Source organism: Pantoea dispersa, assembly GCF_035783935.1.
Lineage (GTDB): Bacteria > Pseudomonadota > Gammaproteobacteria > Enterobacterales > Enterobacteriaceae > Pantoea > Pantoea dispersa_C.
In genome coordinates, this window is sequence record NZ_JALKOV010000012.1 from 57,672 (window position 1) to 163,818 (window position 106,147).

Here is a 106,147-nt window from a genome sequence, read left to right on the forward strand (position 1 = left end):
GCTCGTCGTGCGCGTGAAATGACCCGTCGTAAAGGCGCGCTGGACCTGGCAGGCCTGCCGGGCAAGCTGGCGGATTGTCAGGAGCGCGATCCGGCGCTGTCTGAAATCTACCTGGTGGAGGGTGACTCTGCAGGCGGTTCCGCCAAGCAGGGACGTAACCGTAAGAACCAGGCGATTCTGCCGCTGAAAGGTAAAATCCTTAACGTGGAGAAAGCGCGTTTCGACAAAATGCTCTCTTCACAGGAAGTCGCCACGCTGATCACCGCGCTGGGCTGCGGTATCGGGCGCGACGAGTACAACCCGGACAAGCTGCGCTATCACAGCATCATCATCATGACCGATGCGGACGTCGATGGTTCGCACATCCGTACGCTGCTGCTGACGTTCTTCTATCGTCAGATGCCGGAAATCATCGAGCGTGGCCACGTTTATATCGCGCAGCCGCCGCTGTACAAGGTGAAGAAGGGCAAGCAGGAGCAGTACATTAAAGATGACGACGCGATGGATCAGTATCAGATTGCCATCGCGCTGGACGGCGCCACGCTGCACACCAACGCCAGCGCACCGGCGCTCGGCGGCGAGCCGCTGGAAAGCCTGGTGGCGGAATACAACAGCACTCAGAAGATGATCAAGCGTATGGAGCGCCGTTTCCCGTCGGCCCTGCTGCGTGCGCTGGTTTATCATCCAACCCTGAACGATCTCAGCGATCAGACGGCGGTGACCGCGTGGCTGGACAGCCTGGTGGCTTACCTGAACGAGCGCGAAGCACATGGCAGCAGCTATGTGGCGCAGGTGCGGGAAAACCGCGAACAGCAGCGCTTTGAGCCGGTGCTGCGCGTGCGTACCCACGGCGTGGATACCGATTACCCGCTGGACAGCGAGTTCATTGAGGGCGGGGAATACCGCAAAATCTGTGCGCTCGGCGCGCATCTGCGTGGTCTGATTGAAGAAGACGCCTACATTGAGCGTGGCGAGCGCCGTCAGCCGGTTGCCAGCTTTGAGCAGGCGATTGACTGGCTGGTGAAAGAGTCGCGCCGCGGTCTGTCAGTGCAGCGCTATAAAGGTCTGGGCGAGATGAACCCGGATCAGCTGTGGGAAACCACCATGGATCCGGACAGCCGCCGTATGCTGCGCGTCACCATCAAAGACGCCATCGCCGCCGACCAGCTGTTCACCACGCTGATGGGCGATGCGGTTGAACCGCGCCGCGCCTTCATCGAAGAGAACGCGCTGAAAGCCGCCAATATCGATATCTGATAGCGCAAAACCCTTCCCAAGTGGGAAGGGTTTTTTGTTTTAATCGCCGTTATGAATTCCCTCCTGAGTATCAACCTCTTTGTTCGCAACGCATCTTCCGCTGCCGATTAACTGGTCAATGTGAGCTGAATCGCGCTAGCATTAAAGCCAGACCCTGAATTAACCGAGGACGTTATGGCGATAAAACTGATTGCGATCGATATGGACGGCACGCTGCTGAATCCGCAGCATGAAATCACGGCGGGCGTCAAAGCGGCGATTGGCCGGGCGCGGGACAAAGGTGTGTCGATCGTGCTGGCCACCGGACGTCCGTTTGTTGGCGTCGAGCGCTACCTGATGGAGCTGGATCTGCATCAGCCGGGCCAGTATTGCATCAGCAATAACGGCGCACTGGCACACAGTGCGGACAGCGGAGAAGTGGTGGCTGAGAAGACGCTTGGCTTTGATGACTATCTCTACCTGGAACAGCTGGCGCGCGACCTTGGAGTACATTTTCAGGCGTTCGACAAATCCTTCCTCTACACGCCAAATAAAGACATCAGCGAATACACCATCCACGAAGCCAGTCTGACCGGCATTCCGGTGCGTTATCGCGCCGTAGAGGAGATGGACCCGGCGACGCGCTTCCCGAAACTGATGATGATCGATAAACCGGAGCTGCTGGATAAAGCCATCGCCGCGTTACCGGCGCGCGCGCGCGACAGTTATACCATCCTGAAAAGTGCACCTTACTATCTCGAAATCCTTAATCCGCTGGTCAACAAAGGCTACGGCGTAAAAATGCTGGCGGAAAAACTCGGCCTGCAGCCGTCAGAAGTGATGGCGATTGGCGATCAGGAAAACGATCTGGCGATGATTGAATACGCCGGCACCGGCGTAGCGATGGGCAATGCGATTGATTCCGTGAAGCAGATCGCGCAGTTCGTGACGAAGACCAATATGGAAGATGGCGTCGCGCACGCCATTGAAGAGCTAGTGCTGTAACCCTCCTCTGATGCGGGCGGCGTTCTGTCGCCCGTCACTTCTCTGCTGAACTTTTTGCTGCCAGCGCGCAGATGGGTTGTCTGTTTTGTGATCCATATTGTAGTACAAACAATGTATATGGTACTACAATTGCCGCCAGAGGATGCGTCAGGGATTGGGTTTTGCACGACGAAAGCAGTAATCTGATTGCTCACGCCTTTCATGGAATCGAACACTATGACGCAGGAACCACTGAGTAAAACAGAGCGCATCATCCAGACGCTGGGTGAAGAGATTGTGGCCGGAAAATATGTGCCGGGCGCCGCGCTGCCGGCGGAAGCGGAGCTGTGCGAGCGGTTTTCCACCTCGCGCAACATTATTCGCGAAGTGTATCGCTCCCTGATGGCTAAACGCCTGATGGAGATGAAGCGCTATCGCGGCGCGTTTGTGACCTCACGTAACCAGTGGAACTATCTCGACAGCGATGTACTGCAGTGGGCGCTGGCGCACGATCACGATCCGCGCCTGATTGCGGCGATGAATGAGGTGCGCGTGCTGGTGGAGCCGCAGATTGCGCGCTGGTCGGCCGAGCGTGCCACGTCGACCGATCTGGCGGCGATTGAGCTGGCCTATAACGATATGGTGGCCAACCACCTCAACCGTGATGCTTTTAACGACGCGGATATCCGCTATCACGAAGCGGTGATGGCCTCGGTGCATAACCCGGTGCTGCAGCAGCTCAATGTGGCGATCAGCCAGCTGCAAAAAGCGGTGTTTGCGCAAACCTACATGGCGGATTCCGGCAACATGCCGCGCACCTTAGCCGAACATAAAGCGCTGTTCGATGCCATTCGTCATCAGGATGGCGATGCGGCGGAACAGGCGGCGAAGGCGATGATTGCCAGCTCAACCGCCCGACTCAAGGAGATTTTGTGACCGGTTATATCGCCATTGACTGGGGCTCAACCAACCTGCGCGCCTGGTATTACCGCGCCGGTGAATGCGTCGATGAGCGCCGTTCGGAAGCGGGCGTGACGCGCCTCGGCGACCGCGCGCCTGCTCAGGTGTTTGCCACCATTACCGACGGCTGGCCGGTGGCCGAAGTCCCGGTGATCATGGCCGGCATGGTCGGCAGCAACGCCGGCTGGCTGGCAGTGCCTTATCTCGCCTGTCCGGTGGCGCTCAATGCATTAAGCGATCGCCTGACCTGCGTGGAGGGAAAAGCGTGGATCGTGCCGGGACTGAGCGTCGAACGTGACGACAACTACAACGTGATGCGTGGGGAGGAAACCCAGCTGCTCGGCGCAGTCACGCTGCAGCCCGCGCCGCTGTATGTCATGCCGGGCACGCACGCCAAGTGGGTGCAGCTGGAACAGGATCGCGTTATCGATTTCCGCACCGTAATGACCGGCGAGCTGCACCATTTACTGCTGAAGCAATCGCTGATCGGCGCCGGTTTACCCGGGCAGGAAGCCAGTCCGGAGGCGTTCCGGGACGGTTTGCAGCTTGGCAGCCATGACAGCTCAATTCTGGCGCGCCTGTTTGAAGTGCGTGCCGCCCACGTGCTCGGCGCGCGCGATCGTCGCCATATCAGTGATTTTCTCTCAGGCCTGTTAATCGGCCATGAGGTGGCGCAGATGACGCAGCAGTTAACGCATAGCCGCCAGCCGATTGTCATTATCGCCGGCAGCGAACTGGCGCAGCGTTATCAGCAGGCGCTGGCCTTTATCGGAATAGATTCAGTCACGCTGGAGGGCGATCGCGCTTTCCAGCTCGGAATAAGGAGTATTGCGAATGTCCTGGCCCACTAAACTCCCGCTGATCGCCATTCTGCGCGGCATCACGCCGGATGAAGCCGAAGCGCACGTGGCGGCGCTGATCGACGCCGGATTCGATGCCATTGAAATCCCGCTCAATTCGCCCGATTGGGCGAAAAGTATCGGCGCGATGGTGCAAACCTTCGGTGATAACGTGCTGATCGGTGCCGGCACCGTGCTGCAGCCAGCGCAGGTCGATCAGCTGGCGGCGCTCAACAGCAAGCTGGTGGTGACGCCCAATACCGATGCTGCGGTGATTCGCCAGGCCGTCGCGCACGGCATGCTGGTTGCCGCAGGCTGTGCCACCGCCAGCGAAGCCTTCACCGCGCTGCAGGCCGGGGCGCAGGCGCTGAAAATTTTCCCGTCGTCGGCATTTGGTCCGGGCTACATCAAAGCGCTGAAAGCGGTGCTGCCGCCGGAGGTGCCGGTGTTTGCCGTGGGCGGCGTCACGCCGGAAAACCTGCATGAATTTATCGCCGCCGGTTGCGTCGGCGCTGGCCTGGGCAGCGATCTCTATCGCGCCGGTCAGCCGCTGTCGCGCACCGTAGAGAAGGCTCGCGCATTTGTTGCTGCTTATAAGGACGCCGTACGATGAAAATTACGAAACTGACCACTTATCGCCTGCCGCCGCGCTGGATGTTCCTGAAAATCGAAACCGATGAAGGCATCATCGGCTGGGGCGAGCCGGTGATCGAAGGGCGCGCGCGCAGCGTCGAAGCCGCGGTGCATGAACTGTCGGAGTATCTGATTGGTCAGGATCCGGCGCGGATTAATGACCTGTGGCAGGTGATGTATCGCGGCGGTTTTTATCGCGGCGGCCCGATTTTAATGAGCGCCATTGCCGGCATCGATCAGGCGCTGTGGGATATCAAAGGCAAAGCGCTCGGTGTACCGGTGTATCAGCTGCTGGGCGGTCTGGTGCGTGACAGCATCAAAGCGTACAGCTGGGTGGGCGGCGATCGTCCGGCCGAAGTGATTGATGGCATTAAGAAATTACGCGGCATCGGCTTTGACACCTTCAAGCTCAACGGCTGTGAAGAGATGGGCATCATCGACAATTCTCGTCAGGTCGATGCCGCTGTTAACACCGTCGCGCAGATTCGCGAAGCCTTCGGCAGTGACATTGAGTTCGGCCTCGATTTCCACGGTCGCGTCAGTGCGCCGATGGCCAAAGTGCTGATCAAAGAGCTGGAGCCGTATCGTCCGCTGTTTATCGAAGAGCCGGTGCTGGCCGAGCAGGCGGAATACTATCCACGCCTGGCGGCGCAGACGCATCTGCCGATTGCCGCAGGCGAACGCATGTTCTCCCGCTTCGAGTTCAAGCGCGTGCTGGAAGCCGGTGGGCTGGCGATTCTGCAGCCGGATCTGTCGCACGCCGGCGGCATCACCGAATGCTACAAAATCGCAGCGATGGCCGAGTCCTACGACGTGGCGCTGGCACCGCACTGTCCGCTGGGGCCGATTGCACTGGCTGCCTGTCTGCATGTCGACTTCGTGTCGCGTAATGCAGTGTTCCAGGAGCAGAGCATGGGCATTCACTATAATCAGGGCGCTGAACTGCTCGATTACGTGATCAATAAAGATGATTTTAAAATGGATGACGGCCATTTCTATCCGTTAAATAAACCGGGCCTCGGTGTAGACATTAATGAAGAGCTGGTGATTGCGCGCAGTAAAAATGCGCCAGACTGGCGCAACCCATTATGGCGCTTTCCGGATGGATCGGTAGCCGAGTGGTAATAACCGTGGTATTGCGCCCGGCCGCTGCATTTACCGCTTTATAACCGTACCGATTATCGGGCGATAAACATCTGACTATTTAAACCATGTGCGGAATATATAAGGCACAGGGCAGCGCTCAACCTGTTTTAACCGCGCTGCCAGTTTACCGCTGCTGCGGCTTTTATCTTCGATAACCTTACCCTGCGTTGGCTGCGGCGTGCTTCGGCACGTCCGTTAGCTGACATCTGACGGAGAAACACCATGGATCTCTCTGCTGTTCAGGCGAAACCTACGCGTCGCCGCTATATTACGCTGCTGATGATTTTTATTACGGTAGTCATTTGTTATGTCGATCGCGCTAATTTAGCCGTGGCCTCGGCGCATATTCAGCAGGAGTTTGGCATCAGCAAAGCGGAAATGGGCTATGTCTTTTCGGCGTTTGCCTGGTTATATACGCTGTGCCAGATTCCCGGCGGCTGGTTTCTCGATCGCGTCGGCTCACGCCTGACCTATTTTATTGCTATTCTCGGCTGGTCGGTGGCGACGTTATTACAGGGATTCGCCAGCGGCTTATTATCGCTGATTGGTCTGCGCGCCATTACCGGTATTTTTGAAGCGCCGGCGTTCCCGACCAATAATCGTCTGGTCACCAGCTGGTTCCCGGAACAGGAGCGCGCTTCGGCCGTCGGTTTCTACACTTCCGGCCAGTTTGTCGGTCTGGCGTTTCTCACGCCGCTGCTGATCTGGATTCAGGAACTGCTGAGCTGGCACTGGGTGTTTATCATCACCGGCGGCATTGGCATCATCTGGTCGCTGGTGTGGATGAAGGTTTATCGGGCACCGAGCCAGAGCAAAGGCATTAATCAGGCCGAGCTGGAGTACATTCGCGCCGGTGGCGCAATGGTCGACGGCGATGCGCCGGGCGAAAAAAGCGCGCGTGTTAAACTCACGGCGGCGGACTGGAAACTGGTGTTTCACCGCAAGCTGTGCGGCGTGTATCTCGGCCAGTTCGCGGTGACCTCAACGCTGTGGTTTTTCCTCACCTGGTTCCCGAACTACCTGACGCAGGAGAAACATATCGCCGCGCTGACGGCCGGCTTTATGACCACCGTGCCGTTTCTCGCCGCCTTTGTCGGCGTGATTCTCTCCGGCATGGTGGCCGATCGCCTGGTGCGCAGTGGGCGTTCGCTCGGCTTTGCGCGCAAGACGCCGATCATCTGCGGCCTGCTAATCTCCACCTGCATCATGGGCGCCAACTACACCAACGATCCGCTGTGGATTATGGTGCTGATGGCGCTGGCCTTCTTCGGCAACGGGTTCGCGTCGATTACCTGGTCGCTGGTCTCGTCGCTGGCACCGGTGCGTCTGATTGGCCTGACCGGCGGCATGTTCAACTTTATTGGCGGCCTCGGCGGTATCACCGTACCGCTGGTGGTCGGTTACCTGGCGCAGGATTACGGCTTTGCACCGGCGCTGGTGTACATCTCTGCCGTTGCGCTGATTGGTGCGCTCTCCTATATCCTGCTGGTGGGGGAGGTGCAGCGGGTGGGCTAAGATTGCGGGTGCGCATTGCTGCGCACCGGCATCCTCAGCGCAGTTTTTGCTTAACTGAACGGCATCACGTAATTTGTCGGGCAACGGTTACATCTGAGGTTGCCCCATGTCAGAAAAACAACTCACCTTTACTCCGCGCCAGCATCAGCTGACCAATATTAACGTCTGGACCGCCGACAGCCAGTGGCTGGCATTCGACGTGCGGCCGTCCGGCGCCGCGTTTACCAGCCTGACCATTGAGCGCGTCAACGTGCACAGCGGCGCGGTCGAGGTGCTGTATCAGGCGCGCGACGGTGCGCACGTCGGCGTGGTAACCGTGAGTCCGGATCTGCCGCCGCGCTACGTCTGTATTCACGGCCCGGAGCATCCCGATGCGCACTGGCACTACGACTTTCATCACCGGCGCGGCGTGATTGTGCAGCAGGGCATTGCGGAGAACCTCGACGCCTGCGATATCACCGCACCGTACACGCCTGGCGCGCTGCGCGGCGGCTCGCACGTGCACGTATTCAGTCCGGATGGCTCGCGGCTGAGCTTTACCTATAACGATCACGTGATGCATGAGCGCGATGCGCGTGATGATTTGCGCAACGTCGGCGTGGCGGTGCCGCTGCATCCGGTGTGCCCGCCGAAGCAACATCCGCGCGAATATGACGGCAGCCACTACTGCGTGCTGGTGAGCCACACCCGGCGCGATCCGCAACCGGGCAGCGATCAGATTGACCGCGCCTATGAAGAGGGCTGGATTGGCACGCGCGGCTACCGGAAAGCGGACGGCAGCTGGCAGCGCTGGGCCATCGCCTTTATCGGCGATACGCGCAATGCCAGCGGTGAGAAGGTGCCGGAAGTATTTGTGGTCGATCTGCCGGAGGCGCTGGCGGACTATGCCAAAGCCGGCAACGCGCCGCTGCAGGGCACGGCAGATCAGCTGCCGGCACCGCCAGCTGGCGTACAGCAGCGGCGGATCACGCGCAGCAAAGGGCTGGCGCTGCAGCCGCGCCACTGGCTGCGCGCCGCGCCGGATGGCAGCGCGATCGCCTTTTTGCAGGCTGACGAGCAGGGCATTGTGCAGCTGTGGACGGTCTCACCCAACGGCGGCGCAGCGCGTCAGATCACTACACTGCGCAGCAGCATTCAGTCTGCTTTCAGCTGGCAGCCGGACGGCGCGGCCATCGCCTTTGTCTGTGATAACAGCGTGATGCGGTGTGAGATAGCCAGCGGACAGTGTACGCGGCTTACCGCGCGTAGCGCGCTGCCGCCGTGCGGCGATGCGGTAGTCTGGTCGCCAGACGGCAGGCAGATCGCCTATATGCGCGACGTTGACGGCTGGCGCCAGCTGTTCTGCGTCAGTGCGATTCCCCCGGCATAGCGGCAGCCGTGGCCAGGCTGGCCTGCGTGCCGGCCATTTTCTCGCTCTGCAGCACGCGCTCGCGCGGCGAATCTTTGGTTTTATCGTCGTCGGCGCGGAAGTAGTCCCACGGCAGCAGCAGCGTATCCATCACCGCCGAGAAGGGCAGATCGATCAGCGCCAGCGGCTTAATCGCCCAGCTGGTGTTGTCATCGGTCAGCATCTCTGCGCTGGCGCGCGTGCCGGGATAGTAGCCCTGACTGGCACCGGTGTGCGACATCACGCTGGAGCAGCCTGAGGTGGCACAGGCGCAACAGACCAGCAGGCCGGTGAGCGGAAAGCGTTTCATCATTTTCATCATCATCATCCCTACAGTCATGGCATGGCCCTGGCTGGAGTGTGTCACCTGACATCCGCACAACTCTGTGGTTATGTCCTTGCCGTCAGGCGAAGCGTCCCCTGAGTGTATGCCATATCGTCAGAATTGCTGCAAAAAAAAGCGCATTGCCCCTTGAAAGCGACCTGAGCGCACCCATCTTTAAGCTACGGTCACGACGCGGTCGCCGACAGGGACACCGACGGGCCGGACAACCTGTCCATGGTGGAAGGTTGCCAAAACTTGCTGATTATCAGGAGTCTTATTATGCGTAACTTTGATCTCTCTCCGCTTTATCGTTCTGCCATTGGTTTCGACCGTCTGTTTAACCTGCTTGAGTCCAACCAAAACCAGGCTAACGGCGGCTACCCTCCGTACAACGTCGAGCTGGTCGATGAAAACCACTATCGCATCACCATTGCCGTCGCCGGCTTTGCGCAGAGCGAACTGGATATTACCGCCCATGACAACATGCTGGTGGTGCGCGGCGCCCATCCCGAAGAGCAGCAGGAACGTAAATATCTGTACCAGGGCATCGCGGAACGTAACTTCGAACGCAAATTCCAGCTGGCCGATCACATCGTGGTGCGCGATGCGCGTCTCGAACTGGGCCTGCTGAGTATCGATCTGGAACGCATCGTCCCGGAAGAGGCGAAACCGCGCCGGATTGAAATCCTGAAATAAGGCTAACGAAGTGAAGAAAAACGCCGCTGCAACGCGGCGTTTTTTTATGGCTGCACTGTCAGGTACGCACCAGCAGGCGCTGGCTCACCATCCCGCCGAACACATTCACCAGCAGTCCGAAAATGATCACCGAGGCGCCGAGGATCTCCTGTGCCGACAGGGTTTCACCGAGGATCAACGCAGCGCTGAGAATACCGACCACCGGCACCAGCAGCGACAGCGGCGCCACGCGCCAGGTTTCGTAGCGGCTGAGCAGATTGCCCCAGATGGCGTAGCCGACAATGGTGGCGACAAACGCCAGATAGAGCAGCGCCAGCACCGTCTGCAGTGAAATATCCAGCAGGCTGGTGACAATGGCGGATTCGCCCTCGAACCACCACGAACAGGCAAAGAACGGTGCAATCGGCACCAGCGCGCTCCATACCACCAGCGACATCACCGGCACCTTGCGGTTGCGCAGGATAATCTTGTTGGTGATATTGCCCAGCCCCCACGACAGCGCCGCCGCCAGCGTCAGCATCATGGTAGTCAGCGTGATGCCCGCGGTTGTCTGGCCCTCCATGCCGGCCGTTGCCAGCATGAACATGCCGAGCGTGGCGACCAGAATGCCGGCGATATGGTTCCAGCGCAGCTTTTCGGCCAGCAGCAGCGCACCGAGCAGCAGGGTGAAAAACGCCTGCGCCTGCAGCACCAGCGAAGCCAGCCCGGCTGGCATGCCGAGCTTGATAGCGAGGAACAGAAACGCGAACTGGCCAAAGCTGATGGTCATGCCATACACCACCAGCCAGCGCAGCGGAATCGCCGGACGCCGCACGAAGAAGATCGCCGGAAACGCCACCAGCGTAAAACGCAGTCCCGCCAGTAAAAAGGGCGGCATGCCCTGCAAACCCAGCTTAATCACCACAAAATTTACGCCCCACGCCACCACGACGCACAGGGCTAACAACATATCTTTCACGGACATACGCATTCCTCAGCGCGGCAATCAGGCGGTTGCCGTCACCGGTGTGGCGATCTCTGCACCGCAGTCGTCGCCGATCAGTCGAAAATAATCATCCACATCCAGAGCGACCGAGCGGTCCAGCGCGCCGGCGTTAAACCACAGCGTGCCGACATCACGCAGGCGCGCATCCACGCGCAGCGCCAGTCGGTTATCAAAACTAAACGGCGGCACCGCGCCCATCACGCACTGCGTCAGCGCCTGCGCCTGTTCCGGTGTGGCAAAGGTCGACTTCTTACCGCCAATGGCACGCGCGGCATGTTTGAAGTTGATTTTGCAGTCACCAGGCACGATCGCCAGCAGATAGCGCGGCGCGGCACCGTCCGGCATGGTGACTTCCAGCACCATGGCTTTGGCCGCCTGCTGGAGATCGTTTCCGCGGATGGCGCTGATCACCTCGGTCTGGCCGATGGCCTCATGCTCCACCACGCGGTAGCGGGCCTGCTGCGCATCCAGCAGCGCGATCACTTTGTCATAGGTTGTCATACTGTCTTCCTCGTCTAAGGCCGGGATTAACTCCAGGCAATGGCGTGCTTCATTTTTTTGTCGGTCAGGCCAAAGAAAAAGCCCATGGTGATGCGCGTGTCGCCCTCTACGCGATCGATTTCATGATAAAACGCGGGATTAAACAGATAGATATCGCCACTGCGCGGCGCAAATTCGCAGATCTCGCTGCCGTCGATGACGCCGCTCTGATAGCCCAGTTCGCCGGGCGTTTTGAAGCGCTCATCTTCCGGCTGCCATTTCTTATTGAAGATGCGCAGCGCACCGCCGGCGTTGCACTCCTGCAGGCACACCACGCAGCTCAGCTGATGCAGGATGTGCGTCACCGCCAGACCGCTGCCGGCGGCATCGCGCACGATGTTGTCGTTATGCAGCGGATTAGCGACGCCGTCAGCGTGAAAGCGCACAATCGAGCCGGCGTAATCACCCAGTGCCGGTTCGCTGGCGGTTTGCAGGCTCTCCAGGCGCAGCGCATGTTGCACCCAGTGGTAAATCTGCGCGCGCAGGTCGTGCAGCGAGGCCGGCAGCGCCGGCTGGATGTCGCGCAGTTCGGTGAAATAGTTTTCCGGCGCGGCGGTGTGCTTCGCCAGATACGGGCCGAGCGTGGTCAGCGCGCCGTTTGGATAGTGAGAAACCCGAATCTGCTCGCGGCACTGCTGGAGATCGGCCACCACCGCGTTGCGCACCTCTGGCGTGAGGAAATTGCGCAGCACCAGCAGCGGCACGCGCGCGGTGACGATGTCATCCAGCCAGGTGCTTTCGACGAACATGTTGGGGTTAATGACGCGAATCTGATTGAAAATGGCCATGGGTTCACTCTCCAAAAGGAATTTCATGAAGTTCATGGTTGCTCATACGGTGCCATGCTGACGCCGTGCCCAGTGTTGAAACAGGTTCAGAGGAAATAAAGGTGCTGTTGTTCTGCTGACAACGATGCAGGGTGAAATAGTCGGGATAGGGCGTGTCATCAGGATGCCATTGCCACGCCCACGCCTTATCCTGGGTGACGAAAATGGCGTTCGCCGCGCTGCCACCTGGCGCCACCCGGGCCATTTTTTCGCGCAGGTAGTCGCGGGTGAAATCGGCGGGCGTGATGCGATCGACGATATATTCCAGATACTCGGCGGAATCAAAACGCGACTGCGCCATGCCGAGCTGCGCATAGACGGTCGGCAAAAAGCCGTTGTGCATCATGTACCACTGGGTGGTGCCGCTGGTGCGCCGCAGCGGATGGGAGAACGCAATGCCCTGATTTTTGCTCAGCGTGGCGTGACGCACGTGCACCGCCAGAAAGCGGCTGTGCTGCATGCGCGTGACGTCAATGCCCGGCAGGGCTTCGGCAAAGGTGCCGGTACCGTGCAGCGTACGGATCTGACCGTGCTCCAGCCACAGACAGCCCCAGCCGTTGGGATGTTGTTTAATCGGGCCCTCGTGCGCGGCGGTTTCACCGCAGCTCATGGCGCGTGCGGCGTCCAGTACCGCAGCGGCGTCAAACTGGCCGTGTGCCAGAATCATTCTGCACATAGTAAATCTCTCCGTGAGGTCAACGCGGGAACAGCAAGAAGGGCGTGAAACACCGCCAGAATTTCGTCGCGACTGCCGCCCGCGAGACGCAGCGTGGCGAGAATTCCGGCGTGGCGCGTCAGATCGGCGTACAGCGACGAGCGCGGCGAGACGTCCAGCGGCGGTAAGTTGAGCGGTGGCAACAGCTGGCCGCGCTGGTGGTCGGCAATCCAGCGTCCGGCGGCGTCATACTGCAGCCGCTGACGCAGACGCAGCCGGCCGACGGCCTGTGGCTGTGAGCTGAAGTGCAGTTCAGGCAGGCCGCGTCCGGCTTCAACCTGAAAGGCCACTTCGGCCCAGTTGATGCCGGTGACCTCTTCCACCAGGTTCACCACGCCCATGCCGGAGAGGCGAAAGCCCATTTCGAGAAAGTGCGGCTCGCCGTTCACCACAATGAAGTCGATGTGAAAGGCGCCGCGCCGGTAGCCAAAGGTTTCACAGCAGAAGCTCATCAGGCTGGTGAAGGCGGCGGGCAGCTGCTGCGCCGCCATCGCCACATGGCCGGATTCGTAAAAACTGACGCAGCCGTCGGCCTCGGTATGCTGCTCAATCACTTTCTGGCAGCAGGTCAGCGCCAGCGCGTGACCGTTCTCCACAACGCCCTGCAGCGAATATTCGTCACCGGCCAGCCAGCTTTCGACGATAAAGCCGGTAAAACCGCGTCCGCCATAGTTCATAGTGTCGAGCAGCCGGGCAATCACCGCATCCAGCTGGCTGGCCTGTTCCACCAGCCAGATGCCCAGCCCGCCGCCGCCGTCGACCGGTTTGATCACGCACGGATAGAGCAGCGCATCCCGCGCGTCGCCAATACTGAGCGGTGAGGCAAAGAAGCGAAACTCCGGCTGCGGAAAACGCGGCCAGGCTTTGCGCAGCGCCATGCGCTGTGCGTATTTATCCGGCGGAATGAAAGCGGGGCCGCCGTCCGGCCCGGCCAGCAGTTCACGCACCCGGCCGGCGCTGGCGTTGTAAGCTTCAAAACCGGCCAGCACCACCTGCGGATGCTCCAGCAAACCGGCATGCAGACAGGCATTGAGGACATCCCACGGGTTTTCCGGGCGATCGAGACGCACAATCAGATCGAACGGCAGGGCGATGCTGAGCGACTGGTAGTCGACAAAATCCCCCATCTCGGCCAGCACGGTAAAATAGCCTTCGCGTTTCGCCACCGCGCAGTAGGGATTTTGCCCGTCGCGCGTGGCGCCAATCTGCAGAAAAATCTTTCTCATCGCGTCGCCTTACCGGGTTAACGCCCGGAAATCACTTCAGTAACGATGTCCTGTAACGCACCGTTGTTAACCTGAATCACCGCTTTGTGCGGATCGAAGCGCAACACGCGCGACAGCGCATCGCCGCGCGCGCCGTCCAGCAGCGAACTGACCGCCGCGCTGCGCCAGCAGTGCCGCATCTGCGCCACGCTGAGACCAGACAGCTGCGTGAGCTGCTGCGCCAGCGCCACATCCTCGCTCTCCCCGCTCAGCAACGCCCGCACCGCGGCCTCGTCCGGCGCGGCTGGTAGCTGCAGCAGCCAGGCTTTCAGCTGCTGGCCGGCGGCGATAAACGGTGAATAGATCATGCACACCAGCTGGGTTTCACTCAGGCCGAAAGCGTCGAGTGCAAACTGCGCGGCACGCTGGCGTGCGCGGGCAATCGCGGCATCGTCCTGATAGCGCGCGGCCATTTCATCGATTAGCTGCGGCGGGAAGTCCTTCTGCACCATCAGCCCGAGCGCAAAGCGCACATATTCGCGAATGCCTTCGGCGTAGCTGCGCTGCAACAGCGTCTCCGCACGCAGACCGCGAATATGTGCCATTAACGTCGGGTTGCCGCAGTCCGATTCGGAAAAGCTGAACATCAATTCGTCGAAGCGGAAATGCATGAATTCGGTCAGCAGCGCCCAGTGCGCGCCGGCTTCATAAGCGGTGTCCTGATAGATGTTGAAGAACAGCGGATCGCGCGCCAGCTGCCAGGTAATGCGATGCGCCGGCGTGACCTGGTCAGCGCCATAAATGTCGGCGAAGTAACGCGCCGCCACGCCGTCCAGCGTGTGCAGAAAGCCGCTGAAGCCGCGTGACTTATCGGCCATCGGCGCATCAAACAGTTTTGACAGGTGGCGTGCCCACGCGAGGTAAGCGGTCTGCTCCTGCGGCGAATCGCCGGTGATGATCACATCGACACCGCCATCGTAGTGCGCCGCCAGGCCAAACGAATTCACCATGCTCAGGTTGCAGGCGTTACAGAAGGTGGAGCGCGCGTCGGCGCGGAAGCGGTGACCATTCATCAGCACATCGTTGCGGTTCTGCTGGCGCACGCTCTCCGGCATCGGCAGATGGCGATCGAAGGGGCGAATCTGCAACCCGTCGGTCACCAGGCACTCGGTGAACGCGTCGTCGTGGATACGCAGCGCGCGATAGACGCGGTCAATGTTTTCCATCACGCTGTCGTTCATGGCGGCATGGCGATTAGTGCTGATGCGCAGCTGGAACGTGCTGTTGCGCTGTTGCCAGATTAACCCCTGAATGTAACGTACGTAGGCCACCATATAGCTGCTGTCTTTGCCGCCGCCATAGGCCAGCAGTACGCGGTTACGTTCGGGATGGTCGGGATCGGGCAGGGCGGCGAGCAGTCGCTGCGCACAGTGCTGAGCGGAATCGAGAATCGCGGGCGTCAGGTATTCTTCAATTTCACTCATCATCGCAGACAGATTATTCATTTTTCACTTCATCCTTTGGCTAATAAAATCGCCGCTGCCGTGCGGGCGACAACGGGCTGGAAAACGGGCCACGAAGGTGCTGCGTGAAGCTGAATTAACAGATGCAGCCTAAAGTACTTTGAATGTAATCTGATGAATACGCACAGATCAGCACGATATGGGGTGGAACAGATGGCGGGTGAAACGCAGGAACAGGAGAGTCAGAGTAGTCGTTACCGTCAGATCGCTGAGCAGATAAAACAGGCCATTCACAGCGGATCGCTGCCGCCCGACAGCCGTTTGCCGTCGGTGCGCACGCTGGCGACGCAGTATCGCGTCAGCATGACCACTGCGCTGAAAACATTACGCACGCTGGAGGATGAGCACTACGCGGTGGCGCGGCCGAAGTCTGGCTTTTTTGTCGCGCCGCGCCCGGCAGAGAAAAAAGTGCCGGCGGTGTTCAGCGAGCAGCCGCGTGAAGTCGCGCCGCTGGATGAGCAAACTGAACTGCACCTGGCGATGCTCGGATCGGACTGCCGCGTGCGGCTCGATCTGGCCAACGGTGATATCTCGCTCTATCCGGTGAAAAAGATTGGCCTGCTGATGCGCCAGATGGGCTACAGCAAACCGGCGCTGCTGGGGAACACGGTGAAAGGCACCGGCTATGCGCCGCTCAAGGCGGAGATTGCCCGACGCGCGGTGGATTACGGCTGCAATATTAGCGCGGATGACATCCTGATTACCAACGGCTGCATTGAGGCGATATCACTGGCGCTGCGCGCCACCACGCGGCCCGGCGATATCGTGGCGGTGGAGTCGCCGTGCTACTTCGTGCTGCTGCAGATGCTGCACAACCTCAACCTGCGCGTGATTGAAGTGGAAGCCGGGCCAGAGGGTTACGTTAATGTCGCGAAACTCACCGGGCTGTTCCGGCGCAAAGCGGTGCAGGCCTATCTCACCATCAACAACATCAATAATCCGCTGGGCAAAAGCATTCCCAACGAGCAGAAGGCGTATATCGCGCGTCAGGCCGACGAGAACGATGTGGTGATCATTGAGGACGATATCTTTGGCGATACGGCATTCGGCGAGCGCCGGCCGTTTCCGATGCGCGCCTTCAGCCCCAATGCCATCCTGTGCAGCGGTTTTTCCAAAACCGTGGCACCCGGCATCCGCATTGGCTGGGTGCACAGCACCCAGTACATGCGCAAAATCGCCTCGCTGAAGTACACCACCAGCATGGGCACATCGGTGCTGTCACAGGCGGCGATTGCCGAACTGCTGCGCAGCGGCGGTTACGATGCGCACCTGCGCAAGCTGCGGCGTGAGCTGAAAAATCAGATCCACCACATGCGCCAGGCAGTGCTGCGCTACTTCCCGGCGGGCACGCGCGTGTCGGAGCCGGAAGGCGGTTACGTGCTGTGGGTGGAGATGCCGCAGCAGGCGCTGAACGTGCGCGCACTGTTTCTCAAGGCGCGCAACGCGGGCATCGGCATCGCGCCGGGGCACATTTTTGCCACCGATCACCGCTACGATCACTGCTTCCGGCTCAACGCCGGTTTTGGCTGGAATGCCGAAGTTGAACAGGCGATTCAGCAGCTGGCCCAGTGGTGCCAGCTGTCGTTAAGCGCCGATTAAGCGTTCCAGGCGTTTTCCAGCTCTTCCGCCAGAATCTGTACCGCACGCTCAATCTTGTCGCTGTCCGGTACGTAATTCATGCGCATGCACTGATGCGTGTGCGGCCAGGCCTGTTCCAGTCCCGGGAAGAAGAAGTGGCCCGGCACCATCAGTACGCCGCGCGCTTTCAGGCGCTGATACAGCGCTTCGGTGCTGATCGGCAGGTCGCGGAACCACAGCCACAGGAAGATGGCCCCTTCAGGTTTGTGGATCAGGCAGCGATCTTCGCCAATATAGCGGCGAATAATGGCGATAGTTTCGCTAACCTTGGCCTGATAGAACGGCTTAATCACCTCCTGCGACAGGCGCAGCAGATCGCCGCGTACAATCATCTCGGTGGCAATCGCCGGACCGATGCTGCCTGGCGCCAGGCTGATAATACCGTTCATGTTGCCAATCGCGCCGATCGTGCTCTCATCGGCAACGATAATGCCGCAGCGCGCACCTGGCAGGCCCAGCTTCGACAGGCTCATGCACAGAATGGTGTTGGGGTTCCACAGCGGACGTGCTTCGCTAAAGATGATGCCGGGGAACGGCACGCCATAGGCGTTATCGATCAGCAGCGGGACGCCGTGTTGCTGTGCCAGCGCGTCCAGCTGCAGCAGTTCGTGGTCGGTGATCACATTGCCGGTTGGGTTGGTCGGACGCGACACGCAAATCAGGCCAGTCTCTTCATTCAGCGGCAGATGGTCGAAATCGACGTGGTATTTAAACTGGCCTTCCGGCAGCAGCTCAATGTTCGGTTTGGCGGAGATGAACAGATCCGCTTCCAGTCCGGCATCGGCATAACCCAGGTATTCCGGCGCCAGCGGGAACAGCACGCGCTTTTTGCTGCCGTCGGCGCGGCGGCCGGCGAACAGATTAAACAGATAAAAGAACGCGCTCTGGCTGCCGTTGGTCAGCGCGATATTCTGTGGCGTTACCGGCCAGCCCAGCTCCTCGCGCAGCAGTGTGGCCAGCGCCTCCAGCAGCAGCGCTTTGCCGCGCGGGCCGTCGTAATTGCACAGCGCTTCGTTCAGCTTGCCGTCATGGTGCATCTGCAGCAGCAGCTGACTGAAATAATCATTGATGGCCGGAATCTGTGCCGGATTACCGCCGCCCAGCATAATCGTACCAGGCGTGCGCAGCCCTTCGCCCATATCTTCCATCAGACGAGAGATGCCGGAATGTTGCGTAAATTTGTCGCCGAACTGAGAAAAAGCCATAGGAGGTAAAAACATTGTTATCAGGGGGAAGACCACCATAGCGCCCGCAACCGGCAGGCGCAATGGCTAAAGCCTTGCGATCAGGCCTGAACCTGTGGGTTAACGCAGTTTTTCTCAACCTTACCGCTCAGCGCGGCGATCAGGTTGTCGACCGCATCGCGCGCCATGCCGTAACGCGTTTCGTGCGTGGCGGAGCCGATATGCGGCAGCGCGACCACGTTCGGCAGCGTGAGGATTTCCGCATCGGCCGGCACCGGCTCGACTTCAAACACATCCAGCCCGGCGGCATGAATAGTGCCGTCTTTCAGTGCGGCGGTCAGCGCCTGCTCATCGACCACCGGACCGCGTCCGGCGTTGATCAGAATTGCGCTCGGCTTCATCAGTTTCAGCTGTTCCGCACCAATCATATGGTGCGTCTGCTCGGTCAGCGGCAGGCTGATGCAAACAAAATCACTCTCTTTCAGCAGCGTTTCCAGATCGCAGGCGCGCGCGCCAAAACGGGTTTCGGCCTCTTCGTGCTGGCGACGGGCGTTGTACAGAATGTTCATGCCGAAGCCAAAGTGGGCGCGCTGCGCCAGTGCCAGACCAATGCGGCCCATGCCGAGGATGCCCAGCGTCTTGTGGTGTACGTCGATACCGAAGTGCTCAGCGCCGATACTCTTTTTCCACCCACCGGCTTTGACCCACTTATCCAGCTCGGTGACGCGACGCGCGGTGCTCAGCACCAGCGCCATCATGGTATCGGCCACGGTTTCGGTCAGCACGGTGGGCGTGTGCATCAGCAGAACGTTGCGCTGGTTGAGCGCCTCAACGTCAAAGTTGTCGTAGCCGACGGAGACGGTAGAACAGGCGCGCAGTGCCGGCATGCTGGCCAGAAGCTCATCATTCACTTTGCCGCCGGAGCCCAGCAGACCCTGCGCTGCGGCGAACTGCGCCGCATGCTGTTTCACCGTCTCCGGCGAGACATCTTTCACTTCCGTGACGCTGAAGTGCTGGTCCAGCTTGGCACGCAGGTCATCGGGCAGGCTCTTATACAGAATCACAGCAGGTTTCATTATTTGCTCCCTGTAGAACGTGTGACGGGCGACCTGAGTCGCCCGGAAAAGTCATCGCTTACGCTTTCAGGCGTGCTTCGCGCCGTGAATCGGCGGCGGCGTTTTGTTGGCCGCCGGTTTGACAATCAGCGTCAGCCACACCGATGCCAGCAGCGCGGCACCCATAAAGATGTAGGAGGCGGCAGGACTGCCGGTCGCCCCATTAAGATAGCCTACGATCCATGAACCGATGAAGGAACCCAGTGCGCCCATACTGTTAATCAGCGCCATGGCACCGCCGGAAACGTTGCGCGGCAGCATCTCCGGAATGATGGCGAAGAACGGGCCGTAGGGGGCGTACATCGCACCGCCGGCAATCACCAGCAGCGCATACGACAGCCAGAAGTTGCTGGAACCCACCATCCACGAGCCGAGGAAGGCCAGCGCGCCAATCAGCAGCAGCGGCCAGACAAACAGCTTACGGTTTTGCGTCTTGTCCGACGCCCACGACACCACCAGCATGGCGATGGTCGCCACCAGATACGGCACCGCCGACAGCCAGCCCGCTTCAACCATGCCCATCTGCGTGCCGTTACGCAGAATCGACGGCAGCCACAGTACGAAACCGTACACGCCAATGCTCCAGGCAAAATATTGCAGGCACAGCAGGATCACGTTGCGGTTGCGGAAGGCTTCGCTGTAGTTGCGCACCGCTTTAATGTTCTCCTGCTCTTTCTGCAGCTGCGCCTGCAGCGCCGCTTTTTCCTCGTCGCTCATCCATTTGGCCTGGGCCGGTTTGTCCTGCACCAGGAACCACCAGGCAATCGCCCAGATCACCGCCGGAAAGCCCTCAATGATGAACATCTCGCGCCAGCCAAAGGAGTTGATCAGATAGCCCGACACCACCGACATCCACAGCACCGTCACCGGGTTACCGAGGATCAGGAAGGTGTTGGCGCGTGAACGTTCGGATTTGGTAAACCAGTTGCTGATGTAAATCAGCATCGCCGGCATCACCGCCGCTTCCACCACGCCGAGCACAAAGCGAATCGCTGCCAGCATCGGAATATTGCTGACGATACCGGTCAGCGAGGCGCAGCCGCCCCACAAAATCAGGCACCAGAAAATCAGTTTTTTTACGCTGCGGCGCTCGGCATAGACCGCGCCGGGGATCTGAAAGAAGAAGTAGCCAAGGAAGAACAGGGCACCGAGCAGTGATGACATGCCTTTGGTGATGCCGAGATCCTCATTTATCCCTGCGGCAGAGGCGAAGCTAAAGTTCGCCCGGTCCAGATACGCCAGACTGTAGGTGATAAACACGATGGGCATGATATACCACCAGCGTTTCGGCGCGATTGTCTGCGATTTCATGGGTGACTCCTCTGGTTGAGGCGGGCGCATTCTGTGGATGCGTCTCGAAATTAGGGTGTAGAGACAGTTTTTTGCGGTGCGCATGAATGCGCACCCTACGTAAGGTCGCCATTGATGGCGACCTGGTTTTAATAATCGCCGAGCGCTGCGCGCGTCGGCAGACCTTCGCTGTCGCCGGCAACCTGAATTGCCAGCGAACCGATTTTGTTGCCGCGCAGAATCGCCTGCGGCAGCGATTTACCTTCCAGCAGCGCGCTGATCAGACCCACAGCAAAGCCATCGCCTGCGCCGACGGTATCCACCACGTTTTCCACGTGGATCGGCGCGATCTGGCCCTGTTCGCCGTCGGCGGTTTTATACCAGGCGCCGTCGCTACCGGTTTTGATCACCACCGCCCGCACACCTTTATCGAGGTAGAAATCCGCGATGGCTTCGGGCTGACGGTAGCCGGTCAGAATCAAGCCCTCTTTTTCACCCGGCAGCACCCAGTCGGCGTATTCTGCCAGCAAATTCAGCTGCTTACGCATCTCTTCTTCACTGCGCCACAGCACCGGACGCAGATTAGGATCAAAGGAGATGGTTTTGCCGCGGGCGCGCATCTCTTTCGCCGCATGTTTAGCCAGCGCCAGCGAGCTATCGGAAAGCGCGGCGGCCACGCCGCTCAGATGCAGATGGCGCGCGCTGCCGAAGTAGCTTTCATCGAAATCCTCCGGTGACAGGTGGCTGGCGGCGGAGCCTTTACGGAAATACTCCACTTCCGGATCGGAGCCGTCGTCCACGCGCGCTTTGAGCTGAAAACCGGTGCGATAGCGGTTATCAATAGTCACGCAGCGGTGGTCGACGTGCTCTTTCGCCAGCTGCTGCAGGGTAAAACGGCCGAAGCTGTCGTCGCCAACGCGGCTGACCCAGCCTACCTGCAAACCGAGGCGCGCCAGACCAATCGCCACGTTGAGTTCGGCACCGGCAATGCGCTTCGTGAACTGATCGGCTGCGGCGAGATCGCCGGTTTGCCCGGCGATAAACATCGCCATCGCTTCACCGATGGTGACGACATCCAGCTGAGAAATCTGTGTCATGATGAACTCCTTACACCGCACGCAGCAGATCGACGTAGTGGCGGGTCACCGCCAGCAAATCTGCACCGGCTAATGGAAACTCAATACCGCGCGGAGCATCGGCCGGCAGCGCCTGCAGCAGCGTGCGCCAGCTGTCGTCGGCGTCATCCAGCGCAATGGCGCGGAAGCTGTCACCGTGCGGCACCGCCGCCTTCACATGAATGTAGCTCACGTAGCGACTGAGCTGCGCCGCCGCCTGCAGCGCGTCCTCGCCGGTCCAGAGCCAGTTGCCCATGTCGAAGGTCATATCCAGCGGCAGCGCGGCATCACAGGCGTGATGGAAGAAGTGCAGCATCGGCGTGAGTTTGCTGTCGGGCGTCTGATCGTTCTCCACCACCAGCGTGACGCGCGAGCCGGCCAGCACTTCAACCAGCTGGCGGTCGGCCAGTGACACATAGTGACCCAACGCCAGTTTGAGGCGCTGAGCGCCCAGCAGCTCAGCTTCCTGCAGGAACTGCGCCAGACGCGGATTAAGTGCGCCGTCCGCCTGCCATAGCGCTTCCGGCACCGAATAACTGGCGCTGAGCTGATGCTGGCGAATGGCGTCGCCGAGCGTGTGCAGCTGGCACAATTCGTCGTCGCTGAACAACTCGCGGCGGATCTCGACGCCATCGGCTCCGGCCGCTTTAATCAGCGGCAGCAGCGCTGCCTGGCCGCCCAGTTCTGCCACCTTGTGCGCACCGTAGGCGGCCGTGACCACAATAATTTCCGCTTTCGACATCTTTCCTCCAGCCGTTACCGCTGTGCTGCCCGCCGCACCGTTATGCGCCGGACAGCACGTTAATGTGCTGTAAAAAGCTTAATGGAACCGGTTCCAAAGGAAAGTGGCAGAGTGCGGATTTATGATCCTGCTCACGAAGTGAGCCGTGAAAAGCGGGATTAGCGCAGCGGCTGGCTGGAGCCGCGCACGATCAGCTCGCCAGAGAAAACCTGCTCGCGAATCGGTTGTTCGCTGCCTTCGATACGCGCGATCACCTGCTCCAGCGCGGCGTAGCCGATTTGCCAGGTGGGCTGCTTCAGCGTGGTAATGCCGACGCCGGCCAGCGCCGCCCACTCCAGCTCGTCGAAGCCCAGCAGGCCAATGTTCTCGCCCCAGCGCAGCGCCAGGCGCTGTAATGCCCGCGCCACCTGTAGCGTCAGCGCACCGTTGGCGGCCATCACCGCGCAGCGTTTGCCCTGATGACGCTGATGAAATGCCTGCAGGGCCTGTTCCAGCGGTGCCGGCTGATGCAACACCACTTCGGCATTCTCCGCCACCACCTGTGGCGCGCTGCTGATGGTGTCAAAGAAAGCGGCCAGACGTTCGCGGCGGGTGTTGACGCTGCCGAGCGGTTCACTGAGAAACAGCAGCGCTTCGTAGCCGTTATCCAGCAGATGCCGGGTGGCGATGCGCGCGGCTTCCGGGTTGTTGAGCCCGACCACGTCGCAGGCGAAATCAGGAATTTTGCGGTCAATCAGTACCATCGGCAGCATCGACTGCTGCAGACGGTTGAGCACCTCTTCGTGCATCCCGACCGCGTTGACCACGATGCCTTCCACCTGATAGCTGCTGAGCAACTGCAGGTAGTGCTGTTCGAGATCCACTTCGTTGTTGGTGTTACACATCAGCAGGGTAAAGCCGCGCGCGCGGCAGGCGGCTTCAATGCCGCTCAGCACATCCACCGAGTAGGGATTGGTGATATCCGCGATGATCAGGCCAATCAGCCGGGTACGGCCGCGTTTAAGCCCGCGCGCCATCTGGCTGGGGCGGTAGTTGAGGTCGGCAATCGCCTGTTCGATACGGGCTTTCAGATCCGGCGAGAGCAGATTAACTTCGCCATTCAGATAGCGGGAAACGCTGGTTTTACCGGTTTTTGCCGTGCGGGCAACGTCACTGATTGTGGCTCGTGGCGGCCTGGTTTTCATTACATACACCTGATTAATTGCTTCAGGCGAAGACTAACACAGCCCGGCACGCGCGCAATCACTGTGCGTCAGAAGTGAGGCGCAGCATTGGCTGCCACAGCGTCTGCAACTGCGCCGGCGGCGCGTCGTCCAGCAGCTGCAGCACCATGTCGGCCACGCGCTCGCCAATCCGCTGCTGCGACGATTGCAGAATCGCGTTCACCGGATGGGTGATAATCGAGTCGTGCGGTAGCCCATCGTACACGTACAGAGGAATCGCCTGCACGCCGCTCAGACGCCCGGCCTGCTGCAGGGCAATCGCCGCGCCTTCGCCCAGCGGACTGCAATCGGTAATGATGGCGTCAGGCTGCGGATCGTGCGCCAGCCAGGCGCAGGTTTGCTGATAGCCCGCGCGGCGCGAAATCGGCAGCGCGGCAATCCAGTGAGCCTGCTGTGCGCCGGGCGGCGCTGCCAGCGCGTCGATAAAACCCTGCCGGCGGTCAAGGATGTAGGTGCTGGGCTCGTTGCCGCCGAGATAAGCGATGCGGGTATAGCCCTGCTGCCGGCAGTGCTGCGCCGCCAGCAGCGTTCCGGCATGGTTATCATAATCAAACCAGGCGTAAGGCTGCGGCAGCTGGCTGCGCCCCAGCGTGAGGAAGCGAAAGCCCTTCTGCTGCAGACGCAACAGACGATGATCCTGCGGTGCGGTATGGGTGACGATCAGCGCATCCAGCACGCCGCTGCGCAACATACGCAGCAGGTTGCGCTGCTGATCCTGCGGCTTATCGGGCAGCAGCAGCAGGTCGATTTCATGCTGAGCGAGGCGCTGGTCGAGCGTCAGCAGCATTTCGCTGTAGTAGCTGTCATTGAGCGAGGCATTGCTGACCGGAAAGACCAGCCCGACCGCATTAGCGCGGCCGGTCTTCAGACGGCGCGCGGCGGCATTCGGGCGATAGCCGCGCCGATCGGCTTCCTCTTCAATGCGTTTGCGTGTGGCAGCGGCGACATCATCAAACCCATTCAGCGCGCGGCTCACGGTGGTCACAGAGAGGCCAAGAGTGGCGGCGATAGCTTTGAGTGACATGATGGCATTCCACTGATCAAATTTTGATCACGCTAGCATAAAGTCATCGCTGGCTCTATCGTCCGGCGACGTTTACGCGTCATCTGCTGCTAAGGGCGTCAATAAGCGCGTAAAAGTGCAGCAAAAGCCGGTCTGCAGTCGCAGACCGGCATGAGCGTTAGCCCAGCGGGCTGAGGGTAATTTCGACGCGGCGGTTTTGTGCTTTACCGGCTTCGGTGCTGTTGCTGGCGACCGGGTTATCCGGGCCCATGCCCTGCGTACGCAGGCGGTTCTGCGCCACGCCCTGCACTATCAGCGCGCTGGCAACGCTTTCTGCACGCTGCTGCGACAGGCGCATGTTCAGCGCGCGCGTGCCGGTGCTGTCGGTAAAGCCGACCACGTTGACGGCGGTTTTCGGGTACTCTTTCAGCACCATCGCCACGCCGGTAAGGGTGTTCGCACCGGCCGGTTTCAGGTTGGCGCTGCTGGAGTCAAAGGTCACGTTGTTCGGCATGTTCAGCACGATGTTATCGCCCTGACGCGTTACGCTGACGCCGGTGCCGCGCATCTTGTCGCGCAGTTTGGCTTCCTGCACGTCCATGTAATAGCCGACGCCGCCGCCCAGCGCTGCACCGGACGCTGCGCCAATCAGCGCACCTTTACCGCGATCTTTCTTCGACGACGAGAGCACGCCCACGCCAGCGCCCAGCACTGCGCCCAGACCCGCGCCGATGCCCGATTTCCCGGCCTGCGATTCGCCGGTATAAGGATTGGTGGTACAACCCGACAGCGCCACGCTGCCGCTTACTAACAAGGCCAGCGCCAGTACACGCTTTTTCATGAAAAAGTCCCTCATACGGAAACGGGGAAAATGCCCCAAAACGGCACTATTATGCCGTTCAATGATGGGGAAATTCGTGAGGCGCAGTCTTAATTTGTAAACTTTTGCCTTAAAGATTATCGGGATGGCAGAAACAGCTCGTTTGATGATCGTTGATCAGCCCGCAGGCCTGTAAAAAAGAGTGGCAGGTTGTAGGCCCGACGAATTTAAAACCACGCTTCTTAAGCGCTTTGGACAGCGCAATGGCCGGTTCGGAGGTGGTGGGGGCCAGTTTATAATCCGCGTAACGGTGCAAAATTGGCTGGTTGTCGACAAACGACCAGATAAAGCGCGAAAAGTCTTCGCCGGTGGCCTCCAGCGCCAGCAGCGCGTTGGCATTATTGATGATGGCTTCCAGCTTGCCGCGGTGGCGGATCAAACCGCTGTTTTGCAGCAGGCGCAGCAGATCGGCTTCATCCATCAGCGCCACCGCCTGCGGATCAAACTGATGAAACGCCTGGCGATAGTTCTCGCGCTTTTTCAGCACGGTGATCCAGGACAGACCGGCCTGCTGACCCTCCAGGCACAGCATCTCAAATAAGGCGCGCTTATCGGTCTGTGGCACGCCCCATTCCGTATCGTGGTACGCCAGATAAAGCGCATCCTGTGTTACCCAGCCACATCGCTGCATTGCATCACTCCCTAAGCATGAGGAAAAAGCGGTCAGTCGCTTGACGTTTGAAAGAATCGATTAATAGTTAATCAATGGGTGCCGATAATAACGTCATGGACGTTCGCGCTGCAACTGCGTGAGCGCTTCAGGATCATCATCAATTTCAAGGCCAACCCGATCCCTTCCGGCTCGTCAGGAGTCTTTCATGTGGCAGAACAGTCAGCGGACCGGCCAGCGTCTCTTTGCGCTGGCGATTAGTGGTGGGTGCCTACTGATGGCGGCCCTGCCGGCGCACGCCTGGGATCAGGCCAGCCAGGACGGCGCGCCGGATTACAATGCAATACTTGCCGAAAAAATTTCCAGTAATCATCTGATGTTGACCGAAAACCGCGAGAGCGATCTGCTCGATGCCGCGCTCAATCCGCCCGACGGCGGCATTGTGCTGCACAGCGAAACCGCCAGTGTTGGCGGTTCGCCGCTGGTGAACCGCTACTCAGCAGGCTGGAACCTGCCGATGAATGACCGCCTGCGTACCGGTCCGGTGGCGCAGTTTACCGTCGATGATGCCACCCTGAGCTGCGCCGCCTGCGCGCCGGTTGATCGTAATAATGCCGAACACATCGCTTCACTGGGCTGGCGCGTGGATTCCAGCCTCGGCTGGATATCGCCGTGGGCGCAGGTGAGTTACAGCCATCAGCTCAGCTTCGACGGCACGGCCGTGCCGCGCGATCGGCCAGAAGAGATGAACCGGGAAACAAACTGGATGGATGTCAGCGTCGGTGCCCGTCTGCCGCTCGGCCAGAACATGGCGGCGTTCGCCTCCTTCGCCCAGACCGGCGCGATCAGCAGCGGCGAGCAGTTCATTTACAACCTCGGCGTCAGCGCCAGCTTCTGAATCGGCATAAAAAGAGAAGTGACGCCAGCCAGCGGAAATATAATAAGCGCGCTAATTATTTTCTGATTTGGTATCACAATGCGCGAAAACATTATTCTTATTAGCCGCGAGCTGGCGGCCTTTATCATCAGTGGATTGGTGCTGGTCTTCTGTATGGCGATGGTCTACATCGACGTCAACTGGATGAACGATGCACTGCACGAAACCTCTTTCACCGAAGCGACGCAGGAGCTGATGCTGGCGGCCATTGCCGCGCTGTTCTCCCTCGCCGCCTGGCAGCGACCGCAACAGCGCAGCGCGCTGATTCTGGTCGGTGGCTTCTTCAGCTGCATGCTGATTCGTGAAATGGATTTTCTGTTCGACCTGGTGCAGCACGGCGCATGGCTGTGGTTTGCGCTGGCGACGACCGCGGCCTCGCTGGCGATGGCGCTGCGTCAGCCGCGGCAAATCCTGCCGGGCCTGGCGGCGCTGCTGCAGCATCGCAGCTGGCAAATGATGGCCGCCGGACTGCTGGCGGTGCTGGTGTTCTCGCGGCTGTTTGGCATGCATGAGCTGTGGCAGCAACTGATGCTGGATGGCTATAACCGCGTGGTGAAGAACATGGCGGAAGAGGGCAGCGAGCTGTTTGGCTACAGCCTGTGTCTGGTGGCGTCGTTACGCTATTTGTGGCAAACCCGCCCGGTACGGGCAACGGCACGCGCCAGCCGTCGCGTGGTCGGCGTTGAGGCGGCTGAACCGCACTTCGCCTCGCGCTAAATCCGCGCGGTTTTATGGCGATCCCCGTTGCTAAAACAGGTACACTGACCGCTTAGCGCCGGGTAGCCGTGCGCCGGGTGAGTCAACGTCAGGTTTCTTCATGTCAGTCAAAATCTTATCTTCAACGCTGGTGGGGCTGGACGGCTTTTGCCACGATCCCCTCACCACGCTGCAGCAGGCCGATAACGGTACGCTGGCGGTGCTGCACAACAATGTTCCGGCGTTCTACGCGATCACGCCGCAGCGCCTTGCGCACCTGCTGGCGCTGGAAGCGGCGGCGCAGCAGCCGAATGATGTCACGCTGGATGACAGTCTGTTTCACAGCGACGCCGCGCCGATCGCCGTGCCGGTAGGCAAGTTTGCCATGTATCCGGGCTGGCAGCCGGACAGCGACTTTCAGCGCCAGGCGGCCATCTGGGGCGTGGCGCTGAGCGAGCCGGTGACCGCCGCAGAGCTGGCGGCTTTTGTCGCGTACTGGCAGGCGGAAGGCCGGCTGTTTCACCACGTGCAGTGGCAGCAGAAACTGGCGCGCAGCGTGCAGATGAACCGCGCCGCCAACGGCGGTCAGCCAAAACGCGATATCACCCAGATCAGCAATACTGATTACGATATTCCCGATGGATTCCGAGGTGAGTGATGAAAACGCCGAACGATCTTTTCAGTCGTCTGAAAAAAATCATGCCTGCGGATGTGCAGCCGAAGTTTAAAAACGGTGCTGAACTGCTGGCGTGGAATCAGGAGCAGGGCCGGCTGCGCTCAGAAGCGATTGTGCGCGAAAACCGCGCCATGAAAATGCAGCGCATTATGGGCCGCTCCGGTATCCGTGAACTGCACATGAACTGCTCGTTCGACAACTATCGCGTTGAGAACGACGGTCAGCGTAAGGCGCTCAGTCTGGCGCGCGAATACGCCGCCGGGTTTGAGAACAGCATCGCCAGCTTCGTGTTTTCCGGTCGTCCCGGCACCGGCAAAAACCATCTGGCGGCGGCGATTGGTAACGATTTGATTCTGCGCGGTAAAAGCGTGCTGATTGTCACCGTGGCCGATCTGATGTCGAGCATGAAAGGCACCTTCAGCGGCGGCAGCGATCTGACGGAAGAGCGACTGCTGCAGGATCTCAGTCATGTCGATCTGCTGGTGATCGATGAGATCGGCATGCAGAGTGAATCGCGCTACGAGAAAGTGATCATCAACCAGATTGTCGATCGCCGTTCGTCGTCGAAGCGACCGACCGGCATGCTCTCTAACCTCGATCCGGCCGGTATGAATACCTTGCTGGGCGAACGGGTGATGGATCGCATGCGCCTCGGTAATAGCCTGTGGGTGCGTTTTGACTGGGAAAGTTACCGCAGCCGCGTGCGCGGCGACGAGTACTGATGCGCCGCAGAAGCGGCAAAAACCCGGATTCAACCCGCGATTAACCGCCGGTGCGGGCTGCTAAACTTACACCTATTACTCTTTGCCAGGTGAGGGTGCGATGAAAGCAGCCGGGAAAGGACCAGCGGTACTTCGACTGAACAACCTCAAGCGGGTGATGGCGCAGCTGCGCACCACCCGTATCACGTCCCGCCAGGATCTGGCGCTGGCGCTCGACCTGAGCAAAAACACCGTTTCCCTGATTATCGATGACCTGCTGGCGCAGGGGCTGATTCACGAGCTCGGCCCGGTTAGCGTGGCGGCGGCCGGCCGGCCCAAAATTGAGATCGAACTGCGCGCCGGCCAGCTGAAAAGCGCGGGCATCATGGTAGAGCGCCAGGCGATTCACTGGCGGGTGTGCGACTACTTTTCGCGTGTGGTGGCCGAACAAACCTGGCGCACCGAAACGGCCGAAGCCGATGGGCTGCTGCACGAGCTGACGGAAGTGTGTCAGACGCTGCGCGCGGCGCATCCGGCACTGCTGGGCGTCGCCATCGGTTTTCCCGGCATCATTGATTCTCAGCGCGGGCGGGTGCATTTTTCTGCGCCGCTCGGCTGGCAGGATATCGATGTGCTGACGCCGCTGCGGCGCGGTGTTGATTTGCCGCTGCGCATCATGAACAACGTCAAAGCAGCCGCGCTGCTGGCGGTGCAGCAGCTGGAGCTCGATAAAGCGCAGAGCCATTTCTATCTGCGTATCGCTGACGGCGTGGGCGGCGCGCTGGTGGAGCGTGGCGAGGTGTTCAGCGGCAGCAGCTGGACCGCCGGTGAGATCGGTCATCTGAGCGTGCAGCCCAACGGTGCGCGCTGCAGCTGCGGGCGGCAGGGCTGTCTGGAAACGCTGGTCAGCCTGCCGGCGATCCAGCAGCAGCTGGCCCGCCGTAAGCCCGGCTTACGCTGGCAGTCCGGCGACAGCGAGCCAGAGATTGTCTATGAGCTGATGACGCAGACCGGTCGCCATCTCGGTCATGCGCTGAGCCAGGTGATGCAGCTGGTCAATCCGGCCAGCATCATCATCGACGGTCCGTGGAATGCGCAACCGGCGTTTGTGCAGGCCGTACAGCAGGCGGCACAGGCCGGCACGCTGGCGTTCACCTTTGCTCATACCGCGCTGCACTTTCTGCCGCAGCGCATCGATCCGGCCAACGGCCTGGCGCTGGCGGTGATAGAACACTACGAACGGCCAGTGTGAACGGCGGCGTCGCGTTTCTTTTTTCGCCCGCCAGCGGGCATAATACGTTGATTGACAGGCTCTCTTTGCGGACCACGCAATGAAAACGCAGCGCATCACTCTGGACGATATTGCGACTCTCGCTGGGGTCACCAAGATGACGGTGAGCCGCTATTTGCGCACGCCGGAAAAGGTGAAGGCGGAAACGGCGGCAAAAATTGCCAGCGTGATGGCCGAAATCGGTTATGTCGCTGAGCAGGAAAATACCGCGGCGTCGCGGCACAATCCGCCGCGCATCGGCGTGCTGATCCCCTCATTCAATAATCAAATCTTTGCCGATCTGCTGGCCGGTATCGAATCGGTCACCAGCGCCCACGGCTATCAGACGCTGGTGGTCAACTACGACTACAATCCGCAGCGCGAAGAAGAGCAGATTGCCACGGTGCTGGCTTTTAACGTGCAGGGATTGATTCTGACCGAGTCGGTGCACACCGTGCGCGCGGAAAAGTACCTCAACGCCGCCACCATTCCGGTGGCCGAAGTGATGGGCTTAAGCGAAACGCCCGGGCGCATTAACGTTGGCTTTGATAATTACCGCGCCGGTTACGACATGACCACCATGCTGCTGGCCAGCGGCAAACAGCGGGTGATTTATTTTGGCTCAATGTCCGATCGTCGTGACCAGCAGCGCTATGCCGGCTATTGCGATGCCGTGGCGGCGGCCGGATTGCCCGCCGGACACATCGTACCCAACAAAGTCTCTTCGGTGTCGATTGGCACCGGCATGATGACGCTGGCGCGCCAGCTCTATCCGCAGATGGATGCCATTCTCTGTACCAACGATGATCTGGCGGTCGGCGTGCTGCAGGAGTGCCAGGCGGCAGGGATTGCGGTGCCGCAGGCGCTGGCGATTGCCGGGTTCCACGGACTGGAGATTGGTCAGGCGACGACGCCGCGGCTGGCCAGTGTGATTACACCGCGCTTTGAGATGGGCAAAGTGGCAACGGAAATTGTGCTGAAGAAGATTAACCAGCAGCCCACCATTGAACAGGTGGATTTGCATTATCAGCTGTCGATGGGCGCCACCATTTGAGCGGTGGCGCTTTGGTGCAGGCGCGACGCGCGCCTGCATGATAACGCTTAGTCGCGTGCGGCGGTGGGCGGCACAATTGACGGCTGAGCGTGATGGGCGCGCTTCAGGAAACGGCTCTCCAGCAGATTCCACGAGGTGTAAGCCAGCGCCAGCGTCATCACAATGGTTAGCCCCAGGCCGACAAACGCATTGGCATCGAACACGCCGAAATGCTGCAGCACCTGAATAATCGGCCAGTGATAAAGGTACATGCCGTAAGAGAGATCGCCGAACTGGCTGATTTTGATCTCTTTACACAGGCTGGTACAGAACAGAATCACCACCGCCGAAAACGCCACCGGCTCAACGATAAACGCGTAATCCGTGCTCTTGAACAGCAGGAACACCACCAGCGACACAATGGTGATCTCTTTCAGGCGATCAAAGGTGGGCTGATGCACCGCCAGCAGGCTGCCAAAGAAGAAGTAGGACGACAGCGCAATAAACTGCTTGGCCAGCGTATCGGCTTTCGGGCCGCTGTACAGCGCGGTGAAGTAGAAGTACCAGGCGCAGGAGATGATAAAAATCGCGCTCCACACCTTCAGCGGGCTTCGCTTCAGCAACGGCACGATGAATGGCAACAGCACATAGAGCGTCAGTTCGGCCTTGATGGTCCACAGCGAACCATCCAGCGGCTGGTTGGGATTGCTGGTAAACACGCCCGGCAGCGATGGCTGAATAAAATTAAGAAACGAGAAGTTGGCAATCAAATATTTAATGGTTTCTTTATTTTTCAGAAAATCCATTAGCGGCAAAGTGGTAAGGCACATGCCAATCACAAAACACATGATAATGGTGAAGATATAAGCCGGTAATATACGTTGCGCGCGCTTAATAAAATAGGAGGTCAGCGATTTACTTCTTAAGTAACTTTTTGCAATAAGAAAACCGCTTATTGCGAAAAATCCTTTGACGGCAAAATCACTATTGAGAAAATGCGCAAGGAAACGGATATCGGCGTTTCGCGTCACCTCAGCAGAATGCACCAGCATTACGATAAAGGCGAGGGAAAGTCGTACGATGTCAAAATTGTTTTTTTCGTTCATGTCAGCATTCTTTCATTGAGTGACGACGTGCCAGGAAAAGCCATGAAAGACTTTGCATGGGTGGTTCGGAATATTCTTATCACAGGCGTTCTGCACTGGCAGATGCAATCTATTAGAATTTTAATCCTCATAAAAAGCAAGCAATGTTCAGGACCAGTAAAATATTCAGATTTTCCCTGGATAACGATGAGAAAGGGCTTATTAATGAAAAAACGCTAATCAGTTGGCTAGCGTTATTTCTGGACCTAACGGAACAGCTGGAAGGTGCGTGAGACCTCATAGCCGACAATCGACTGCTTGCTCGATACCGTGTTGTAGTAGAGGTAGTACAGCACCATCAGAATGGTGACAGCCACGGCAAGCACCTTCTTCAGCTTTCTGGTTTCCCAGATACACAGCGAAATAAGCACCGGCTCAACCTGCAGCAAATAGTTCGCCAGACGACCACCAGAAGCGTAATCCTGCAGCGCCATCCTCAGGCCACTACCGATGGCAAAGGTGACGACCAGAATGTAATAGGTATTAAACTTTTCCGGGTCGAAATTTTTAATTTTGTCGCTCAGCAGCATGTAGCTGAAGATAAACACGAAGCCGATGTTCTTCAGGTTAGACAGCGTCAGAATACCCTGTTCCTGGCGGGAATCCGCATCGGCATAACCCATGGCCCTGTCGCCCAGCGCACCGAGGTGGCTGGAAAGCGCGGCGATCAGTGCCGAACTGCCGAGAAACGCCAGCGGCAGGCTGGCGACCACGATGGCAATCGGGATGTATTTATTTTTACGCACAATCATCGCCAGCGGAATCAGCAGCGCGACAATCGCGGTGGCGTGGCTGATGAACGACAGGATGAAGGTGGTGATCATGCCGGACTTACTGCGCTGCGACATGTGCCAGACAAAGCCCATCAAAAACGCCGAACATAAGCCGAAGCGAATCTGGTTCATGTCTTTGTTGATAAACAGGTGCGCGGAGTAGACGGCGAGCGCTACCAGCGGCAGCGGTGTCAGCTTACGGAAGTAGTGAGCATTGACACCCACGGCAATCACCGCGAAGACAAAGATAAAGATGTCCGGATTGGCGGTAAAAATGCGCGTTACGCCAGCTATAGCGTAAATTGCTGGTTCATAACGGAATTCCACGACTGCGCGCCAGAAACCTTCGATAACAATCTTATCGATAAACTGGGCATAGAAGTCGCGATACTGGAAGTCATCAAGGCCGGTTCCCAGGCCACGAATACCGCCAAAAGTAAAAAGTACTACAACGGCAACAAAATAAAGCCACGTCCTGATTTGCGCTGTGTTTTCATTTTTACTTAACATGATTTCGACAATAGCGACGAAAGTCAGGCTAAGACTTATGATCCAGTAAATTCCCATGGTCACAGATTCTTATAGTTTAAAATTCACTTATAACATACGGCCTTGTTAACGTAAACATGAGAAAAGTCTAATTTTTCCTGGCCCGATATTATATTCAATAGGTTTTGCCATATTTATTTGCTACCGTTTTCACCGGCTTTTTCGATGTGTTCGATTTTTTGCCTTACCTCGCGGTTAGCCGGCGTGTCACTCAGCGATTTTATCCGCTCAGTTTGACTTTTGTTACTGTTTTTATTCAGGATTTGGAGTCAGTGCCATGAGAGGGTTACGGATATTAAGTCTGTTTTTGTTACTGTATCTTCCGGCCGCGTTTGCCAATAAGGAAATTCCGATCTGGCCAAATGAAGTGTCAGCAAATAATAAATTTATTAATTTTAGTAAAAACCCGGCCATTAATAATCGGGCCGTTACCCACGTCGATGCGCCACAAATGATTTATGTTCCGGCAACGGGAAAAAATAATCATGCGGCGGTGCTAATCATTCCCGGTGGGGGTTTTTCTTATATTATGAAAGATCTTGAAGGGCTGGACGTGGCCAATGTGCTCAGCAAGCAGGGCTATGCTTCATTTGTGTTAATTTATCGTCTGCCGCACGACGGTTCGACGCAATATCGCCAGCAGGCTTTTGCCGATACGCAGCGGGCGCTGCGGCTGATTCGGGCTGATGCGCAGCAGTATCAGGTAGCGCCGGACCGCATTGGCGTGATGGGCTTTTCCGCCGGCGCGTTCCTCGCCGCCAACCTGAGCAACAATCCCGATGAAGCGAACTATCAGGCGGTCGACGCGCAGGATAAGGTGTCGGCGCGTCCGGATTTCAGCGCCCTCATCTACCCGGTGCTGTCGCTGAAACAGGGCGTCACTCACCCGGGCACGCGCGCGGCGCTGTACGGGAAAGATCTCAGTGCGCAGCAAATGGCGCAGCTTTCGCAGGAGGATCGCGTCAGCGCACACACGCCGCCGACTTTTCTGGTACAGGCGCTGAACGACGGCACCGCCTCACCGCAAAACGCGCTGGGCATGTTTAACGCACTGCGGCAGAACAAGGTTAATGTGGAGCTGCACCTGTTCCAGCAGGGCGGTCATGGCTTTGGTACCGGGCAGAAACAACATCTGCCGGTGCAAAACTGGCTCACCCTGTTCCACGCGTGGCAAAGCAGCCTGGCGAAGCCGTAGGCGGGATCAACCGCAGTAACGCAGATGCAGTCGAGGAAACGGAATTCCTCCCTGCCAGTTATTCGGAGTCTGCCAGCACACCGCCGGTTAGCCTGGCAGGGATTTGATGATAACCGCGGCACGGCAATTTACCGATCGACACACGTTCATGGTTACCTGCCTGAGCGAGAGGTTGAGCGCTATGTCAAACTGCTGTGTCTCGATAACGCTCAGCAGATGATCTATGAGGCTTCCATTTCATTACGGTGCACGAAAGCAAATAAATCACTCATGGTTTTACAGTGCAGTTTATCCATCAGCCGGCTTTTATAAGTGCTGACGGTTTTATTGCTGACGCCCATACGCGCCGCGATGCGCATATTATTCAGGCCTTTAATGATGTGATGGAAAACCTGGAATTCCTGCGGCGATAGCGATTCAATCATTTTCTTCTCCGCCAGCGTGCTTTCCTGTTCCATTTGCTGCATAAAACCGCTCAGCGGAAAATAGCCGTAACCATTTTGCGTCGCCTGGATGGCACTGACGATCTCTGGCATATCGTTTTTTTTACTGACAAAGCCATTGGCCCCACTGCGCAGGCTCTGCACGGCATACACGTTTTCATTTTTCCCGGAGATGACGATGATTTTTCCTGGAAAACTTTGATCGCGCAACGACTTAACCACTTCAATTCCGTCCAGCGACGGCAGGTCGATATCAATGATGACGATATCCGGCTGCTGCTGCTGAATCAGCGTGACGGCTTCCCGGCCATCAGCGCTTTCGGCCAGCACCGTATGTCCATCCTGTTCCAGCAAATAACGAACGGCCATCCGCGCGATCGGATGGTCATCAACCACAACGACCTGAGCCATAGTTAAGTTTTTCCTGATGAGTGAATGACAGGTCAAACTTTAGGCGCTTATCAGGTTTTATTTATTGCGTATGATCAAGAACAATAAAATAATTATTTGTAGTCTATGTCCTACAAGATGAATTTAATTTTAAAAAGGAATTTATTATTCCGCTCAGGGGAGCTTTATTTCCTGATGGGAAATATACATTCCGCTCCTGGATAACTCAGCTCATTAATCAGGTAACCAACGTGAAATCTCCTTTTCATCGTATTTTTTCTCTGTCGCGTTTTGCCTTTAACTGTTGGCAGAATGATTAACGCGGATGTCTGGTCAGGGCGCCATCCACGCTCAGCCAGGATAAATTGTTGCCGCCGACGCGGTTTGCTACAGTGGCGGGAATTTCAGAGGAAGCCTTCATGCCACGTGATAACCGCCTGTCCCGCTCGCTGCACGCGCTCATTCATCTCGACCGCCATGTAAAACGCGCCACATCTGACGCCATGGCAAAAATGCTCGGCACCAATCCGGTGGTGGTGCGGCGCATGATGTCCGGCCTGCGTGAGAAGGGTTATCTGGTGTCGGAAAAGGGGCACGGCGGCGGCTGGGAACTGAGGGCGGATCTGCGCGATATCACGCTGCTGGATGTGTATCAGGCCATCGGCTCACCGGCGCTGTTAAGTATTGGCCCGGCGGCTGATCCTTCGCCCTGTCTGGTGGAACATGCGGTAGACGCCCGGCTCGATCAGGCGCTCAGTGAGGCCGAAGCGCTACTGCTGCAGCGCTTCAGCCAGATTACCGTGGCGGACATCGCCGAAGACTACCTGCAAAAAATGACCAGCCTTGGGCTGGATCCGCATACCTTTCCGCGCTGCAGCGACTAAACAGCGCGGCCGTTAATCCTGCTTCTGCAATTTGATCTGCGCGTCATGCTTCATAACGTGCGTGGTGACGGCTGCCTGAAACACTTTAAATATGAGGCCGCAGACAAACGTGGCTAGCGTCAGGGTGATAAACGCGGTCATCAGCCAGTCGATCAGCGGTAAACCACTGTTCAGCAGCGTGGGTCGGTAAACCAGCATCGCGGCAAACACCACCCAATGGCTCAGGCAATAAAAACAGTGAAACAGGTGGCCGAGCAAGGCGTGTTTACGTGCGGTCCAGGCCCGTAATCCGGCAAACAGCTCGGTTTGCGTGAGGGTCATGGCGATGCTGGCTGATGCCAGCGCAATCGCCAGACAGACACCTAATTCAGACGTTATAAATGCTTGCATAGACTTTTCTCCTGCATGTCGTTAAGCGCAATAAGAGCTGCTGATCATCTTTCATGTAACTTAAAGTATTACATGATGAGCCATGCCGCAACTGCGGTTTCCTGCGTCTGAACATAGGTGAGTAAATTGGCGAGTTATCGCTATTTATTGGCTTTATGCGCAAACACAGCCACTCACCGCTTTTTTACAATGACGCAGATTGAATGGCAGCACGGCATCAGGAGGAGAGGATGGATATTCACGCAGCATTTATGCATCAGCTGATGATGTGGATAGAAGCGAACATTGAACAAAAGCTCATACTGGAGACGGTCGCGCGTCGCGCGGGTTATTCGCAATGGCACCTGCAACGGCTATTTCGCAGTTACACCGGCGTGGCGCTGGGCAGTTACATCCGCGAGCGAAAACTGACGGCTTCAGTGATTATGCTGCTTAGCAGTAACACGTCGCTAATGCAGATTGCGCTGCAGTTTGGCTTCGATTCGCAACAAACCTATTGCCGCACTTTTCGCCGCATGTTTGATCTGCCGCCGGGCGCGTTTCGCCGCAAATACCGGCACAGCCTGCCGCCGATTGACGGTCCGGCTAGTCTGCTGATGCTGCATCCGCAGAGTCGGCTGGCGTCGTAAAGTATTTGCCCGGCGTGGAACCGAAGGCGGCGCGAAACGCGCTGATATAGCTGCTCACGCTGTCGAAGCCCACCTGCCAGGCAACCTGCTGCACGCTATGGCCGGCCGCCAGTCCTTCCAGCGATTTGAGCAGGCGCGACACCTGACGATATTTACTCAGGCTCATGCCCACCGCGCTGGACCAGTGGCGACTCAGGCTGCGCGCGCTCAGACCAGCCCACTGCGCCAGCTCCAGCCCGGTGCGGGTATCTGTCGGATCGTCCATCAGCAGGCGTGCAATCTGCCGCAGCCGCGGCTCATCCGGCAGCGGCAGGGTGAGTTCCTGCGGCGTGGATTCGTACAGTTCATCAAGAAACACCTGGCCCAGCCGGGAATAGCGCGCGCTGCTCCACAGTTCAGGCTCCAGCACCGCCAGCCGTTCTGCCAGCGGCTCCAGCACGGTCGGGCAGGAGAGCAGCACCGGCCGATCCGGCAGCGGCGCGGCCAGCGCTTCGTCAATCAGCACCGTCCAGCCCAGCACGCGGCCCGGTCCGACAAGGGCATGGTCAAACCACGGCGGAATCCAGCCGACCAGCCGCGGCGGATTGGCAAAAATGCCCGACGGTGTGTTCACCGTCATCAATCCCTGGCGCAGGCAAAACAGCTGCCCGGCGGCATGACGATGCGTGCGTCGCTCGCGATCCAGCTCTTTCGATAATGACACCGCAATGACTTTGGGCGCATCCGGCTGCATCAGCCGCTGGCGCAGCTCTTCCTTACGCGGATCGCCGGAGAACGGAAGGTTGTCGGATGGATGGATGAGCATGGCTAGACCTGAGTGGTGAGTGGCGGAAGATCACCGATGTAGGGTGATGTTTTTAAATTATGGCTTTAATAGATTCATAGCCACTGGTTTTGACCGGAGAGTTGAACCTGACACAAGAACCGGGTAGCTCTCGCATTCATACTACCGATCCCGTCATTCAGCACAAGCCGGTTTACTGAATCCGGCAGCAGATCGCAGCAATAACTAAAAACCTGAAAAATTATGAGCGTTTCGAGCAAAGACAGTGTTGCCCTTATGGTCTGATGACTTTATGAACTTGAGGGTGGTGATTCCGGTTTCATATATGCTTAATGTATACCTGATTTTCAGGCAGCACATTAAACTTGATTTTCGGGCAATTTATTTTTTAATGATTTATATCTAACGAGTCTGATTGAGAGAGTATAAGCCAGAGGCTACTTTAAATTCGCAGGCTTGGTTGTTAATATAAAAAGGTTTTAATTCATTGATTTATATAGCGAAGAGTGGATTGCTGTCTTTTTATTTTATAAATTAAGACGGGTATTAGAACAATGCCACATTGTATTCATATTTCAATCAAACTGGCGTGCCATACCTGGATTTCATGTGGCATTTCATCATTGGATTGTGATATATTAGATTCGAAACAGGATGTCTAATCGGGATGATTTATATGAACGAATATGAGAAAAAGCTGTTTGATAATGGTTTCACTACTAAAGATATCGGTAAGCTCAGGAGTATCGTAAAAAAGGATAAGTCCCAATCGGATACCCTTCAAACTCTGGTTATTGATTTAAGCAAACGTTTTTGGGGAGGAGTTATCGGAGTATCTATATTGATCCTCATAGGATTATATGGCACCCTTAATGCCGATAAATCAGATTTCCTCTCTTATGTGATTGTCCTTGGCTTCGCTTTTTTAGTTATCTATTTCGTTACTCCATTGAGATTATCCTGGAAAGCCTATAGGTTCATTAAGAAAAACGACAATAGTTAATGATTTGCAGGGTTGTTTTGCATTTGATACACATTCAAACCTATTCCAGTCCCTTTTATCGCTGCTCCTGCACCTTTTATAGCAAGGGCGGGCTTGCTCATAGTCTGAACTTTGCGATAATAATCAGCAGGAAGATATTTAAATAATCTCCAGGCCTCCGGCTTTAATGTAAGTTTGAAAATACCATAATAAGAGGTGGTTAAATCAACTACCTGATATGCAAGTAATCCCAGCCTTTGGTCAAATCCAAAAAACTCAGCTATATCCTCATATGCGTCTCTGACCGGATTTGAAGGGTTAGGTACACCTCTCAGCTTTCTAATTCCTTCAATACCTGAACCTACACCATTCATAATGAGTGTTGAACCGGCGATTACGCCTAACACATTGCCTGTTGCTGCAGACCCGACTAATACACCCGCCCCTGCCACAATTTGTAAGCCACTTAGGACAACGCTTATACCGTCAATAACATAACCGATGACCTTTTCATTATCATGGTAGAACTTTACTGATGAGGATATCGTCGCCTGGCCGGTTCTGAGCATCTTATCCTGAATTGAAAGGTTATGAGACTCTTTCTTAAGATTCTGAATGCATTCCTGACATTGTTCATCGCTGGTAGCAGAACGGATGGTATTAAGTTGAAGATTAACGAAGTCCCGTACTTCATCATGGAATCGCATCCTGAGCATTCCATCTTTCAGGTGAATGAGAGAAAGATTGTTAGCCAAGCTTACTAGTTGATTTGCCTGAAGATTACCCATTGTGAGGAAGTAATCTGAAAATCTGTTCTTATTCCAGTAGTTGTCCATAACGATACCTTTGTGTAAACATAGCTTTCAATTAACAGGGCTAATCAGATCCTAAAATAACTGGAGTTGAAAAGGAAGACAAATGAGCATTGATCTTTTTCTCAAAATTGAAGGCATCACAGGCGAATCTCAAGACTCGAATCATAAGGGATGGATTAATGTTGATTCTTTTACCTGGGGAGCCAGTCAGCCAGGCAACATGAGTGTGGGTGGCGGTGGTGGTGCAGGAAAAGTGCAGTACCGGGACCTAACAGTTCAGACTCATATCGACAAGGCCACACCAGCAGTGATGAAGTATGTTTCGAACGGCAACCATATTAGTAAGGTGGAACTTTCCGCTTGTAAGGCAGGGGGCAACCAAACTGAATATTGCAGGATAACATTGGAAGATGTGCTTATTACCAACGTTCTCTTCAATGGAGCAAACCATTCGGAGCTTTTAGCCTTATCTTATCAGTTTCAGGCTTCAAAAGTTAAAATTCAGTATTGGGAACAGTCTTCCTCTGGCGGTAAAGGTGCTGAGTCGCAGTCGGGATGGGATATTAAAAGTAATAAGGAAGCTTGAATGAGTACGTATCTGAAAGGCACCCTGTAAATATTTAAGGTAGTTCTGTCAGATGCGTTCATTAGCGTTAACGAAATATTAGAGTTAGCGCTAATTAAAGGTTGTAAAAATGATCACCTGAAGCCTTGGCATTCAGAAAGAGAAAATTGGCGGAAGATCACAGGAGTCGAACCTGCCCGGGACCGCTGGCGGCCCCAACCGGATTTGAAATCCGGCCGCCTCACCGGAGACGACGATCTTCCTTTGAAGATGCCGCGCAGTATAGCGGCAATTGGCGGCAAAATCTTGATTTCAGCGGCGTTACTGCACGTTCTCACCGTGATGCTGCCGATACTCTTTCGGCGTGGTGGCATAGCTTTTCTTAAACACCGAATAGAAGTACTGCAGGGAAGGATAGCCGCACATCTGCGAAATTTCATTAATATTCAATGAGGAGCAGGCCAGCAGTTCACGCGCTTTCTCCAGCTTCTCGCGGTGAATCATGGCGTGAATGGTGTCGCCGGTCTCGTCGCGAAAACGCTTTTCCAGATTGGATCGCGACATGCCAATCGCATCCAGCACCTGTTCAACCTTGATGCCTTTACAGGCGTTAAAGCGGATGTAATGCATCGCCTGAATCACCGCCGGATCGCGCAGCGAGCGAAAGTCCGTAGAGCGGCGCGCAATGACTTTGACCGGCGGCACCAGAATGCGTTGCAGCGGCAGCGTTTGCCGATCGAGCAGGCGATGCAGCAGCTTGGCGGCCTGATACCCCATCTGGCGTGTGCCCTGGGCCACCGAAGAGAGCGCCACGCGTGACAGATAGCGCGTCAGCTCTTCGTTATCAATGCCGATTACGCTGAGTTTCTCCGGCACCGGAATTTTCAGGTGTTCACAGGCCTGCAGCAAATGACGCGCACGCGCGTCGGTCACCGCGATAATGCCGGTCTGCGGCGGCAGCGTTTGCAGCCAGTCGGCGAGGCGGTTTTGCGCGTGCTGCCAGTTTTCCGGTGCGGTTTCCATCCCCTGATACACCACGCCCTGATAGCGCTCGCGCATCACCAGCTGGCGAAACGCGTGCTCGCGCTCCTGCGCCCAGCGTTTGCCGCTGGCGGCGGGCAGGCCGTAAAACGCAAAGCGATGAATGCCTTTCTCTTTCAGGTGCAGAAAGGCACTCTCTACCAGCGCAGCGTTGTCGGTGGCGATGTAGTGCACCGGCGGATAATCCTGCTGGCGGTGATAAGAGCCGCCAACGCCGACAATCGGCACCGGCACATTGCGCAGCAGACTCTCGATCGAGCTGTCGTCGTAATCCGCAATGACGCCGTCGCCCAGCCATTCGCGGATGTTGTCGATGCGGCAGCGGAAATCTTCTTCAATGAAGATGTCCCAGTCGGTTTGCGAAGCCTGCAGATACTCGCCGACGCCTTCCACCACCTGGCGGTCATACACCTTGTTGGCGTTAAACAGCAGCGTAATACGGTAACGTTTTTCGTGCATCGTGGCGCGCTCCCTTAAACCTGTTGCGCATTGCATAGCACGGCGGAAAAGGCAGCTGAAATTGTTTGCGCCACATTGTGATCGCCCACGCGATTACACCCGGCGGCGCGTAGCCGTATCCATCCACACCGCCAGCAGTAAAATCGCCCCTTTGACGATGTACTGCCAGAAGGTCGGCACATCCATCATGCTCATGCCGTTATCCAGAGACGCCATGATGAATGCGCCCATCACCGCGCCAGCCACCGAGCCGACGCCGCCGGCCAGGCTGGTGCCGCCAATCACGCAGGCGGCGATGGCGTCCAGTTCGGCAATATTGCCCGCAGAGGGCGAACCAGCACCAAGACGTGAGCTGAGAATCAGACCGGCGATAGCCACCATGACGCCATTGATGGCGAATACCGCCAGCTTGGTGCGCGCCACGTTGATGCCCGACAGGCGCGCCGCGTCAATGTTGCCGCCGATAGCGTAAATCCGCCGTCCGAAGGCGGTGCGCGTGGCCATAAACATGCCGCCAAGCAGCAGCAGTGCCAGCAGCAGGACCGGTGTCGGCACGCCGCGGTAATCGTTCAGCAGCCAGATGGCCCCCAGCACCAGTACAGCGGTAATCGCCTGACGTGCCACCGTGCCACTGGCAGCCGGTTGGGATAACCCCAGCTGCTGGCGACGCAGGCGCAGCCGCCATTGCCAGAGAATAAACAGCGCCAGACCGGCGAAGCCGAAACCAAAGCCAACGCCGCCAGGCAAATAGCTTTGCCCGATCTGCGACATGGCTGGCGTGGTTGGCGCTACGGTGGTGCCATCGGTGATGCCGACCAGAATGCCGCGAAACGCCAGCATGCCCGCCAGCGTGACGATAAACGAGGGCACTTTACGGTACGCGACCCACCAGCCGTTCCAGGTGCCCAGCAACAGGCCAAGCACCAGCGTTACTGCGATGGTTAACGGCAGCGGCCAGCCAAGCCAGACGTCAAAGATGGCCGCGGCACCGCCCAGCAGGCCCATCATCGAACCGACGGAAAGGTCGATCTCCGCCGAGATAATGACAAACACCATGCCCACCGCGAGGATGCCGGTGATGGCGGTCTGGCGCAGCAGGTTAGAGACGTTGCGCGGGCTAAGCCAGGCACCGTCGGTGGTCCAGGTGAAGAACAGGGCGATGAGCACGATCGCCCCCAGCATCACCAGTACCTGCAGATTGAGGCGCGGAAACTTGCCCGGTGCTGGCTTACCCGGCGTTCCGGACAGGCGCTGGCTACTTTCAGTTTTAAGCATAATGTTCGCTCCGCAGGGCAGCTTCCATGACCTGCTCCTGAGTCAGGTTGTCGTTAATCAAATCGGCTTTGATTTGCCCTTCATGCATTACCAATACGCGGTCGCTCAGCCCCAGCACTTCGGGCAGTTCAGAGGAGATAACGATTACCGCGATGCCCTGCTGCACCAGCGCGTTAATCAGCAGATAGATCTCCTGGCGAGCGCCGACGTCGATGCCGCGCGTCGGTTCATCAAGAATCAAAATGCGCGGATTGAGCAGCAGGCATTTGGCAAGGATCGCCTTTTGCTGATTGCCACCGCTGAGACGGCCAATCGCCAGTTCGGGTGAGGAGGTTTTGACACGCAGACGGCGGATAGCATCGTTAATCGCCTGCTGCTCCTGCGCTTCATCCAGCGTGGAGAAGCGATGGCTGTATTGATCGAGCGCGGCCAGCGTGATGTTTTTCCCCACGCCCATCAGCGGCACGATGCCATCTTTTTTCCGATCTTCCGGCACCATGGCGATGCCGTGCGCAATCGCTGCCCGGCAATCGTCGATCTTCACCGGCTGGCCATCAATCCAGATTTCGCCCTGCCAGCGACCGGGCCAGACACCAAACAGGCACTGGACCGTTTCGGTACGTCCTGCGCCCACCAGCCCGGCAATACCGAGAATTTCGCCGCGCTTCAGGCTGAACGACACATTATTGACGCGGCGCACGTGGCGGTTGACCGGATGCCAGGCGGTGAGATTTTCCACTCTAAGCACCGTTTCGCCGATCTCGTGCGGCTGGTGCGGATAGAGCGCGGTGAGTTCGCGGCCCACCATCATCGTGATGATGTCATCTTCACTCAGCCCGGCCGCTGGCCGCGTGGCGATGTGCTGACCATCGCGGATCACACAGATGATGTCCGAAATCGCTTTGACCTCATTGAGCTTGTGCGAAATGTAGATACAGGCAATGCCGTGCTCGCGCAGGTTATTGATGATGCCGAGCAGCACCTCGGTTTCCTGTTCGGTGAGCGACGAGGTCGGCTCATCCAGGATCAGCAATCGTACCTGCTTATTCAGCGCCCGCGCGATCTCCACCAGCTGTTGCTGACCAAGGCCGAGCTCGCCAACTTTGGTGGCCGGCGAAACGTTAAGTTTGACCCGCTCCAGCAGCTGCTGGCAGCGCAGCGTCATGGTTTCATCATCGACCATGCCGAAGCGACCCAGCTCGGCACCGAGGAAAATGTTCTCCATGACCGTAAGCTGCCGCACCAGCGCCAGCTCCTGATGAATAATCACAATGCCTTTGCGCTCGGTGTCGCGGATGGTTTGCGCCTCGATGCGATCGCCAGCAAAGTGAATTTCGCCGTCAAATTCGCCGTGCGGGTAAAGCCCGCACAGCACTTTCATCAGCGTCGATTTGCCCGAGCCGTTCTCACCACACAACGACATGACTTCACCGGCTTCGAGCCGCAGGCTGACCGCATCCAGCGCTTTCACCGCGCCGAAACGCTTGGTGATGTTGTACATTTCCAGCAGCATCGATCTGCTCCTTCGCGTTTCAGGCGCTTAGAGTTCGCTCTGTTTGTGGAAGCCGTCTTTCACCACGGTGCTTTCAATGTTGTCTTTGTTGACCGGAATCGGCTTCAGCAGGCGCGACGGGACGTCTTTCAGGCCATTATTCAGCTTGCTGTTGCTGGCGGGGGTTTTGCCATCGCCCAGTTCCACCGCAATTTTTGCCGCTTCGGTCGCAAGTTCGGTGATGGGTTTGTATACCGTCATGGTTTGCGTGCCGTTCATGATGCGTTTGATGGCGGCGAGATCGGCATCCTGACCGGAAATGGCGACTTTGCCCGCCAGTCCCTGCGCGCTCAGCGCCTGAATGGCCCCGCCGGCGGTGGCATCGTTGGAGGCAACGACGGCATCAATGTGGTTGCTGTTAGCGGTCAGCGCGTTTTCCATAATTTTCAGCGCATTCTCTGGCAGCCAGGCATCGACCCACTGATCGCCCACCACTTTGATGCTGCCGTTATCGATGTAAGGTTTTAACACCTTCATCTGACCGGCGCGGAACAGACGCGCGTTATTATCCACCGGCGATCCGCCCATCAAAAAGTAGTTACCTTTAGGTACCTGTTTAACCAGACTTTCGGCCTGCAGTTCACCGACTTTTTCATTATCAAACGAGATATAAAAATCGATATCGGCATTATTAATCATGCGGTCATAGGCGAGGACTTTAATGCCTTCGCGTTTCGCTTCAGCCACCACATTACTCAATACCTGACCGTTATAAGGAATGATGACCAGCACATCGACACCGCGGTTGATCATATTTTCAATCTGCGAAATTTGCGTCTCTTCATTGCCGTTGGCCGACTGGACAAATACTTTAGCCCCAGACTTTTCCGCCTGGCTGACAAAAATGTCACGGTCTTTCTGCCAGCGTTCCAGACGTAAATCATCGATCGCCATTCCGATTTTCACTTCTTTCGCCAGTCCGGCATGGCTGAACAGGGCCAGCGCAGCGCTGAGGGCTAACAGCGTGTGTTTCATTTTCATCATGGTCATCCTGTAGGTTGAGGCTATTGTCGTTGTAAGGCTATGAACCAAGGGCGGATGAATTGTTGCCCCGCGACGTGAACAACATCAATTACTGATTTTTATCCTGCTATTACGTTTTTTTGTTTATTTGTGATTCTTTGAGCGCGATCGAAATTTTACGCGGCCATCTGTTAAATCCTGCAGCGGCGCTGCGTGCCGGTACGCGATGTAATTAAATACATGGATTTGCGAGCTGCCGCACAAATAATAATTATCTTAAGTTCAGTGTGAAATATCGTAATTGAGCTGAGCGCTCACGCCTCCGCAAAATAACGCTTCACTGCTGACCATTCGGGTCTGATGCTAAGGAGCACAACATGCACGCTTATTTCGACCAGCTTGAGCGCGTTGGTTATGAAGGGGCCAATACCACTAATGCGCTGGCGTTTCGTCACTACAATCCGCAGGAAGTGATTCTGGGCAAAACCATGGCGGAACACCTGCGTTTTGCCGCCTGTTACTGGCACACGTTCTGCTGGAACGGGGCGGATATGTTTGGCGTCGGTGCCTTTGATCGCCCCTGGCAGAAAAATGGCGATGCGCTGCAGCTGGCGCAGCTCAAAGCGGATGTGGCGTTCGAGTTCTTTTACAAACTTAACGTGCCTTATTACTGCTTCCATGATGTCGATGTGTCACCGGAAGGTGATTCGCTGCGCAGCTACCAGCAAAACCTGGCGGTAATGACCGATAAACTGCTGGAGAAACAGCAGGAAACCGGCGTCAGATTGCTGTGGGGCACTGCGAACTGCTTTACGCATCCCCGCTATGCGGCCGGTGCGGCGACCAGCCCGGATCCGGAAATCTTCGCTTGGGCAGCCAGCCAGGTGTGCAGTGCGATGCAGGCGACGCAGACGCTGGGCGGTGAAAACTATGTGCTGTGGGGCGGGCGCGAAGGGTACGAAACGTTGCTGAATACCGATCTGCGGCAGGAGCGCGAGCAGATCGGGCGCTTCATGCAGATGGTGGTGGAGCACAAGCATAAAATCGGTTTCCAGGGAATGCTGCTAATTGAGCCGAAGCCACAGGAACCGACTAAACACCAGTACGACTTTGATGTCGCGACGGTCTACGGTTTTCTCCGGCAGTTTGGTCTGGAAAAAGAGATCAAAGTGAATGTGGAAGCCAACCACGCCACGCTGGCGGGCCACTCTTTCCATCATGAAATTGCGACGGCGATTGCGCTGGGCATCTTCGGTTCGGTCGATGCCAACCGCGGTGACAGCCAGTGCGGCTGGGATACTGACCAGTTCCCGAACAGCGTCGAAGAAAACGCGCTGGTGATGTACGAAATCCTGAAAGCGGGCGGGTTCACCACCGGCGGCTTAAACTTTGATGCCAAAGTACGGCGCCAGAGCACCGACAAATACGATCTGTTTTATGGCCACATCGGCGCGATGGATACCATGGCGCTGGCGCTGAAAGTGGCGGCGCGGATGGTGAGCGATGGCGAGCTGGATAAGCGCGTGGCGCAGCGCTATAGCGGCTGGAATGGTGAGTTCGGCCAGCAAATTCTGAAAGGCGAGTTTTCTCTTGCCTCGCTGGCGGCGCATGCTCAGCAGCAGCAACTCAATCCGCAGCATCGCAGCGGACGCCAGGAGCAGCTGGAAAATCTGGTGAATCATTATCTGTATAATTTCTAATCCATCGGGAGCGAAGCATGGTTATCGGGATCGATTTAGGCACCTCCGGCGTCAAAGTGGTGCTGCTGGATGCGCACGGCCAGGTTCAGGCAACGGCGAGCGCGCCGCTGCAGGTGATGCGTCCGCAGCCGCTATGGAGTGAACAGGATCCCGAGAGCTGGTGGCAGGCTACCGACAACGCCATGCAGGCGCTGGCGCAACAGCACGATTTACGCGAAGTCAGCGCCATCGGCTTCAGCGGCCAGATGCACGGCGCGACGCTGCTGGACGCTGCGCATCAGGTGCTGCGTCCGGCGATACTGTGGAACGACGGACGCAGCAGCGCGCAGTGTCACGAGCTGGAGCAGCGCGTGTCGTCGTCGCGTCAGATTACCGGCAACCTGATGATGCCGGGTTTTACCGCGCCCAAATTGTTGTGGGTGCAGCAGCATGAACCGGCGATATTTGCGCAGGTAGCAAAAGTGCTGCTGCCGAAAGATTATCTGCGCTGGCGGATGAGCGGCGATTTCGCCACCGATATGTCAGATGCGGCCGGAACGATGTGGCTGGATGTGGCACAGCGCGACTGGAGCGATGCGATGCTGGCGGCATGCGGGCTGAACCGCAGCCACATGCCGCAGCTGTTTGAGGGCAACCAGATTACCGGCACGCTGCTGCCGGAGATCGCGGCGCGCTGGGGTATGGAGCCGGTGCCGCTGGTGGCCGGCGGCGGCGACAATGCGGCTGGCGCCGTGGGCGTTGGCATGGTTGAGCCAGGGCAGGGCATGCTGTCGCTCGGCACTTCCGGCGTCTATTTCCTGGTGAGCGAAGGCTATCTCAGCAATCCGCAACGCGCCGTGCACAGTTTCTGTCATGCGCTACCGCAGCGCTGGCATCTGATGTCAGTGATGCTGAGCGCCGCCGCCTGCCTGGACTGGGCCGCAGCGCTGACCGGCTGTGACGACGTGCCGCACCTGCTGGCCGAAGCTGAACGTGCCAGCGCGCAGGCCACGCCGGTGTGGTTTTTGCCTTATCTTTCCGGCGAGCGCACGCCGCACAACAATCCGCAGGCGCAGGGGGCTTTCTTTGGCCTGACGCACCAGCACGGCCGTGCAGAACTGGCGCGCGCGGTGCTGGAAGGCGTGGGCTTTGCGCTGGCGGAAGGCATGGATGCGGTGCATGAGTGTGGCGTCCAGCCCAACACGGTGATGCTGATTGGCGGCGGTGCGCGCAGCGCGTACTGGCGGCAGATGCTGGCAGACATCAGCGGACTGACGCTGGATTACTGTCACGGCGGCGAAGTGGGACCGGCGCTCGGTGCCGCGCGTCTGGCGCAGCTGGCGGTAGACCCGACCAGCGAGTGGCCGGCACCGGCGTTAGTGCAGCGCCATCAGCCGGACGATGCGCAGCATCAGGCCTATCAGCCGCGCCGTGCGCGCTTTGCACAGCTCTATCAGCAGCTGCTGCCGCTGATGTCCTGATTTGGCGGGTTGATGGCCGGATAAGGTCGCAAGGCGTGAGCAGAGTCGGGTATGATGGGAAGTATCGCTGAAGATACGTGGCCGGATTTGGCTGCGTGTCTTCGCCCATCATTACCCCTTTATCGCCTGAGGAACCCACCATGCCGCAGCCCGTCTATTTTCTTGTCCTGCCGGGCGTCATGGCGCTCGACCTCACCGGGCCAGCAGAAACGCTGCAGCTGGCGGGCGGTCACTTCGCGCTGCATTACATCGGCCCGCAGGCGAGCGTCACCTGCTCGACCGGCATGACCATTGCTGATATTGCACCGCTGCCCGCCACGCTGCCTGATAACAGTCTACTGATCGTGCCCGGCGTGTTCGATTCCCGTATCTGGTTCGACACCGAAGCAGCCAGGCAGGCACGCGACTGGCTGCGCCAGCAGCACGACGCGATTCACTCGCGGCGCGTTACCCTCGTGTGTATTTGCTCCGGCGCGCTGCTCTCCGCGCAGGCTGGCCTGCTGGATGGCGTACAGTGCACCACGCACCATGATGTGTTGCCGCGCCTGAAAGCTGCCGCCCCCGCTGCGCTGGTGAAAGACAACCGCGTGTTTGTGGAAGATGCCGGGATCTGGACCAGCGCGGGGATTACTGCCGGTATCGATCTGGCGCTGCACCTGATCAACCGTCTGTGCGGCGCGCGGCAGGCGCTTACGGTGGCACGGGAGATGGTGGTGTGGTTCCGCCGCTCGGGTGACGATCCGCAATTGTCGCCGTGGCTGCGGTACCGTAATCATCTGCATCCGGCGATTCATCGCGCGCAGGACGCGATGATCGCGCATCCGGAACATGACTGGTCGCTGGGCGCGCTGGCCGAACGCGCCCACGTCAGCGAGCGCCATCTGACGCGCCTGTTTCGCCAGCATCTGGGTATCAGCGTGCGGGAATACCACGAGCAGCTGCGGCTGGTGATTGCGCGCCAGCGCCAGCAGCAGGGAGAAGCGGCGGAGAAAGCGGCGCTGGCCGCCGGCTTCTCCTCGGCACGCCAGCTGCGCCGCGCCCGGCAGCGCTGGGACGATCAGCTCACCAGATGATGCTTGTCCACGCGTTTCAGCAGCATCGCCAGCAGCAGGCTGCCCAGCAGGGTTACGCCAAAGACCCATGGCAGATCCAGCCACGGCCGCGACATATCGTCGTAATGATGGGTACGCAGATAGTGAATGAACAGCGCATGGAAACCATAAATTGGCAGCGAATAGCGTGAAATGGTCGCCAGCAGCGGCAGCGGCCGGTGGTTCAGCACGTTTTTAAACAGCACCAGCAGGCTAATCGCGGCGATAAACACCAGCGGACCACAGTAAAGATACCAGGTGTCGTTAAACGCGCCATTAATTTTAAGCATCTGTCTGGTGCCGAGCGCGATACCGATGACGCAGGCGATAAAACTCACCCCGGCCAGCCAGCTGATGCCGCGCCTGTCGGTCTCCATCACGCCAATCGCCCGTCCGAGCAGCGCATACAGCAGGTAGTAAATCGAGTCGCCGCTGACATACAGATTGACCGGCAGCCAGTGGAACGGCCCCAGCGACTGGCTGACGGTATTCGGATTGGCGATCACCGCGAGCACCAGCACCAGCAGCGCCACATAGCGCGGCGGCACATTTTTCACCTGAATCAGCGGCGACAGCAGGTAGATGCCGATGATGGCGAAGAAGAACCACAGGTGATAGAACACCGGCTTCTGCAATAGCTTGAGCAGCGATCGACCTTCGCTGATCGGCGTCAGCCAGGTGATGTAGGCCAGCGCGACGGCGCTGTAGAACAGCAGGCACAGCACAATGCGCAGCAGATGGCGGCCCTGCGCGCTGCGTTCGCCAAAGAACAGATAACCGGAAATCATGAAGAACAGCGGCACGCAGACGCGCGAAGCCGAGTTGAGCAGGTTGGCGACGTCCCAGCTGGGCCCGGTGACCGCCATCGGTCCGGTGATGTACCAGGTGGTGGTGTGAATGACGATCACCATCAGACAGGCGACCGCGCGTAAGTTATCAATCCAGCAGATTTTTTGCGACATGGCTTCCTCGTGCGAACTCCGTGCGAAGAAGGGTAGCCAGTGCGCAGCAGGCCAACAACCCCACGGCCTGGATTTCGGAGCTCTCTGTTAACCGCCGCACAACCGCACCGGTCAGCGCCAGGATTTCCGGCTGCACAATGCGCGGTCAAAGGGTATACTGTCGCACTCTTTTTAAATCCACCCGTATCGCGTGCGAATTCAACATGCAAAAGTTTGATACCAAGACCTTTCAGGGCCTGATCCTGACCTTGCAGGATTACTGGGCGCGTCAGGGCTGCACCATCGTCCAACCGCTGGACATGGAAGTGGGCGCTGGCACTTCTCACCCTATGACTTGCCTGCGTGCTCTCGGGCCAGAGCCGATGGCCAGCGCTTACGTGCAGCCTTCGCGCCGTCCCACCGATGGCCGCTACGGTGAAAACCCGAACCGTTTACAGCACTACTACCAGTTCCAGGTGGTGATTAAGCCGAACCCGGACAACCTTCAGGAGCTGTACCTTGGATCGCTGAAAGAGCTCGGTATCGACCCTGGCGTGCATGACATTCGCTTCGTTGAAGATAACTGGGAAAACCCGACGCTGGGTGCCTGGGGTCTCGGCTGGGAAGTGTGGCTGAACGGCATGGAAGTCACGCAGTTCACCTACTTCCAGCAGGTCGGCGGCCTGGAGTGTAAGCCGGTGACCGGCGAGATCACCTACGGTCTGGAGCGTCTGGCGATGTATATCCAGGGCGTGGACAGCGTGTACGATCTTACCTGGAGCGACGGCGCGTTCGGTAAAACCACCTACGGTGACGTGTTCCACCAGAACGAAGTGGAGCAGTCGACCTACAACTTTGAGTACGCCGACGTCGATTTCCTGTTCAGCTGCTTCGAGCAGTATGAAAAAGAGGCACAGCAGCTGCTGGCGCTGGAAAAACCGCTGCCGCTGCCGGCCTATGAGCGCATCCTCAAAGCCGCGCACAGCTTTAACCTGCTCGACGCGCGCAAGGCGATCTCGGTGACCGAGCGTCAGCGCTATATCCTGCGTATCCGCACCCTGACGAAAGCCGTGGCGGAAGCCTATTATGCCTCCCGCGAGGCACTCGGCTTCCCTATGTGCAACCGTAATAAGTAAGAGGCAGCCATGACCGATAAAACTTTCCTGGTGGAAATTGGCACCGAAGAGTTGCCTCCGAAAGCCCTGCGTAGCCTGGCAGAAGCCTTTGCTGCGCACTTCACCGCTGAGCTCGACAGCGCCGGTCTGGCGCATGGCGACGTCAGCTGGTTTGCCGCACCGCGCCGTCTGGCGCTGAAAGTGGCGCAGCTGTCAGCGGCGCAGCCCGATCGCGAAGTGGAAAAGCGTGGCCCGGCGGTCGCTGCGGCGTTTGATGCCGAAGGCAAGCCGACCAAAGCGGCAGAAGGCTGGGCACGTGGCAACGGCATCACCGTTGAGCAGGCTGAGCGTCTCAGCACTGACAAAGGTGAATGGCTGGTGCATCGTGCTGCGGTAAAAGGCGAAAGCGCGCAGGCGCTGCTGCCGGCGATGGTCGCGACCGCGCTGAGCAAGCTGCCAATTCCAAAACTGATGCGCTGGGGCGCCAGCGACGTGCAGTTCGTGCGTCCGGTGCACACCGTAACGCTGCTGCTGGGCGATGAGCTGATTCCGGCTACTATCCTCGGCATCCAGTCCGATCGCGTCATTCGCGGCCACCGCTTCATGGGCGAGCCGGAGTTGACGCTGGACAATGCCGATCAGTATCCGCAGCTGCTGCAGGAGCGCGGTAAAGTGATCGCCGATTACGCCACGCGTAAAGCCAAAATCAAAGCCGATGCGGAAGCCGCCGCGCAGCAGCTGGGCGGTAAAGCCGACCTGAGCGATAGCCTGCTGGAAGAAGTGGCGTCGCTGGTGGAGTGGCCGGTGGTGCTGACGGCGAAGTTTGAAGAGAAGTTCCTCGCGGTGCCAGCGGAAGCGCTGGTGTACACCATGAAAGGGGATCAGAAATACTTCCCGGTGTACGCGGAAGATGGCCAGCTGCTGCCCAACTTCATCTTCGTCACCAACATTGAATCGCGCGATCCGCAGCAGATCATTGCCGGTAATGAAAAAGTGGTGCGTCCGCGTCTGGCCGATGCCGAGTTCTTCTTCAACACCGACCGCAAAAAGCGTCTGGAAGATAACCTGCCGCGTCTGGAAACCGTACTGTTCCAGAAAGAGCTGGGTACGCTGCGTGATAAAACCGACCGTATTCAGGCGCTGGCTGGCTGGATTGCCGCGCAGATTGGCGCTGATGTCAATCACGCCACGCGCGCCGGGTTGCTGTCGAAGTGTGACCTGATGACCAATATGGTGTTCGAGTTCACCGACACCCAGGGTGTGATGGGCATGCACTACGCGCGCCACGATGGCGAAGCGGAAGATGTGGCGGTCGCGCTCAATGAGCAGTATCAGCCGCGTTTCGCCGGTGACGATCTGCCGTCCAGCCCGGTGGCCTGTGCGGTGGCGATTGCCGATAAAATGGATACCCTGGCCGGTATCTTCGGCATCGGACAGCATCCGAAAGGCGATAAAGACCCGTTTGCGCTGCGTCGTGCCGCGCTGGGCGTGCTGCGTATCATCGTGGAGAAGAACCTGCCGCTCGATCTGCAAACCCTGACGGAAGAAGCGGTGCGCCTGTACGGCAGCAAGCTGAGCAACGCCAATGTGGTCGATGATGTCATCGACTTCATGCTGGGCCGTTTCCGCGCCTGGTATCAGGAAGAGGGGCACAGCGTTGACACCATTCAGGCGGTGCTGGCGCGTCGTCCAACCCGTCCGGCTGATTTCGATGCACGTATGAAGGCGGTTTCGCACTTCCGTACGCTGGAAGCGGCTTCGGCGCTGGCAGCGGCTAACAAGCGCGTGTCGAACATTCTGGCGAAAGCCACCGAAACCCTGAACGACAGCGTGCAGGCGTCACTGCTGAAAGAGAACGCTGAAATTCAGCTGGCGACCTTTGTCACCGCGCTGGGCGACAAGCTGCAGCCTTACTTTGCGGAAGGCCGCTATCAGGATGCCCTGGTGGAGCTGGCGCAGCTGCGCGAAGCGGTGGATAACTTCTTCGACAACGTCATGGTGAACGCCGAAGACGACGCGGTGCGCATCAACCGCCTGACGCTGCTGGCGCAACTGCGCCAGCTGTTCCTGCAGGTGGCGGACATTTCGCTGCTGCAGTAAGCGATGGGCAGAAGTGAACCGAAGGGACGAGCAATCGTCCCTTTTTTTGTTTCAGGCGGCAGAAGAAGTGAACAGGCGCGCGTCGCGCAGCAGATGATCGTTGCCGCGACGGCGGGTAAAACCGCTGCGGTCAAAGAATTCCAGAATCTGCACTGCGACTTTGCGGCCGGTGCCCAGCTGGTTGCGGAAGTCGGCGGCGCTGGTGCTGCCCCCGGCGGCCGCGCGCTGGCGAATCAGATCGGCGAAGATCTGGATCTGCGCGCTGCGGTAGTAGCGATCGCGCACGATCGCTGTGATATGGCCAAGACGCGCCGCGGTCAGCAGTAACCGGCGAATTTGCTCTTCATCGCGCTGCAGCGCGTCAGCAATATCGCGTACCCACAGCGGCTGGTCGCCGAACAGCGGCTCGACCTGCTGCCACAGCGTGGCCTCCTGCGAATTAAAGCGCGGCGCGAAATCGGGCAAATGCAGCCAGCCCTGTTTCTGCCGCAGCTTGCCCTGTGCCAGCGTCTGGTCAATTAATCCCAGCACCAGCGCTGCCGGCGGATGCGGCAGGGCGACGCGGCGCAGGCGATCGTGGCCAATGCCCGGCAGCTCCGGATGCTGCTGGTGGAAAGTGCTGAGCGCCTCCCGTAAACGTTGCTGCCAGGCGCTGGCCTGCGCGGCGCTCATCAGGCTGGCGCCCAGCCGCACTGGCTCCAGCGGCAGCAGCAGCGCGTCCAGCGCCGGCACGGTGAGCTGGCGCGCCCAGCCGAGCTCGTCATACGCGGCCGGTTGATACGCCAGATGCGCCTGCAGACTGGCGCTGTCATCCTGCGCCGCGGCCAATTGCTGCAGCCAGCGCTGGTAATCCGGCTGACGCTTACCGCGCTTCTTGCTGTCGCACAGCAGCACGCGCCCGCCGCCCAGCGTGTGCTGCGCATTGCTGTCGCGGATAATTATCCGATCGTTTTCCGCCAGCCACAGCGGCTGGTTAAGCACCAGTTCAGCGATATCGTCCGTGAGCTGGGTTAAGCGTCCGGTGACGTGGCTGGCGGCGTGATGGAGATGCACCGGCAGTGAGGCCGTTTTCAGCGGCTGCAGCAGGCGCAGTGCGACGATCAGCCGCTGCGTGCCGGCGGGACGTGCCTGCGCCAGCAGCCAGTCGCCGCGCGTAATCTGTGCTTTTTCTACGTCACCGACAATGTTCAGCGCGATGCGCTCGCCCGCCTGCGCACGCGTCACCGGCTGGTTCTGCGCATGCAGCGCCCGCACGCGCAGCGGCAGGTTCAGGCTGCTGAGCCACAGCGTATCGTCCACGCTAACCTCACCGCTCAGCGCGGTGCCGGTGACCACCAGCCCGGTGCCTTTCAGCGTGAAAGCGCGGTCGATGGCGAGCCGGAAACGGCGGCCAGGTTCAAACGCCGGTGCGCTCAGGCTGCTGAGGTGCTGGCGCAGCGTCTCAATGCCCTGCTGCGTATGGCTGCTGGTAACAAACTGCGCTGCCGCTGGCCAGCCGAGCTGCTGTGTCAGCTGCGCGACCTGCTGCTGGACTTCCGCGATGCGTGCGGCGTCAACGCGGTCGGCTTTGGTGAGCGCCACGCTCAGCGGTGGCTGTCCGGCAAGGCTCAGCAGCTGTAAATGCTCGCGCGTCTGCGGCATCACGCCATCGTCACAGGCCACCACCAGCAGCGCATGGTGAATGCCGCCGATACCGGCCAGCATGTTGGCGAGAAATTTTTCATGGCCGGGCACATCGATAAAGCCCAGCGTGCGGCCATCCGGCTGCGGCCAGTAGGCGTAACCGAGATCGATGGTCATGCCGCGCCGTTTCTCTTCCGGCAGGCGATCGGCATCAACACCGGTCAGGGCCTGCAGCAGCGCAGTTTTGCCGTGATCGACGTGTCCGGCCGTGGCAATAATCATGGTACTAAAGTCCGTATCAGGGCGGCTTCGTCATCAAGGCAGCGTAAATCGAGCCACAGCTTGCCGTCCTGCAGGCGGCCAATCACCGGCCGCGCCAGCTGGCGCCAGCGCTGCGCCAGAGCGTTGAGGTGGCTGCCGTGACCGTCGCGTGGCGTAAAGGTGATGGCGAAGCTGGGTAAACGCTCAACCGGCAGCGAACCGCTGCCAATTTGCGAGGAACAGGCGGCGATCGCCAGCGAAAAATCGGCGCTGAAGGCGTGCTCCAGCGCCGGCATCAGACGTTCGGCCTGTTGCAGAATATCGTGCGCGCTGCGCGTCAGCAGGCGCAGTGTCGGCAGCGCTTCATGCAGGGTTTCCGGCTGACGATAGAGCTGCAGCGTCGCTTCCAGCGCCGCCAGCGTCATTTTATCGACGCGCAGCGCACGCTTCAGCGGATGCTGTTGCAGCTGGTCAATCAGCGCTTTTTTGCCGACGATAATCCCGGCCTGCGGGCCGCCGAGCAGTTTGTCACCGGAGAAACTCACCAGGCTGACGCCGGCCGCAATCAGCTGCTGCGGCATCGGTTCAGGCGGCAATCCGTACGCCGTCATATCAATCAGCGAACCGCTGCCGAGATCGCTGATCACTGGCAGGCCGTGCGCGTCACCTAACTGCACCAGTTCCGCTTCCGATACGGCATGGGTGAAGCCCTGAATCTGGTAATTACTGGTATGTACCTTCATCAGCAGGCCGCTATCGTCAGCGATCGCGCTGCGATAATCCTTCAGATGGGTGCGATTGGTGGTGCCGACTTCGATAAGACGGCAGCCGGCCTGGCGCATCACGTCGGGAATGCGGAACGCACCACCAATCTCCACCAGCTCGCCGCGCGACATAATCACGTCCCGGCCCGCTGCCAGGCTGGCCAGCATCAGCAGCACCGCAGCGGCGTTGTTATTGACGACGCAGGCTGCCTCGGCGCCGGTCAGCTCGCACAGCAGTGCGCTGACTGCCCGATCGCGATGGCCGCGCGCCGCGTCGTCCAGCGCATACTCCAGCGTTACCGGCTGGCGTAAACAGGCGCTGACCGCCGCGATCGCGCGATCGCTAAGCTGTGCGCGGCCGAGATTGGTGTGCAGCACGGTGCCGGTCAGGTTAAACACCGGACGCAGCGCGCTTTGCTGCTGCTGTTGTGTGCGGCGCAGCGCTTCATCCGGCCAGCTGGCGTGCCAGTGCGGTAACGATTGATGTTGCTGAATGTGGTCGCGCGCCTCCTGCTGCATGCCGCGCAGCTGACGCGTGATAAAGGCAGTACCGGTTTGTGCCAGCAGCGGCTGCAGCGCCGGATCGCGCAGCAGGCTGTCGATGGCAGGGAGCTGACTGTAGAGGGCTTTCATCACATCACTTAGTGGGTGGGCGGAACCGTACGGGCAAAGCTTTCCCGCTCGAACAGGGTTTCTGCCAGTTTAACCAGCGCCGGGCGATTGACGCACCAGTTGGGCAACACGCGGCGAAAATTGAGATAGCCCAGGGTGCAGCCGGTGGCGATATCGGCGAGGTTGAGCGTGCCGCTGTTGAGCAACTCGCCCTGCGCGGCGGCGGTTTCCAGCGCGTCGAGGCCGCGGGCGATTTTCTCGCGATTACGCAGCAGCACCTCTTCCGATTGCCGATCGCCAGGACGCATCTGTTCGCGCACGATCATCACCGCCGCATCATTGATGCCGTCGGCCAGCTTCTCCAGCTGGCGGATCTGCAGGGCGCGCAGTGCGTCGTCGGGCAGCAGGGCGGGCGCATCGCCACGCAGCTCAATCACCTGAGCAATAATCGAGGAGTCGAACCAGGTCAGCTGCTGGTCATCAATGAACGCCGGCACTTTGCCCAGCGGATTGTATTGCGGAACGTGGCTGTCGGGCTCCCACGGAGAGTGGTTGACGAATTCAAACACCAGGCCCTTTTCCAGCAGGATCACTGAGATTTTGCGTACAAACGGGCTGGTATAGCTGCCAATCAGTTTCATCAGATGTCTCCGTTGCGATAAATGCCAGGCTCCACATTGTAGCGGCGCGATTTATCGCGCAGGGTTTGATGGTGCAAAACCGCGCGATAAATCGCGCCGCTACAAATCGCAGAATGATTAAATTTACTGCATCAATCCCCGGGAAACATAAACGGATTCAGGCTGCTGCGCGCGAATCCTTCCTGCTCCATGCGGGCATCCAGCACCAGCGAGGCGAGATCGTCGGCCACCGGTTCCAGCGCCGGATCTTTCTCCTGGTATAGCATCTTCAGGTAGGTACCGCAGTCGCCGCAGCTTTCGGCTTTCACGGCGGCCTGCTCGCTGTCCAGCGACCAGTAGTGCAGATCGCGCGTCTGCTCGCAGTTTGAGCACTTGCTGCGCACCACGTACCACTCGCTTTCGCACAGGTTGCAGTGTAGATAGCGCAGGCCCTGCTGGCCAACGTCCATGTGCACCACGCTGGCGACCGGCACGCTGGCGCACACCGGGCAGAACTGACGATGCTCGCCATATTCGGCCCGCGCTTTGCCGGGGATCATTGACGCCATCTGCGCCCAGTAAATCGACAGCGCCGCCCAGATGAACGGGGCTTTATCACTGCTGACCTGGGCGAATTCGCCCTCCAGCAGCGCGCTGGCAAGGGTTTCCAGCTCGGTGGACGAGGCCTTCTCCAGATTCTCCAGCACCGCCAGCGCCTGGCCGCTCATCTCTGGCTTCAGCTCGGCGATCAGCGAATGCAGCAGCCGTTGCCAGTGCACATCGCGCGGATAAGTGTGGATATCCAGCGGCGGTTTGCCCTGCTGCGCGCTCTCTGCCAGCCGCTGATGCAGATCGATCTGCAGCGGATGGTCATACAGCACGATTTCCTGGGCCTGTGCGATCACTGCGGCAAATCGCAGATAGTCGCCCAGCGGATTTTTCGCCGCCAGATCACGCAATCGCGCCGCACGGCGGCTGTAGAGATTTTTCAGCCGGGGGAAAAGTAACGGCGGAACTTGCTCCGCCGTGTTCTTTTCGCTCTTCTCCAGCTGCTCCTGCGGGATGATGCGAATACTCATCAGGGACGTTTTTCCTGTTGTGTTTGGCGTTGGCGCTGCTCGCGATACCAGCGTGGATGATGTTTCTTCGCCCACGCGGCCGGGACCCAGCCCTCAACCATGGCGGTAATGGTGCCTTTCACCCACAGGGCGGCATAAATATGCACCATAATCGTCATGATCAGTGCCACAGCTGAGACCGAATGCACCACCAGCGCGGCGCGAATCAGCGGAATGGTGAAGTACCCGGCGAACCAGGGGCGCCAGATAACAATTCCGCTCACCAGCAGCAAGACTAAGCTGATGATAGCAGCCCAGAACACACACTTCTGCCCGAAGTTGTATTTGCCGGTATCGCCCACCTCTTCGTTACGCACGATTTTGCGGATATTTTTCGCCCATACCAGATCTTCGCGCTGGATAAGATTGTGCTTCCAGTAGCGTAAAAACATGATAATAAAGGCAGCAAACATCACCACGCCGACGAACGGGTGCAGGATACGCGCCAGCTGCGGCGTGCCGAGCACGTGCATCAGCCAGTTAAACGACGGGAAAAAGAAACCCAGTCCGCTGAGTGCGGCAAACACAAAACAGAACGCGACAATCCAGTGATTGATGCGTTCCGGCGCGCTGTAGCGCACCAGACGATCGCGCTTTTTCATCATTCGCGCTCCTCTTTTTCATGCAGCTTCTCATCGTCATCCTCTTCCACCCGGTTCGGACCGACCCCGATGTAGTGGAACGCCGCGGCGGCGAAGGTGGCGGCAAAGCCGATGGCGGCCAGCGGTTTCCAGACGCCTTTCCAGAAGGTGACCGCCGGGCTGATGCTCGGGTTAGCCGGCAGGCCATGATACAGCTGCGGTTTGTCGGCGTGGTGCAGCACGTACATGACGTGGGTACCGCCAACGCCAGCCGGATCGTACAGCCCGGCGTTAGCGTAGCCGCGCGTGTTCAGTTCGGCGACGCGATCGGCGGCCAGCTGCTGCATATCGCTTTTGCTGCCGAAATGAATCGCCCCGGTCGGACAGGTTTTCACGCACGCCGGTTCCTGACCAACATTAACGCGATCGACGCACAGCGTGCATTTATACACGCGGTTGTCGTCTTTATTCAGCCGCGGCACGTCAAACGGACAGCCGGCGATGCAGTAGCCGCAGCCAATACACTGCTCTGACTGAAAATCGACGATCCCGTTGGCGTACTGAATAATCGCGCCTTCCGACGGACAGGCTTTCAGGCAGCCGGGATCGGCACAGTGCATGCAGCCATCTTTGCGGATCAGCCACTCCAGCTTGCCGTGCTCCTCGACTTCCGAGAAACGCATCACCGTCCAGGATTTGGCGGTCAAATCCGCCGGGTTGTCATACACCCCGACGTTATGACCGACCTCGTCGCGGATGTCGTTCCACTCTGAACACGCCACCTGACACGCCTTACAGCCGATGCAGGTGGTAACGTCGATCAGTTTCGCCACTTCCTGCTGATGGTCACGCGCCTGCGGGGCAGGCGTGAAACCATTGGTGGCGGAGCGGCGGATAATGTCTTGCGATTGATAAGCCATCTTCGTTCTCCGTTACACCTTCTCGACGTTAACCAGGAACGCCTTAAACTCTGGCGTTTGCGTGTTGGCGTCACCGACAAACGGCGTCAGGGTATTGGCGATAAAGCCTTTTTTCGCCACGCCCTGATAGCCCCAGTGAATCGGGATGCCAATGGTATCGACAGTTTTGCCATCGACGTTGAGCGGACGCAGGCGCTTGGTGACCACCGCTTTGGCTTTGATATAGCCCCGGTTAGAACTCACCTTCACCGTATCGCCCTGAGCGATGCCGAGCTTGTTCGCCAGCTTCTCACCAATTTCCACAAACTGTTCCGGCTGCGCGATGGCGTTAAGCAACGCGTGTTTGGTCCAGTAGTGGAAATGCTCGGTCAGACGGTACGTGGTGCCGACATAGGGGAACTGCTCCGCTTTGCCCATCGCCGCCAGATCGTCTTTGAACACGCGTGCGGCCGGATTCGAGACCACGTTAGGGTGCAGCGGGTTAGTGCCAAGCGGCGTTTCAAACGGCTCGTAGTGCTCCGGGAACGGTCCTTCCGCCATTTTGTCGATGGCGAACAGGCGACCCATGCCTTCCGGCTGCATGATAAACGGCCCGACATTGCTGCCCGGCGCGGCCGTGCTGTAGTCCGGAATATCCATGCCGCCCCATTTGCTGCCATCCCATTTGAGGATCTGACGTTTCGGATCCCACGGATTGCCCTGCGGGTCGGCGGAGGCGCGGTTATACAGGATGCGGCGGTTCAGCGGCCACGCCCAGCTCCAGTTCAGCGTATTGCCCAGCCCGCTCGGATCGGTGTTATCGCGGCGCGCCATCTGGTTACCGTCCGGCGTCCAGCTGCCGGCGAAAATCCAGCAGCCGCTGCTGGTGCTGCCATCATCTTTCAGATGGGCAAAGGTGCTGAGCTGCTGGCCTTTTTTCACCAGCAGCGTGCCTTTGTCATCGTAGATATCCGCCAGCGCCTTGCCGTTGCTCTCCATCGCCACCTCTTCCGAGGCCGGATTGTCGGGCGTCAGGTAGTTCCAGGTCATGTTCAGAACCGGTTCTGGCTGCGCGCCACCTTCGCGTGCGTACATCTCACGCAGGCGCAGATAGATACCGGAGAGAATTTCGCCGTCGTTGAGCGCTTCGCCCGGCGCATCCTGACCTTTCCAGTGCCACTGCAGCCAGCGGCCGGAGTTAACAATGGAGCCGTTCTCCTCGGCAAAGCAGGTCGACGGCAGACGGAACACTTCGGTCTGAATCTTCGCCGGATCAACATCGTTAAACTCGCCGTGGTTTTGCCAGAAGGTCGAGGTTTCGGTGTTGAGCGGGTCGATAGTGACAAGGAACTTCAGCTTCGACAGCGAATCGATCACTTTGCGCTTGTTCGGGAACGACGCCACCGGGTTAAAGCCCTGGCACAGATAGCCGTTAACCTTGCCCTGCGACATCATCTCGAAGTACTGCAGCACGTCGTAGCCTTTGTCCCACTTCGGCAGCCAGTCAAAGCCCCAGTTGTTCTCCGCCTGCGCTTTGTCGCCAAAGAAGGCTTTCATCATGCTGACGAAGAATTTCGGGTAGTTGCCCCAGTAATTCACCTGGCCCGGCAGCGTTGGCTTCGGCGTGTTCGCCGCCAGATAGCTGGTGAGATCGGTCTGTTTTTCTGACGGCAGCGTCATGTAGCCCGGCAGGCTCTGCGACAGCAGGCCGAGGTCGGTCAGGCCCTGAATATTGGAGTGTCCGCGCAGCGCATTGACGCCGCCGCCGGCCATCCCCATATTGCCCAGCAGCAGCTGGATCATCGCCATGGTGCGGATGTTCTGCGCCCCGACCGAGTGCTGTGTCCAGCCCAGCGCATACAGGAACGAGGTGGTGCGGTCGCGCGCGCTGGTTTCGCCAATCAGCTCACAGACGTGCAGGAAATCCGCCTTTGGCGTGCCGCAGATGCGTTCGACCATTTCCGGCGTATAGCGGCTGACGTGCTGCTTCAGCAGATTCCACACGCAGCGCGGATGGCTCAGGCTGTCATCGCGTTTAGCAAAGCCGTCGTCACCCAGCTCGTAGTTCCAGCTGGTTTTGTCATATTTGCGGTTGGCTTCGTCGTAGCCGCTGAACAGGCCGTCATCAAAATGATAATCCTCCCGCACGATCAGGCTGGCGTTAGTGTACGCCTGCACATATTCATGCTGGATTTTGTCATTCTGCATCAGCCACAGCAGCACGCCCGACAGGAAGGCAATGTCGGTACCGGAGCGGATCGGCGTGTAAAAATCTGCCACCGATGCCGTACGCGTAAAGCGCGGATCGATAACAATCAGTTTGGCTTTGTTGTGAATTTTGGCTTCCATCGCCCAGCGGAAACCGACCGGATGCGCCTCAGCAGCGTTTCCGCCCATCACCACAACCAGATTGGCATTACGGATGTCGACCCAGTGGTTGGTCATCGCACCGCGACCAAATGTTGGAGCAAGACTTGCTACCGTTGGTCCGTGTCAGACGCGTGCCTGGTTGTCGACCGCCAGCATACCGAGCGATCGGGTAAATTTTTGCGTTAAGTAGCCGGTTTCATTGCTGGAGGCCGAAGCGCACAGCATGCCGGTAGAGAGCCAGCGGTTCACCGTCACGCCAGCGGCGTTTTGCGCGATAAAGTTGGCGTCGCGGTCGGCTTTCATCAGCTTCGCGATGCGCGTAAAGGCATCATCCCAGCTGATGCGCTGCCATTTGTCAGAGCCTGGCGCACGGTATTCCGGATATTTCAGACGGCTGTCGCTGTGGACAAAATCAAGCAGGCCCGCGCCTTTCGGGCAGAGCGCGCCGCGACTCACCGGATGGTCCGGATCCCCTTCGATGTGAAAAATGGTCTCTTTGGCGTTCTTTGCGCCATCGCCGAGGCTGTACATTAACAGGCCACAGCCGACTGAGCAGTAAGTACAGGTATTACGGGTTTCGCGGGCACGCAGCAACTTGTACTGCCGTGTTTCCGCCAGCGCGGCTTCGGGCGTAAAGCCGAGCAGGGCTGCCGTGGTTCCTGCCATACCGCCAGCGCAGATCTTGAAGAATTTTCTTCGGCTGACGTTCATGGATAATCCTTGAGTCGACATTGCTGTAATAATTTTTTTGCGCTGGATGGAGCCGGGGTTCAGAATGGCTCCACGCAGGATTGCGTCAAAAGCGACCTGATATTACCACTACTTTAATGTGGTTGTTATGCGAGACGAGAGAAGTGAAAGCGAAACAGCAAAAAAGTAACCAGAATGTGAATGAGATCGCAGGACTGAGCCAGACCATAGTATGGCAGCGCCACGCGATTACCGAAGCGGAAAGCGACTGGCTGGCGCAGGAAGTGCCGGTGGCGCTGGTCTATAACGGCATTTCACATGTGGTGATGATGGCGACGCCGGATAATCTGGCGGCTTTTGCGCTCGGTTTTTCGCTCTCGGAAGGCATTATTGAGCAACCCGGCGAAATCTATGGCATGGATGTGGTGCCGGGCTGCAACGGTATTGAAGTGCAGATCGAACTCTCCAGCCGGCGCTTTATGGCGCTCAAGGCGCAGCGCCGCGCCATGGCGGGCCGCACCGGTTGCGGCGTATGCGGGGTAGAGCAGCTGGATCAAATCGGCAAGCCGGTGCAGCCGCTGCCGTTTACGCAGACCTTCGATCTGGCCTGCCTTGATAACGGCCTGGCACAGCTGCGCGATTTCCAGCCCATCGGCAATCTGACCGGCTGCACGCACGCCGCTGCATGGATGTCGCCGCAGGGCGAACTGCAGGGCGGCTGCGAAGACGTGGGTCGCCACGTGGCGCTGGATAAACTGCTGGGCCAGCGCAGTCAGCAGCACTGGCAGCAGGGCGCGGTGCTGGTTTCCAGCCGTGCCAGCTATGAGATGGTGCAAAAATCTGCCATGTGCGGCGTAGAGATCCTGTTTGCCGTCTCGGCCGCCACCCAGCTGGCTGTCGACGTCGCCGAACGCTGCAACCTGACGCTGGTCGGTTTTTCTAAGCCGGGACGCGCCACAGTGTACAGCCATCCGCAGCGTCTGATTAACGGTTGATGAGCGATACATGCCGCGAATCTCACCGTTCGCGGCGTGCGGCGTACAGGGAGATGTCAGGCAATCTTTTATTACGCTACGCTTTTTCTGGTTAGTCTGCTAAATAATATGCATGCAATAGTTTTTAATGTGACATTCTTTTCGATAGGAATGCAGAAGTTGATGCGCTATCATTAACGTCTCAATCAATAATAATATATCCACTATGGCTTTCATAAAAAAGCTGCGGCAGCTGAATCGCAGGCGTAATTATTTAAAGAAAGAGATTAAATATTCTCTTGATCTTTATTTTGCAGCAAGAAAATGGAAAAAATCGCCTGATAATAAGCAAGATAAACAGGATATTAAATCTATTCTGCTGGTTCGCAATGAAGGTAAAATAGGCGATGCGATTGTTTCGACCTGTTTTCTGAAGAGCCTTTTTGCTGCGGGATACCGTGTGGATATTCTTGCAGTCAAAGAAAATGAAAGCCTGTTCAGGCATAATCCGTATATTAACAACGTGTATCTCTCGGAAAGTTTGAGCGATTGTCAGCGTTGCGATAAATATGACACCGCCATCGGGAATGATGTTGTTAGAATCCTGCGAGAAAATGCTTACGACTTATTGATCGATACGGCTATCTGGCAAACGGCGCTGTATATGCCCAAAATGATTGCTGACATCAATCCTAAGCTGACGCTGGGCTTTAACAAGCCTGGCTGGCTTAAGCCGTACGATATCAACATTCAGTTCGATCACATTAATCATCACGTTAAAAATATTTATCGTGCGGTTCTGGACTATCTCAAGGTTGAGACGGTTGATGGATTGAATTATGAAATATTCTATCCCGAGCGAATCGATGCCGACATTAACCAGTCCGGCATGTTTTCCGCTGATGCGCATAATATTTTAATCAATATTTATGCCAGCCATGCCGATCGTGATCTCTCTGAACAGCAGCTGAGTGAGTTGATCGGGGCGATTGTCAGGCACGATGCGGCCACCAATATCGTGGTACTCGATCACAAAGGCGCGCTGGATCAGGCAGCGCTGCATCCCGCAAAGGTGTATCGCGTTCCCTCGCTGTACCACGCTTTCGCTGCGGTTAAGAAAAGTGATTGCGTGATCACACCCGATACCGCGGTGGTGCATATCTCAGCGGCATACAATAAAGCACTGGTGGGCATCTATCAGGACTCATTAAAAAATAATCAGCTGTGGTCGCCCGGTTACAGTAACGGCCATCAGATATTTTCCGATGCGTTTATTTTTAAAAATGACGGACGGCTGGTTGAGAAAATAAGCCAAAAAATCCAGACGCTGATCCAGTCATAATTGATGATGTCACCGTGCGGTCAGTACGGTGACAATGCATTGTGCCGTCTACTGCCAGCCCCTTTACACTACCTGCACCGTTAACGCCTGCTGTAATGCGCTGAGCGCGCCAGGCTTTGCCGCGCCGCCGTCGCAAATCAACAGATCGATATCGCCAATCGGCGCGTACTGGGTTCGGCTGATCACGCCGAGTTTGCTGTGATCCGCCAGCAGCAGGGTGCGGCTGGCCTGCTGTACCATGGCGCGCGCGATAGCGGCTTCATGTGGGTGGAAGCTGCTGGCACCGTTTCGCGCATCAATACCCACCGGTGACAGCAACGCCACGTCGGCGCGATAACGATAAATTTCCCCTACCGTCATTTCTCCCCGCGTCTGCTGCGCGCCGGCCATCATCATGCCGCCCAGCAGCAGCACCTGATTATTCAGCGTTTCATGCTCTTCGGCCGCGCTCAGCGCCAGTGCCGCCTGCAGACTGTTGGTGATGATGGTCAGGCCGGACATGGTGCGCAGCGCTTCAGCCAGCAGCGTGGTGGTGGTGCCGGCATCGAGAAACAGCGTCTGGCCGGGTTGCAGATGCTGGACGGCGGCGGCGGCAATCGCGCGTTTTTCTTTTGCCTGCGCGTTGCGCCGTACCTGCAGCGGTGGCTCCGGCGGGCTCTCCAGCGCCACCAGACCGCCGTGCACGCGGCGCGCCAGACCCTGCGCCTCCAGCGAAATAATGTCGCGCCGCGCCGTTTCCCGCGAAATGCCCAGCTCTTTGATAATGCGTTCGGTGCTGAGCTGATGTTGCGTGCTTAACAGCGCGCGGATGCGATGTAACCGGGTTTCCTGCAGCATGACGTTTCCCTGTGGCAGAGTGAAGCTGGGCCTAAGCTTACCTGAGTGTCATCATGGCGTCATGTGTATTTGGTTGTATTTGTGTATTTGGTTGCATTTTTCGCTGAAGCGGGCATGATGTTCACAGACAACATGCTGCATGCACCCCTTTCACCTTCGCAACGGGAGTTCCCATGGCTACACGTTCCACCATCATGGATACCAACAGTTTTCGCGCTGAGCACGCCGACGCGCTGGATACGGCCACCCGCACTCTGACGGATAAGCGCAGTAAAGTGCTGGGCGAATCGTATCGTCTGTTTTATCGCAAGCCGGTGCATCTGGTTCGCGGCGAAGGGCAGTATTTGTGGGATGCGGCGGGTAACAAATATCTGGATGTGTATAACAATGTGGCGAGTATCGGCCACTGTCATCCGGCGGTGATTGAGGCGGTGAATCAGCAGATGAAGATGCTGAACACCCACACGCGTTATCTGCACGAGCGCATTCTCGACTACAGCGAAGCGTTACTGGCGACCACGCCGGATGCCATCGATCGCGCCATGTATATGTGTACCGGTTCGGAAGCCAACGACCTGGCGATCCGCGTGGCGCGCGCCTGGAGCGGCGGTACCGGCATTATTGTCTCGCAGGAGGCGTACCACGGCACCAGCGATTTAACCTCCGGCGCATCGCCGGCGCTCGGCAGCGGTCAGCCGCTGGCAGCGACCACTCGCCTGGTGCCACCGCCGGATGCTTATCGTGTCGATGCGCCCGACCTCGGTGCATGGTTCGCCGACCAGATTCAGCAGCAGATTGATGATATGAAGGCGCACGGCATTAAATTCGCCGGTTTCCTCGCCGACTCGATCTTCTCCTCCGACGGCGTGTTGCCTAATCCGCGCGGATTCCTGCAACAAGCGGTGGATGTGGTGCATGCTAACGGCGGCATTTTTATCGCCGATGAAGTGCAGCCTGGCTTTGCCCGCACCGGCGATGCCTTCTGGGGCTTTGCCCGTCACGGCGTGGTGCCGGATGTGGTCACCACCGGTAAGCCGATGGGCAACGGCATTCCGGTCTCCGGCCTGCTGGCGAAGGGCGACGTGCTGGCGGCGTTCAGCGATGAGATCCCTTACTTCAATACTTTCGGCGGTAACCCGGTGGCGATGGCGGCTGCGCAGGCGGTGCTGACGGTGATTCAGGAAGAGGGGCTGCAGGAGCACAGCCGTGTGGTCGGCGCGCAGCTGCTGGCGGAGCTGCACAAGCTGATGGATCGCCATGACTGCATTGGTGATGTGCGCGGTGCCGGGCTGTTTATCGGGTTTGAACTGGTGCAGGATCGCGCCAGCAAGACGCCGGATAAAGCGCTGGCACTGGATTTAATCGAGAAGCTGCGCGATCACCATGTACTGACGTCAGTGGCCGGGCCGTACGGCAACGTGCTGAAACTGCGTCCGCCGCTGGCGTTCCAGAGCGGTGATATCGACTGGCTGGTGGGAGCGCTGGATAAGTCGCTGACCGAGCTGGGGCGTTAATTAGCGAGATATCCAGGTCGCCATGAATGGCGACCCTTCAGCATAATGTGCCAGACGCGCGTGAATGCGTATCTGGCATATATTGAAAGGACATCACGCTGCTGCAGTTTCCTGGGCAAAAATCTGCTCCATCTTCTGCCACGCCTGCGCCACATCATCGTCAAGATTGAACAGGCCGGAGGTGCCGACAATAAATACGTCGACGCCAGAGGCGGCAATCTGCTTAAAGGTGCGCGCATTGCACGACCCATCAATTTCGGTCAGATAGTGATAACCGTGCGTTTCCCGCATGGCGATCAGCTGGCGAATTTTGTTCAGCGTTTCCGGAATGAATTTCTGTCCGGCGAAGCCAGGATCGACCGACATCACCGTGACTTTATCCAGCAGATGCGCATATTCACGAATGCTCTCCGCCGGCGTCGCCGGGTTGAGCACCACGCCGCAGCGACGGCCAGCCTCTTTGATTTGCGTCAGCAGACGGAAAATTTTGTTATTCGCGGTTTCCGGATGGAAACTGATAATATCCGCGCCGGCGTCAATGCACATCGGAATAATATCTTCCGGGTGATTCACCATTAAATGCACATCGATAGGCACATCGGTAATTTTACGCAGGTTCTCAATAAAGAACGGCGACAGCGTAATATTCTTCACGTAGCTGCCATCCATGATATCGACATGATAGAACGAGGCGCTGGCGTTCATCGCTTCAATCTGCTCGCGGAAGCGGGTCAAATCCATGCACATCAGGGACGGTGAAAAGCGGGCGTTCATGATTTATTTCCTCATTACGCAAACAGCGCCCGCAGGCGCTGTTTGTGACATCAATGGAAGAACGAAATAATATGGCCGAGCACAATGCCAACGATACCGAAGTCCGCATCGCCAAAGGTGGTGGAGGCAAAGCCGAGGTCGCCCATCAGCGGCAGCAGAATCGCCGGCAGGAAGGAGATTAACAGGCCCTGCACAAAGGAACCGATGATGGCACCGCGCCGTCCGCCGGTGATGTTGCCGTACACGCCAGCGGTCGCGCCGCAGAAGAAGTGCGGCACCAGGCCCGGCACAATCACGCTCAGACCAAACAGCGGGCACAGGAACATGCTGATCAGACCGGCGGCGAAGCTGCACAGGAAGCCGATGATCACGGCGTTCGGCGCAAACGGGAAGACCGTCGGGCAATCCAGCGCTGGCTTCGCGTTTGGCACCAGCTTATCGGCGATGCCTTTAAACGCCGGGACGATCTCCGCAATCACCATGCGCACACCGGCAAGAATGATGTAAACCCCGGCAGCAAAGGTGATCGACTGAATAATGGCGAAGACGATGAAGTTCTGGCCACCGCTCACCTGGCTTTCGGTAAACTCTTTACCGGCGACCAGTACCAGCGCGACAAACAGAATCATCATGGTCAGCGAAATCGCCACGGATGAGTCGCGCAGGAAGTTGAGGGTTTTCGGTACTTTCAGCTCTTCAATTGACGGGCTGCCTTTGCCCACTGCTTTGCCGACCAGCGCCGACAGCAGGTAGCCGGTAGAGCCAAAGTGGCCGAGCGCCAGATCGTCCGAGTTGGTGATTTTACGGGTGAACGGCTGCAGAATCGCCGGACTGACCACCATCATGGTGCCGAGGATTAGCGAGCCAATCAGCACCAGCCAGAAGCCGTGCACGCCGCCCACCGACAGGATCACCGCCAGCATGGCCGACATATACAGCGTGTGGTGCCCGGTCAGGAAGATGTATTTCAGCGGCGTGATGCGCGCCAGCACAATATTCACCAGCATACCGAACACCATGATCATCGCGGTTTCGGTACCGTAGTTTTTCTGTGCCAGCGCGGCCATCGCATCGGTATTGGGCACCACGCCCTGAATATTAAACGAATGCTCGAACAGCTGACTGAAGATGGTCAGGGTGGCCGCAATTAAGTTGGCCCCGGCGATAAGAATAACAAAACCCATGATGGTTTTTAGCGTACCGGAAATCACATCGGATACCGGTTTCTTTTGCAGTAATAAACCAAACAGGGAAAAAAGGCCGACAAGTATAGCGGGTGTTCCAAGAACATCCTTAATTATAAACTGCAGCATACATTACTCCGTGTGAGTAAATTTCGTCGGATCATTTACAGGTTGTCGGCGAGAATTTCTTTAATTCTGGCGTTATCCAGTAAATTGCTCAGGCCAAATACCTGTGCGCTGTGGCTTGACAGCTGGTCAGCAATATCTTTGGCGCTGATAATGATGTCGGCCTGCTCAGATTTGGCGGAGGTTAAATCGGTATGACCCACTTCGGCCTCTTTACCCAGTTCCTTAATAATTTTCTTCACGTTCATTTCAACAATGAAACTGCTGCCTAAACCGTTTCCACACACAATCAGTACTTTTTTCATTTTGATGTTTCTCTGGTGATTAATCTTTAATGACAGCTTCAATCGCTGGCAGGGTCGATGCCGACAGCAATTGCTGCAGGCGGGATTCATCGCTGAACAGGCCAGCCAGCGCGGTGATCATCTGAATATGATCGTCGCCAGACAGGGCGCACAGCATAATAACGACAAACACCGGGTCGTTTTCATCGGCGGCAAAATTCACGCCCTGTTTCACGTGCAGCAGCGACAGGCCGTTCTTACGGGCACCCTGTTCAGGACGCGCATGCGGCATCGCCAGCCCCGGCGCCAGCACATAATAAGGCCCCAGCTCAGCGTGCGAGGTAAAGATCGCATCAAGGTAGGCGGGCGTGATTGCTCCCTCCGCCAGCAGCGGCTCGGCGGATAAGCGTACCGCTTCCTGCCAGTCGCTAACGGTGTCTACCACACGGATATGTTGCGGGGTCAGCCATTGAGTGAGCATCAGTAATTCCTGGTTATTCGTCGATGCGGTGCACTGTAGGTGATTTTATCGCCTGGGTTCTGTGATGTTGCTCGCAAAAGTTAGCGCTAACACGAATGATGTTAAAAAGTGTGTTAGCGATAACATTTTTGCGCGCGCGGTTTGTCACGCTGAGGCGGGGGTGACATGCTCAGGCCAGCGAAAATCACGCAGCCAATGAGACATGCCCGATTCTGTGGTTTTTAACATGGCACCAATTTGCTTTTGGTTTTAAGCTGCGTGCGGATAAATCGAGCGCTACCCGGAACCAGCAGGGTAGAGACAGGAGAACGCATGACAGAAAAACGACGGCGCAGTACCGGCAAAAGCACGCTGGCCGATGTTGCCCGTTTGGTCGGTGTCAGCGCCATGACTGCGTCGCGCGCCTTGCGTATGCCGGAGAAAGTGTCGCCCGAAATTCGTGCAAGGATCGACGCAGCCGTCGCGGAACTGGCCTATGTGCCCAACGTGCAGGCGCGCAATCTGGCGTCGGCCTCGTCGCGGCTGATCACCATGGTGGTGCCCTCTTTTGCTACGCCGGGCAGCGCGATTGTGTCAGAGGCGCTGCAGGAAGTGCTGCGGCCGCAGGGCTATAACATGATGCTGGCCGAAGCCAATCACTCGGCGGCGGAAGAGAGCGAGCTGATTGAGATGCTGCTCTCATATAATCCGGCTGCGATGGTGCACTTCAACTTTGATAATGCTGCCGAGGCGCAGCGTCTGCTGAGCAACTCCGGCCTGCCGGTGATGGACATCGGCGGCGTGCATCAGGATTCCGCCGGCATCAGCATTGGCGTGGACTACGCCAAAGCGATTCGTCAGCTGGTAAACAGCCTGGTTGAGCGCGGCTATCGTCATCCCGGCCTGCTGTGTACGCAAACGCACAGCACCATTTTCCGCCAGCTGCTCAACGGCTGGCACAGCGGGATGCTGGCGCTGAATCTGGCGCCGCATCGCGTGGTGACCTCACCGAAAATGCCCACCTTTGCCGCCGGCCACAGCCTGCTGGCAGAGATCCGCCTCACCTGGCCGGAACTGGATGTGCTGATCTGTACCAGCGATGAAGTGGCGTGCGGCGCCATCATGGCCTGTCACGCGGCGGGCATTTCGGTGCCCAGCCAGCTGGCGATTGCCAGCATCGGTGGCGGTCCGCTGGCGGCAGTGTGTTCGCCGCCGCTGACCAGCATTGTGCTGCCGTACGAGGAGATGGGGCGCATGGCCGGTAAACGCCTGCTGGCGGCGCTCGACGGCGACGAGCCGCCTGCCATCAACGAGCTGCCGGTGCAGCTCAAGCTGCGCGCCAGTACCCACAAGGTGTAGCCGTGTGTGCGCACCTTTTGCCAGATTGATCAAATCCTTATCATTACTAAGGCATTGATAACCCTTTTCCGGATCATGATTTTAACTATAATGATCCGACTGCTTATGCGGCACACCAGCAAGGTTGTGCTGCCAAACACTAAATGGAGAGGAAGAACATGAGTTATTCACTGCCATCCCTGCCGTACGCCTACGACGCACTGGAACCGCACTTCGACAAGCAGACGATGGAAATCCATCACACTAAACACCACCAGACCTACGTTAACAACGCCAACGCGGCGCTGGAAGGTACCGAATTCGCTGACCTGCCGGTTGATGAACTGATCACCAAACTGGATCAGCTGCCAGCAGACAAAAAAGGCCCACTGCGTAATAACGCCGGCGGCCACGCTAACCACAGCCTGTTCTGGAAAGGCCTGAAAACCGGTACCACGCTGCAGGGCGACCTGAAAGCGGCAATCGAAAAAGATTTCGGTAGCGTTGAGAAATTCCAGGAAGAGTTCGAGAAAGCGGCCGCGACCCGTTTTGGCTCTGGCTGGGCGTGGCTGGTGAAAAAAGGCGACAAACTGGCGGTCGTTTCAACCGCTAACCAGGACAACCCGCTGATGGGCGAAGCGATCGCTGGCGTGTCGGGTTTCCCAATCATTGGTCTGGATGTGTGGGAGCACGCTTACTATCTGAAGTATCAGAACAAGCGCCCTGACTACATCAAAGCGTTCTGGAACGTGGTGAACTGGGACGAAGCGGCTGCCCGTTTCGCCTCGGCAAAATAAGTTCTGGCTGACGCCCGATGAATAACCGGTGCCTGCGTGCACCGGTTTTTTTATCGCTATTCTAAACCGCAGCTCAACAAACACCACGTCATGATGACGCAAAAATGGTTATTAACGCGCCGTTGATAATTTGGGGCATACAGTAGCTTTCAGTTATCTCGCGACGTAAAAAATAATCATGTCTATTATTACACATTCTGAGCCGGACTCCGTTTCGTCGGCAGCGCTGTTTATGCCATTAGTCAGTGGAAAGCTGCGGCCAAATAAGCTGTGGAATAGCCAGCAATTTCGCCTGAAATTTGCCTTAAGGTCAGCGGTATTTCCCCTGACCACCTTTAATTATCTTCATCAGCTGGCAAAACTCTCTTTTTTGCCGCAGCTGTTAACCAGCCAGGGCTTACTGCCGGCCAAGCCGCATCGTCCCTATCTGCGCGCCGGTTTCAGCGTGGCGCAGCGTGCGCAGGCGATTCTCGATCATTATCAGCTGGTGGACCGGCTGGAGAATAATCAGCTGCGTCAGTTGCTGCTAAGCCCGAGCGGAAATCTGCTTGCCCGTTTCAGCGGCAAAAACGAAGAGCAATTTGCGCTTTATTGCTGCTCCGGCCATTACGACCGGGAAGGGGAAATTACGCTGCTGCTGAATTATCAGGATATTACCCTGGCCTCGCTGTCATTCTCTATTATTCAGGAACAGCAGCAGCGCACGCTATTAATTGGGGGCTTGCAGGGGCCGCGGAAACATATTTCCAGTGACGTTATTCGCGATGCCACCAAAGCCGCGCACGGCGTATTTCCTAAGCGTCTGCTGATGGAAGCGGTATTTATTCTGGCGGCACAGTGCGGCGTACAGGCCATTACCGCGGTCGGCGATACCACCCATGTTTTCCGCAGCCTGCGCTACCGTCACAGTAAAGGCGATAAATTCTTTGCCAGCTATAGCGAGTTCTGGCTGTCACTGGGCGGGGAAATGCGTCGCGATGAGCTGTTTACGCTGCCGCTGAGCATGGCACGTAAAGATCTGGAAGAGATTGCCAGCAAGAAGCGCGCGGAGTATCGCCGCCGCTATGCCTTGCTGGATACGCTGGCGCAGCAGGTGCTGCAGGCCGCCGGGGCAGAACGCGACGTGGCCCACGCCGCGTAACGGTGATCAGAACGGCTGCTTTGCGTAGCCGGTCATCACCTTCAGCCCCATCTCACGCCCCAGCGCGGTCATCGGGTGTACCACCACCAGGCCGCGCACGCTTTTCTTCAGCGCGCCCATGTTGGCCTGCTCTTTTTTGGTGATCTCGCGGCTGAACGGCAGCTTTTGCAGCTGCTGCGCTTCTTTGCTCAGCTTCTCTTCGCGCACGTTGCGCAGACGCTCAATCTCCTGCACCAGTGTCTCTTTCTCTTTCAGCAGCGCGCCAAGTTTTTCGGCATCGCCCGCTTCCAGCAGCTGCGGTTCTTTGCGATTCAGCGCGTCGAGCTGGTCGCTGAGACGTTTAATCTCGGCTTTTTCTTGTTCTTTCATTGGGAAAACTCATTAAGGAAAACAGGCAAAGGATACATCAAATCCGCGCGCTTTTGCAGCGCAGCGACAACAGACGCCACGGGAAAATAAGGCACGGCGCGGCGTGCGGGCAAAAAAATACCCAGCGCACGGGCTGGGTATTTGTCGGACTTACAGAATGAAGCGGCTGAGGTCTTCGTCGGCCACCAGTTCATCCAGATGCTGACCAACATATTCCGCATCAATGGTGATCGAATCGCCGTGGCGATCGCTGGCGTCGTAGGAGATGTCTTCCATCAGACGCTCCAGCACGGTGTGCAGACGACGCGCACCGATGTTTTCGGTGGTTTCATTCACCTGCCACGCCGCTTCGGCGATGCGACGGATGCCGTCTTCGGTGAATTCAACGTTAACGCCTTCGGTGCCCATCAGCGCTTTGTACTGTACGGTCACGGACGCGTTCGGCTCGGTCAGGATGCGTTCGAAATCATTGACCGTCAGCGCCTGCAGCTCAACGCGAATCGGCAGACGACCCTGCAGCTCCGGAATCAGATCCGACGGGCTGGCCACCTGGAACGCGCCGGATGCGATGAACAGAATATGGTCGGTTTTGACCATGCCGTGTTTGGTTGACACGGTGCAGCCTTCTACCAGCGGCAGCAGGTCGCGCTGTACGCCTTCACGGGACACATCCGGGCCCGACGACTGGCCGCCGCGCTTACAGATTTTGTCGATTTCGTCGATAAACACGATACCGTGCTGTTCAACCGCGTCGATGGCGTCCTGCTTCAGCTCTTCCGGGTTCACCAGCTTGGCCGCTTCTTCTTCAATCAGCAGCTTCATCGCGTCTTTGATTTTCAGCTTACGCGGTTTCTGCTTCTGGCCGCCGAGGTTCTGGAACATCGACTGCAGCTGGCTGGTCATCTCTTCCATGCCCGGAGGCGCCATGATTTCAACGCCCATCGGCGCGGCAGCCAGATCGATTTCAATCTCTTTGTCATCCAGCTGGCCTTCACGCAGCTTTTTGCGGAACGACTGGCGTGCGGCAGACGGCTCAGCGCTCTGCTCCGGCTGGCCCCAGTTGTTTTTTGCCGGCGGGATCAGCACATCCAGAATGCGATCTTCTGCCATCTCTTCAGCGCGGTATTTGTTTTTCTCGATCGCCTGGCTGCGCACCATCTTGATGGCGGAGTCCGTCAGATCGCGAATAATCGAATCCACTTCTTTCCCGACATAGCCGACTTCGGTGAATTTGGTGGCTTCAACTTTGATGAACGGCGCGTTGGCCAGCTTCGCCAGACGGCGGGCGATTTCGGTTTTACCGACGCCGGTCGGGCCGATCATCAGGATATTTTTGGGTGTCACTTCATGGCGCAGCTCTTCGTCAAGCTGCATGCGGCGCCAGCGGTTACGCAGCGCAATGGCGACCGCTTTTTTGGCGCCGTCCTGGCCGATGATAAAGCGGTTAAGCTCGCTGACAATCTCGCGTGGAGTCATCTCAGACATGATTTTGATCCTTACGCCTTAGACGGTAATTCTTCGTAGTTGATGTTGTGGTTGGTGTAGATGCAGATATCGCCGGCGATATTCAGCGCTTTGGCTACGATATCGTGTGCACCCATCTCCGTGTTCTCCAGCAGCGCGCGGGCGGCTGCCTGGGCGTAAGGCCCGCCGGAACCGATAGCAATCAGGTCATTTTCCGGCTGAATCACGTCACCGTTACCGCTGATGATCAGCGAGGAGTTTTCGTCGGCGACCGCCAGCAGCGCTTCGAGGCGGCGCAGCATCCGGTCGGTACGCCAGTCTTTCGCCAGTTCGACCGCCGCTTTCACCAGATGACCCTGATGCATCTCCAGCTTGCGCTCGAACAGTTCAAATAAGGTAAAGGCATCTGCGGTGCCGCCCGCGAAACCCGCGATCACTTTGTCGTTGTAGAGACGACGCACCTTTTTAACATTGCCTTTCATTACGGTATTGCCGAGCGTCGCCTGGCCATCACCGCCGATCACGACCCGGCCGTTGCGTCGTACACTTACTATTGTTGTCACGGGCAGACCCCTTGTTGCAGTGGAAAAAAGACACCGCGCAGCGGGCGCGGCGTATCATGCAACCAGATATGGGGCAATCCTGTGGAGTTTCAACCCCCGGCAATGTCTGATGCTACAAATTGCCGGGGGCGAGCAGGGCGGGTTAAGGCAGGGCGAGCGGAATACAGCTGCTGTGGCCGGAACTGTGCAGGCGCTTCACGGTGCTGTCTGCGCTGCTGCGATCTTTGAACGGCCCAATCACTACGCGATTCCAGCCGCCGCCGGTGGTTATGCGGCTTTCGAAGCCTTCAAACGCCAGGCCGGCACGCACCGATTCCGCCTGATCGCTGCCTTTAAAGGATCCGCACTGTACCATCCAGCGCTGGGTGCTGGCTTTCTCCTCAGTTTTGGCTTTGGCGCTCTCCTGCGGCTTCGTCGGTTCGCGGGTAACCGGCGCCGCCTGCTGCTGCTGTTGCTGGCGTGACGCCTGCTGTTGCAATTGCTGCTGGCGTTGTTGCTGCTGCTGTAATTGCTGTTGGCGCTGCTGTTGCTGTAACTGCTGCTGCTGACGCTGCAACTGCTGTTGTTGCTGCTGCGCCTGCTGCTGACGCTGCAGCGTTTGCTGGCGCTGCGCCGGGGTTTGTTCATTCCACGGCACTTCATTCAGCTGGGTTGGCTGCTGGCGCATATCGGCCTGCATCTGCTCCAGCAGCTGGCGCTGTTCGTCGGTCAGCTGGGTCTGCGACTTAATTTCGCCACCGGCAGACGGCTCGGTGGGCGACGGCACGGTCACCTGGCGATTCTCCAGCTCTTTGATGTATTTCCAGCGCTCTTCCGGCTTCGGCGGCAGGCCATTACCGTTGGCTTTATGATTCGGAATCACTGGCGTTTCTTCTTTTTTGTGATGCGAGATGAACCATAAACCACCGGCAAAGGTCACCAGCACTGCCACGGCCAGTACCATCATCAGCTTTGAAGTGCCCGAGCCGCCTTTGCTTTTCTTGCTGCGGCCTGCGGGTTTTTTGCGACGCGTCCCTGTTGAACGCCCGCGGCCTACATAATCTCTCTGTGCCACTTTCGTTCTGATACCCTTCAAAAAAATGCCACTGGGCGTGTAAATGTGGTGTTAATTTTGCCCGGCAAGGAATGCGTCATGTTACTCAAGGGCTGGAACTTTGACCAGCACAGTCTGCCTTCAGAATCTGCTGAAAATGCACGGTTCCCGCGCTTATTTTTCGCGTTTTGCTGCCGGTGCGGTACTGCCGCGCACGCGTAATTCGGCGTCGAGCAGGCGTGAACCGTTGTTGACCCGTTTGCCCTGCAGCTCATCCAGCAGCAGCAGCATCGCTTCGCGGCCAATGGCAAAACGCGGCTGCGCGACGGTGGTCAGGGGCGGATCGTAGTATTGCGCCAGCTCGATATCATCAAAGCCGACCACCGATAGATCCTGCGGAATACGCATGCCCAGCTTGCGCGCCTGGTTCATCGCGCCCAGCGCCATCAGATCGCTATGACAGAACAGGGCTTTTGGCGGCTGAGGCAGGCTCATCAGCTGTTTCAGCGCGCTGGCTCCGGCTTCGAAGGTGAAGTCGCCGTGCACAATCAACGTCGGATCGATGGCGATGTTGCTGCGGCGCAGCGCCTGAATATAGCCCTGCAGACGATACTGGCTGAGCGGAATGTGTTCCGGTCCGGTGATGCAGGCGATCTGCCGATGGCCCAGCTGCAGCAGGTGATTCACCGCTTCAAAGGCCGCGGTCAGGTTATCGATGTGCACCGTGGGCAACGCCATCTCCGGCGCGAACTCGTTGCCCATCACCATGGGCGGCAGGTTGCGCTGATCTTCAATGCCGGCATCAAACGGCAGCTGCGAACCCAGCAGCACCATGCCGTCAATCTGGCGCGTCAGCATCAGGTTAAGGAAGGTTTTTTCCTGCTGATCCTGATGCGCGCAGTCACCAATCAGCACCAGATAGCCCTCCTGCGCGGCGGTGACTTCCACGCCGCGGATAATCTCGCTGAAGAAAGGGTCACAGATGTCCGGCACAATCACCAGAATGGTTTGCGTGTCGCCGCGTTTAGCATTGCGCGCCAGACCGTGCGGCGCATAGCCGACGGCCAGCACCGCCTGTTCCACTTTCTGCCGGGTCGCGGCGGAGACTTTTTCCGGATTCATCAGCGCGCGCGAAACCGTGGCGGTGGAGACGCCAGCCTGCTCGGCCACATCTTTCATGGTGGCTGCCGATGAGGGTTGCTTCTGATCCAACGTTAACTCCTGACGCGGTACAGCGCATAGATATTCACACATTGCCGGCCCAAATCCGGGACGGGCACTATTGTTAACCCAACGCTGCGTGAGGTTGTTACTTAATTTGCATAAAAATTGTGACTTGTGCGACTTTTTTCGATCTGGCTCGCAGATGTGGCGCGGCTTAACTCTCGGTGGGATCGATATCCAGCGTCCATTTGACTTTGCGCGCGGCGGGCAGCGTGGCGACCAGCGGCAGGGAACTGCTCAGCAACTGTTGCAGACGTTTGCGTGACGGATGCTGCAACAGCAGTTGCCAGCGCCAGCGTCCGCTGCGTTTCGGTGCCAGCGCCGGCACCGGTCCCATCAGCCACATCGCCTCATCTTTGAGCGGGCTGGCTTCCAGCAAATTACGCAGCTGCGTGAGGAATTCCGCCGCCTGCGCGTTATCCAGATCTTCGGCGCGAAACAGCGCGTGGCTGGTCCACGGCGGCAGTTGCACTGACTGGCGCTCCAGCAGTGTCTGATCGGCAAACGCAAAATAGCCGCGATGCAGCAGCGTTTGCAGCAGCGGATGCTCCGGATGGTGCGTCTGCAATAGCACTTCGCCCTGCTTACCGGCGCGTCCGGCGCGGCCCGCTACCTGCGTGTAAAGCTGGGCAAAGCGCTCGGCGGCCCGGAAATCGGCAGAAAACAGCGCGCCATCGACATCCAGCAGCGACACCAGCGTCACGTCCGGGAAATGATGGCCTTTGGCCAGCATCTGCGTGCCGACCAGAATGCGTGCGCCGCCGCGATGCACATCGGCCAGATGCTGCTCCAGCGCGCCTTTTCGGCTGGTGGTATCGCGATCGATGCGCGATACCGGCACGCCGGGAAACAGCGTGCTGAGCTGCTGCTCCAGCTGTTCCGTGCCGACGCCGACCGGCAGCAGATGGGTGGAACCGCAGCCCGGACACTGATGCGGCAGCGGGCGCTGGCTGTCGCAGTGGTGACAGCGCAGCTGGCGATGCTGCTGATGCAGCGTGTAATAACTGTCGCAGCGCTGACACTCCGCCAGCCAGCCGCAGTCGTGGCACATCAGCGCCGGTGAAAAGCCACGGCGATTGAGAAACAGCAGGACCTGATTATCCGCCTGCAGATGCTGGCGCATCTTGCCCAGCAGCGCCGGCGCGAGCCCGCCTTTCAGCTGCTGTCCCTTGAGATCGATCAGCTGCTGCAGCGCCGGTTTGGCGTTACCGGCGCGTTTGGTCAGGTTGAGCTGGCGATATTTACCCGCACGCACGTTGTGCAGCGTCTCCAGCGCCGGCGTCGCCGAACCCATCACAATCGGCACGTCCTCTTCATGGGCGCGGAATACCGCCAGATCGCGCGCCTGGTAGCGCCAGCCCTCCTGCTGTTTGTAGGAGCTGTCGTGCTCTTCATCAATGATGATCACACCCGGCCGCGCCAGCGGTGTGAAAAGAGCGGATCGTGTGCCGATGACGATAGCGGTCTCGCCGCTGCGCGCGCGCAGCCATACCGCCAGACGCTCGCTGTCGTTGAGTGCCGAGTGCAGCACATCAATCGGCGCATCGAAGCGTTCACGAAAGCGGGCGATGGTTTGCGGCGTCAGGCCAATTTCCGGCACCAGCACCAGCGCCTGTTTGCCGCGCGCCAGCACGTTCTCCAGCACGCTGAGATAAACCTCGGTTTTGCCCGAGCCGGTGATGCCCGCCAGCAGCCACGCGGCGTAATGGTCGTCTTCGCTGCGGATGGCGCCGACCGCCATCGCCTGATCGGTATTGAGCCGCAGCCGTTCACCTTTCACCGCGAAGCTGGCGCGCCAGTCGTGCTGCTGCGGCGCATGTTCGCGCAGGTCGCACAGCCCTTTAGCGCGCAGCGCCTGCAGCGCGGCATCGGTAAAATCCTGTTCGCCGATCTGATGGCGATACAGCGGGCGCTGACGCAACGCCGCCAGCGCCTGCTGCTGTTTCGGCGCACGCTTCAGGCTTTCCAGCGCCACTTCGCGTCCGGCGTCGTTCACCACCCACTGCCACAGCGGCGCTTCCTGGGCCGGCTTGCCCTGACGCAGCAGCACCGGCAGCGCATGGCTGAGCACTTCGCCGAGCGGAGAGTGATAGTAACCGGCGGCCCAGTTGAGGATGCGCCACAGCGCGGGTGAGAACAGCGAGCGGTCGTCGAGCAACGCATCAATCTGTTTCAGCTGGGCAAGGGGGAGATCGCTGGTGGCGCGCGTGTTAACCACGATGCCCGTCATTTTCCGGTTGCCGAACGTTACGCTCACGCGCGCGCCGGCCACCGGCTGCGGCGCATCGGCGGGCAGCAGGTAGTCAAACAGGCGAGGCAGCGGAACGGGCAGGGCAACCTGAACAACGGGCATGTCGATCTCTATCCGGTTCTGTAAAAAGGAGAAGTAGTGTACACGCTGGCGTAACCGCCGTCATACTTCAGCGCGCGGCGGCGCTGGCTACAGGCGTTTACCCGGCATGGCAGAGCAGAGCGCATTGCGCGGATTTGATCAATGCGCTCATTTTCTGTATACTATGCCGCCTTTGATGAGATGACTCGTCAAAGATACACCATTTATTAACCGCGTGTGGTGCTGTGCAGGTTCGCCTGGCACGGAGAGCGACACGGCCTTTTATGAGGTTCTCCCATGAAACAAGGTATTCACCCGAAATACGAAGCTGTGACCATCACCTGCTCTTGCGGCAACGTGATCAATACCCGTTCAACCATGACTGGTACCCTGAACCTGGACGTGTGCGGCAAATGCCACCCGTTCTACACCGGTAAGCAGCGTGTTGTTGACTCTGGTGGTCGTGTTGATCGCTTCAACAAGCGTTTCAGCATCCCAGGCAGCAAGAAATAAGATTATTTGCCGGCGAATCTTCACGATTCGGTTGCAAGAAAAAACCCAGCCTCGGCTGGGTTTTTTTATGTCTGGCCTCAGTATTCCCAGCTGTCGGGATCGATGCCCATCTCACGCATAATCTGTTTTGCTTCTTCCGGAATCTCGTCGCTGCGCTCTTTACGCAGATCAACATCGTTCGGCAGCGGTTGCCCGGTGAAGGCATGCAAAAAGGCTTCGCACAGCAGTTCGCTGTTGGTGGCGTGACGCAGATTATTCACCTGACGGCGGGTACGCTCATCCGTTAAAATCTTCAGCACTTTCAGCGGGATAGAAACTGTAATCTTCTTAACCTGCTCGCTCTTCTTACCGTGTTCAGCGTAAGGGCTGATATATTCGCCGTTCCATTCAGCCATGGGTTACCTTAATCAATAAAAAGTTGAATATGGGGAAATCCGTTGATTATGCCCGATTTTTCGATGCCTGACCGCTTAAACTGCCGGTTTTATGCTTACACATCGCGTTTCACAGGAAAGCGCGCTGAACACCAGGCGATGACGCGTAATTTTAGCGGGTATTGTGGCTTTGCTCAATCTATACGCAAAGACATTTAGATGTCCAGATGTATTGACGTCCAGTTGCGGAATGTTATTCTGTTGCCACTTTTTATTACACTTCAGGAACAGTAAGCACCATGACGCGTAAACAGGCAACCATCGCAGTACGCAGCGGTTTGAATGATGACGAGCAATATGGCTGCGTTGTCCCACCGATTCACCTCTCCAGCACCTATAACTTCCTCGATTTCAACGAGCCGCGCGCGCATGACTATTCACGCCGCGGTAACCCGACGCGCGATGTGGTCCAGCGCGCGCTGGCCGAGCTGGAAGGTGGCGCGGGCGCGGTGCTGACCAACACCGGGATGTCGGCGATTCATCTGGTGACGACGGTGTTCCTGAAGCCCGGCGATCTGCTGGTGGCACCGCATGACTGCTACGGCGGCAGCTACCGCCTGTTTGACAGCCTGAGCAAGCGCGGCGCTTACCGCGTGAAGTTTGTCGATCAGGGCGATGAAGCGGCACTGGCGGCGGCGCTGGCGGAAAAGCCGAAGCTGGTGCTGGTCGAAAGCCCGAGCAATCCGCTGCTGCGCGTGGTGGACATTGCCGCCATCTGCGCTGCCGCGCGTGCTGCCGGTGCGGTAAGCGTGGTGGACAACACCTTCCTCAGCCCGGCGCTGCAGAACCCGCTGGCGCTGGGTGCCGATCTGGTGATCCACTCCTGCACCAAATACCTCAACGGTCACTCGGACGTAGTGGCCGGTGCGGTCATCGCTAAAGATCCGGCGCTGGTCACGGAACTCGCCTGGTGGGCGAATAACATTGGCGTCACCGGCGCGGCGTTTGACAGCTATCTGCTGCTGCGCGGCCTGCGCACGCTGGCACCGCGCATGGCGGCGGCGCAGCGTAACGCCCTGGCGATTGTTGATTACCTGAAGCAACAACCGCTGGTGAAAAAGCTGTATCATCCGTCTCTGCCGGAGAACGCCGGGCACCAGTTTGCCGCGCGTCAGCAGCGCGGTTTCGGCGCCATGCTCAGTTTTGAGCTCGACGCCGATGAGGCGCGGCTGCGCCGCTTCCTGAAAGCGCTGCAGCTGTTTACGCTGGCGGAGTCGCTGGGCGGCGTGGAAAGCCTGATTTCGCACACCGCCACCATGACGCACGCCGGTATGTCGGCGGACGCGCGTGCCGCAGCGGGCATTTCCGACTCGCTGCTGCGTATTTCTGTCGGAATTGAAGATCACGAAGATTTAATCGCCGACCTGGATAATGCATTCAGGATCGCAGCCGAGGGGTAACCATGACGATTTCAGCAGGCGCGGGAACGCCGATCAAGCAGTTGCATAAATTTGGTGGCAGTAGCCTGGCCGACGCGCGCTGTTATCAGCGCGTTGCCGGTATCATGGCCGATTACAGCCAGCCGGGCGACTTAATGGTGGTCTCTGCCGCAGGCAGCACCACTAACCAGCTGATCAGCTGGCTCAAACTGAGCCAGAGCGATCGCTTATCGGCCCATCAGGTGCAACAGGCGTTACGCCGTTTTCACAGCGAACTGATCGCTGCACTGCTGCCTGCTGAATATGCAGAAACCCTGACCGCAGCGTTCATTCGCGACCTTGAACGCCTGGCTGCGCTGCTCGACGGCACCCTCACCGATGCGGTGTACGCCGAAGTGGTCGGCCACGGCGAAATCTGGTCGGCGCGCCTGATGGCGGCGGTGCTCAGCCAGCGCGATATCGAAGCGGCGTGGCTGGATGCGCGCGACTTCCTGCGTGCCGAACGTGCGGCACAGCCGCAGGTTGATGAAGGCAAATCCTGGCCGCTGCTGCAGGCGCTGCTGGCGCAGCATCCGCATAAGCGTCTGGTGGTGACGGGCTTTATCAGCCGCAGCGAAGCGGGCGAGACCGTGCTGCTCGGTCGTAACGGCTCTGACTACTCGGCAACGCAGATTGGCGCGCTGGCAGGCGTTAACCGCGTCACCATCTGGAGCGACGTGGCCGGCGTTTACAGCGCGGACCCGCGCAAGGTCTCCGATGCCTGCCTGCTGCCGCTGCTGCGGCTGGATGAGGCCAGCGAGCTGGCCCGACTGGCAGCACCGGTGCTGCACACGCGCACGCTGCAGCCGGTCTCCAACAGCGATATCGATTTACAGCTGCGCTGCAGCTATCAGCCGGAGCAGGGCTCGACGCGCATTGAGCGCGTGCTGGCCTCCGGCACCGGTGCACGCATCGTCACCAGCCACGACGATGTCTGCCTGGTTGAGATTCAGATTCCCGACAGCCACGATTTTGCGACTCAGCAGAAAGAGATCGATCTGCTGCTGAAGCGCGCGCAGCTGCGTCCGCTGGCGATGGGCGTGCACCCGGATCGCCGTCTGCTGCAGCTGTGTTACACCTCGGAAGTGGTTAACAGCGCGTTTAACCTGCTGCAGGACGCGGCGCTGCCCGGCCATTTGCAGCTGCGCGACGGTTTAGCGCTGGTGGCGCTGGTCGGCGCTGGCGTGACGCGTAATCCGCTGCACAGCCACCGCTTCTGGCAGCAGATCAAAGACCAGCCGGTTGAATTCGTCTGGCAGTCAGAAGATCACATCAGCCTGGTGGCGGTGCTGCGCGTCGGACCGACCCAGCATCTGATTCAGGGGCTGCACCAGTCGCTGTTCCGTGCTGAGAAGCGCATCGGCCTGATTCTGTTTGGTAAAGGCAATATCGGTTCACGCTGGCTGGAGCTGTTTGCGCGCGAGCAGGAGACGCTGTCGGCGCGTACCGGGTTCGAATTTGTGCTGGCGGGCGTGGCGGACAGCAGCCGCAGCCTGCTGAGCTATGACGGTCTCGACGCCAGCCGGGCGCTGGCTTTCTTTGATGATGAAGCGGAAGCGCGCGACGAAGAGTCGCTTTTCCTGTGGATGCGCGCGCACCCGTTTGACGATCTGGTGGTGCTGGACGTCACCGCCAGCCACTCGCTGGCACAGCAGTATCACGATTTTGCCAGCCACGGTTTCCACGTCATCAGCGCCAACAAAGTGGCCGGCGCTGCCAGCGGCCAGAGCTGGCGCCAGGTGCGCGATGCCTTCGCCAAAACCGGTCGCCACTGGCTGTACAACGCGACCGTGGGCGCCGGACTGCCGGTCAACCATACGGTGCGCGATCTGCGCGAAAGCGGCGACAGCATTCTGGCGATCAGCGGTATCTTCTCCGGCACACTGTCGTGGCTGTTCCTGCAGTTCGACGGCACGGTGCCGTTCAGCGAGCTGGTCGATCAGGCGTGGCAGCAGGGCTTAACCGAGCCCGATCCGCGCGTTGATCTCTCCGGTCAGGATGTAATGCGTAAGCTGGTGATTCTGGCGCGCGAAGCCGGTTACGACATCGAACCGGATCAGGTGCGGGTTGAATCGCTGGTGCCGTCACAGTGCGAAGGCGAATCCATCGACCACTTCTTTGAAAACGCCGACGAGCTGAACGAGCAGATGCTGCAGCGCTTCGAAGCGGCACAGGAGATGGGGCTGGTGCTGCGCTACGTGGCGCGTTTCGATGCCAACGGTAAAGCGCGCGTCGGCGTGGAAGCGGTGCGTCCTGAGCATCCGCTGGCGGCGCTGCTGCCGTGCGATAACGTGTTTGCCATCGAGAGCCGCTGGTATCGCGACAATCCGCTGGTGATCCGCGGGCCAGGTGCCGGCCGGGATGTCACCGCCGGTGCGCTGCAATCGGATATCAATCGTCTCGCCCAACTGCTGTAAAACTGCTGCGCAGACGGCGTCCGCTGTCTGCGTTTTTCCCTCTGCTTCCCCGTCAGGTGAATCCCTTTCACTTTGGTTGAATATTTGTCACGCCCGGCAAACAATTTTATGTTGACGCTAAGCGGAAGATCGTTCATTTTGTGCATCTGGACGTCTAAACGTATGGATGTTCGCGGTTCGCAAATTAATCGATATGTGATGATGAGGTAACAGGATGAGTTTCTTTAATGCCAATCAGCGTGAAGCGCTGAATCAGAGCCTGGCTGAGCTGAACGGGCAAATTAATGTCTCTTTTGAGTTTTTTCCGCCCCGTACCAGCGAAATGGAAGCAACCCTGTGGAACTCCATCGACCGCCTGAGCAGCCTGAAACCCAAATTCGTTTCGGTAACCTACGGAGCCAACTCCGGCGAGCGCGACCGCACTCACAGCATTATTAAAGGCATTAAAGATCGCACCGGGCTGGAAGCGGCACCGCATCTCACCTGCATCGATGCGACGCGTGATGAACTGCGCACCATCGCACGAGATTACTGGGACAGCGGCATTCGCCACATCGTGGCGCTGCGCGGCGATTTACCGCCAGGCGGCGGCAAGCCGGACATGTACGGCAGCGATCTGGTGTCGCTGCTGAAAGAGGTCGGTGATTTCGATATCTCGGTAGCGGCCTATCCTGAAGTGCATCCGGAAGCGAAAAGCGCGCAGGCGGATTTGATCAACCTGAAGCGAAAAATTGATGCCGGCGCCAGCCGCGCGATTACCCAGTTTTTCTTCGACGTGGAGAGCTATCTGCGCTTTCGCGATCGCTGCGTGGCCACCGGTATCGACGTGGAGATCGTGCCGGGCATTCTGCCGGTCTCCAACTTCAAACAGCTGCAGCGGTTCGCCACCATGACCAACGTGCGCGTGCCGGGCTGGATGAACGCCATGTTTGACGGGCTGGATGATGATGCGGAGACGCGCAAAATGGTCGGTGCCAACATCGCCATGGACATGGTGAAAATCCTGTCGCGCGAAGGGGTGAAGGATTTCCATTTCTACACGCTGAACCGCGCCGAGATGAGCTACGCCATCTGCCACACGCTGGGCGTACGCCCGACGCTGGCGGCATAAGCGTGAAAGGATAAAAAAGAAGGGGGCCTCAGTGCCCCCTTTTTGCTGTGCGATGCGCCGCCAGCCGTTAGCCGGTGTTACGCATGCCGGCCGCGACGCCGGCGATAGTGACCATCAGCGCCTGTTCTACGCGCGCATCCGGTTCATCGCCGCGCTCTTCCTGCGCACGCGCACGCTGCAGCAGTTCCGCCTGCAGCACGTTGAGCGGATCGGTGTAGACGTTACGCAGCGCGATGGATTCGGCGATCCACGGCTGGTCCGCCATCAGATGCGCATCGTTCGCGATGGTCAGTACCGCTTTGATGTCGGCATCCAGCTGATCGCGCAGCTGTTTGCCGAGCGGCCACAGCGATTTATCCACCAGACGCTGATCGTAATACTCCGCCAGCCACAGGTCAGCCTTCGAGAACACCATCTCCAGCATGCCGAGACGCGTGGCGAAGAACGGCCATTCGCTGCACATGGTTTCCAGCTGATCCTGATGGCCTTCGTCCATCGCTTTCTGCAGCGCCGCGCCGGCACCCAGCCACGCGGGCAGCATCAGGCGGTTCTGCGTCCAGGCGAAGATCCACGGAATGGCGCGCAGCGACTCAACGCCGCCGGTCGGACGCCGTTTCGCCGGGCGCGAGCCGAGCGGCAGTTTGCCCAGCTCCTGCTCTGGCGTCGCCGAGCGGAAGTAGGGAACGAAATCCGGATTTTCACGCACATAGCCGCGGTACATGGCGCATGAATAGGCTGACAGGCCGTTCATGATCTCCTGCCATTCGCGTTTTGGCTCTGGCGGTGGCAGCAGGTTGGCTTCCAGAATCGCCCCGGTGTAAAGCGACAGGCTGGCGATGGTGACTTCCGGCAGGCCATATTTGAAGCGAATCATTTCGCCCTGTTCGGTCACGCGCAGGCCGCCTTTCAGGCTGCCCGGCGGCTGTGACAGCAGGGCTGCATGCGCCGGTGCGCCACCGCGGCCAATCGAACCGCCGCGTCCGTGGAACAGCGTCAGGGTAATGCCGGCTTTGTCGCAGGTTTTAATCAGTGCATCCTGTGCCTGATACTGCGCCCAGCTGGCTGCCATCACGCCGGCATCTTTTGCCGAGTCGGAATAGCCAATCATCACCATCTGTTTGCCGTTGATGAAGCCGCGATACCAGTCGATATTCAGCAGCTGGCTCATCACGTCATTGGCGTTGTTGAGGTCGTCGAGGGTTTCAAACAGCGGCGCCACCGGCATCGCGTAAGGAATGCCGGCCTCTTTCAGCAGCAGGTGCACCGCCAGTACGTCAGACGGCGTTTTCGCCATCGAAATCACGTAGGCGGCAATCGAGCCCTGCGGCGCTTCGGCCGCCACTTTGCAGGTATCCAGCACTTCACGCGTGTTGTCGCTGGGCTCCCACTGCCGCGGCAGCAGCGGCCGCTTGGAATTCAGTTCGCGGATCAGGAACGCCTGCTTGTCGGCTTCTGACCAGCTTTCGTAGTCGCCCAGACCGAGATAGCGCGTGACTTCGGCAATCGCTTCGGTATGACGGGTGCTCTCCTGGCGGATATCAATGCGCACCAGCGGCACGCCGAAGCACTTCACGCGGCGCAGCGTGTCCAGCAGCTGGCCGTTGGCGATGATGCCCATGCCGCACTGCTGCAGCGACTGGTAAATAGCAAACAGCGGCTGCCACAGTTGATCGTTAGAGACCAGCAGGTCGGCCGGGCGCGGCAGGCGTTCGCCCTTCAGGCGGCGCTCCAGATAGCTCTGGGTGCTCATCAGCTGGCTGCGGATACGCTTCAGGATAACGCGATACGGCTCCAGCGCCTCCGGCTCACCACAGAGTTCGCGCACTTCGTCGCTGCACTCGGACATCGACAGCTCGGACACCAGCACGCCGATGTCGCGCAGGAACAGATCGGCGGCTTTCCAGCGGCTTAGCTGCATCACGTGGCGGGTAATCGGTGCGGTGACATTTGGGTTACCGTCACGGTCGCCGCCCATCCACGAGGTAAATTTGATTGGCACGAAATCCACCGGCAGCTGGATGCCGAAGCTCTCTTCCACCTGCTGGTTCAGCTCGCGCAGAAACGCCGGCACGCCTTCCCACAGGCTGTTCTCTACCACCGCGAAGCCCCATTTGGCTTCATCTACCGGCGTCGGGCGATATTTACGGATCTCATCGGTGTGCCACGCCTGCGCCACCAGCTGACGCAGACGGCGCATCACCTGGTTGCGTTCGTAGTCGGTGATATCGCTGTGGTCGAGCTGCTGCAGACAGCTGTTCACTTCGCCCAGCTTGTGGATCAGCGTGCGGCGGGTAATTTCGGTCGGGTGAGCGGTGAGCACCAGCTCCAGCGACAGCTCCTCAATCGCCTGGCGGATGGCCGGCTCGCTGAGGTCGCTCTGCTGCTTCAGGCGTTCAAAGGTCTTTTTCAGCAGCTCCGGGTGGTTAGCGCCGTCGCCGCTGCGGGAAATGGTCTGATACTGTTCCGCCACGTTGGTGAGGTTAAGGAACTGGCTAAACGCGCGCGCCACCGGCAGCAGCTCGTCGTTAGACAGGTTTTGCAGCGTGGAAAGCAGTTCCTTACGATGAGTGTCATTTCCTGCACGGGATGACTTAGAGAGCTTGCGGATGGTCTCCACCCGATCGAGGATGTTCTCTCCCAGTGCATCCTTTATCGTATCCCCGAGCAGTTTGCCGAGCATACTGACATTACTTCGCATTGCGGAATATTGTTCGTTCATGTGACCCTGACACCCTTATCGTCTTAAATATAAAACCTCTATACCCAATGGGCATAACATCGTCTTTTATCTAGCCACGGTTCTTCCTGTTCGTCAATTGACTTAAATTGCCGGTAACGTGCGGCTAACTATCGGAAATTCATCGAATTTAATTGACAGGAAGCGGGATAAGTTATTCTTATTATCAAATCCCGGATAATGACGGGGCAATTTGCTGATTTCACAGTGAAATGCCCCATCTGTTGATCATCAATGGCAAAAATGCTGCACAACCTGAGTGATAAGCGCATGAGTCGGCTTAATAAATGCGGTATCAATAAACTCGTCCGGTTGATGCGCCTGATTGATGGATCCAGGCCCTAACACCAGCGTCGGGCACAACTGCTGAATAAACGGTGCTTCGGTGCAGTAATTCACCACTTCAGTTGGCACGCCCAGCAGCTGCTCTACCACTTTCACCAGTTCATGATCGGCCGGACACTCGTAGCCGGGAATCGGCGGATGCAGCTGACCGACGGTCAGACGGCCCGGCCAGCGCGCGCTGACCGGTGCCAGCGCTTCATTCAGCAAGCCATCAAGATCGCTCAGCGTCAGTCCCGGCAGCGGACGGATATCCATATGCAGCTCACAGCAGGCGCAGATGCGGTTCGCCGCGTCGCCGCCGTGAATGTGGCCAAAGTTCATGGTCGGGTACGGAATGGCAAAGCCGTCGTGGTGATAGCGCTCTTTCAGCGTATTACGCAGCTGCATCAGTTGAGTAATGGACTCATGCATAAGCTCAATGGCGTTCACGCCGCGCGCCGGATCGCTGGAGTGACCGGATTGCCCCTGAATGCGGATGGCGTGCGACAAGTGGCCTTTATGCGCGCGCACCGGCTTCAGCGACGTCGGTTCGCCAATGATGGCGCAGTCCGGCCGCAGCTGGGTCGATTCAGAGAAGTATTTCGCGCCGGCCATCGTGGTCTCTTCATCGGCGGTGGCGAGGATGTACAGCGGCTTGCTCAGCTTCGTCACGTCAACGTCACGCAGCGCATCAAGAATAAAGGCAAAGAAGCCTTTCATATCGGCGGTGCCTAAGCCGTACAGCTTGTTGTCATGCTCGGTCAGGGTGAAGGGATCGCGCGTCCAGCGGCCATCGTCGTACGGTACGGTGTCAGTATGGCCCGCCAGCAGCAGGCCGCCAGCGCCGCTGCCGCTGCGTGCCAGCAGGTTAAATTTGTGGCGCGTGCCCGGCACCGGCTGGACTTCCACGCTGAAGCCGAGATCGCGGAACCAGCCCGCCAGCAAATTGATTAAAGTTTCATTGCTCTGATCCAGCGCGCTGTCGGTGGCGCTGATCGACGGTGTGGCAATCAGCTGGCGGTAGAGTTCGATAAAAGGTGGAATTTTTGTCTTCACTGTTGACGGTCCCTGCGTTAGGATGTATCAATATTAATGCATTAATAGTGAATAAAAATACATTAACGTCGTCTGCATGTGAACTGAAAAAACTGCAAACGGCATCGTGGGCAACGGGGCAAGGCCGCGACCCGATACGTGTGACTGTAATAAGGTATACAGCCTGATGTTGAATACGCTGATCGTTGGTGCCAGTGGTTATGCTGGCGTAGAGCTTGCCACTTACCTGAATCGCCATCCGCATATGAACATAACCGCTTTGGCGGTTTCAGCGCAAAGCCCGGATGCCGGAAAGTTACTCTCCGATCTGCATCCGCAGCTGAAAGGCATCGTCGATTTGCCATTGCAGCCGCTGAGTGATGCCGCAGAGTGGGCCGGCAAGGTCGATGTGGTGTTCCTCGCCACCGCTCACGAAGTCAGCCACGATCTGGCTCCGGAATTTCTGAAAGCCGGCTGCGTGGTGTTCGACCTGTCAGGCGCGTTCCGCGTGAACGACGACGGCTTTTATCAACAGTATTACGGTTTCAGCCATCAGCATCAGGCGTGGCTCGACAAAGCCGTTTACGGCCTGGCCGAATGGAACCACGCGCAGATTAAAGACGCGCAGCTGGTGGCGGTGCCGGGTTGCTATCCGACGGCCGCGCAGCTGGCGCTGAAACCGCTGATTAACGCTGGCCTGCTTAATCCGGCTCAGTGGCCGGTCATCAATGCCACCAGCGGCGTCAGCGGTGCCGGGCGTAAAGCCAGCGTCACCACCAGCTTCTGTGAAGTCAGCCTGCAGCCGTACGGCCTCTTCAATCACCGGCACCATCCGGAGATTGTCGCCCATCTCGGCACGCCGGTAATCTTTACGCCGCATCTCGGCAATTTCCCGCGCGGCATCCTGGAAACCATCACCTGTCGTCTGAACGCCGGCGTGAGCCAGCAGGATGTGGCGGCCGCCTTCCACAGCGCCTACCACGATAAACCGCTGGTGCGGCTGTACGACAAAGGCGTACCGGCGCTGAAAGCGGTGGTTGGCCTGCCGTTCTGCGATATCGGCTTTGCCGTGCAGGGCGAGCACCTGATTGTTGTCGCAGCGGAAGATAATCTGCTGAAAGGCGCCTCCTCACAGGCGGTGCAGTGTCTCAATATTCGTTTCGGCTTCCCCGAAACGCTGTCTCTGATTTAACGGACGGATAACCTGACCATGAGCAATCCTCTGATCATTAAGCTGGGCGGTGTACTGCTGGATAGCGAAGAAGCGCTGGCGCGTCTGTTTGATGCCCTGCTGGCGTACCGCACGCAGCACCAGCGCCCGCTGATCATTGTCCACGGCGGCGGCTGCCTGGTGGACGAGCTGATGAAGAAACTGGCGCTGCCGGTGAAAAAGAAGAACGGTTTGCGCGTGACGCCAGCCGATCAGATCGACATTATTACCGGTGCGCTGGCCGGCACCGCCAACAAAACGCTGCTGGCGTGGGCGAAGAAGTACGGCATCGGCGCGGTGGGTTTGTGCCTTGGCGATGCGGGCCTGGTGAATGTGGCGCAGTTCGATGAAGAGCTGGGTCACGTGGGCAACGCCACGCCGGGCAATCCGCAGCTGCTGAATACGCTGCTGGACGCGGGCTATATGCCGGTGATCAGCTCGATTGGCATCACCGACGGTGGCGAACTGATGAACGTCAACGCTGACCAGGCTGCAACTGCACTGGCCGCGACCATCGGTGCCGATCTGGTGCTGCTGTCGGACGTCAGCGGTATTCTCGACGGCAAAGGTCAGCGCATCGCCGAGATGACCGCAGCCAAAGCCGAGCAGCTGATCGCCCAGGGCATTATTACCGATGGCATGATTGTGAAAGTGCACGCGGCGCTCGACGCGGCGCGTACGCTGGGCCGCCCGGTGGATATCGCCAGCTGGCGCCATGCTGAACAGCTGCCAACCCTTTTTAACGGCGTGTCGATTGGCACCCGGATTCTCGCATAATCAAGGATTACGACATGAGCACGCAAAACATCAAAAAAATCGTTCTGGCTTACTCGGGCGGTCTGGATACCTCGGCCATCATTCCCTGGCTGAAAGAGAATTACGGTGGTTGTGAAGTGGTGGCGTTCGTCGCCAACATTGGTCAGGATCCGGCCGATCTGGAAGGCGTTGAGAAGAAAGCGCTGCAGTCGGGCGCGTCTGAGTGCCACGTGGTCGATCTGCGTGAAGAGTTCATTAGCGACTACGTTTATCCGGTGCTGCAGACCGGTGCGCTGTACGAAGGCACCTATCTGCTGGGTACCTCAATGGCGCGTCCTATCATCGCCAAAGCGCAGGTTGAGCTGGCGCTGAAAGTGGGCGCGGACGCGCTGTGCCACGGCGCAACCGGTAAAGGCAACGATCAGGTGCGTTTCGAAACCACCTATACCGCGCTGGCACCGCAGCTTAAAGTGGTCGCGCCATGGCGTGAATGGAACCTGCGTTCACGTGAAGCGCTGCTGGATTATCTGAAAGAGCGCAATATCCCGACCACCGCATCGCTGGAGAAGATCTACAGCCGTGATGAAAACGCGTGGCACATCTCGACCGAAGGTGGCGTGCTGGAGAGCCCGTGGAACGCGCCAAACAAAGATTGCTGGGTGTGGACCGTCGATCCGCTGGAAGCGCCGGATCAGCCAGAAAACGTCACCGTTAGCGTGGAGAAAGGCCGGGTGGTCGCGGTAAACGGCGAGAAACTGAGCCCGTTCCAGTGCCTGGAAAAACTCAACGTGCTGGGTGCGAAACACGGCGTGGGCCGGATTGATATCGTGGAAAACCGTCTGGTGGGCATCAAATCACGCGGCTGCTATGAAACGCCTGGCGGCACCATCATGGTCAACGCGCTGCGTGCGGTAGAGCAGCTGGTGCTGGATCGCGATAGCTTCAAATGGCGTGAGCAGCTGGGTCAGGAGATGTCTTACGTAGTGTATGACGGCCGCTGGTTCGCGCCGCTGCGTCAGTCAATCCAGGCGGCTGCCGAATCGCTGGCGGAGCTGGTGAACGGTGAAGTGGTGCTGCAGCTGTATAAAGGTCATGCCACGGCGATCCAGAAAAAATCAGCCAACAGCCTGTACTCAGAAGAGTTTGCCACCTTCGGCGAAGACGAAGTGTACGATCACCGTCACGCGGGCGGCTTTATCCGTCTGTTCTCGCTCTCTTCACGCATTCGCGCGCTGAACGAGCAGAAGAAGTAACACCGCGGCAGGCGACATATTTTGCAGGGGCGGCTTCGGGCCGCCCTTTGTTTAACAGATTCAGGAGCAAGCAGATGGCACTTTGGGGCGGACGTTTTTCGCAGGCGGCAGATCAACGGTTTAAACAGTTCAACGACTCACTGCGGTTCGACTACCGCCTGGCGGAGCAGGACATCATCGGTTCGGTGGCCTGGTCAAAAGCGCTGGTAACGGTAAACGTGCTGAGCAGTGAAGAGCAGCAGCAGCTGGAAGCCGCGCTGAATGCGCTGCTGGCTGACGTGCGCGCCAATCCGCAGCAGATCCTGCAGAGCGATGCCGAGGATATTCACAGCTGGGTGGAAGGCAAGCTGATCGACAAAGTCGGCGCGCTGGGCAAAAAGCTGCACACCGGGCGCAGCCGTAACGACCAGGTGGCGACCGATCTCAAACTGTGGTGTAAAACGCAGGTGGCACTGCTGCTGGAAGCCACGCGCGAGCTGCAGTCAGCGCTGGTGGCTACCGCTGAAGCCAATCAGGATGCCGTGATGCCGGGCTACACGCACCTGCAGCGGGCGCAGCCGGTGACGTTTGCCCACTGGTGTCTGGCCTACGTTGAGATGCTGGCGCGCGACGAGAGCCGTTTGCAGGACACCCTGAAGCGGCTGGATGTCAGCCCGCTGGGCTGCGGCGCACTGGCCGGTACTGCTTATGAGGTTGACCGTGAGCAGCTGGCCGGCTGGCTCGGCTTCGCGTCTGCCACGCGCAACAGCCTGGATACCGTGTCAGACCGCGATCACGTGCTGGAGCTGCTGTCAGATGCCTCAATTGGCATGGTGCACCTGTCGCGCTTTGCTGAAGATATGATCTTCTTCAACACCGGTGAAGCCGGCTTTATTGAGCTGTCCGATAAAGTGACCTCGGGCTCATCGCTGATGCCGCAGAAGAAAAACCCGGACGCGCTGGAGCTGATCCGCGGCAAGTGCGGTCGCGTGCAGGGCGCGCTGACCGGCATGATGATGACGCTGAAAGGGCTGCCGCTGGCGTACAACAAAGATATGCAGGAAGACAAAGAAGGGCTGTTCGATGCGCTCGATACCTGGCTTGACTGCCTGCATATGTCAGCGCTGGTGCTGGACGGTATTCAGGTGAAGCGTCCGCGCTGTCAGGAAGCCGCTGAGCAGGGTTACGCCAACTCAACCGAACTGGCCGATTATCTGGTGGCCAAAGGCGTGCCGTTCCGCGAAGCGCACCATATTGTCGGCGAAACCGTGGTGGAAGCGATCAAACAAGGCGTCGCGCTGGAAGCATTAAGTCTGGCGCAGTTTAAGCAGTTCAGCGCGGCGATCGAAGAGGATGTTTATCCGGTGCTGTCGCTGCAGTCCTGCCTCGACAAGCGTAACGCGCGCGGCGGCGTAGCACCGCAGCAGGTGGCGCTGGCGATTGGCGAAGCGAAGCAGCGCTTAAACCTGGCGTAATGCGCGCTCGGAAATTTCTTTGGTAAAAAGAGACAATTCTTGATCGGCCTGGCGTGAAGAGTTCTTAAAGTGTGCTCGCAGTTAATTTGGAGAACATAAATGAGCACTTCACGCTTTGGCTACCCTTTCTTTCCTCTGGAGCCGGCCGTTGAAAACCAGGTTCCTGTCACCTTCGATTCCGCCTCGGTGCAGGACGGTGGTTTTATCGTCAATGGCGAAATCACGCGCGATACGCGCCCTGCGCTTAACGGCTATGCCGGCCGTGGCGTCACGCTTGAGTGTTACCACAATGGCGAGTTAGTGGGCAGCACGCTCAGCGATGCTCAGACCGGCTACTTCAGTTTTACGCTGCCCGCCGCGCTGGCCGGGGGCAACCATCAGTTTGTGGCACAGGTGGCAGCCGCGCCACAGGTCGCCAGTGCGCCCTTCACGCTGATCGTTCAGGATGCGGCTTTTGTGCCGGTTACGCTAACCGCCATACACAGCGGCACGCAGTTTATCTGGCCGCAAGAGGTGACGACGGAAATCCATCCGACCTTTTCCGGTAAAGGCCAGCCCGGCAGTCGGGTTGAGCTGTTTGATAACGACGCGCCGCTCGGCAGTGCACCGGTTGGTAGCGATCATACCTGGACGTTTACGCCGTCTCAGGCGCTGGGCGCTGGCGAGCATCAGATTACAGTGAAATGCGGTGCAGGGAATGTCAGTGCGTCGGTCAGCCTGATTGTGGCGGAGGATGTTACGGCGGATGACGCGCGGCTGATGGAGCTCAGCGGCCTGCATCTGCACGATCTGCTGGCCAGCGTGCCGGTTAACCTGTTTCAGGACGCGGAGCTTAACCCGACTACGCAGCAGTATGAGCTGGTGCTGAATAATGACGATCTGCAGCAGGAGCTGACGCACTCCGGCATCGCTGGCCACTCACTGGTGCTGACCGAGCAGGATCTGCAGCAGTTGCTGGGGGATGTGCCACTCTGATGCAGAGGCAAAAAAAAGCGGGCTTTGAGTAGCCCGCCAACCTCTAGCTTCGGAATTACATATAGTTATAGGCACATCATCAAAGGGCTGGCACTCCCGGCCAACACAGTGATTTCGTGAGCAGGTTGCAGGTGCTGCTCCGGATCGTTGTTGTTGCCTGTGTGACGCAGTGGCTTTAACAATCCGTGGTCTTAATCAGATGGCCGGTATTATTCCTGTTCACCGCTTGATAGGGCTAATCGTTCATTGCTATTCTATCTATCGCCACGGGCTATCGTGGTTTGGAGGCTATCAATGAACATTCGTGATCTGGAATATCTGGTTTCGCTGGCGGAACATCGCCACTTTCGTCGTGCCGCTGATGCCTGTCATGTCAGCCAGCCGACCCTGAGCGGGCAGATTCGCAAGCTGGAAGATGAACTGGGTGTGATGCTGCTGGAACGGACCAGCCGTAAGGTGCTGTTTACGCAGGCTGGGCTGCTGCTGGTGGATCAGGCGCGAACCGTGCTGCGTGAAGTCAAAGTACTGAAGGAGATGGCCAGCCAGCAGGGCGAAACCATGTCCGGGCCGCTGCACATTGGTCTGATTCCGACCACCGGTCCCTATCTGCTGCCGCATATTATTCCGATGCTGCACCAGACCTTCCCCAAACTCGAAATGTATCTGCACGAAGCGCAAACGCAGCAGCTGCTGGCGCAGCTCGACAGCGGCAAACTCGACTGTGCCATTCTGGCGCTGGTAAAAGAGAGCGAAGCTTTTATTGAAGTGCCGCTGTTCGATGAGCCAATGAAGCTGGCGATCTATCAGGATCATCCGTGGCACGATCGCGATCGCGTGCCGATGTCAGATCTGGCCGGTGAAAAATTGCTGATGCTGGAAGATGGTCACTGTCTGCGCGATCAGGCGATGGGCTTCTGCTTCGAAGCCGGCGCTGATGAAGATACCCATTTCCGCGCGACCAGCCTGGAAACGCTGCGCAACATGGTAGCCGCTGGCAGCGGCATCACTTTGCTGCCGTCGCTGGCGGTGCCGAATGAGCGCGTGCGTGATGGCGTGTGCTATCTGCCGTGCTACAAACCGGTGCCACAGCGCACCATCGCGCTGGTTTATCGTCCGGGATCGCCTCTGCGCAGCCGCTATGAGCAGCTGGCAGAAGCAATTAAAACCCACATGCAGGGTTATCTGGACCGTTCGTTAAAACAGGCGGTTTAAGCCGTTTAACGCCGCCACGCGGTAGGCTTCGGCCATGGTGGGGTAGTTAAAGGTGGTGTTCACGAAGTACTCAATCGTGTTGCCGCCGTTCTTCTGCTCCATGATGGCCTGGCCGATGTGAATGATCTCCGCCGCGCGCTCGCCAAAGCAGTGAATACCCAGAATCTCTTTGGTTTCGCGGTGGAACAGGATCTTCAGGCTGCCGACGTGCATGCCGACAATCTGCGCGCGCGCCAGATGCTTAAACTGCGCACGACCCACTTCATACGGCACTTTCATCGCCGTCAGCTGCTGTTCGGTTTTGCCGACAGAGCTGATTTCCGGAATGGTGTAAATCCCGGTCGGGATATCTTCAATCAGGTGCGCGGTGGCTTCCCCTTTGATGATCGCCTGCGCGGCAATGCGGCCCTGATCGTAAGCGGCAGAGGCCAGGCTCGGGTAGCCAATCACGTCGCCCACCGCATAAATGTGCGGCTGCGCGGTCTGATACATGCTATTCACTTTCAGCAGTCCACGGCCATCGGCTTCCAGTCCGACGTTTTCCAGCGCCAGTGAATCGGTGTTACCGGTTCGACCGTTCGCGTACAGCAGGCAATCGGCTTTGACCTTTTTACCGGACTTGAGGTGCATGATGACGCCATCGCTGACACCTTCAATCTTCTCAAACTCTTCGTTGTGACGAATCACCACGCCGCTGTTCCAGAAGTGATAAGAGAGCGAATCAGACATCTCCTGATCGAGGAATGCCAGCAGGCGATCGCGGGTGTTAATCAGGTCAACCTTGACGTTAAGGCCGCGGAAAATCGACGCGTATTCACAGCCAATCACGCCCGCGCCGTAAATGATGACGTGGCCAGGTTCATGATGCAGGTTGAGGATGGAGTCGGAGTCGTAAATGCGCGGATGGGTAAAATCAACGTCTGCCGGATGATACGGGCGGGAACCACAGGCGATGACAAACTTCTCTGCGGTTAAGCGCTCGCGCGTGCCGTCTGGCTGTTCCACTTCGATGGTGTTGGCATCAACAAAATGGGCGTCGCCCTGATACAGCTCACAGCGGTTACGCTCATAAAAGCCCTGACGCATGGCAGTCTGCTGGCTGATGACGTTCTCAGTGTGATTCAGAATGTCGGCGAACGAAGAGCGCAGGAGTCGGGTGTGATCGCTATAAAGAGGGTTTTGATTGAACTCGATGATACGGCTGACAGCGTGACGCAGAGCTTTGGAAGGGATGGTTCCCCAGTGAGTACAACCGCCGCCGATGTTGTGGTAGCGTTCGATCACTGCAATGCGCGCTCCCTGCTTCACCAGCCCCATCGCCGCACCTTCGCCGCCCGGACCGGAGCCAATCACAATGGCATCGTAATCGTAAGACTTTTGCATACCAGTACGTCCTATGTTTCTATACATTTTTACAACGAGATTCTAACATCTCGCCGCGCACATCTGAATTCTAACAGCGTAAATTGGCAAAGTTTGACAATCAGTGAGGTTAACAGGCGGTCACAAACTTTGCGCCGCTGTACGCTGAAAAGTTTGTTATAGTGCCTGCCTGATTACTCACAAGGCCGGGAAAATGGGCGTTCGAGCGCAACAAAAAGAACGTACACGACGTTCACTGATTGAAGCGGCATTCAGTCAGTTAAGTGCAGAAAGGAGTTTTGCCAGCCTGAGTTTACGCGAAGTGGCACGCGAAGCCGGCATTGCGCCGACCTCGTTTTACCGTCACTTCCGCGATGTGGATGAGCTCGGCCTGACCATGGTCGATGAAAGTGGCCTGATGCTGCGCCAGCTGATGCGCCAGGCGCGCCAGCGCATTGCCAAAGGCGGCAGCATTATTAAAACCTCGGTCGCCACGTTTATGGAGTTCATCGGGAACAATCCCAACGCTTTTCGTCTCTTACTACGCGAGCGCTCCGGCACCTCAGCGGCCTTTCGTGCGGCAGTGGCGCGGGAAATTCAGCACTTTATCGCTGAGCTGGCCGACTACCTTGAGCTGGAAAACCGCATGCCGCGCAGCTTTACCGAAGCGCAGGCCGAAGCGATGGTCACCATCGTGTTCAGTGCGGGCGCAGAAGCGCTGGATGTGGATATCGAACAGCGGCGCAAACTGGAAGAGCGTCTGGTGCTGCAGCTGCGGATGATCGCCAAAGGCGCTTATTACTGGTATCGCCGGGAGCAAGAGCGCCTGGCCGTTACCCTGGAAACCCCCGAAGAGTAATGTGATAAGGATAATGAAATGATTGAGCAAAACCCTCGCGATAAAGGAACGCTGTTACTGGCTTTTATCACCGGTTTAGCTATCAACGGCTCCTTTTCGGTGCTGTTCAGCACCTTTGTTCCCTTTTCGATTTTCCCGCTGATCGCCCTTGGCCTTGCCGCGTGGTGTCTGCATCAGCGCTATCTTAACCGCAACATGCCGGACGGCATGCCTTCGCTGGCAGCGGCATTCTTTCTGCTGGGGATTCTGGTGTACAGCGCTCTGGTACGTGCCGAATATCCGGATATCGGTTCTAACTTTATCCCGACCATTCTGATGGTGGCGCTGGTGTTCTGGATCGGCATGCGCTTCCGCCGCGGCAAGAACAAGCACTGAAAACAATAACGGGAACCGCAGGGTTCCCGTTTTTTTTAGGCTTTGCGCGTCAGCAGGACACCGCATTCCATATGATGGGTGTAAGGGAACTGGTCAAACAGCGCCAGCCGCGTGACCGCATGCGTAGCGCTCAGTACGCTGAGGTTGTCGCACAGGGTCTGCGGATTGCACGAGATATAGAGAATACGCGGATAGGCCTGCACCATCTTCACCGTCTCATCATCCAGCCCGCTGCGCGGCGGATCGACAAAAATGGTCTCGCACTGATAGCTATTGAGATCAATGCCTTCCAGGCGGTTAAAGCTGCGCACGCCGTTCATCGCCTGGGTAAACTCTTCGGCCGCCATACGAATAATTTGCACGTTGTCGATGTGGTTGGCCGCGATGTTGTACTGCGCCGAAGCCACCGACGGTTTGGCGATTTCCGTCGCCAGTACCCGGCGGAAATTACGCGCCAGCGCCAGTGAAAAGTTGCCATTGCCGCAGTACAGCTCCAGCAGATCGCCGCGCGAATCTTGCGTCACGTCCAGCGCCCACTCCAGCATCTGAATATTCATCGCCGCATTCGGCTGGGTGAAACTGTTCTCTACCTGACGATAAATCATCTCCTGGCCGGCCACTGGCAGGCGCTCATCGACGTAATCGCGATCGAGGCAGATTTTAGTTTTGGTGGCGCGACCAATCAGCTGCACATCAAACCCTTCTGCACGCAGGCTATCGCGCAGCGCAGTGGCGGCTTCGGTCCAGTCGGCTTCCAGCTTGCGGTGATACAGCAGTGAAATCACGATCTGGTTGCTCAGGGTAGAGAGATAATCGATCTGGAACAGTTTGAAACGCAGCGCGCGATTATCGCGGATCGCGGCGATCAATTTTGGCATCAGCGCATTGATTAACTGACTGGCCGCCGGAAACTGATCAACACGGATACGCTGTTTGGTCTCCTGATCAAAGATGATGTGGTAGAGATCGTCACCGTCGTGCCAGATGCGGAATTCGGCGCGCATGCGGTAGTGGCTGACCGGCGAGCGGAACACTTCCACGTCGGGCGCAGCGTAGGGTGCCATCATCGCCTGTAAGCGGCTGACTTTTTCCGCCAGTTGCGCGTCGTATTGTTCAATCGGGAGCTGTTCGGGTGTCATCTTTAATCCTGGTGTTAAGCCTGCCTGCCGGGCGATTGTAGGGATTCACCTGCTGATGTCCAGCCCCATGCAGCGCAGGCAGGCTGGCAGTCTGGATTTCCGGCCTTCTTAAACGTAGACTGCGGCAGCCGGCCTCCTTGAGTTAAAAGGGAATCCAGTGTGAATCTGGAGCTGACGCGCAGCGGTAAAAGAATGTCGTGGTGATCGCAATTGCAGACACTGTCCTCGCGGATGGGAAGTCTTCACCACTTATGATTCCCAGCCCGAAGACCTGCCGGTGTGACGTCGCAACTTCTGAGATCATCGCGTGCTATCGATCCCGGACCTGCGGCATCCTGCTTCGTCTTTTGGATGCTATAACAATGAAAACAACACACGCTTCGCTGTTTGCCTTCAGTGCAACGGCGCTGTCGCTCTGGGCGCAATCTGGCTACGCGCAGCAGAATGATGATACGCAAATCGTTACCGCTAACCGGTTTTTGCAGCCGGTCTCTTCCGTCCTCGCGCCGACGACAGTCGTCACCCGCGACGATATCGATCGCTGGCAGGCGAAAAGCCTGACGGACGTCATGCGTCGCCTGCCCGGCGTGGACATCGCGCAGAACGGGGGTCTCGGTCAGCTGAGCTCGCTGTTTGTGCGCGGTACCAACTCCAGCCACGTACTCATACTCATTGACGGTATCCGGCTAAACCAGGCGGGTGTGTCCGGATCATCCGATTTGAGCCAGATTCCGCTGTCTCTGGTGCAGCGCATCGAATATGTGCGCGGTGCGCGCTCGGCGGTGTATGGCTCCGATGCAATTGGCGGCGTGGTGAACATCATTACCGGTCGTGATAAGCCGGGCACGACACTGAGCGCCGGCGTGGGCTCGAAAGGCTATCAAAACTATGAAGGTTCTACCCAGCAGCAGCTGGGCGCAGCCACGCAGCTGACCATGGCGGGCAACTACACCTATACGCGCGGCTATGATGTGGTGGCCAATCTGCCGGATGTGTATGGCGATCCGGCGCAGAAAGATCGCGACGGCTTCATGAATAAGACACTGTATGGCGCGCTGGAGCACCAGTTCAGTGACGGGCTGAGCGGCTTTATTCGCGGCTACGGTTTTGACAACCGTACGGCCTACGATGGCACCTACAGCTACGATAACAGTTTCAACATCAATGGATTAAACGATACCCGTCAGCTCTACAGCCAGACCTGGGACAGCGGCCTGCGTTATAGCAACGACATTTACTCGACGCAGCTGATCGCCAGCTACAGCCGCAGCAAAGACTATAACTATGATCCACGTACTGGCCGCTACGGCCCGTCGACCACGCTGGATGACAGCAAGCAATACAATGTGCAGTGGGGCAATACGTTGCAGGTGGCGCAGGGCAGCGTAAGCGCGGGCGTGGACTGGCAAAAACAGACCACGGAACCCGGCACGGCTTACGTGGCTGACAGCACCGAACTGCGTAACACCGGCATTTATGCCACCACCCAGCAGCAGCTGGGCGGCGTAACGCTGGAAGGCGCGGTACGTGGGGACGACAACAGCCAGTTTGGCTGGCACGGCACCTGGCAGGGTGGAGCGTCATGGGCGTTCGTCGATGGCTACAGCGTGTTTGCCAATTACGCGACGGCGTATAAAGCGCCGCGTCTCGGCCAGCTGTATGGTTCCTATGGCAACAGCGACCTGAAGCCGGAAGAGAGCAAACAGTGGGAAGCGGGCTTCTCCGGCCTGACCGGGCCGGTAAACTGGCGCGTATCCGGTTATCGTAACGATATCGATAATCTGATTGATAGCGATCCCACCACGTATATCTATTACAACATCGATAAAGCGCGCATTAAGGGCGTGGAAGCCACGGCGTCGTTCGATACCGGTCCGCTTAGCCATCAGATTTCTTACGACTATGTCGATGCGCGCGATGCTGAAACCGATCAACCGCTGGTGCGCCGTGCGAAGCAGCAGGTGAAATACCAGCTCGACTGGACGATATATGAATTCGACTGGTCACTGACCTATTATTATCTCGGCGATCGCTACGATACGGATTACAACCACGCCTTTACCCCGCAGCGCGTTAAACTGGGCGGTGTAAGTTTATGGGATCTGGCAGTTTCGTATCCGGTCACATCACAGCTCACCGTTCGTGGTAGAATTGCCAACCTGTTCGATAAAGACTACGAGACAGTGTATGGCTATCAAACTCCAGGAACGGAGTACTATCTCAGCGCCAGCTACAGCTTCTGATCTGCGTCCCACCGTGCTGGTGTTTGACTCCGGCGTTGGTGGGCTCTCCGTCTATGATGAGGTCCGGCAATTGCTGCCGGGCCTGCACTATCTCTATGCCTTCGATAATGCCGGCTTCCCTTACGGTGAAAAAAGCGAAGAGTACATTGTTGAGCGGGTCGTGGCGGTGGTGGATGCTATTGTGCAGCGCGTGCCGCTGGCCTTAGTTGTCATCGCCTGTAACTCCGCCAGTACCGTATCGCTGCCCGCGCTGCGCCAGCGGTTTGCTTTTCCGGTGGTCGGCGTCGTGCCTGCGATTAAACCGGCTGCGCGCCTGACGCGTAACGGCGTGGTCGGCCTGCTGGCCACGCGCGGCACGGTGAAACGGCCTTACACTCATGAGCTGGTGGCGCAGTTTGCGCGTGAATGCAAAATCGAGATGCTGGGCTCGGCGGAACTGGTCGAGCTGGCGGAAGCCAAACTGCACGGAGAAACAGTGGCGCTGGACGATGTACGGCGCGCAGTGCAACCGTGGCTGCGGATGAAAGAGCCGCCGGATACCGTGGTGCTGGGGTGTACCCACTTCCCGTTGTTACGTGAAGAGTTGCAGCAGGTGTTACCGGATGGCACCCGGCTGGTGGATTCCGGCGCGGCCATTGCACGACGTACCGCATGGTTATTAGAGCACGAAGCGCCTCAGGCACGCTCCAGCGGACAGAATGTGGCGTTTTGTACGCGTATGGATGATGAAGTGGTGCAATTGTCACCGGTTTTGCAGCGTTATGGCTTCCCGCTGCTGGAAAAACTGGCGATTTGACGGGGTTTCGCCGAAAAAAACAGCACTCGAAAATTAATTTGCATTTAGCCCTTGTCAGCCCGAAAGAACTCCCTATAATGCGCCTCCACTGACACGGCACAACGGCTTACGAAGCGCCCTGTTAGTGAGGTGGCCTTTAACGGCAACCTTCAGAAAAGCAAAAATAAATGCTTGACTGAGAAAGCGGAAAGCGTAATATACGCATCCCGCGCCGCTTGAGAAATCGCGGCACCGCTCTTTAACAATTTATCAGACAATCTGTGTGGGCACTCGCAGGATTGATATCACAAGCCTACGGGCTTTAAAAAATATCAAGTCTTTGCTGAGTGAACACGTAATTCATTACGAAGTTTAATTCAC

97 protein-coding genes, 1 tRNA gene and 1 riboswitch (1 of these 99 running past the window's edge) are annotated in these 106,147 nt (G+C 58.1%); of the genes, 47 read left to right on the top strand and 51 right to left on the bottom strand.

The window, feature by feature from the left end; translation table 11 throughout:
* The 8 genes from gyrB to MXF20_RS20080 all read left to right on the top strand — a co-directional run.
* On the top strand, positions 1–1,257 hold the 3' portion of the coding sequence (gene gyrB, locus MXF20_RS20045) for a DNA topoisomerase (ATP-hydrolyzing) subunit B (protein ID WP_325971059.1). The gene continues 1,152 nt to the left of window position 1, outside the view; the window shows 1,257 of its 2,409 coding nt (coding positions 1,153–2,409); its start codon lies off the left edge, out of view; it ends in the stop codon at positions 1,255–1,257.
* A gap of 174 nt (positions 1,258–1,431) precedes the next feature.
* Positions 1,432–2,241 carry a sugar-phosphatase gene (gene yidA / locus MXF20_RS20050; protein WP_325971061.1) on the top strand — a complete coding sequence of 270 codons (810 nt, stop codon included), beginning with the start codon at positions 1,432–1,434 and terminating at the stop codon, positions 2,239–2,241.
* Positions 2,242–2,457: 216 nt separating this feature from the next.
* Positions 2,458–3,156: a FadR/GntR family transcriptional regulator gene (locus tag MXF20_RS20055; protein ID WP_021506909.1), complete on the top strand. Its 699-nt coding sequence runs from the start codon at positions 2,458–2,460 to the stop codon at positions 3,154–3,156.
* Positions 3,153–4,031: a 2-dehydro-3-deoxygalactonokinase gene (locus MXF20_RS20060; RefSeq protein ID WP_325971063.1), complete on the top strand. Its 879-nt coding sequence runs from the start codon at positions 3,153–3,155 to the stop codon at positions 4,029–4,031. Before MXF20_RS20055 ends, MXF20_RS20060 begins: the two co-directional genes overlap by 4 nt.
* Positions 4,015–4,632 (top strand): 2-dehydro-3-deoxy-6-phosphogalactonate aldolase, encoded by a 618-nt coding sequence (locus tag MXF20_RS20065; protein WP_325971064.1) that lies wholly within the window; start codon positions 4,015–4,017, stop codon positions 4,630–4,632. The genes MXF20_RS20060 and MXF20_RS20065 overlap by 17 nt, the downstream gene beginning before the upstream one ends.
* On the top strand, positions 4,629–5,777 hold the full coding sequence (gene dgoD / locus MXF20_RS20070) for a galactonate dehydratase (RefSeq protein WP_325971066.1): 1,149 nt from the start codon (positions 4,629–4,631) through the stop codon (positions 5,775–5,777). The genes MXF20_RS20065 and dgoD overlap by 4 nt, the downstream gene beginning before the upstream one ends.
* 243 nt (positions 5,778–6,020) lie before the next feature.
* Positions 6,021–7,313, top strand: a complete 1,293-nt coding sequence (locus MXF20_RS20075; RefSeq protein ID WP_325971068.1) for an MFS transporter — start codon at positions 6,021–6,023, stop codon at positions 7,311–7,313.
* Positions 7,314–7,419: 106 nt separating this feature from the next.
* Complete coding sequence (locus tag MXF20_RS20080; RefSeq protein WP_325971069.1) at positions 7,420–8,682, top strand: DUF3748 domain-containing protein; 1,263 nt, start codon at positions 7,420–7,422, stop codon at positions 8,680–8,682.
* On the opposite strand, the gene MXF20_RS20085 is transcribed toward MXF20_RS20080, so the two are convergent.
* Positions 8,660–9,019 carry a YceK/YidQ family lipoprotein gene (locus MXF20_RS20085; RefSeq protein ID WP_325971167.1) on the bottom strand — a complete coding sequence of 120 codons (360 nt, stop codon included), beginning with the start codon at positions 9,017–9,019 and terminating at the stop codon, positions 8,660–8,662. The two genes, MXF20_RS20080 and MXF20_RS20085, sit on opposite strands and share 23 nt — an antisense overlap.
* A gap of 285 nt (positions 9,020–9,304) precedes the next feature.
* On the opposite strand from MXF20_RS20085, the gene ibpA reads away from it, so the two are divergent.
* Entirely contained in the window at positions 9,305–9,721 is a 417-nt protein-coding gene (ibpA, locus tag MXF20_RS20090) for a small heat shock chaperone IbpA (protein WP_010617843.1), read from the top strand.
* A 58-nt stretch (positions 9,722–9,779) separates the two neighbouring features.
* Here ibpA and MXF20_RS20095 read toward each other — a convergent pair whose 3' ends face one another.
* The 6 genes from MXF20_RS20095 to MXF20_RS20120 are packed head-to-tail and all read right to left on the bottom strand — an operon-like array spanning position 9,780 to position 15,498.
* Positions 9,780–10,685 carry an EamA family transporter gene (locus tag MXF20_RS20095; protein WP_325971071.1) on the bottom strand — a complete coding sequence of 302 codons (906 nt, stop codon included), beginning with the start codon at positions 10,683–10,685 and terminating at the stop codon, positions 9,780–9,782.
* Between the two features lie 21 nt (positions 10,686–10,706).
* A complete protein-coding gene (locus tag MXF20_RS20100) occupies positions 10,707–11,207 on the bottom strand; it encodes a YbaK/EbsC family protein (protein WP_325971073.1) in 501 nt (166 codons plus the stop codon).
* Positions 11,208–11,233: 26 nt separating this feature from the next.
* Positions 11,234–12,034, bottom strand: coding sequence for a hypothetical protein (locus MXF20_RS20105; RefSeq protein ID WP_325971168.1), 801 nt, complete (start codon positions 12,032–12,034; stop codon positions 11,234–11,236).
* A gap of 4 nt (positions 12,035–12,038) precedes the next feature.
* Positions 12,039–12,749 carry a class II glutamine amidotransferase gene (locus tag MXF20_RS20110; protein WP_325971074.1) on the bottom strand — a complete coding sequence of 237 codons (711 nt, stop codon included), beginning with the start codon at positions 12,747–12,749 and terminating at the stop codon, positions 12,039–12,041.
* Positions 12,737–14,014, bottom strand: coding sequence for an ATP-grasp domain-containing protein (locus tag MXF20_RS20115; RefSeq protein ID WP_325971075.1), 1,278 nt, complete (start codon positions 14,012–14,014; stop codon positions 12,737–12,739). The genes MXF20_RS20110 and MXF20_RS20115 overlap by 13 nt, the downstream gene beginning before the upstream one ends.
* Positions 14,015–14,031: 17 nt before the next feature.
* Positions 14,032–15,498 (bottom strand): hypothetical protein, encoded by a 1,467-nt coding sequence (locus MXF20_RS20120; protein ID WP_325971076.1) that lies wholly within the window; start codon positions 15,496–15,498, stop codon positions 14,032–14,034.
* A 171-nt stretch (positions 15,499–15,669) separates the two neighbouring features.
* Between MXF20_RS20120 and MXF20_RS20125 the strand changes: the two genes are divergently transcribed.
* Positions 15,670–17,115: a PLP-dependent aminotransferase family protein gene (locus tag MXF20_RS20125; RefSeq protein WP_325971078.1), complete on the top strand. Its 1,446-nt coding sequence runs from the start codon at positions 15,670–15,672 to the stop codon at positions 17,113–17,115.
* On the opposite strand, the gene MXF20_RS20130 is transcribed toward MXF20_RS20125, so the two are convergent.
* The 9 genes from MXF20_RS20130 to MXF20_RS20170 all read right to left on the bottom strand — a co-directional run bounded on the left by MXF20_RS20130 (position 17,112) and on the right by MXF20_RS20170 (position 26,337).
* Positions 17,112–18,359, bottom strand: coding sequence for a valine--pyruvate transaminase (locus MXF20_RS20130; RefSeq protein WP_325971080.1), 1,248 nt, complete (start codon positions 18,357–18,359; stop codon positions 17,112–17,114). The two genes, MXF20_RS20125 and MXF20_RS20130, sit on opposite strands and share 4 nt — an antisense overlap.
* 80 nt (positions 18,360–18,439) lie before the next feature.
* On the bottom strand, positions 18,440–19,414 hold the full coding sequence (gene ghrB, locus MXF20_RS20135; protein WP_325971082.1) for a glyoxylate/hydroxypyruvate reductase GhrB: 975 nt from the start codon (positions 19,412–19,414) through the stop codon (positions 18,440–18,442).
* A gap of 66 nt (positions 19,415–19,480) precedes the next feature.
* On the bottom strand, positions 19,481–20,764 hold the full coding sequence (locus tag MXF20_RS20140) for an MFS transporter (protein WP_104189510.1): 1,284 nt from the start codon (positions 20,762–20,764) through the stop codon (positions 19,481–19,483).
* A gap of 128 nt (positions 20,765–20,892) precedes the next feature.
* Positions 20,893–21,840, bottom strand: a complete 948-nt coding sequence (locus MXF20_RS20145) for a sugar kinase (RefSeq protein WP_325971084.1) — start codon at positions 21,838–21,840, stop codon at positions 20,893–20,895.
* A gap of 10 nt (positions 21,841–21,850) precedes the next feature.
* Positions 21,851–22,600, bottom strand: coding sequence for a sugar phosphate isomerase/epimerase (locus tag MXF20_RS20150; protein ID WP_325971085.1), 750 nt, complete (start codon positions 22,598–22,600; stop codon positions 21,851–21,853).
* A 158-nt stretch (positions 22,601–22,758) separates the two neighbouring features.
* Entirely contained in the window at positions 22,759–23,784 is a 1,026-nt protein-coding gene (locus tag MXF20_RS20155) for a LacI family DNA-binding transcriptional regulator (RefSeq protein WP_325971087.1), read from the bottom strand.
* A 58-nt stretch (positions 23,785–23,842) separates the two neighbouring features.
* Entirely contained in the window at positions 23,843–24,847 is a 1,005-nt protein-coding gene (locus MXF20_RS20160; protein ID WP_325971089.1) for a LacI family DNA-binding transcriptional regulator, read from the bottom strand.
* Between the two features lie 157 nt (positions 24,848–25,004).
* Positions 25,005–25,667 carry an OmpA family lipoprotein gene (locus MXF20_RS20165; protein WP_325971091.1) on the bottom strand — a complete coding sequence of 221 codons (663 nt, stop codon included), beginning with the start codon at positions 25,665–25,667 and terminating at the stop codon, positions 25,005–25,007.
* 109 nt (positions 25,668–25,776) lie between these two features.
* Positions 25,777–26,337: a DNA-3-methyladenine glycosylase I gene (locus MXF20_RS20170; protein ID WP_325971092.1), complete on the bottom strand. Its 561-nt coding sequence runs from the start codon at positions 26,335–26,337 to the stop codon at positions 25,777–25,779.
* Between the two features lie 187 nt (positions 26,338–26,524).
* On the opposite strand from MXF20_RS20170, the gene MXF20_RS20175 reads away from it, so the two are divergent.
* From MXF20_RS20175 to MXF20_RS20200, 6 genes are all read left to right on the top strand, one after another.
* Positions 26,525–27,214 carry an autotransporter gene (locus tag MXF20_RS20175; protein WP_325971093.1) on the top strand — a complete coding sequence of 230 codons (690 nt, stop codon included), beginning with the start codon at positions 26,525–26,527 and terminating at the stop codon, positions 27,212–27,214.
* Between the two features lie 78 nt (positions 27,215–27,292).
* A complete protein-coding gene (locus MXF20_RS20180) occupies positions 27,293–27,970 on the top strand; it encodes a hypothetical protein (protein WP_325971094.1) in 678 nt (225 codons plus the stop codon).
* A gap of 100 nt (positions 27,971–28,070) precedes the next feature.
* The gene (gene dnaT, locus MXF20_RS20185) at positions 28,071–28,607 is read left to right on the top strand and encodes a primosomal protein DnaT (protein ID WP_021506884.1); all 537 of its coding nucleotides are present in this window, start codon (positions 28,071–28,073) and stop codon (positions 28,605–28,607) included.
* A complete protein-coding gene (gene dnaC, locus MXF20_RS20190) occupies positions 28,607–29,347 on the top strand; it encodes a DNA replication protein DnaC (protein WP_021506883.1) in 741 nt (246 codons plus the stop codon). The genes dnaT and dnaC overlap by 1 nt, the downstream gene beginning before the upstream one ends.
* A 100-nt stretch (positions 29,348–29,447) precedes the next feature.
* Positions 29,448–30,578, top strand: a complete 1,131-nt coding sequence (locus tag MXF20_RS20195) for an ROK family protein (protein WP_325971095.1) — start codon at positions 29,448–29,450, stop codon at positions 30,576–30,578.
* Between the two features lie 79 nt (positions 30,579–30,657).
* On the top strand, positions 30,658–31,650 hold the full coding sequence (locus MXF20_RS20200) for a LacI family DNA-binding transcriptional regulator (RefSeq protein ID WP_325971097.1): 993 nt from the start codon (positions 30,658–30,660) through the stop codon (positions 31,648–31,650).
* A gap of 47 nt (positions 31,651–31,697) precedes the next feature.
* On the opposite strand, the gene MXF20_RS20205 is transcribed toward MXF20_RS20200, so the two are convergent.
* Positions 31,698–32,735 carry an acyltransferase gene (locus MXF20_RS20205; protein WP_325971099.1) on the bottom strand — a complete coding sequence of 346 codons (1,038 nt, stop codon included), beginning with the start codon at positions 32,733–32,735 and terminating at the stop codon, positions 31,698–31,700.
* On the opposite strand from MXF20_RS20205, the gene MXF20_RS20210 reads away from it, so the two are divergent.
* Positions 32,625–32,954 (top strand): hypothetical protein, encoded by a 330-nt coding sequence (locus MXF20_RS20210; RefSeq protein ID WP_325971170.1) that lies wholly within the window; start codon positions 32,625–32,627, stop codon positions 32,952–32,954. The two genes, MXF20_RS20205 and MXF20_RS20210, sit on opposite strands and share 111 nt — an antisense overlap.
* Positions 32,955–32,980: 26 nt before the next feature.
* On the opposite strand, the gene MXF20_RS20215 is transcribed toward MXF20_RS20210, so the two are convergent.
* The gene (locus tag MXF20_RS20215) at positions 32,981–34,057 is read right to left on the bottom strand and encodes an EpsG family protein (protein WP_325971101.1); all 1,077 of its coding nucleotides are present in this window, start codon (positions 34,055–34,057) and stop codon (positions 32,981–32,983) included.
* 490 nt (positions 34,058–34,547) lie between these two features.
* Here MXF20_RS20215 and MXF20_RS20220 point away from each other — a divergent pair, with 490 nt between their 5' ends.
* Positions 34,548–35,291: an alpha/beta hydrolase gene (locus tag MXF20_RS20220; RefSeq protein WP_325971103.1), complete on the top strand. Its 744-nt coding sequence runs from the start codon at positions 34,548–34,550 to the stop codon at positions 35,289–35,291.
* Between the two features lie 221 nt (positions 35,292–35,512).
* On the opposite strand, the gene MXF20_RS20225 is transcribed toward MXF20_RS20220, so the two are convergent.
* Positions 35,513–36,145: a response regulator gene (locus MXF20_RS20225; protein WP_325971104.1), complete on the bottom strand. Its 633-nt coding sequence runs from the start codon at positions 36,143–36,145 to the stop codon at positions 35,513–35,515.
* Between the two features lie 398 nt (positions 36,146–36,543).
* Here MXF20_RS20225 and MXF20_RS20230 point away from each other — a divergent pair, with 398 nt between their 5' ends.
* Complete coding sequence (locus tag MXF20_RS20230; RefSeq protein WP_325971106.1) at positions 36,544–37,008, top strand: Rrf2 family transcriptional regulator; 465 nt, start codon at positions 36,544–36,546, stop codon at positions 37,006–37,008.
* 12 nt (positions 37,009–37,020) lie between these two features.
* Here the strand turns inward: MXF20_RS20230 and MXF20_RS20235 are convergent, their stop codons facing one another.
* Complete coding sequence (locus tag MXF20_RS20235; protein ID WP_325971108.1) at positions 37,021–37,398, bottom strand: DUF1360 domain-containing protein; 378 nt, start codon at positions 37,396–37,398, stop codon at positions 37,021–37,023.
* Between the two features lie 230 nt (positions 37,399–37,628).
* Here MXF20_RS20235 and MXF20_RS20240 point away from each other — a divergent pair, with 230 nt between their 5' ends.
* Positions 37,629–38,027 carry a helix-turn-helix domain-containing protein gene (locus MXF20_RS20240; RefSeq protein WP_325971110.1) on the top strand — a complete coding sequence of 133 codons (399 nt, stop codon included), beginning with the start codon at positions 37,629–37,631 and terminating at the stop codon, positions 38,025–38,027.
* Here MXF20_RS20240 and MXF20_RS20245 read toward each other — a convergent pair.
* Positions 37,984–38,832 (bottom strand): AraC family transcriptional regulator, encoded by an 849-nt coding sequence (locus MXF20_RS20245; protein ID WP_325971112.1) that lies wholly within the window; start codon positions 38,830–38,832, stop codon positions 37,984–37,986. The two genes, MXF20_RS20240 and MXF20_RS20245, sit on opposite strands and share 44 nt — an antisense overlap.
* A gap of 655 nt (positions 38,833–39,487) precedes the next feature.
* On the opposite strand from MXF20_RS20245, the gene MXF20_RS20250 reads away from it, so the two are divergent.
* Entirely contained in the window at positions 39,488–39,814 is a 327-nt protein-coding gene (locus tag MXF20_RS20250; RefSeq protein WP_325971113.1) for a hypothetical protein, read from the top strand.
* On the opposite strand, the gene MXF20_RS20255 is transcribed toward MXF20_RS20250, so the two are convergent.
* On the bottom strand, positions 39,811–40,629 hold the full coding sequence (locus MXF20_RS20255) for a DUF4225 domain-containing protein (protein WP_325971114.1): 819 nt from the start codon (positions 40,627–40,629) through the stop codon (positions 39,811–39,813). The two genes, MXF20_RS20250 and MXF20_RS20255, sit on opposite strands and share 4 nt — an antisense overlap.
* Before the next feature lie 82 nt (positions 40,630–40,711).
* On the opposite strand from MXF20_RS20255, the gene MXF20_RS20260 reads away from it, so the two are divergent.
* Positions 40,712–41,194 carry a type VI secretion system tube protein Hcp gene (locus MXF20_RS20260; RefSeq protein WP_325971115.1) on the top strand — a complete coding sequence of 161 codons (483 nt, stop codon included), beginning with the start codon at positions 40,712–40,714 and terminating at the stop codon, positions 41,192–41,194.
* Positions 41,195–41,341: 147 nt separating this feature from the next.
* Here the strand turns inward: MXF20_RS20260 and MXF20_RS20265 are convergent.
* From MXF20_RS20265 to xylF, 5 genes are all read right to left on the bottom strand, one after another.
* A tRNA-Sec gene (locus tag MXF20_RS20265) sits at positions 41,342–41,436 on the bottom strand.
* 58 nt (positions 41,437–41,494) lie between these two features.
* A complete protein-coding gene (gene xylR / locus MXF20_RS20270; protein ID WP_325971116.1) occupies positions 41,495–42,673 on the bottom strand; it encodes a D-xylose utilization transcriptional activator XylR in 1,179 nt (392 codons plus the stop codon).
* A 93-nt stretch (positions 42,674–42,766) separates the two neighbouring features.
* The gene (xylH, locus tag MXF20_RS20275; RefSeq protein WP_325971117.1) at positions 42,767–43,948 is read right to left on the bottom strand and encodes a xylose ABC transporter permease XylH; all 1,182 of its coding nucleotides are present in this window, start codon (positions 43,946–43,948) and stop codon (positions 42,767–42,769) included.
* Entirely contained in the window at positions 43,941–45,461 is a 1,521-nt protein-coding gene (locus tag MXF20_RS20280; RefSeq protein ID WP_325971119.1) for a xylose ABC transporter ATP-binding protein, read from the bottom strand. Before MXF20_RS20280 ends, xylH begins: the two co-directional genes overlap by 8 nt.
* Before the next feature lie 27 nt (positions 45,462–45,488).
* On the bottom strand, positions 45,489–46,481 hold the full coding sequence (gene xylF, locus MXF20_RS20285; protein WP_325971169.1) for a D-xylose ABC transporter substrate-binding protein: 993 nt from the start codon (positions 46,479–46,481) through the stop codon (positions 45,489–45,491).
* Positions 46,482–46,840: 359 nt separating this feature from the next.
* Between xylF and xylA the strand changes: the two genes are divergently transcribed.
* The 3 genes from xylA (at position 46,841) to MXF20_RS20300 (ending at position 50,696) form a co-directional block, all read left to right on the top strand.
* Positions 46,841–48,163: a xylose isomerase gene (gene xylA, locus MXF20_RS20290; RefSeq protein WP_325971121.1), complete on the top strand. Its 1,323-nt coding sequence runs from the start codon at positions 46,841–46,843 to the stop codon at positions 48,161–48,163.
* Positions 48,164–48,180: 17 nt separating this feature from the next.
* Positions 48,181–49,623: a xylulokinase gene (xylB, locus tag MXF20_RS20295; protein ID WP_325971122.1), complete on the top strand. Its 1,443-nt coding sequence runs from the start codon at positions 48,181–48,183 to the stop codon at positions 49,621–49,623.
* Positions 49,624–49,763: 140 nt separating this feature from the next.
* The gene (locus MXF20_RS20300) at positions 49,764–50,696 is read left to right on the top strand and encodes a GlxA family transcriptional regulator (RefSeq protein WP_325971124.1); all 933 of its coding nucleotides are present in this window, start codon (positions 49,764–49,766) and stop codon (positions 50,694–50,696) included.
* Here the strand turns inward: MXF20_RS20300 and MXF20_RS20305 are convergent.
* Positions 50,681–51,676 (bottom strand): acyltransferase, encoded by a 996-nt coding sequence (locus tag MXF20_RS20305; RefSeq protein WP_325971125.1) that lies wholly within the window; start codon positions 51,674–51,676, stop codon positions 50,681–50,683. The genes MXF20_RS20300 and MXF20_RS20305 overlap by 16 nt on opposite strands.
* A gap of 203 nt (positions 51,677–51,879) precedes the next feature.
* Between MXF20_RS20305 and glyQ the strand changes: the two genes are divergently transcribed.
* On the top strand, positions 51,880–52,791 hold the full coding sequence (glyQ, locus tag MXF20_RS20310; RefSeq protein ID WP_021506863.1) for a glycine--tRNA ligase subunit alpha: 912 nt from the start codon (positions 51,880–51,882) through the stop codon (positions 52,789–52,791).
* Between the two features lie 9 nt (positions 52,792–52,800).
* The gene (gene glyS, locus MXF20_RS20315; protein WP_325971126.1) at positions 52,801–54,870 is read left to right on the top strand and encodes a glycine--tRNA ligase subunit beta; all 2,070 of its coding nucleotides are present in this window, start codon (positions 52,801–52,803) and stop codon (positions 54,868–54,870) included.
* A gap of 51 nt (positions 54,871–54,921) precedes the next feature.
* Here glyS and selB read toward each other — a convergent pair whose 3' ends face one another.
* The 7 genes from selB to fdnG all read right to left on the bottom strand — a co-directional run bounded on the left by selB (position 54,922) and on the right by fdnG (position 64,429).
* Entirely contained in the window at positions 54,922–56,775 is a 1,854-nt protein-coding gene (selB, locus tag MXF20_RS20320; RefSeq protein WP_325971127.1) for a selenocysteine-specific translation elongation factor, read from the bottom strand.
* A complete protein-coding gene (gene selA, locus MXF20_RS20325; RefSeq protein WP_325971128.1) occupies positions 56,772–58,151 on the bottom strand; it encodes an L-seryl-tRNA(Sec) selenium transferase in 1,380 nt (459 codons plus the stop codon). The genes selB and selA overlap by 4 nt, the downstream gene beginning before the upstream one ends.
* Before the next feature lie 8 nt (positions 58,152–58,159).
* Positions 58,160–58,771, bottom strand: coding sequence for a glutathione S-transferase (locus MXF20_RS20330; protein WP_021506859.1), 612 nt, complete (start codon positions 58,769–58,771; stop codon positions 58,160–58,162).
* A 131-nt stretch (positions 58,772–58,902) separates the two neighbouring features.
* Complete coding sequence (fdhE, locus tag MXF20_RS20335) at positions 58,903–59,829, bottom strand: formate dehydrogenase accessory protein FdhE (protein ID WP_264441852.1); 927 nt, start codon at positions 59,827–59,829, stop codon at positions 58,903–58,905.
* The gene (gene fdoI, locus MXF20_RS20340) at positions 59,829–60,470 is read right to left on the bottom strand and encodes a formate dehydrogenase cytochrome b556 subunit (RefSeq protein WP_136546271.1); all 642 of its coding nucleotides are present in this window, start codon (positions 60,468–60,470) and stop codon (positions 59,829–59,831) included. Before fdoI ends, fdhE begins: the two co-directional genes overlap by 1 nt.
* Positions 60,470–61,369 (bottom strand): formate dehydrogenase subunit beta, encoded by a 900-nt coding sequence (gene fdxH / locus MXF20_RS20345; RefSeq protein ID WP_325971132.1) that lies wholly within the window; start codon positions 61,367–61,369, stop codon positions 60,470–60,472. The genes fdoI and fdxH overlap by 1 nt, the downstream gene beginning before the upstream one ends.
* A 12-nt stretch (positions 61,370–61,381) precedes the next feature.
* Positions 61,382–64,429: a formate dehydrogenase-N subunit alpha gene (gene fdnG, locus MXF20_RS20350; protein WP_325971134.1), complete on the bottom strand. Its 3,048-nt coding sequence runs from the start codon at positions 64,427–64,429 to the stop codon at positions 61,382–61,384.
* Between the two features lie 143 nt (positions 64,430–64,572).
* Between fdnG and fdhD the strand changes: the two genes are divergently transcribed.
* Together fdhD and MXF20_RS20360 are read left to right on the top strand one after the other, a co-directional pair.
* Positions 64,573–65,403, top strand: coding sequence for a formate dehydrogenase accessory sulfurtransferase FdhD (fdhD, locus tag MXF20_RS20355; RefSeq protein ID WP_325971135.1), 831 nt, complete (start codon positions 64,573–64,575; stop codon positions 65,401–65,403).
* 205 nt (positions 65,404–65,608) lie between these two features.
* The gene (locus MXF20_RS20360) at positions 65,609–66,724 is read left to right on the top strand and encodes a glycosyltransferase family 9 protein (RefSeq protein ID WP_325971136.1); all 1,116 of its coding nucleotides are present in this window, start codon (positions 65,609–65,611) and stop codon (positions 66,722–66,724) included.
* A gap of 63 nt (positions 66,725–66,787) precedes the next feature.
* Here MXF20_RS20360 and MXF20_RS20365 read toward each other — a convergent pair whose 3' ends face one another.
* A complete protein-coding gene (locus tag MXF20_RS20365; protein ID WP_325971138.1) occupies positions 66,788–67,561 on the bottom strand; it encodes a DeoR/GlpR family DNA-binding transcription regulator in 774 nt (257 codons plus the stop codon).
* A gap of 173 nt (positions 67,562–67,734) precedes the next feature.
* Between MXF20_RS20365 and MXF20_RS20370 the strand changes: the two genes are divergently transcribed.
* Positions 67,735–69,075 (top strand): aspartate aminotransferase family protein, encoded by a 1,341-nt coding sequence (locus MXF20_RS20370; RefSeq protein WP_325971139.1) that lies wholly within the window; start codon positions 67,735–67,737, stop codon positions 69,073–69,075.
* 93 nt (positions 69,076–69,168) lie between these two features.
* Here MXF20_RS20370 and alsE read toward each other — a convergent pair whose 3' ends face one another.
* Genes alsE through MXF20_RS20390 form a run of 4 tightly spaced genes read right to left on the bottom strand, consistent with a single transcriptional unit; the run spans position 69,169 to position 71,924 of the window.
* Complete coding sequence (gene alsE, locus MXF20_RS20375) at positions 69,169–69,849, bottom strand: D-allulose 6-phosphate 3-epimerase (protein ID WP_325971140.1); 681 nt, start codon at positions 69,847–69,849, stop codon at positions 69,169–69,171.
* A 50-nt stretch (positions 69,850–69,899) separates the two neighbouring features.
* Positions 69,900–71,162: a PTS ascorbate transporter subunit IIC gene (locus tag MXF20_RS20380; protein ID WP_325971141.1), complete on the bottom strand. Its 1,263-nt coding sequence runs from the start codon at positions 71,160–71,162 to the stop codon at positions 69,900–69,902.
* Positions 71,163–71,197: 35 nt separating this feature from the next.
* Entirely contained in the window at positions 71,198–71,464 is a 267-nt protein-coding gene (locus MXF20_RS20385) for a PTS sugar transporter subunit IIB (RefSeq protein ID WP_021313417.1), read from the bottom strand.
* A 19-nt stretch (positions 71,465–71,483) separates the two neighbouring features.
* Complete coding sequence (locus MXF20_RS20390; RefSeq protein ID WP_325971142.1) at positions 71,484–71,924, bottom strand: PTS sugar transporter subunit IIA; 441 nt, start codon at positions 71,922–71,924, stop codon at positions 71,484–71,486.
* 312 nt (positions 71,925–72,236) lie between these two features.
* Between MXF20_RS20390 and MXF20_RS20395 the strand changes: the two genes are divergently transcribed.
* From MXF20_RS20395 to MXF20_RS20405, 3 genes are all read left to right on the top strand, one after another.
* On the top strand, positions 72,237–73,262 hold the full coding sequence (locus MXF20_RS20395; RefSeq protein WP_325971144.1) for a LacI family DNA-binding transcriptional regulator: 1,026 nt from the start codon (positions 72,237–72,239) through the stop codon (positions 73,260–73,262).
* Between the two features lie 158 nt (positions 73,263–73,420).
* Positions 73,421–74,038, top strand: coding sequence for a superoxide dismutase [Mn] (gene sodA, locus MXF20_RS20400; RefSeq protein ID WP_325971146.1), 618 nt, complete (start codon positions 73,421–73,423; stop codon positions 74,036–74,038).
* Between the two features lie 178 nt (positions 74,039–74,216).
* Positions 74,217–75,179, top strand: a complete 963-nt coding sequence (locus MXF20_RS20405) for a VirK/YbjX family protein (RefSeq protein WP_325971147.1) — start codon at positions 74,217–74,219, stop codon at positions 75,177–75,179.
* Positions 75,180–75,185: 6 nt separating this feature from the next.
* Here MXF20_RS20405 and MXF20_RS20410 read toward each other — a convergent pair whose 3' ends face one another.
* The 6 genes from MXF20_RS20410 to priA form a co-directional block, all read right to left on the bottom strand.
* Entirely contained in the window at positions 75,186–75,548 is a 363-nt protein-coding gene (locus tag MXF20_RS20410; RefSeq protein WP_325971148.1) for a YibL family ribosome-associated protein, read from the bottom strand.
* Positions 75,549–75,698: 150 nt separating this feature from the next.
* Positions 75,699–77,033 (bottom strand): HslU--HslV peptidase ATPase subunit, encoded by a 1,335-nt coding sequence (hslU, locus tag MXF20_RS20415; RefSeq protein WP_325971149.1) that lies wholly within the window; start codon positions 77,031–77,033, stop codon positions 75,699–75,701.
* 11 nt (positions 77,034–77,044) lie between these two features.
* Entirely contained in the window at positions 77,045–77,575 is a 531-nt protein-coding gene (gene hslV / locus MXF20_RS20420; RefSeq protein ID WP_031279590.1) for an ATP-dependent protease subunit HslV, read from the bottom strand.
* Between the two features lie 142 nt (positions 77,576–77,717).
* A complete protein-coding gene (gene ftsN, locus MXF20_RS20425; protein ID WP_325971150.1) occupies positions 77,718–78,629 on the bottom strand; it encodes a cell division protein FtsN in 912 nt (303 codons plus the stop codon).
* A gap of 153 nt (positions 78,630–78,782) precedes the next feature.
* Positions 78,783–79,820, bottom strand: a complete 1,038-nt coding sequence (gene cytR, locus MXF20_RS20430) for a DNA-binding transcriptional regulator CytR (protein WP_325971151.1) — start codon at positions 79,818–79,820, stop codon at positions 78,783–78,785.
* Between the two features lie 166 nt (positions 79,821–79,986).
* Positions 79,987–82,185, bottom strand: coding sequence for a primosomal protein N' (priA, locus tag MXF20_RS20435; RefSeq protein WP_325971152.1), 2,199 nt, complete (start codon positions 82,183–82,185; stop codon positions 79,987–79,989).
* Between the two features lie 276 nt (positions 82,186–82,461).
* On the opposite strand from priA, the gene rpmE reads away from it, so the two are divergent.
* Positions 82,462–82,677 carry a 50S ribosomal protein L31 gene (gene rpmE / locus MXF20_RS20440; RefSeq protein ID WP_021506837.1) on the top strand — a complete coding sequence of 72 codons (216 nt, stop codon included), beginning with the start codon at positions 82,462–82,464 and terminating at the stop codon, positions 82,675–82,677.
* A 77-nt stretch (positions 82,678–82,754) separates the two neighbouring features.
* On the opposite strand, the gene metJ is transcribed toward rpmE, so the two are convergent.
* Positions 82,755–83,072, bottom strand: a complete 318-nt coding sequence (gene metJ / locus MXF20_RS20445) for a met regulon transcriptional regulator MetJ (protein WP_007885403.1) — start codon at positions 83,070–83,072, stop codon at positions 82,755–82,757.
* Positions 83,073–83,350: 278 nt separating this feature from the next.
* Here metJ and metB point away from each other — a divergent pair, with 278 nt between their 5' ends.
* From metB to metF, 3 genes are all read left to right on the top strand, one after another.
* Positions 83,351–84,511, top strand: a complete 1,161-nt coding sequence (gene metB, locus MXF20_RS20450) for a cystathionine gamma-synthase (protein ID WP_021506836.1) — start codon at positions 83,351–83,353, stop codon at positions 84,509–84,511.
* A gap of 2 nt (positions 84,512–84,513) precedes the next feature.
* Complete coding sequence (locus MXF20_RS20455) at positions 84,514–86,946, top strand: bifunctional aspartate kinase/homoserine dehydrogenase II (protein ID WP_325971153.1); 2,433 nt, start codon at positions 84,514–84,516, stop codon at positions 86,944–86,946.
* 214 nt (positions 86,947–87,160) lie between these two features.
* Entirely contained in the window at positions 87,161–88,057 is an 897-nt protein-coding gene (metF, locus tag MXF20_RS20460; protein ID WP_325971154.1) for a methylenetetrahydrofolate reductase, read from the top strand.
* A 67-nt stretch (positions 88,058–88,124) separates the two neighbouring features.
* On the opposite strand, the gene ppc is transcribed toward metF, so the two are convergent.
* Entirely contained in the window at positions 88,125–90,776 is a 2,652-nt protein-coding gene (gene ppc, locus MXF20_RS20465) for a phosphoenolpyruvate carboxylase (RefSeq protein WP_325971156.1), read from the bottom strand.
* A 249-nt stretch (positions 90,777–91,025) separates the two neighbouring features.
* Complete coding sequence (gene argE, locus MXF20_RS20470; RefSeq protein WP_325971157.1) at positions 91,026–92,174, bottom strand: acetylornithine deacetylase; 1,149 nt, start codon at positions 92,172–92,174, stop codon at positions 91,026–91,028.
* 166 nt (positions 92,175–92,340) lie between these two features.
* Here argE and argC point away from each other — a divergent pair, with 166 nt between their 5' ends.
* The 6 genes from argC (at position 92,341) to oxyR (ending at position 99,013) form a co-directional block, all read left to right on the top strand.
* Positions 92,341–93,345: an N-acetyl-gamma-glutamyl-phosphate reductase gene (gene argC, locus MXF20_RS20475; RefSeq protein WP_325971158.1), complete on the top strand. Its 1,005-nt coding sequence runs from the start codon at positions 92,341–92,343 to the stop codon at positions 93,343–93,345.
* 18 nt (positions 93,346–93,363) lie between these two features.
* Positions 93,364–94,140: an acetylglutamate kinase gene (argB, locus tag MXF20_RS20480; RefSeq protein ID WP_152390318.1), complete on the top strand. Its 777-nt coding sequence runs from the start codon at positions 93,364–93,366 to the stop codon at positions 94,138–94,140.
* 14 nt (positions 94,141–94,154) lie between these two features.
* Complete coding sequence (locus MXF20_RS20485; protein WP_325971159.1) at positions 94,155–95,372, top strand: argininosuccinate synthase; 1,218 nt, start codon at positions 94,155–94,157, stop codon at positions 95,370–95,372.
* Positions 95,373–95,446: 74 nt separating this feature from the next.
* A complete protein-coding gene (gene argH / locus MXF20_RS20490) occupies positions 95,447–96,826 on the top strand; it encodes an argininosuccinate lyase (RefSeq protein WP_325971160.1) in 1,380 nt (459 codons plus the stop codon).
* A gap of 99 nt (positions 96,827–96,925) precedes the next feature.
* Positions 96,926–97,801 carry an Ig-like domain-containing protein gene (locus tag MXF20_RS20495; protein WP_325971161.1) on the top strand — a complete coding sequence of 292 codons (876 nt, stop codon included), beginning with the start codon at positions 96,926–96,928 and terminating at the stop codon, positions 97,799–97,801.
* A gap of 294 nt (positions 97,802–98,095) precedes the next feature.
* Positions 98,096–99,013 (top strand): DNA-binding transcriptional regulator OxyR, encoded by a 918-nt coding sequence (gene oxyR, locus MXF20_RS20500; RefSeq protein WP_021506826.1) that lies wholly within the window; start codon positions 98,096–98,098, stop codon positions 99,011–99,013.
* On the opposite strand, the gene sthA is transcribed toward oxyR, so the two are convergent.
* Complete coding sequence (gene sthA / locus MXF20_RS20505) at positions 98,996–100,396, bottom strand: Si-specific NAD(P)(+) transhydrogenase (RefSeq protein ID WP_021506825.1); 1,401 nt, start codon at positions 100,394–100,396, stop codon at positions 98,996–98,998. The two genes, oxyR and sthA, sit on opposite strands and share 18 nt — an antisense overlap.
* Before the next feature lie 193 nt (positions 100,397–100,589).
* On the opposite strand from sthA, the gene fabR reads away from it, so the two are divergent.
* The gene (gene fabR, locus MXF20_RS20510; protein WP_031279587.1) at positions 100,590–101,234 is read left to right on the top strand and encodes an HTH-type transcriptional repressor FabR; all 645 of its coding nucleotides are present in this window, start codon (positions 100,590–100,592) and stop codon (positions 101,232–101,234) included.
* 18 nt (positions 101,235–101,252) lie between these two features.
* The gene (locus MXF20_RS20515; RefSeq protein WP_325971162.1) at positions 101,253–101,609 is read left to right on the top strand and encodes a YijD family membrane protein; all 357 of its coding nucleotides are present in this window, start codon (positions 101,253–101,255) and stop codon (positions 101,607–101,609) included.
* Positions 101,610–101,644: 35 nt separating this feature from the next.
* Here MXF20_RS20515 and trmA read toward each other — a convergent pair whose 3' ends face one another.
* Positions 101,645–102,748 carry a tRNA (uridine(54)-C5)-methyltransferase TrmA gene (gene trmA, locus MXF20_RS20520; RefSeq protein WP_325971163.1) on the bottom strand — a complete coding sequence of 368 codons (1,104 nt, stop codon included), beginning with the start codon at positions 102,746–102,748 and terminating at the stop codon, positions 101,645–101,647.
* Between the two features lie 112 nt (positions 102,749–102,860).
* A riboswitch (cobalamin riboswitch) is annotated at positions 102,861–103,042 on the top strand.
* A gap of 68 nt (positions 103,043–103,110) precedes the next feature.
* Here trmA and btuB point away from each other — a divergent pair.
* Complete coding sequence (gene btuB / locus MXF20_RS20525; protein ID WP_325971164.1) at positions 103,111–104,991, top strand: TonB-dependent vitamin B12 receptor BtuB; 1,881 nt, start codon at positions 103,111–103,113, stop codon at positions 104,989–104,991.
* Positions 104,936–105,787: a glutamate racemase gene (murI, locus tag MXF20_RS20530; RefSeq protein ID WP_325971165.1), complete on the top strand. Its 852-nt coding sequence runs from the start codon at positions 104,936–104,938 to the stop codon at positions 105,785–105,787. The genes btuB and murI overlap by 56 nt, the downstream gene beginning before the upstream one ends.
* Positions 105,788–106,147 lie beyond the last annotated feature (360 nt).

Excerpts from the sequence above, each read along its gene's own strand:
- sodA (WP_325971146.1), top strand. The coding sequence starts at position 73,421 with ATGAGTTATTCACTGCCATCCCTGCCGTACGCCTACGACGCACTGGAA.
- MXF20_RS20165 (WP_325971091.1), bottom strand. The coding sequence starts at position 25,667 with ATGAAAAAGCGTGTACTGGCGCTGGCCTTGTTAGTAAGCGGCAGCGTG.
- trmA (WP_325971163.1), bottom strand. The coding sequence starts at position 102,748 with ATGACACCCGAACAGCTCCCGATTGAACAATACGACGCGCAACTGGCG.
- MXF20_RS20080 (WP_325971069.1), top strand. The coding sequence starts at position 7,420 with ATGTCAGAAAAACAACTCACCTTTACTCCGCGCCAGCATCAGCTGACC.
- MXF20_RS20115 (WP_325971075.1), bottom strand. The coding sequence starts at position 14,014 with ATGAGAAAGATTTTTCTGCAGATTGGCGCCACGCGCGACGGGCAAAAT.
- MXF20_RS20150 (WP_325971085.1), bottom strand. The coding sequence starts at position 22,600 with ATGTCGAAAGCGGAAATTATTGTGGTCACGGCCGCCTACGGTGCGCAC.
- MXF20_RS20075 (WP_325971068.1), top strand. The coding sequence starts at position 6,021 with ATGGATCTCTCTGCTGTTCAGGCGAAACCTACGCGTCGCCGCTATATT.
- MXF20_RS20200 (WP_325971097.1), top strand. The coding sequence starts at position 30,658 with ATGAAAACGCAGCGCATCACTCTGGACGATATTGCGACTCTCGCTGGG.
- oxyR (WP_021506826.1), top strand. The coding sequence starts at position 98,096 with ATGAACATTCGTGATCTGGAATATCTGGTTTCGCTGGCGGAACATCGC.
- alsE (WP_325971140.1), bottom strand. The coding sequence starts at position 69,849 with ATGAACGCCCGCTTTTCACCGTCCCTGATGTGCATGGATTTGACCCGC.
- MXF20_RS20455 (WP_325971153.1), top strand. The coding sequence starts at position 84,514 with ATGACGATTTCAGCAGGCGCGGGAACGCCGATCAAGCAGTTGCATAAA.
- MXF20_RS20210 (WP_325971170.1), top strand. The coding sequence starts at position 32,625 with ATGCGCAAGGAAACGGATATCGGCGTTTCGCGTCACCTCAGCAGAATG.
- murI (WP_325971165.1), top strand. The coding sequence starts at position 104,936 with ATGGCTATCAAACTCCAGGAACGGAGTACTATCTCAGCGCCAGCTACA.
- MXF20_RS20125 (WP_325971078.1), top strand. The coding sequence starts at position 15,670 with ATGGCGGGTGAAACGCAGGAACAGGAGAGTCAGAGTAGTCGTTACCGT.
- MXF20_RS20245 (WP_325971112.1), bottom strand. The coding sequence starts at position 38,832 with ATGCTCATCCATCCATCCGACAACCTTCCGTTCTCCGGCGATCCGCGT.
- MXF20_RS20195 (WP_325971095.1), top strand. The coding sequence starts at position 29,448 with ATGAAAGCAGCCGGGAAAGGACCAGCGGTACTTCGACTGAACAACCTC.
- MXF20_RS20395 (WP_325971144.1), top strand. The coding sequence starts at position 72,237 with ATGACAGAAAAACGACGGCGCAGTACCGGCAAAAGCACGCTGGCCGAT.
- MXF20_RS20370 (WP_325971139.1), top strand. The coding sequence starts at position 67,735 with ATGGCTACACGTTCCACCATCATGGATACCAACAGTTTTCGCGCTGAG.
- fdoI (WP_136546271.1), bottom strand. The coding sequence starts at position 60,470 with ATGAAAAAGCGCGATCGTCTGGTGCGCTACAGCGCGCCGGAACGCATC.
- argC (WP_325971158.1), top strand. The coding sequence starts at position 92,341 with ATGTTGAATACGCTGATCGTTGGTGCCAGTGGTTATGCTGGCGTAGAG.
- fdhE (WP_264441852.1), bottom strand. The coding sequence starts at position 59,829 with ATGAGTATTCGCATCATCCCGCAGGAGCAGCTGGAGAAGAGCGAAAAG.
- hslU (WP_325971149.1), bottom strand. The coding sequence starts at position 77,033 with ATGTCTGAGATGACTCCACGCGAGATTGTCAGCGAGCTTAACCGCTTT.
- MXF20_RS20175 (WP_325971093.1), top strand. The coding sequence starts at position 26,525 with ATGTGGCAGAACAGTCAGCGGACCGGCCAGCGTCTCTTTGCGCTGGCG.
- argB (WP_152390318.1), top strand. The coding sequence starts at position 93,364 with ATGAGCAATCCTCTGATCATTAAGCTGGGCGGTGTACTGCTGGATAGC.
- MXF20_RS20055 (WP_021506909.1), top strand. The coding sequence starts at position 2,458 with ATGACGCAGGAACCACTGAGTAAAACAGAGCGCATCATCCAGACGCTG.
- MXF20_RS20180 (WP_325971094.1), top strand. The coding sequence starts at position 27,293 with ATGCGCGAAAACATTATTCTTATTAGCCGCGAGCTGGCGGCCTTTATC.
- MXF20_RS20220 (WP_325971103.1), top strand. The coding sequence starts at position 34,548 with ATGATTTATGTTCCGGCAACGGGAAAAAATAATCATGCGGCGGTGCTA.
- metJ (WP_007885403.1), bottom strand. The coding sequence starts at position 83,072 with ATGGCTGAATGGAACGGCGAATATATCAGCCCTTACGCTGAACACGGT.
- MXF20_RS20130 (WP_325971080.1), bottom strand. The coding sequence starts at position 18,359 with ATGGCTTTTTCTCAGTTCGGCGACAAATTTACGCAACATTCCGGCATC.
- MXF20_RS20225 (WP_325971104.1), bottom strand. The coding sequence starts at position 36,145 with ATGGCTCAGGTCGTTGTGGTTGATGACCATCCGATCGCGCGGATGGCC.
- MXF20_RS20410 (WP_325971148.1), bottom strand. The coding sequence starts at position 75,548 with ATGAAAGAACAAGAAAAAGCCGAGATTAAACGTCTCAGCGACCAGCTC.
- btuB (WP_325971164.1), top strand. The coding sequence starts at position 103,111 with ATGAAAACAACACACGCTTCGCTGTTTGCCTTCAGTGCAACGGCGCTG.
- MXF20_RS20390 (WP_325971142.1), bottom strand. The coding sequence starts at position 71,924 with ATGCTCACTCAATGGCTGACCCCGCAACATATCCGTGTGGTAGACACC.
- MXF20_RS20215 (WP_325971101.1), bottom strand. The coding sequence starts at position 34,057 with ATGTTAAGTAAAAATGAAAACACAGCGCAAATCAGGACGTGGCTTTAT.
- MXF20_RS20230 (WP_325971106.1), top strand. The coding sequence starts at position 36,544 with ATGCCACGTGATAACCGCCTGTCCCGCTCGCTGCACGCGCTCATTCAT.
- fdxH (WP_325971132.1), bottom strand. The coding sequence starts at position 61,369 with ATGGCTTATCAATCGCAAGACATTATCCGCCGCTCCGCCACCAATGGT.
- MXF20_RS20235 (WP_325971108.1), bottom strand. The coding sequence starts at position 37,398 with ATGCAAGCATTTATAACGTCTGAATTAGGTGTCTGTCTGGCGATTGCG.
- glyS (WP_325971126.1), top strand. The coding sequence starts at position 52,801 with ATGACCGATAAAACTTTCCTGGTGGAAATTGGCACCGAAGAGTTGCCT.
- metF (WP_325971154.1), top strand. The coding sequence starts at position 87,161 with ATGAGTTTCTTTAATGCCAATCAGCGTGAAGCGCTGAATCAGAGCCTG.
- selB (WP_325971127.1), bottom strand. The coding sequence starts at position 56,775 with ATGATTATTGCCACGGCCGGACACGTCGATCACGGCAAAACTGCGCTG.
- fabR (WP_031279587.1), top strand. The coding sequence starts at position 100,590 with ATGGGCGTTCGAGCGCAACAAAAAGAACGTACACGACGTTCACTGATT.
- MXF20_RS20515 (WP_325971162.1), top strand. The coding sequence starts at position 101,253 with ATGATTGAGCAAAACCCTCGCGATAAAGGAACGCTGTTACTGGCTTTT.
- MXF20_RS20155 (WP_325971087.1), bottom strand. The coding sequence starts at position 23,784 with ATGAAAACCAGGCCGCCACGAGCCACAATCAGTGACGTTGCCCGCACG.
- MXF20_RS20120 (WP_325971076.1), bottom strand. The coding sequence starts at position 15,498 with ATGAATAATCTGTCTGCGATGATGAGTGAAATTGAAGAATACCTGACG.
- dgoD (WP_325971066.1), top strand. The coding sequence starts at position 4,629 with ATGAAAATTACGAAACTGACCACTTATCGCCTGCCGCCGCGCTGGATG.
- selA (WP_325971128.1), bottom strand. The coding sequence starts at position 58,151 with ATGAAAGCCCTCTACAGTCAGCTCCCTGCCATCGACAGCCTGCTGCGC.
- MXF20_RS20280 (WP_325971119.1), bottom strand. The coding sequence starts at position 45,461 with ATGCTGCTGGAAATGTACAACATCACCAAGCGTTTCGGCGCGGTGAAA.
- xylA (WP_325971121.1), top strand. The coding sequence starts at position 46,841 with ATGCACGCTTATTTCGACCAGCTTGAGCGCGTTGGTTATGAAGGGGCC.
- MXF20_RS20110 (WP_325971074.1), bottom strand. The coding sequence starts at position 12,749 with ATGTGCAGAATGATTCTGGCACACGGCCAGTTTGACGCCGCTGCGGTA.
- MXF20_RS20145 (WP_325971084.1), bottom strand. The coding sequence starts at position 21,840 with ATGACACAGATTTCTCAGCTGGATGTCGTCACCATCGGTGAAGCGATG.
- glyQ (WP_021506863.1), top strand. The coding sequence starts at position 51,880 with ATGCAAAAGTTTGATACCAAGACCTTTCAGGGCCTGATCCTGACCTTG.
- MXF20_RS20300 (WP_325971124.1), top strand. The coding sequence starts at position 49,764 with ATGCCGCAGCCCGTCTATTTTCTTGTCCTGCCGGGCGTCATGGCGCTC.
- MXF20_RS20485 (WP_325971159.1), top strand. The coding sequence starts at position 94,155 with ATGAGCACGCAAAACATCAAAAAAATCGTTCTGGCTTACTCGGGCGGT.
- sthA (WP_021506825.1), bottom strand. The coding sequence starts at position 100,396 with ATGCAAAAGTCTTACGATTACGATGCCATTGTGATTGGCTCCGGTCCG.
- MXF20_RS20140 (WP_104189510.1), bottom strand. The coding sequence starts at position 20,764 with ATGAAATCGCAGACAATCGCGCCGAAACGCTGGTGGTATATCATGCCC.
- yidA (WP_325971061.1), top strand. The coding sequence starts at position 1,432 with ATGGCGATAAAACTGATTGCGATCGATATGGACGGCACGCTGCTGAAT.
- xylR (WP_325971116.1), bottom strand. The coding sequence starts at position 42,673 with ATGCACGAAAAACGTTACCGTATTACGCTGCTGTTTAACGCCAACAAG.
- MXF20_RS20385 (WP_021313417.1), bottom strand. The coding sequence starts at position 71,464 with ATGAAAAAAGTACTGATTGTGTGTGGAAACGGTTTAGGCAGCAGTTTC.
- argH (WP_325971160.1), top strand. The coding sequence starts at position 95,447 with ATGGCACTTTGGGGCGGACGTTTTTCGCAGGCGGCAGATCAACGGTTT.
- ghrB (WP_325971082.1), bottom strand. The coding sequence starts at position 19,414 with ATGAAACCTGCTGTGATTCTGTATAAGAGCCTGCCCGATGACCTGCGT.
- MXF20_RS20365 (WP_325971138.1), bottom strand. The coding sequence starts at position 67,561 with ATGCTGCAGGAAACCCGGTTACATCGCATCCGCGCGCTGTTAAGCACG.
- MXF20_RS20105 (WP_325971168.1), bottom strand. The coding sequence starts at position 12,034 with ATGGCCATTTTCAATCAGATTCGCGTCATTAACCCCAACATGTTCGTC.
- MXF20_RS20095 (WP_325971071.1), bottom strand. The coding sequence starts at position 10,685 with ATGTCCGTGAAAGATATGTTGTTAGCCCTGTGCGTCGTGGTGGCGTGG.
- dnaC (WP_021506883.1), top strand. The coding sequence starts at position 28,607 with ATGAAAACGCCGAACGATCTTTTCAGTCGTCTGAAAAAAATCATGCCT.
- xylH (WP_325971117.1), bottom strand. The coding sequence starts at position 43,948 with ATGCTTAAAACTGAAAGTAGCCAGCGCCTGTCCGGAACGCCGGGTAAG.
- MXF20_RS20250 (WP_325971113.1), top strand. The coding sequence starts at position 39,488 with ATGAACGAATATGAGAAAAAGCTGTTTGATAATGGTTTCACTACTAAA.
- xylB (WP_325971122.1), top strand. The coding sequence starts at position 48,181 with ATGGTTATCGGGATCGATTTAGGCACCTCCGGCGTCAAAGTGGTGCTG.
- MXF20_RS20085 (WP_325971167.1), bottom strand. The coding sequence starts at position 9,019 with ATGAAAATGATGAAACGCTTTCCGCTCACCGGCCTGCTGGTCTGTTGC.
- MXF20_RS20255 (WP_325971114.1), bottom strand. The coding sequence starts at position 40,629 with ATGGACAACTACTGGAATAAGAACAGATTTTCAGATTACTTCCTCACA.
- MXF20_RS20100 (WP_325971073.1), bottom strand. The coding sequence starts at position 11,207 with ATGACAACCTATGACAAAGTGATCGCGCTGCTGGATGCGCAGCAGGCC.
- MXF20_RS20240 (WP_325971110.1), top strand. The coding sequence starts at position 37,629 with ATGGATATTCACGCAGCATTTATGCATCAGCTGATGATGTGGATAGAA.
- MXF20_RS20360 (WP_325971136.1), top strand. The coding sequence starts at position 65,609 with ATGGCTTTCATAAAAAAGCTGCGGCAGCTGAATCGCAGGCGTAATTAT.
- MXF20_RS20495 (WP_325971161.1), top strand. The coding sequence starts at position 96,926 with ATGAGCACTTCACGCTTTGGCTACCCTTTCTTTCCTCTGGAGCCGGCC.
- MXF20_RS20330 (WP_021506859.1), bottom strand. The coding sequence starts at position 58,771 with ATGAAACTGATTGGCAGCTATACCAGCCCGTTTGTACGCAAAATCTCA.
- MXF20_RS20205 (WP_325971099.1), bottom strand. The coding sequence starts at position 32,735 with ATGAACGAAAAAAACAATTTTGACATCGTACGACTTTCCCTCGCCTTT.
- MXF20_RS20170 (WP_325971092.1), bottom strand. The coding sequence starts at position 26,337 with ATGCAGCGATGTGGCTGGGTAACACAGGATGCGCTTTATCTGGCGTAC.
- MXF20_RS20405 (WP_325971147.1), top strand. The coding sequence starts at position 74,217 with ATGTCTATTATTACACATTCTGAGCCGGACTCCGTTTCGTCGGCAGCG.
- xylF (WP_325971169.1), bottom strand. The coding sequence starts at position 46,481 with ATGAAAATGAAACACACGCTGTTAGCCCTCAGCGCTGCGCTGGCCCTG.
- MXF20_RS20065 (WP_325971064.1), top strand. The coding sequence starts at position 4,015 with ATGTCCTGGCCCACTAAACTCCCGCTGATCGCCATTCTGCGCGGCATC.
- MXF20_RS20160 (WP_325971089.1), bottom strand. The coding sequence starts at position 24,847 with ATGTCACTCAAAGCTATCGCCGCCACTCTTGGCCTCTCTGTGACCACC.
- MXF20_RS20260 (WP_325971115.1), top strand. The coding sequence starts at position 40,712 with ATGAGCATTGATCTTTTTCTCAAAATTGAAGGCATCACAGGCGAATCT.
- ibpA (WP_010617843.1), top strand. The coding sequence starts at position 9,305 with ATGCGTAACTTTGATCTCTCTCCGCTTTATCGTTCTGCCATTGGTTTC.
- MXF20_RS20380 (WP_325971141.1), bottom strand. The coding sequence starts at position 71,162 with ATGCTGCAGTTTATAATTAAGGATGTTCTTGGAACACCCGCTATACTT.
- dnaT (WP_021506884.1), top strand. The coding sequence starts at position 28,071 with ATGTCAGTCAAAATCTTATCTTCAACGCTGGTGGGGCTGGACGGCTTT.
- priA (WP_325971152.1), bottom strand. The coding sequence starts at position 82,185 with ATGCCCGTTGTTCAGGTTGCCCTGCCCGTTCCGCTGCCTCGCCTGTTT.
- rpmE (WP_021506837.1), top strand. The coding sequence starts at position 82,462 with ATGAAACAAGGTATTCACCCGAAATACGAAGCTGTGACCATCACCTGC.
- MXF20_RS20305 (WP_325971125.1), bottom strand. The coding sequence starts at position 51,676 with ATGTCGCAAAAAATCTGCTGGATTGATAACTTACGCGCGGTCGCCTGT.
- metB (WP_021506836.1), top strand. The coding sequence starts at position 83,351 with ATGACGCGTAAACAGGCAACCATCGCAGTACGCAGCGGTTTGAATGAT.
- ppc (WP_325971156.1), bottom strand. The coding sequence starts at position 90,776 with ATGAACGAACAATATTCCGCAATGCGAAGTAATGTCAGTATGCTCGGC.